Here is a 115,343-nt window from a genome sequence, read left to right as displayed (position 1 = left end):
TGCTTGCTTATCAAGAGGAAAATCATATCGTATTCAAAATTATTGACAATGGTATTGGAATGAAGCGGGAGAGATTATTACAAATTAATGATGAACATAATACACAGCGTGGCTATGGCATTCATAATGTGCATGAACGAATTAAGCTCCACTTCGGACAGCCTTATGGAGTAACTATTTGGAGTCGCTATGGAATTGGGACGGCAGTAAAAATCACGATACCGTTATATCAAGAAAAATGGAAAAGCAGCCCGTAAGCATATATAACCGCTCATGCAAGCAGGTGTGGTTACAAAGCCTACGGGCTTTTTATAATTAGCAGATTAGAATCATGATTTTGTAATTCTTCCATTATTCTTCAACACTTTTTCGACCTTTTGCAAATGAGCCTGCATAAGTTTACTAGCTAGTAGATGATCTTGAGCAATGATTGCATCACTAATAGCCCGATGCTCATTCAGCAGTAATGTATTAGAAGATTTATCCTCGAAAAACCAAAGTTGTCTTGTCTTTCCCATTGTTTCTGTAAGCTTGCTCGTTAGTGAACTCATTAATGTATTGAGCAGTTCGTTGTGTGAAGCAGCAGCAATTGCTAGATGAAAATCAATATCTGCTTGTTCACTCATTTGGGTATCGTCAAGTTCTACGGCCTGTTGCATCAACGATATAATATGTTGTAGTCGAGCTACATCAGCATCATTACGATGCTCCGCTGCTAACGATGCTGAGCCACTTTCAAGCCAAATACGAACTTCTAAAATTTCTTTTATATTTTCAGCTTCCTCGAAAGGATCTCGCGAACTGTTTTGTATTGTAGGAAGCACCTTGCTTACAAATGTGCCGCCACCATGTTTAACATCTATCCATCCCATTGCCTTTAGTGCACTAATCGCTTCTCGTATCGTCGAGCGACCTACTCCGAAGGAGGTGCTTAAGTCTACAACAGACGGTAATTTGTGACCGGGTTGCAAACTGCCATCCTCTATCTGTGAAAGGATGACACGTTGAACAATTTCATGTCCTTTTTCTGTTTCTACCTTTATCGGTTGCATAACTTTCCTCCAAAAAAATATTGTATTGACTATACTGTACAACGTAATTAAGCTATAATCAACACAAAGTCATCAGATGACCTGTCTACTTTTTGATTGGGGGGATTATTCAATGTTGAATGAAGCTATATCCAAGCAATTACGAGAAATTGTCGGAGAAAAGTATTTTAGAACGGATCAAGAGGCGTTGGTTGCTCATTCCTATGATGGAACGCCAATGCTACAAGCGTTACCTGATGGAGTGATCTATCCAGAAACGACAGAGCATGTATGTGAAATTATGAAAATTGCAAGCGCTTCTCTTATACCTATTATTACGAGAGGTTCAGGATCTAATCTTTGCGGTGGCACTACTCCTCTGCAGGGAGGAATCGTTATGGTTATGCATCGTATGAACAAAATCCTTGAAGTGGATATGGAAAACCTAACAGCTACCGTTCAGCCAGGTGCCATTACCGGAAAGTTTATTGCCCATGTAGAAGGGTTGGGGCTCTTCTATCCACCAGACCCTAGCAGTATGAAAATTTCAACAATCGGCGGTAATATTGCCGAGTGCTCTGGTGGATTGCGAGGACTAAAATATGGTACGACGAAGGATTATGTACTAGGTTTAACGGCTGTACTACCTAATGGCTCGGTTATTCATACAGGTGGGAAATTGACAAAAGATGTTGCCGGTTATGATCTGACGAAGTTACTTGTTGGCTCCGAAGGTACATTAGCTGTTATTACTGAGGCTATTCTAAAGCTCATTCCTCAGCCCAAAACAAAAAAAACGATGATTGCCATGTATAAAGATATTTATGGTGCCGCTCGCACCGTTTCTAGCATTATTAAGGGACAAATTATTCCAGCAACACTAGAAATATTGGATAATACGACGATTCGTGTCGTAGATGATTTCGCTAAAATCGGATTGCCTCTAGATATGGCAGCGATACTAATTATTGAACAAGACGGCGAGCCAGAAATGGTTGAGCGTGATATTGATAAAATCTTTACTATATGCAAAGAAGAGCAGGCAGATCGTATTGAAATTGCTGCTACTCGCGAGGAAGCTGAGAAGCTACTAACTGCAAGGCGCAGCGCATTTACAGCACTTGCCCGCTTGCGTCCGACAACTATACTAGAGGATGCTACTGTACCGCGGTCCAAAATTGCCGACATGATCCTTCGCACAAATGCTATTGCACAAAAACATAATGTGAATATTGCGACGTTTGGACATGCGGGGGATGGGAATCTGCATCCTACTGCAACGACAGATGCTAGAGATCATGAAGAAGTGCATCGTGTTGAAGAAGCATTTGCTGAAATCTTTGAAGCTGCGATTGAATTAGGTGGAACTATTACAGGTGAACATGGTGTCGGTGTTGTAAAGGCGCCTTATTTGGAGTGGAAAGTTGGATCTGCAGCGGTCGAAGTGATGAAAGGAATTAAAGTGGCATTCGATCCGCTAGGTATATTGAATCCTGGTAAAGTTTTTGCAAAGGAAACAAAGAAGAGAGTGGTGATACAACATGGTTAGTACACTAGGTAAACCTAATATCGAGCATACAAACCCACTAGCACGCACACTGTTAGAAAAACTTGATTATGATCAGCTTACCAATTGTATGCGCTGTGGATTCTGCTTACCAGCTTGTCCGACGTTCAAGGAAACAGGTATGGAGCCAGCGTCACCACGTGGGAGAATTGCACTGATGAAGGCAGCAGTTGATGGACTGATGGTACCGGATCAGCAGTTTCAGGATCAGATGAACTTATGCTTAGGCTGCCGAGCATGTGAACCGGCATGTCCTGCTGATGTTAAGTACGGTCAATTAATTGAGCAAACGAAGGAAGCGATAGAAGAGCATGCAAAACATTCATTGCCTGTGAAAGTTATGCGTAAAACCTTGTTCAAAGCGTTATTCCCGAAACGAGGAGCAATGAAACTGCTAGGTGGCTCCCTTGCATTCTATCAAAAGTCTGGGCTGCAAAAGGTTGCTCAAACAACTGGGATGATGAACCTATTTCCAGATCATCTAGCAGAGATGGAAGGGGTTTTACCACCAGCTAGCGCAAAAGGCGTAGTTGAACGGCTAGGTGTATTTTACCCTGCCAAAGGTGAAGCAATCGCTAAGGTTGCAATGTTCCGCGGCTGTATTATGGATGTAATGTTTGCTGATACGAATGTAAACACAGTAGAGCTGTTATCTGCTGCTGGCTTTGATGTACACATTCCACAGAGTCAAGTATGCTGTGGTGCACTTCATGCGCATAGTGGTGAAATGAATGATGCTAGAGAACTGGCTGCAGTTAATATTGACACGTTTAAATCGCTTAATGTCGATTATATTGTATCCAATGCAGGTGGATGCGGCGCAATACTAGTTGAATATGATCATCTAATGAAGGATGATAAGAAGTATAGCGAGGATGCCGCATGGTTTGCTTCTCGTGTTATTGATGTAAGCACATTGGTCGTTGAAAAGGGACGCATCCCTAAATTCGATCAGAAGATAGCAAGTAGTGATCAACAGAAGGTGAAAGTGACCTATCAGGATTCATGTCATTTGCGTAATGTAATGAAGGGGGCTAGTGCTCCTCGTAAGCTGATGAAGGGGATAGCGAATGCTGAATTTATAGAAATGGTTGAATCAGATAGTTGTTGTGGCTCTGCAGGAGTTTATAATGTTGTACAGCCTGAAATGGCAGGAACTATTTTGGAACATAAAATGGAGTATGCTAACCAAACGGCAGCCAGCTATATGTTAACGAGTAATCCTGGCTGTTTGTTACAGATGAAGCTTGGTATTGAAAAACACAAGCCAGAGCAACCGATGACCGCGATGCATATTGTTGACTTTTTACATGAACGAATGATATTCTCGGAATAGTAAAGAAATTACAAATTATGTTATATGTTTTTTTAGTTGAAATAGGCAATAGATTTTGATTATGATATGACTATAAATGAAAGTTCAAAAAGCAGGATTTCGTAAGGCTTCATATTCGATGTCGAGTAACCTACGTTAGACAACCATCGTTATCAAATTCTGCTTTTTGAACTACCTTTTGAGGTCAATAAAAACTAGAGTAGGTAGATTATGAGTCTAAATGACAATATACTAATTAAAATTCGTGAGATGAGAGATAGTCTTACGCCTGTAGAAAGAATGGTTGGAGACTATATTTTGGAGAATACAGAGGATATTCCTCACCTCTCGATTAAGGAGCTAGCTCAAGGTAGTAAAACAAGCGATGCATCTGTCCTCAGATTTTGTAAAACAATGGGATATAGTGGATATCGTAATTTTATTGTGAGCATATCGGCATCTTTAGGCTCTCGTGATGAGGATCCAAAAGCTCAATATACAGATATTCAGCCGGGTGATGATCTATCGACAATTATTTCAAACATCTCTTTGAATAATTGCAAGTCTATTGAAGATACCCTTAGTGTTATTGACCGCAAAGAAATTGCACGAGCTGTAGACTTATTATGTCATAGTAAGCGGATCGTATTTTTTGGCGCTGGTGCCTCAGGATTAATTTGCATGGATGGAGAACAGAAATTTACGCGTATTAATAAAATGTGCCATGCCTATACAGATAGTCACAGCCAGCTTACTGCAGCAACGCTACTTGAGAAGGATGATGTAGCTATTTTCATCTCCAATTCAGGTGCAACGATTGAAATTATTGATGCACTAGAGATTGCTCTTAAAAACAAAGCAAAGTGTATTGCTATTACTAAATATAATAAAAGTGTACTCGCTGAACGAGCAGATATTGTACTAAGTATTTCTACGCCTGAAATTACGATACGAAGTGGAGCTATGGGCTCACGTATTGCAATGCTTACAATTATTGATATATTGTTTGCTGGAGTTGCTAGTGCAGAATACGAGCATGTTAAAAAGTATCTAACGAAAACACATAATATATTAACGAATAAACTTAGATATTAAAAGAATACTTTAGGTGTGATGAAAAGAGGATACCCCAAGCGTAGTTTTTTACTAACTTTGGGGGGATCCTCTTTTTTGCAGTCATTTTAGTATTGTGGAATTAATTGGATAGCAATCGTGATCATCTTATTGGTACAGTTATATATAGATTGTGATGTTAGGTTATCTCTAATTTGAAAACGTTTAACTTGACAGCGATTATGTAAAAGTTTATAGAAAAGTAAATTGAAAAAGTAGAAGTAATGCATAAAAAAAAGTGAGGGAAATGTTGGGTATTCAAATGCTTTTTTCCAATAAAGTGAGCCAATTGATAGATTACTGACAAAGATATCGTCATTTAAAGAGAATATATATATGCACAAAAATAATAATTATGCAGGTTTAACAGAAGCAAATTACTGAGTATTTGCAACAGTGAAAACGGTTTTTTAAATAATTTAGAAAACCTATTGTAAGCGCTTCACAAATTATGTATAATAACTTTTGAAAGGATTGAAATAAAACATCAGAATATTAATGCAACATGAAATTTTATTTCAAAAACTATTGACGAGATAAAAATGATGTATTACTATGTGTTTATAAGGTATGTGAATAAAACTAACATCCCTCGTAATTAATATGTCACATTTAACTAGCATGAGGAGGATGACTATGAATGACTACCTTGCGGGATTGACAACAGAAGCGGTTAATCCAGAAACATTCATAATTGATGAGTGTACAACGGAGCAAATGGTACAGCTAATGAATCAACAAGATGCTCTGGTGCCCGCAGCTGTAGCCAAAGAAATTCCGTACATTGCAAAGGCGGTAGATATTCTACATCATAGATTATCTAATGATGGCAGAATGTTTTACATAGGAGCAGGCACTTCGGGGAGATTAGGTGTTCTAGATGCCTCCGAATGTCCTCCGACCTTTGGTACTGACCCAATCTTGGTTCAAGGGTATATCGCAGGCGGTGATATTGCTCTGCGAAAAGCAGTTGAAGGGTGCGAAGACGATGCTGAAGAGGGTATTGCTTTAATCGAAAGTATTGGGATAACGGAAAAGGATGCAGTAATCGGCATCTCGGCGAGTGGCAGTGCGAACTTTGTAATTGCCGCGTTGACGAGGGCGAAGGAACTTGGGGCAGCAACGATCGGAGTTTGTAACAATAAGGATTCCAAGTTTGAACCGATTGTCGATGTTTGCATCTCGCCCGTTGTTGGAGCGGAAGTAATTAGTGGCTCAACTCGATTGAAAGCTGGTACCGCTCAGAAGCTAGTCCTTAATATGCTAACCACATGTACGATGGTCAAATTAGGAAAAACTTATAATAACCTAATGGTTGACCTGAAGGCTAGCAACATTAAGCTTGTAGATCGCTCTGTTCGTATCATTATGAGTGCAACTGATGTAGATTCATCAACCGCCACAGAAGCACTTGAAAAGGCATCTATGAATTGTAAGTTAGCAATAATGATGATTAAGACGGGGTTAGATGCATTTGAAGCAGAAAAAGCGCTCAATGAAAATGAAGGACGCTTGAAGCAAGCAATTACATCATTAGCGTAGTGTAAGTGAAGTGAGTAGTAAGGCTGTATTGATGCAATTCAAAATTGAGGAGGCTACTATCTATGAAAAAGAGATCGCGTGTTTTAACTCTATTTTTGGCAGTAACAATGCTTGTATCATTATTGGCAGCTTGTAGCGGCAACGGGAACAATGGAAACAATGCTCCTGCTACAAATTCGGGTAACACAACTAGTCCTACTTCTGAAGCAGCACCAGCTAAGGATACGATTACTGCGTTATTACCACCAGCATCAGCTAACTATCAAGCACGCTTTGCTGACATGGAAAAAGAATTCAATGCATTATATCCACATCTTACATTAAAAATCGAACCAGCAAGCTGGGAAGATATGACGCAAAAATTAGACACTCAAGTTAATGCCGGTTCTCCACCAGATATTGCTTGGGTTGGTTCAACTGCTACATCTAAATATGCTGCTCTTGGTATGTTGTTAGATATTAACAACGTTTTAACTGATGAGATGAAAGCAGATTATGATGAAGTGCCTATGAAATACTTCCAATTAGGTGATGCACAGTACGGTTTGCCTGCTTACATGGCTGTTCACTCTATTGGTGGTAACAAGCAGTTCCTAGAGGAAGCAAATATTGATTGGAAAGCTGTTCAACAAAATGGCTGGACATATGATGAATTCCGCGAAGCTATTAAAGCTGGAGTAGTGAAAGATGCTAAAGGTGAAACTTCTCGTTACGGTTTCGTGTTTGCAACAGCTGGAGTAACTTCTAAAGACTATTTGAGCATTATGGCTAAATCTGCAGGTATTCCTGAATATTTTGATGAAAATCTTAAGTTCTCTTACACAAGTAAAAACTTCCTGGGTCTTCTAGAATCACTTCGTTTATTGATTGATGATGGTTCTATGCCAAAAGAGCTAAGCTCTATTGATGCCGGTAAACGTTGGAATATGTTCTTAACAGGTCAAACGATGATTACTGGTAAAGGCCTAGCAAGTTTTGAAAACTCTGCACGCTTAAATAATGAAAAGATTAAAGCGAATGATGGTTCTGCAGTAGCGGAATCTATCGAGGCAGAATACGTTCCACTTCCAGTACCAACATTTAATGGTGCTAGCTACATTCCTACTACTGTTGTTGATGGTTACATCGCATTACGTGGTAAAAAAGAACCGACTGAAGAGCACATTAAAAATATCGCTTTAGCTATGTACTACTTATCTTCTGGTTCGGTAGCTGCAAACTATAGCAATGAATTGTTCTTGTCTCCAATTACTGAATCAGCAAGAAATTCTAAAGTTCTAGAAGAATATCCTCGTAGCGAAGAAAACATTAAAGCAGATGAAATTATGATGTCTAAAGCAGTCGCTGCTCGTACAGATATTCCTACTGATCTTGCTGCAGAAGCTATCAAAATCGAAACTGAGGTTATCGTTCCGAAGTTACAAGCGTTACTAGCAAACGAGATTACACCACAAGAAATGTATGATGCAGTTAAATTAGCTGCAATCAAATCCTTCGGTGAAGATGGCGTTGTTGTAGACTAATTTTTAATAATAAGAGCTGTACGTCAAAGTACGTACAGCTCTCATTATAGATATGAAGAAGTATGATTGTTCTAAGAAGAGAGGTGCGTCCTAATGAGTCAAACATTAACTAGAAAAAAGAAATTAAAAGTCGAAAGTGATTCAGGATGGGGATATGCATTTATCGCAGTAGCACTTATTGCATTTGCTTTGTTTACTGCATATCCAGTCATCAACGCTTTCATCATTAGCTTACAAGATTACAGACCATTAGGGTCCACCTATGTGGGTTTAGAAAATTTCAAAGAGTCATTCTCTGATGGTCTTTTTTGGAAGGCTCTCAAAAATACAGGGGTTTATACGTTATTAACTGTTCCATTTAATATCTTTTTGTCATTCTTAGTCGCAATTTTAATTCTGCCATTTAAGAAAAGAATACAGACTGTGTTTAAAGCGATTTATTATTTACCGGCAGTAGCATCTGGTGTAGCACTAGCAGTAGTATGGCTTTGGATTTTTGATCCTTTGAAATCGGGTATTGCCAATCAAATTGTTATGTTTTTTGGTTTTGAGAATCAAAATTGGCTTGGTTCCAGTGCAACAGCAATGTTTTCACTTGTCTTAATGTCGTGGTTATCTAGTCACGGTACAGCAATTATTATTTATCTGGCTGCACTACTTGGTATTGACAACAGCTATTATGAAGCAGCTGAAATTGACGGTGCATCTTTCTTGCAAAAACTATGGTTTATCGTCATTCCTTTCCTTAAGCCAACAACGCTTTTCTTACTCGTTACTGGTATGATTGGGTCTTTCCAAGTATTCCAAAACGCTTATCTAATGACAGGCGGTGGACCAGATCATGCAACGACAATGGTAGGATTGTTGATTTTTAACAATGCGTTCACATATTTTGAATTTGGTGAGGCAGCAGCACAATCTTTAATACTTGCAGTGATTATTGCAATAGTTTCATTCATTCAATTTAAGTTCTTAGGCAAAGACATCGAATACTAGGAAAAGGGGCGAAATAGATGGCTTTATTCAATAACAACTTTAGAAGTGGATGGGCGTTGTTTTATCGTAATGCTCTTATTATTACGTTCCTAGGCCTGTTTGCACTAGCAACCATTTTCCCTATTTATTTTATGATTATCTCGTCCTTCGGCGATCCAGTAGAAGCTGGAGCAATGAGTTACTCAATTTTCCCGAGTAAAATATCGTTTGAATCGTATAAATTCTTCTTTAATTTCAATGCGAATTCATACAATTGGTTATTAAACTCATTAATTGTAGCAGCTTGTATAACGATATCAAACGTTTTATTTGCTACATTGGCTGGTTATGCATTTGCGAAAATGAACTTTAAAGGTAAAAACGTACTGTTTGCAATTTTGCTAGGATCTATGATGATTCCTGGACAAGTAACACAAGTACCACTTTATATTTTGATCGTTAATATTTTTGAATTACAAAATACGTATGAAGCATTAATTATGCCAAGTATCGTAACGGTGTACAATATTTTCTTAGTTAAGCAGTTTATGTCGTCTATTCCTAAGGAAGTTATAGAGGCTGCTAAAATTGAAGGATGTTCTCAACCGAAAATTTTCTATCACATCATTCTTCCACTATCTAAAACAGTTATGGCTGTTTTAGCAATTCTTACATTTATGGCAGCTTGGAATGACTTCTTCTGGCCATTCCTCGTAACGAATACAATGGATATGCAGACGATTCAAGTCGGTTTGAAAAACTTCCGATTTGCTAACACAACATACTTTGCACCAATGATGGCGGGTGCAACAATTTCAGCAGTTCCAATGTTTATTCTGTTCTTCAGCCTACAAAAATACTTCCTTGAAGGGGTAACAGTTGGAGCGGTGAAAGGTTAATGGATAATATAACAAAAGTAGAGGCGAAATACGTAGTTGGCTTGATGTCTGGTACATCGGTAGATGGTATTGATGCAGCGGTAATCGAAATCTCTCCAGTTCTTGAGGGAGAGCGAGCGATAGCAGTTCGCTTATTAGCTTTTGAAAATACATCGTTTCCTGAAACAGCTAGAAATGAAATCTTCGAATTGTTTAATCCAGCGAATGCTACGATTGATCGTGTTGGTGCGATGAATATGTGGCTAGGTGAATTATATGCTGAGGCCGCATTATCTGTTATCGAGAAAAGTGGGCTTCAGCCATCGCAAATTACTGCTATAGGCTCGCACGGTCAAACGATCTATCATGCCCCAGAGGCTAATTGGGTGAATGGCTACAATTTGCACTGCACTGTGCAAATTGGTGAGGGTGCGGTAATTGCAAATCGTACATCAATCGCTACCGTATCTGATTTTCGTGTTGCAGATATGGCAATGGGCGGACAAGGAGCACCATTAGTTCCTTTTACAGAGTATTTATTGTATACGAATGAAAAGCAAACACAGCTTTTGCAAAATATTGGTGGTATCGGAAATATAACAGTTCTTCCAGCAAATGCTCTACCGAGTGATGTGTTTGCCTTTGATACAGGTCCAGGCAATATGATTATTGATGGGCTTGTATCAGAGTTATTCCCACCAATGACGATGGATGTAGGTGGTGAGCTTGCCGCTCAAGGGACTATTATTGATGAGTTACTAAGTTGGCTTAAGCAGGATGAATACTATACAATGGCACTACCAAAATCAACAGGTAGGGAACGTTTCGGTAAGCAATACGTGTCACAAATTATAGCAATGATGAACGAGAAATGCTGGAGTGCGGTCGATGTCATTGCCACGGTCACTTACTTAACTGCATGGAGTATCTCTGATAGCTATGAGCGATATATTGCACCTAAGCATCGTGCTGGGCAACTGCTTATTGGCGGTGGCGGTAGTTATAATGGAACGTTACTACGTAATTTGGAGCAATTGTTTGCGCAGCATGACGTACAAGTATTGACGCAAGAAGATATTGGCGGAAACAGCGATGCTAAGGAAGCGATTGCCTTTGCGTTACTTGCTTACTTCACGATGGAAGGGTTAGCGAATAATATTCCACAAGTAACAGGAGCATCAGAGCCTGTTGTAATGGGGAAAATTTCTTTGCCATATTCCGGGCAATCCATGGGAGGCTAGCGACGTGCGAATAAGACCTTTTATTGAAGAAGATAGCTCTGCGGTAGTAGAGCTTTGGAATACAGAAGCAACGAAATATGACTATCAGCCATTCACAGAACTTTCGTTTCGTGAAGCTTTCATTGAGCATCGCTACTACGATGCTGACTGTATGTGGGTAGGTTGTATCGGAGATGACATTGTTAGCTTTGCAGCTGGTTGTAGTGGTGATGATCTGCCGCTTGGTCATATTGCAGGGTATATAACAACTGTTATTATTGCTAATAAGGTCGCTGAAGCGAAGCATTCTGATGCTTTACTGGAATGTTTAGAAGAAAGATTTATTGCGCTTGGGAAGAAGCAAAGCGAGGTATTATTTTTCAACCCTGTAAAGCTCAAATGGAATATTCCTAGCAACCCAAATCACGAGCATAATAATGCACCAGGTATAAGCAAAGATCAACCGCTATATGGAGCGCTACTCACACGAGGGTATCTTGATCGAGCAACGCAATGTGGGATGTATTTACCACTTAGTGACTTCACTATTCCCGAGAATATTATTGAAAAAGAAAAAAATATAATGGGATTAGAATATCAGATAACGATATTTAATCCCTCTGTTCATACTGGCTTACAATCATTATTAAGTGTGCTGCAAAACACTCAATGGGAAAAAGACGTTACATATTATATGAAGCGGAATGTCCCGATCGTAGTAGCTGTTCAAGGAACAGCATGTGTTGGATTTGCAGGTCCAATTATCCGTCAAGATAATGGTCGAGCATTTTTTAGTGGCATTGGCGTTCATCCAGAACATGAGGGATATGGTCTAGGTAGCGTGCTGTTTTTCCGTATGGTTGATGCTTTTAAGAGGGCAAACTGTGACTATATTACATTGTTTACTGGGAGAGAAAATCCAGCCATACGAATTTATCAAAAAGCGGGATTTACTGTGGAAAAGGAATTTTCTATACTGCGAAAGGAGCTTGAGCATGAGTGAGAAACTAACGATTCTAGCAATTGGGGCACATGTAGGTGATGTTGAGCTTGCCTCAGGCGGAGTGCTTGCCAGTCATAGCTTAAAAGGAGATCATATCGTAACGCTAGCTTTAACTGCAGGAGAACGAGGTGTTCCAGCAGGGCAGGATATGAAGGAGTATCGCGGTCAAAAGGTTAAGGAAGCAGAGCAATTTGCAACAATGCTTGGCGGAGAAGCAGTAGTCTTTGATTATTGCGATGGAGAGCTTCCTGATACCCAGCAAATTCGTATGGAGGTTTGTGATGTTATTCGTCGCGTGAAACCGGACATTATTATTACGCATTGGAAAAATAGTATGCACAAGGATCATGCGCTAACACATCATATCGTCAACGATGCTCGATTTTTCGCAAGCCTGCCAACTTTTGAGAGAGAGTATGCTGCACATTTTGCTGCAAGATTGTATTACTCAGAAAACTGGGAGGATGCTGTAGAGTACGTTCCTTACGTCTATGTAGATTTTGATCAAGCGGCATATAATCTATGGATTGATGCGCTCAGCAAACACTGGTTCGTAACGAACAGCAAATCGTTTAAGTATATGGATTACTATAAAGCTTTGGCAGTTGTGCGTGGCTGTGAAGCGAGAAAAACATATGCTGAAGCATTTATGGTAGCTCCAGAAACGATGAAAGTTAGACAGACTAGTCTTTGGTAGTTTCTCGCACAATTATGTAAATTAGAGGGAGTGTTTCTTGTAGTCATATAAGAGATATTCCCTCATTCTATACCCTTTCTTCATGTTCATGGGAGTAGACGTTAACTCTGGGCGTGAATATTCGTTCTCATAGTACTTTTCATCTGCAGTGATGATTATCGAGAAGCTATGAAAAGTTAAGATGATGCTTCCGTCGTACTTTTCATAACGAGGAGCTTATTTGGAAGTAGATGAAGAGTTGTAGGAGGTAGTAAATTATGGTGTTAAATGGAATAGATTCTATTTTGAACTATCGTCACTTGTTTGAAGGTAAGCGCGTAGGATTAATTACTGCACCAACAGGTCTTACAAGAGACTTCCGATCGACGATTACTATTTTGCATGAAAACTTTCATCTAACCGCAATGTTTTCTCCAGAGCATGGAGTACGAGGAGATCTTGATGCAGGTGCTTTAGTAGATACGTATATTGATCCCTTTACTAGTGTTCCTGTTTATAGCTTATATCGTAAAGATTCCAAGCGCTTAAGGGCTGAAATGCTAGAGGAAGTAGACATTGTTGTCTATGATATTCAGGATGTTGGTGTACGCTATTATACGTTCATTTATACGATGCTGTACGCTCTAGAGGATTGTGCTAAGGCAAATGTACCATTTGTAGTACTCGATCGCGTTAATCCGCTGAACGGCACGACGGTTGAGGGGAATATTTTGAAGCCTGTATTTAAATCGTTCGTCGGCAATTATGAGCTAGCTGCCAGGTATGGTTTGACGGCAGGAGAAGTAGCGACAATGGCTAATGATCAGATGAATTGGAGTGCTTCGTTGCATATTATTCGTCTAGAGGGTTGGGAGCGCAGGATGTCTTTCCCGCAAACGGGTTTGACATGGGTTCATCCTTCCTTAGGTATGCCTCGCTACGAAACCGCACTATTATATGTAGGAACATGTTTGTTTGAAGGTACCAATTGCTCGGAAGGGCGCGGCACGACATTCCCTTTTGAAATGATCGGTGCTCCTTTTATTCAAGCTCAGCAATTAGCAGATGAGTTGAATGCAAAAAGTCTCGCAGGGGTTCGGTTCCGCCCCGTACATTTTAAGCCAAGTGCATCTAAACATTCAGGCGAACTATGCGGCGGTGTGCAAATATATATTACAGACATAGGCGCAATTAAGCCGCTTGATGTTGGCGTTACGATGATGTTTACAATTAGAGACTTATACGAACAATTTTCATTTTTACCACCTGTAAAAGAAGGATCTCGTCCATTTATTGATTTACTAGGTGGAGATAACATATATCGCACAGAGCATGTCCAAGCAAAAGAGCTACTTGAACGATTTGCAGCAGAAAGCAACCAGTTCGCGCAAATGAAACAGCAATACCATTTATACAAATAGAGGATGGAGTGAGAACTGATGAAAACAATCGAGCAGATGACATTACGTGAAAAGATCGGACAAATGATTGTTACGGGCTTTCCATCGATAGAGATGTCACAAGAGATGCAGGAAGTAATTGAACACTATAAAGTCGGGAATGTCATTCTATTCTCACATAATATTGAAAATAAATTTCAGCTAGGTGAGCTTACAGCGCAATTACAACAATCATTTACGAAACATACTGGTGTTCCTGGCTTTATTACCATTGATCAAGAGGGCGGCAGAGTCACACGGATGCCGAAAGATGCGACCAATGTAGCTGGGGCGATGGCGATTGCCTCATCTGGGAGAACAGAAAATGCTTATGCTGCAGGTCGTATAACAGCTCGAGAGCTTAAAGCGCTTGGAATCAACTTTAACCTTGCGCCTGTCATGGATATTAATAATAATCCACTCAATCCTGTCATTAATGTTAGGTCCTACGGTGATTCTGTAGAAACCGTACGGGAATATGGAATTGCGATGATGAAAGGCTTAATCGACGGTGGAGTGATGTCATCATTGAAGCATTTTCCAGGACATGGCGATACGAATGTAGATTCCCATATTGGGCTACCTACAATTGATAAATCGCTTGAAGAGTTAGAACAGTTAGAGCTAATTCCATTTGTGTCAGCTATTGAGCAAGGGGCTCATGCTATTATGAGTTCTCATATTTTGTTCCCGCAAATTGAAAAGTCTGGTTTGCCTGCTACGATGTCATATGCGATTATTACAGAGATATTAAAAGAAAAACTTGGGTTTAAAGGGTTAGTAGTATCGGATTGCTTAGAGATGGATGCCATTAAGCGCTACTATGGTACGGCACAAGGAGCATTAGGAGCGATTAAAGCAGGCATTGATCTAATTTTCATTAGTCATTCAGTTGAACTAGTGGAAGAAGCTGTTCATCTCATTGAAGAAGCTGTAGTAGCTGGTGATCTAAAAGAAGCAGTTATTGATGCAGCAGTAAACAAGATATTAGCTTATAAATCTCAATATTGCTCGATTGAAGCACCGAATTATAATATTGTAGGCTGTGATGTACACCGTCGTGCCAATGAACTGATGCGTACGGAAACGATATGTGTTGTTAAAGGTGAAATCGAGCAGGTACATGCTAGAGATGAGCAACTATTGTTTGTAGGTTCTTATTCTTATCGCAGTGATATGGCATCAAGTAGTGTCAATAAAGATGCTAACTTCGCTCAATATTTTGGCGAGCATTTTGAAGCTGCATATGAAATAATTGATATTGATCCTAATGAAGTGCAAATCGAAGCAGTCATGAGTAAGATTCAACACTATAAACATGTTGTTATCGGACTATTTAACGGTCGAGAAAATAAAGGACAGCTGGAGCTTGTAAAGCGAATTATTGCTTCAGGATGTAACTTAACCGCAATTACTTTAGGTAGACCTTATGATTTGTCATTGATTGAGGGTCAATTTACTGGAATTGCAGCATTCGAATATTCTGCTAATACTTTCCATTCGCTTATCCCATTATTGAATGGTGAGCAACAGTCCACTGCACAAATAACGATTCAACTGTAGAGCAACAAGATAACAAGGAGAAATGGAACTATGACATATATAGTTGGGATTGATGGTGGTGGAACGAAAACAGCGGTTACGATCGCACATGATGCTGGAGAAATTGCATTATCATTTACCGTTGGACCGATAAATATAAACGGTGGTGATCGAGACCATATTACGGCATCATTTGTAGAAATGTTTGAGCAAATGATAAATTTCTGTGGCTCGCTTGAAAATATTGCACATATTTGTATTGGAGCTGCTGGTATTAGTAACCCACTTGTGAAAAGCTTCCTTGAGCAAAATGTTCGCGATAATGGGTTTTCGGGACAGTTAACGATAACAGGTGATCAAGAAACCGCATTGTATGGTGCACAAAATGCAATGCAGGGGATTATTCTTATTGCAGGTACAGGTTCTATTTGTTTTGGAGTTAACGAGCAAGGAGAGCAGCATCGGACAGGCGGCTTTGGCTATCTCATTGATGATGAAGGCAGCGGTTATAGCATTGGTCGCGATCTACTGTCTACATTAGTGCAGGCTGAGGATGGACGAATATCGGGAACAATCATTCCATCGTTAGTATATGAGCAACTTGGGCTACGTACGGTACAAGAAATTGTTGGCTTTGTTTATGATAAGCAAACGACGAAAAAGGAAATTGCAAATCTAGCACCGCTCTTGACGCTCGCATGTGAACAGGGGGATCAACATGCCCTTGCCCTGGCAGATCGATGTGCCGATTCTTTATTTGAGCTGATCATCCCAGTTATAACTCAATTAGCATTATCTGATACGCCGATTGCGATCGCAGGTAGTGTACTGCACAAATCTTCCTTTGTACGCGAAGCATTACGGAGAAAACTTGTTGAAAGATATCCGTCTGCAAATTTAATATTGCCTATCAAGGATGCTGCATACGGTGCGGTACTGATGGCAATGGCCAAATCGACAAACAAGTAAATTAAATAATTCATTGTCAGATCGCTTTCACTAGCTTATTACTCTAGTAAGTGGATAACATAAAAAGTCAAATTCAAGTGCCAACTTAGGCACTGAATTTGACTTTTTATTATGAGAGCTTAATGATTAGAAGCGATCAGAGAAGTAGAAAGTCGCATTCTGCTTAGGGAATAATGCTTGTAAAATACGAGACTCAGCTCCGTTGGTAGCTTCATCATATCCCCAAATAATATACTTAATTAATTGGAGCTCATCAACGACAAGTGGTATATACGTAGTGTTCGGAACATTTTCTTGAGAAATCGTAAGCTGATGCAGCTTATAATCTAGGTATATATGCTCGTCTCCACTATATAGGTCTAGATGGAGCTCTTGCGCAGCAGTATGCTCATTGCGCTGAAGTCTAGCTTCTAATTCCGGCTGTAGCTTGCTGAAGGTAGAAGTGAAATTGATTTTTTTCCACATTGCTATATCGATCATTTGCTCCGTTGCACCTTGCTCCTTGAAGTAAGCGGTAATGCGGTGATCTTCCGCAAGCATAGAGAAAATTTGCTTTGCATGAGGACGTCGCTGGCATAATGCAAGGAATAAATCTACAGCATTATCCTCGGATTCCTTAAGATAAGCAAATTCATGAATAAAGATACTGTCTTTATCGCTCTTTTCTATAATTCCGTAGGCAACAATACGATTTTCTTTACGGACAAGTAAGCAATCATTATTTTTCCACAAAGGCCATTTTATTAGGTCCTGCCAATATGATTCATCTCGGATGACGGTATAAGTGCGCTCATTATTAAACTGCTCATAGATGGCACGTAAATCATCTAAGTAAGCAGGGTCAAATGGAATAATATCTAAACTAGCATTGCTAGGTACTGTAGTTGGACGTGAGATAGAATACGCTTTTTCAGGGATTACCTTCCAACCAACTTTTTCGTAGAAAGGATGAATAATAGCAAGTAGTAAACTAAGATCATAATCTTCGTTTTTCATCCAATCTGTTTGAGCATTAAGTATTTGATGGGCTAGCCCCATACCGCGAAAGTTTGGATTTGTTCCAACACTACCCATTGCACCAATTTTCAGGCTGGACTTGCCGACGCGAATATGAAGTGGGAAAACTTGTACACTAGAGGCAATTGTGTCATCGACTGTCGCAAACCACGTTGTCTTAGCATCGTATGACGAATCAAAATCCATTCTTTCTTGAAAAAAAGCACGACCTACCGAAAAAACATCACCTAGTATATCGTAAATACGTTCAAGTTGCTCTCTTGTAGGGCTTTGAGAAACGATTATTTCTTGTTTGAATGTCGTCATCTGTCATTTCCTCTCATAATAAATGTCGGTAAGCTCGCTAAAATATGCGATCTTAAGAGTAATTATAATATAATGCAGGCAATATTGTAACAATACTCTTAAAATTTTTACCATAATTATTATATGAATTTTGAAAATTATTTTCTTAATATACAACGTAACTTAATTGTTGAATTCTTTTGGTTTATATCACTTTATATTGTGTAAAATAAAACTATATCAACTAAAGGAGCGAACAATATGCAATCGATCGCAGGAAAAGTGGCGTTAATTACAGGAGCAGGACGTGGCATTGGACGTGCAACGGCAATAGCTTTTGCGCAAGAAGGTGTTCACGTCGGTCTTGTTGGACGTACCCTTGCAAATCTACAACAAGTAGCAGAGGAACTTAAGCAATACGATGTGAAAGTAGCAATAGCTGCGGCAAATGTAGCTGATTTGGACTCAATTACGACAGCGGTTCAGTCCATTAGAGGTGAGCTTGGTGCTATCGATATTTTAGTAAACAATGCAGGTATTTCAAAATTCGGCGGATTCATGGATTTAACACCAGAAGAATGGACAAATATTATCGACGTGAATGTAAAAGGCGTCTACTACACAACACGTGCAGTGTTGCCTGAGATGATGGAGCGTAACACAGGCGATATTATTAATATTTCATCAACAGCTGGTCAAAGAGGAGCACCAATTACTAGTGCTTATACTGCTTCGAAAGCAGCAGTAATCGGACTAAGTGAGTCACTAATGCTTGAAGTTCGTAAGAAAAATATTCGTGTTACAACATTAACCCCAAGTACAGTTGCAACGGATATGGCTGTTGAACTGAACTTAACAGACGGTAATCCAGAAAAAGTAATGCAAGCAGAAGATTTGGCAGACTTAATGGTTGCTCAGCTTAAACTTCATCCACGTGTTCTATTGAAGCATGCTGGCCTTTGGTCGACAAATCCTTAAAGATATGTTTTAGGTAACATAGTTTTCTAATCGGATTTTTAAAAATAGGCTTCCCGTGAGTTCATTAAACTTTTGGGAAGCCTATTTTTGATATGCAGATTGATTACGATGACGGTTAATGGGTGATATGTTGCTTCTGGAATTGTGTAGGTGTAACTCCTGTCCATTTCTTAAACGTATGACTGAAATGTCGTTCATCTTGATAGCCTACCATCCTAGCTACGGCGAAAACTTTCAATTGATTATGCAGAAGTTGCTTTGACTTTTCAATACGAAATTGATGAAGATAATCTAGAAAGTTAGTTCCTAGTTCTTGCTTGAACAATGTACTTAAGTACGTATTGGATACGAATACTTCTTTAGCCACTTGATCTAAAGATAGATTACCTTGATATCGCTCATGAATGAGATCAATGGCTGACTGGACGGTTCGATGCAGCACTTGACGTTCGGATAGAGCTTCAATTAACTGTTGAATCATTTTCTTCAGTAGTACACTGAGCTCGTCTAACGTCTCCGCATAAGGTAGATGTTCGACCCAATTAATGATCTGGTTTTTCCACTCGAAGGAACATGTCGCTTGCTTGGACATAAGCTTTTGCAACTCTAACATAAAGCTACTAATTTTAAGTTGAACTTCATTGCGATCATGATTGGATATGACTCTAAGCTTATCTAGCCATTGCTCGGTAAGATCAAGTGTAGTGGCATACTGTCCATTGCCAATTGTAGCTAGCAGCTCATCTTCGAGCATATTAATTTCAGCATTAACTAAGATAGAATCTTGCTCATTCATTACCGTGTTAGACACTTTGTTATAAATGAAAATAGATCCAACGCCATTGAAGAAGCGTGATTCTAACATTTTCATCGCTTGCTGAAAGGAAATATGAATGTTATCGATATGTTCGACCTCATCGCCGACTCCGATGCTAATCGATAATTGAAGATATTGTTGGATATTTTCTTGAAGCTTACGTAGTTGCTCGATCAATATGTCATTATTCATTGCGGGATGAAGATTGGCGCACCAGACCATATGACCCTTATAAGCAAAATACTCCAACTTTCCTAGATACAGTTCCTCTAATGTTTCGGCTAGTATATTCATAATTGCATATTGAAGTGTATCTTTGTCCTGCGCTGAATACTTAGCATCCATTAACTGATGATCCATTTGAATTGTACCTACGTGGAGATGAGTAGGTTGAAGTTTTATTTCGAGCTCTTTCACTGTAAGTATTCTATTTTCATAGCCAACTTGCCTTTGATCAATCCATTGCGTTAACTTTTGCTGCTTAGCTAATGTACGGTTTTTTGACCAAGTTAGCTGAAGTTGTTGCAAGGTCTGATCCTGTGATTGTTGTTCTTCCCATTGCAGCTTGGCAGCAAGTACAGCACTTAACAGTTCTTCAGGTCGACATGGCTTAAGTACATAATCAACTACTCCGAGTAATATTCCTTTTCTAGCATAGTTAAAATCGTTGTAGCCAGAAAGTATGACTGGTATAAAATTGTAGCCCTTGGAGCGTGCTTGTTCGATTAACTCTAATCCATCGAGTTGTGGCATACGAATATCGGTTAATAATAGATCTGGCTGATGAAGCGGGAAAAGTTCAAGAGCTTCAAGTCCGTTAGCTGCAGAAGCACAAATATCAATACGATGCGCTTGCCAATCAATCATTTGGAGTATACCTTCACGGATAATTTCTTCGTCTTCAACAATCATAAGTTTAACCATATTGTATTCCTCCTTCACTGATCGGAAAAGTCATGGATACAAGCGTACCTTTACCCTCCGTACTAGTAATATGAAATAAGATATCTGAACCATAAATAATAATTAATCGTTCTTTCACATTGGTTAAAGCAAAGTAGGCAGAAGACTGCTGATCACGATGTAGATTAGAGTGCTGACGAAGTGCTTGATTAATCTGGTGCAGTCTTTCTTGTTGAATGCCAACGCCATTGTCCATTACTTCAATACTCAGTTGTTGAGCGCTATATTGTATCGTAACTTGTATGAATCCATGCTCATGAAGTGGTTCTATACCATGAATAACAGCATTTTCTATCAATGGTTGAAGCAATAACTTCGGTACATGTAAGGCAAGTGCTTCATCAGGTACATGAATTTCGAAATGAAGACGGTCTTTGAATCGTTGCTTCTGTAAGTATAAATAGCTGCGAATAAGCTCAAGTTCCTCTTCAAGTGTAATAAAATCTCGCCCTTCACTGAGACTAAGCCGGAATAGATTAGAGAGCGAATAGACAAGCTCGGAGATATCTTTCTGTCCTCGTTGTTGAGCTGTCCAGCATATCATATCTAGTGTATTGTATAGAAAATGAGGATGAATTTGAGCTTGCAACGTTTTCAGTTCAGCATTTCGTTGTTTTAATTGCATGGCGTATACTTCATCAATCAAATCTTTAATACGAATAACCATGTTATTGTAACCTTCACCTAAGCGTCCTATCTCATCTTGTCCTGAGAAATCGACGCGCTGACTAAAGTCTCCATTCTGTAGTCTCCGCATCGAGCGGAGTAACTTCTTAAGTGGGTTAGTTATGAGTGAGGAAGCGATCCAAGTAATAATCAAACTAACAACAAAACAGGCAACCATTATTAAAATAGTAATGGTTTGAATCTGTTTTAACTCAGTTAAGAGTTGCTGCTTCTCTTGCACAACGAGTACATGCCAACCGGTTAAGTTAGAGGAGCTATGACTAACAATCCACTGCTTGTTATCAATATGAGTAAGTTTTTCATTGTGTAATAAGGCTTCATATCCATCAATGAAAGGTAGTTCAGTAGCATTTTTATGTTGCCACTCTTGGTTGGATGCACTTAATATTAATCCGTTCTGATCAATGACATAGATTTGATTGTCTTTTCCGACCGTTTTCATATATTGCTCTCTTAGCTTTGATTCATTAAAGCCGAGTAGAACAATACCTTTGGGATCCAATGTACTACTATCTTTAACGACTTTGGATAATACAATTTTGGTCTGACGATCTCCATCAAATACGGTTTCGTGTGCGCGCATAAGTGCCCATACAGGTTTGCCATCCGCTTTAAGCGTTTGTTGATAAAGGCTAGAGCTAGCAAATCGTTCAAAAGGGATAGCGCTTGCAATTCCAGCATGGTTGATAGCAAATGGCTGCTGATGGTTATTAGGATCTAACGTATACAGAATGACAGATTGCATAGAATGGCGAGTAACCATCAAGGTAGATAGCGAAGAGAAGAGATCCTTTCTAACAACAGGGTCATTCTCAGTTGCTAGCAATTGCTGCGTATGCATGGAAAGAAATAAGTAATTAGAAAAGTCTATCGCGTCCTGGGCAATATAATCAAATTGATCTAAACTTGTTTTGGCAAGATTATATTGTGCTTGACCTACATTGTTTAGTACAAGCTTTGATGCAATGTAATAGGAGAATCCGCCAGTAATAGCAATCGTGACAAGGAAAAAAGGGGCAATCCATAGGAACAGTTTCCAGCGCATTGGATAGGGACGGTTGATCTTGATTTTGGATTGTGACATAGCTAGAATACACCCCTTGTTATTGTGACTATATAGATTAGATGTTTGTTAGTTAAGTATAGCAAATTTCCATTAATTGAAAACCATACTAGGCAGTGAACCTGAAAAATCATAGTAGTCATCTAAAATTTCATACATGTTTTTCGCAGCAATTTCACTTTAACATTAATGACAGACACGAAGGAAATATACTTAAAATAATATTTCATGAAAGGTTGGGGGAAGAATGAGAAACAAAAGAATGAATTGGGCGATGTTACTGCTAGTATGTACGATGTTATTTTTAGCTGCATGTAGTAATAACGGAGGAAATAGTACGAATAACGGAGATAAGAACGCTACTCCTACTCCTACACCTGCGGAAGGCACAACAAAGGATCCAGAACCAGAACAGATTACGCTTAAGTTCTTTACGGCACTTGCAGATCGTGCGAATGGTCTAGGTAAAGTTGAGCAGGATATTATTGATCAGTATATGGTAGATTTTCCAAACGTGAAAATTGAAGTAGAAGCATTACAAGATGAACCATATAAGGCAAAAGTAAAAGTATATTCATCTACGAACGATCTACCTGACATTATGCAAGTATGGGGACAACCGTCATTTATTCAACCATTACTTGATAACAACTTACTTGTAAGCTTAGATGAGGCAGACTTTAAAGATTTAGATTTTGTAGAGGGTTCTTTTGACGGTTTCGCTAAAGACGGCAAAATCTATGGCGTACCTCGTGGAGCAGACTATCTAGTTCTTTATTATAACAAGAAGATGTTTGCTGATAATGGCCTGACTGCACCAACTACAATTGAAGAGTTAAATAATGTTATTGCTACTTTCCGTGGTAAAAATGTTAATCCAATTGCGATTAATGGTATGGATGGTTGGACGTTACCAATCTGGTTTGACTATGTTCTTCAACGTCAAACAGGAACATTTGACACAATGGATATGGCTCTTCGTGGTGAAAAGGCATTTACGGATGAAGAGTTTGTTAAAGGCGCACAAGCAATGCAACAATTTGCACAAGCAAAAGGTTTTGCAGATGGCTTCTTAACAGCTGATTATGGTGCTGCTCGTAACCTATTTGGTCAAGAACAATCAGCTATGTATCTAATGGGTAACTGGGAAGCAAGTTTAGCTACAGATGAGAATTTCTCTGAAGACTTCCGTAACAATGTAGCTGCTGTTCCTTATCCAGCAAGTGATGTAGCTCCATCTTCTAATTTAGCTTCATGGTATGGCGGTGGATACTCTATTGCTGAAAATTCTAAACATAAAGAAGAAGCAGCGAAATTCCTTAACTATATGTTCCAACCTGATCGTTGGGCGAAAATGATATGGGAAGCGGATGCAGGAACACCTGCTCAAAAGTTTGAACAATTCCTAACTGGCAATGAAACAGCACTACAAAAAGAACTAGTGAACATTTTCAATACTGCAACTTCTAGCAGTGGTACTCCAATTCATGACTCTGCTACTGATGAGTTTAAGCAGACGGTTATGGACGCGCATCAAAGCTTATTAGTAGGTAAAATGACACCAGAACAATTTGCACAAACGCTTGAGGATGCTGCAAGTAAAACAAGATAATGTAGTAGAAATAGAGAAATGTGAAATAGAAGCAGTGAGAGCTTAGCTCTCCTGCTTCTCTTCAAATCAGGGAGACTGGAGGAGAGAAGTATGCATCAAGTATTGAGCAATAAAAGAACGATATTTCTATTGGTAGTACCTGGATTTTTATTTTTCCTATTTATGGTTTGTATACCTATAGCAATGAGTGTCTATTACGGTATGACTGATTGGCGGGGGATTGGCGCCTATCAAATGGTTGGTTTTGATAACTTTATCAATATATTAACACACGATAAAGTATTCTGGAGATCTCTTTGGAATGCCGTACTATTAGTTATAGCAACAGTCGCTTTGCAACATCCTATCGCTATTTTATTTGCGATTCTGCTAACACATATGGGGAAGTGGGAAAAACTTTTCAGAGTACTTTTCTTTATCCCAGCAGTTATCTCGATTGTTGTAACATCGAAGTTATGGAGTGCAATTTATCATCCTAATTTTGGACTATTGAATAAAGTACTTGAATCTATTGGACTTGCATCTTGGAAGCAAGAATGGTTAGGTAATCCCGATATTGCAATCTGGTCATTGATTATAACGATCATGTGGCAAGGTTTTGGTTATGCGCTGTTACTTTATTATGCAGGATTACAAGGTATTCCTGAAGATTTATATGAGGCGGCTAAGCTAGATGGAGCCAACCACGTTCAACTTTATATGAAAATAATCATTCCATTACTTGCTCCGATGATGAGAGTTGCCATTATCCTTGCTGTAATTACTTGTTTGAAGCAGATGGAAACCGTCTTCTTAATGACCAATGGTGGTCCAGGTGAAAGTACACAGTTTCTAGGTAATTACGTGTATAAAGCAGCATTTTCTTCCTCATTGTACGGATATGGTAATGCAATTTCAGTTCTCTTTGTTATCTTCTGCTTAATATTGACGGTAATAATGAATAAGTTTCTCAAAAAAGATGTGGGCGAATTTTAAGGGGGGAATTTAGATGGAAACAACAATGCAACGAGGGAGTAAGATCATATTATTTGTTGTCATGTCAGCAATTGCGTTAATACAGATTTTCCCTTTAATTTGGCTTATAAACTTCTCATTTTTGAAAAGTGGAGACTTCTTTGGATCATCTTTTCTGAAGTGGCCAGAAGCCTTTCAGTGGAAAAACTATGCTGATGCATTTCAATATGGACGAGTACCGACGTATTTCATGAATAGTATGTTTGTTACGTTAACGACCGTTATTATTTCAGCAGTTTTAGCTTTAATGATGAGTTATGCATTTACTAGAATGAACTGGAAGTTAAAAGTACCTACAATGAATTTCATTATGTTAGGTATGATCATTCCCATTCATGCGACGCTACTTCCGAACTTCATCATGTTCAATAAATTAAATATGCTTGATCACTTATTTACATTAATTATTCCGTACATTGCGTTCTCAATTCCAATCAGTATGTTTATTATGTCAGGCTTTCTAGAAACGATCCCTAGAGTTATCGAGGAATCAGCGGTTATTGATGGTGCTGGAGTATTTACTATTTTATTCCGTATCATTTTACCAATGACTAAGCCTGCAATAGCTACTGTCTGCGTATTGAACTTCATAACATGGTGGAATGAATTTATAATGGCCAATACTTTTCTTGTATCCGAGGAGTTAAAGACGTTACCGTTCTCAATTATGAAGTTTACTGGCCAATATTCCTCCAACTATGGTGCACAATTCGCAGTTATGACTTGTATCGCAATTCCATCTATTCTATTCTATCTATTGTTCACAGAGCAATTAACGAAGGGTATAACAGCTGGAGCAGTGAAAGGCTAGTTTCCTAACAGAAATTATCCGTATAGTAGAGTGAGTTTCATATGAGTAATGTATTCCCGAAAAAGTAGTAGGCTACATGCCGGCATTATATGTAAAGAGACATGTTAGAGGAAACTCTAACATGTCTCTTTTTTTTCATGATATAAGTTATGCATGAAACACGAAAAAAATTTTCAGTTATTACGAAAACTATTTTCTAGTAAGTGGATTTTTAAAATTAGGTAGAAACGTACGGTGTCATGAAGGGAAATAGTGAAAGTTTAATTTTCCTTATAAAATAAGGCGGTTACAATAATATTATATGAGAACATTATGTTTTTACTTATTGTAAACTGTTCGAATCATCTTGAAAATATTTCTCTTACTTGGTATATTAGTTATGAAAATAATTTTCGTTAGTGAAGGAGCGTGAAACCATTGTTGGTATCCATAGAGCATCATAACCAATATGTAATCGGCATTGATATTGGTGGAACTAAGATTCTTACAGCTCTTGTAGATAAATCAGGAAGCATAATACATCAGGTCGAGTTTCCTACGCTGCCTGAGAATGGCTCAGATGATGTTATTCGGAGAATTCATGAGGCGGTTCAAGTGTTAATTGATCGTATTCCAGAGTTAGGACGATTAATTGGTATTGGTGTAATATCAGCAGGGGTTATCGATTCGGAAAAAATGAGTATTGTTTATTCAGCTAATCTAGGGTGGAAAGATGTTGAGATTGGAGCCATCCTTGAAAAAAGTTTTCAAGTACCAGTTATGTTAGGCAATGACGCTAATCTAGCTGCGTTAGCCGAATATGTCTGGGGTACGCGCAAAGAAATTAAAGATTTAATATATATTACGATCAGTACAGGTATAGGTGCAGGTATTGTTAGTGGTGGACAATTAGTGAAAGGCGTATCAGACAGTGCAGGAGAATTTGGACATATATCGGTTGATTCGATGGGTCCAAAATGTCGCTGTGGAAACTACGGATGTCTTGAAAACTATTGTTCCGGAACGGCAATTGCGAATATTGCAAATACAAAGTTAGCGTTAAGATCAAGCGGAGCATGGACAAGCAAAGATGTTTTTGATGCTGCGAGAGATGGAAACAATGATGCTATTGAAATTATTAGAATAGCAGGTTTTCACTTAGGAAATGCCATAATAACACTTGTTCATCTATTTAATCCAGCTCAAATTATTATGGGTGGAGGCGTTATGAGTGGCGAAAGTATGCTACTTCAAGAAGCGGAGAAAATCATTGAAGAACGCTGCTTGCCAGATATGCGAAAGCAATTAGTCATTAGACGTACACAGCTAGGCAAAGAGATAGGTGTACTTGGGGCAGCAGGATTGTTCTTTATGAATGATACGAATAGTTAAATAAGGAGGCGTTATTTTGAGCTTAATGCAAGCATTAAGGGAAAGTGGAGACCACTTATCCCCGCAAGAAAAAAATCTAGTTAATTTTTTTCTTGCGCAGCCAAGAGAGGCCGTTCAAATGTCTATTACGGAACTAGCCAAGCTATCAGGAAGTAGTACGTCAACGATTTCAAGATTTTGTAGATTGTTTCACGCTGAAAACTTTACAGAATTTAAAGTTAAGCTGGCGATGGAACTTTCTGAGGAGCCGACAACAAGTACGTATCAAGATATTGTTGCAGGACAGTCTTTAGATCATATCGTTAATGCCATTACAGCCAATCATATTCGCTCGGTTTCAGATACTGCGAAGCTGCTTGATTATAGTAAGCTTCGTGAAGCGATCGATGTATTACATCAAGCGAAACGGATCGATATTTATGGTGTTGCTACCTCCGGTGTCGTTGCTGAAGATTTTTATCAGAAGCTCATTCGTATCGGTAAAGCTGCAGCAGTTTTTGCAGATCCACATATGCAGCAAACATCAGCAGCATCACTTGGCGAAGGAGATGTAGCGATCGGATTCTCTTACTCGGGTGAAACGCCTGAAACGATTGAAGCGCTTATTAGTGCTTCTGAGCAAGGCGCAACGACAATTTCGGTAACGAAATATGGTGCGAATACACTCTCTAATATTGCTGAGATTAGTCTGTTCATCTCATCTTCCGAAGCGGGAATGCGCCGGGGTGATATGGCTTCTCGTATGGCGCAACTTCATCTAGTCGACATTCTATTTGTTGGTCTAGTAAGTGAGTACTTTGATATATATGTACCTCGATTAGAACGTTCTTATCAGAATGTGAAACGATTTATTGATAAAAAGGGAGGATATTAATAATGAATATCTTAACATTTGATACGGAAGAACAGCTGAATGAAGCTGGTGCTGGTGTCCTATCAGGAATGGTACAGATGAATCCATCAGCAATACTTGGATTAGCAACTGGAGGTACTCCTATTGGTATATATGAACAATTGGTGCAAACGTATAAGCGAGGACTAGTGAGTTTTAATAAAGTAACTACGTTTAATCTTGATGAATATGTAGGTATTACTCCTGAACATCATCAAAGTTATAGTTATTATATGAGACAGCACTTATTCAATCAAGTAGATATTAATATTGAGCAAGCCTATGTACCTTGTGGTACCGCTACTGATCTTGAAGAAGAATGTGTTCGTTATGACCGTTTGATCGAGAATACAGGACAAATAGATATTCAATTGCTTGGGCTTGGGCACAATGGGCATATTGGTTTCAATGAGCCTTCTCATGCATTGCTTAGTGGGACACATATTGTTGAACTTGCTGAAGCGACGAAAACGGCTAATGCTCGTTATTTCTCTGCTGAGGAAGAAGTGCCGCAAAAGGCTATTACTATGGGTGTAGGTATGATTCTGAAAGCTAAAAATATACTACTTGTTGTTAAGGGTGAGGACAAAGCGGAAATTGTGAAACGTGCGCTTACTGGCCCAATTAGTACGAATTGCCCTGCATCCTTACTTCAGACGCATCCGCATCTTACAGTACTTTTAGATCGCGCTGCTGGGAGTCTACTATAATGGATAATTCAAAACAGTTGCTCATAACCAACGCAAATATTGTTTTGCCTGATCGTTTAATAGAAGATGGTTGGATATATAGTAGTAATGGTCAAGTTACCGCCTATGGTGCTTCCGATGAATCTTATGAACAATTTGAAGAAGACGCGCAAAAGATTGATGGAAGCGGTGGTTATGTATTACCCGGATTTATCGATATTCACGTACATGGTGGCGCCAATCATGATTTCATGATTGCCAAAGCGGAAGAGCTCGATACGATTACTCGTTTTCATATGGAAAATGGAACTACGACGATGTTAGCAACTACAGTTACTGCATCACGTGAAGAGTTAACGGAAGTGATTGACACCGTTGCTCAGTATGAACGTAAGCCAATGCCATATGCTCAGCTTATTGGTGTTCATCTGGAAGGTCCGTATGTCAATCCGAAGTGGAAAGGTGCGCAAAATGAAAATTTCATGGTAGCACCGCAGTTAGAATGGCTTAATGAGTGGGTTCAGAAATATCCAGGCGTAGTAAAAATGCAAACGTTAGCTCCTGAGCTAGAGGGTGCTGCGCAATATATTCGTGCATTGCAAGATCACGGTATTGTTGCAGCTTGTGGCCATACAGATGCACTATTTGAAGAAATAATGCAAGCAGTTGAGCATGGCTTAACGCATGCGGTCCATACGTTCAATGCTATGCGAGCACTTCATCATAGAGAGCCAGGCACAGTGGGTGCTGTAATGCTCAATGATAACATCACAGCTGAAGTAATTGCTGACGGTCATCATGTTCATCCAGCAGCAATAAAGCTTCTACTGCAAGCTAAAGGTGCAGATCTAGTTGTACTCGTTACCGATGCTATGTCAGCAGCGGGCATGCCTGATGGTGAATATGTACTTGGTGTGTTACCTGTCATCGTTGAAGGTGGAACTGCTCGCTTGAAGGAAGGCGGTAGCTTGGCAGGAAGCACACTTACGATGATTAAAGGCTTCCAATATCTCATTCAAGAGGCTGGTGTATCGATCGTCGAGGCAAGTCGTATCGCAAGTCTTAACCCCGCTCGTGTTATTGGAATATCGAAGCAATACGGTAGCCTTGAAGTAGGAAAACGTGCCGATCTTCTTCTATTAGATAAAGAACTGTCAATTACTTCTGTCTTTATTGCGGGAGAGCAAACGCTATAGCTTATCAGTGGTAGTTCAAAAAGTGGACTTTGATAACGATGAGTATGCTAACGCAGCTTATTCGACGTCGAATATGAAGCGAACTTGGGAAGTGCGGTACGCATGTACCAATAACGTACATTTACGTTTCCTCTTTCCGCAAGTAGCGCTCCATCTTCTTGGTTCTGAAAGCCCTCTTTTTGAACCTCTATTGGAAGAAGTAGTTCAAAAAGTGGACTTTAATAACGATGAATATGCTAACGCAGCATATTCGACGTGGAATATGAAGAACTTCAACTTGAACTATAAGTGAATTATTGTAATATATTAATAAGGAAAACCAATCTTGTTGTTGTGCATAAGCTCACTTCCAGAAGATAAGGTTTTCCTTTTTTTATTAACTCTACTGCAAGCGCTTAATCTAATATTTGGAGGAATGTAGATGAAGAAGCTAAATATCGGTCTTATTGGTGCAGGATCTATTTCCACGATTCATTTGGATGCTTATCGTAACAACGAGTATGCAACTATTTATGCTATTTGTGATTTGAATGAAGAGCGAGCTCGTAGTCGTGCAGCAGAGTATGGAGCCGTGAAAGTGTATACCGATTATAATGATTTGCTTTCTGATCCAGAGATCGATGCAGTAGATATTTGCACATGGAATAATTATCACGCGGCAATTAGTGTCGCTGCACTAAAGGCAGGTAAGCATGTCCACGTTGAGAAGCCGCTATGTAAAACAGTAGAGGAAGCATTAGCCATTGAAGAAGCCGTTCATGTGACAGGAAAGGTATTGCAGGTTGGTTTCGTACGCAGACATAACCGCAATGTAACCTTCCTTAAGCAAATGATTGATGCTGGAGAGTTAGGCCAAATATACTATGCGAAGGCTTCAATTTTACGTAGACTTGGTAATCCAGGTGGCTGGTTTTCAGATAAGGAGCGCTCAGGCGGAGGACCGCTAATTGATCTAGGTGTGCATGTGATAGATCTATGTTGGTACTTGATGGGTAAACCTAAGCCTGTAAGCGTAAGTGGAAATACATATCGTAAGCTTGGCAATCGATCTAATGTGCAGCAACTTTCCTTCTATAAAGCCCAAGACTATAATGCAGAGCATAACGATGTTGAGGATATGGCGAATGCGCTTATTCGTTTTGAGAATGGAGCATCACTCTATGTTGATGTAAGCTTTACGCTACATGCGAAGCAGGATCGTTCGAGTGTTGCCGTGTATGGAGACAAAGGCGGGGCTGAGGTTGAGCCCGAGCTTGCCATTGTAACAGAAAAAAACAATGTAATATTCAATATAGAGCCGCAGGTAGATCATCGTGGTTTCGATGTAGAGGACTCTTTCCAGAGGGAAATTGATCAGTTTATACTATGCTGTAATAATGAAGCGTGCACGATTAGTCCGGTTGAGGATGGTGTAGCGCTCATGAAAATGTTATGTGGCATCTATGAATCTGCTGCTACGGGCGTAGAGGTGAAACTATGAAATTAGGGATTAGCTCATACAGTTTGTATCAAGCGTTTACTGCTGGTGAGATGACCGTACCAGATATGATAGATTTTGCAGCTAGTATTGGTGCGGAGCATATCGAAATTGTTCCGCTCGGCTTTAATCTATCACAAGATAAACAGCTTCTAGCTGATATTAAGAGCAGAGCGCAACAATGTAGAGTTGAGCTTTCTAATTATGCGATCGGCGCTAATTTTGCTGATCTAGATCAGCAAGCATTAGAACATGAAATAGAGCGAGTGAAAAAAGAGGTAGATATTGCTGCTGAGTTAGGTATTAAACGTATGAGGCATGATGTAGCTAGTTCAGCTGACCGATCGATTTCTAATTTCTTGAAGCAACTCCCGCAGTTAACCTATGCCTGTCAACAAATTGCGGATTACGCCCAAAGCTACGGCATTACAACGAGTGTTGAAAACCACGGTTACTTCGTGCAGCACAGTGATCGAGTGCAGAGTCTTGTTGAGCAAGTTAATCGTGAAAACTTCCGAACTACACTTGATATTGGAAACTTTTTATGTGTGGATGAAGCCGTTCATAGTGGAGTAAGCAATAATCTATCATTTGCTTCCATTGTTCATTTTAAAGATTTTTATTATCGTCAAGCGAGTTATTTGGGCGGCGAGGGCTGGTTTCAAACTTCTCACGGTAATTGGCTAAGAGGAGCAATTGTTGGACATGGCGACATTGATATCGTAAATGTAATCTCTTATATGAAACGTGCTGGATACGATGGGCATGTTACGATTGAATTTGAAGGAATGGAACCATGTAAACAAGGCACAAAGCTAGGTTTCGACTACGTACGTAAGTTATGGCATAGTTTGTAATCGAACTAAAGTAAGATGAAAGGTGGCGTAATCAATGCAAATTCCGAAACTAATGAACAAGATTGGTGTAATTGTAGATAGCTACAATGTTGGGGTAAAGGAAGGACTGCTAAAGGCAAAGCAGGCTGGTGCAGATGGCGTTCAAATATATGCTGTAAAGGGTGAGTTTGCTCCCGAACAATTGACGGTGAATAATCGTAAACAATGGAAATCATATATTCAGTCGCTAGAATTGGACATATCTGCATTAGTCGGTGACTTAGGTGGTCATGGATTTAAGGATGTTGCGGAAAATGGTTGGAAAATAGAAAAATCTAAGCGGATAATGGAACTTGCGCTTGAGTTAGGTACGAACATCGTCACCACTCATATTGGTATCGTTCCTTCAAATGAAAATGATAAAGGTTATGAAGCGATGCACAAAGCATGTGAAGAACTTAGTCTTTTTGCAGAGAGTATGAATGCACATTTTGCAATTGAGACAGGTCCAGAAACAGCAGCTCATCTAAGAAGCTTTCTAGATAGCTTAGGAACAAAGGGAGTAGCTGTTAACTTTGATCCAGCTAATATGGTGATGGTAACCGGTGATGATCCTGTTCAAGGCGTCTATACATTGAAGGACTATATTGTCCATACTCATGCTAAAGATGGAATAAAGCTAGCACATATTGATCCGCGTGATGTATATGGCGATATAGATTATGCAGCTGGACTTGATCATGAGAAGATGGCTGAGCTAGTTGAAAAGGGGCCAGCTTTCCGTGAGGTGCCGCTAGGCGAAGGTGGAGTTGATTGGCCAGCGTACTTAACTGCATTACATGAAATCGGTTATGCGGGATATTTAACGATCGAGCGTGAAGTGGGCATTCAGCCTGAGGTAGATATTCAGCTAGCAGTTAATTTTTTGAAAAGGTTAAAGGGATAGTGTAGTAGGAGCTGACCTCTTTTTTTACAGGTAACCTAGAAAACATATTCGAGCTATTAAACTCAATAAAAGAGACTTTCCATTAGTTCCTTGAACTGTTGGGAAGTCTCTTATTTTGTCTATATTAAAACCTTGAGCTAATTATGAAACAGTTGCCTATATTCCTGTGCTATAGTAGGAATCGGGATATTCTATTAAAGTTTTGTAAAATCGAAGAATATTACCCCTTAAAAAATGGAAATGTGGTTCTTATGCATTATATTTAGGCTTGTTATAATCAACTTGTAAGCGTGAACAAGAAAGACTAACAAATAATTGGGAGGTCAAGAAATGAAGAAAATGTTAATGACTGTAATTATGTTTGTCCTTGTATCAACGACTGTACTAGCTGGGTGTGGTAACAACGGAGGTAATAACAAACCGGCTGGAACGAACAATGCCAATGAAGCAACTCCGACTCCAACTCCTACTGCTGAAGCAGTGAAAGCAAAGCCGTTTACAGTATCCCTTCGTCACATTCAAATCGGGGAAGCTCAAAAGTTCCGTAAAGCAATTTTGGATGATGTTGTAGCAAAGACAGAAGCAGAAGTAGAAGGTTTAACTTTTGAATTAGATGCCGTTGAAGATAGTGTAAACCGTTTCACAAAATTACCTGCTGAGATGGCTGCTGGTAACCCGCCAAAAATCTTTGACTTATTCGGTGGTGCAGGTGATGCATTGAAATATGGTGCTGCTGGTCGTTTGCTTGACTTGGCACCGATTATTACAGAACTAGGTTTAGATGGAAGTTTCTTGAATCTAGATCAATTTACACAAGATGGTAAAGTGTACGGTTTACCTATCGGTGGTAACACAGAAGGTTTCTACTACAATGAAGAGTTATTCGCAACACTTGGAATTGCTCAGCCAACTACGTTTGAAGAGCTAGAAAAAGCTGCTCAAACATTAAAAGATAACGGTTACACACCTTTCGCAATGGGATCTAAAGGTGCTTGGGTACCGGCGATGCTTATTAATACTTTAATTGGTCGTTATGCTGGTCCTGAAGCTATTTCTGGATTCCCTGCAGGTACTGCTAAATTCAACTCTCCTGAAGTTGTTGCAGCATACACGAAATACGCAGAGTGGGTAGATAAAGGATACTTCACAAAAGGTGAACTAGGCTTTGAATATGCTGACATGCTTAACGAGTTTGTAACTGGAAAAGCTGGAATGATGTTTGATGGTAGCTGGAGATCTTCTGTATTCAGCGATGAAGCGCAAGCCGGAGCTCTTACAAACAAATTTGGATTCTTCTCAATGCCTGCAGTACCTGGTGGCGTTGGCGATCAAACATTCGTTAACGGTAACTACAGTAATGGTTATGGTTTCTCAGCTGACTTAACTGAGCAAGAGCTAGTTGCTGTTAAAGCGTTCATTAAAAACTTGTATAGTGAAGAAATGCAACTTAGAGGTTTACTAGAAGATGGATTACTTCCTTCTATTAAATTATCTGCTGATGCTACTAGTAAAGTTGAAGATAAAATCGTGAAACAAGTAATCAATATTATGGGTGCATCAGGCGGAGCGTTCTCTCACTTCGATTCAACTGTTCCATCTGCAGTATACAAAGAATCAGAAGATCTACTTCTTAAATTGATTGCAGGTAAAGAAACTCCTCAATCTGTAGGTGACAAGATTCAAGCTGTTCAAGACGCACAATAATTAAAGAGGTAACTCAAATTATCCGCTTGTGATCACGATGTCTAGCGTTGAAGCATATTCGACTGCGAAGATAAAACGAACTTGGAAAGTACGGTTCGCGTGTACCAATAACGTACACTTGCGCTTCCGCCTTTCTCAAGTAGCGTTCCATCTACTTGATGCTGACAAACGAACAATTTGACCTTTATTACAAATAATTAAAAGGGGAGTGCCGCCAGTTGAATAGGCAGCACTCCCCGTATACTTTAACGAGAAGAGAGGTTAGCTACATGAAGCATCCGTTACGTAATCCTTTCGTTTATCTAGTCATGATTATACCTACGCTAATATTATATAGCTTGTTCTTTATATATCCGATGTTATCGTCTTCATATTATGCTTTCACAGATTGGAACGGACTAGATAATTATGCATTTATCGGATTTGATAACTTTATAAAAGTATTTTCAGATTCAGATTTTATTGCTGCTATTAAAAATAATATGTACTTCATCCTCTTCTCAGTGGGTATCCAAGTACCATTAATTATATTCTTTGCTTTATTAATCGCAAACGTGAAAAGATTCCAACGTTTGTATAAGACTACCGTATTTATTCCTTCCATTCTATCTACTTCAGTTATAGGTATTTTGTGGGGATTTGTTCTTCATCCTAATATTGGTCCAGTAAACAAGTTTTTAGAATTATTTGGGGTTGAGTCTATTTTTTGGTTAGCAGATGAGAAATGGGCTTTACCTGCTATTCTAGTCGTTAACGCATGGCAATGGGTAGGGTTTTATATCGTCTTAGTATTAGCTGCAATTTTGGCTCTGCCGAAAGAAATGAATGAAGCAGCGCAAATTGATGGAGCAACTGGGTTCCAACGTGCTTGGTATTTAACGGTACCATTGATTAAACCTATTATTTCCGTAGTTGTTATGCTATCAATTGCTGGAGCAATGCGTGTCGTAGATATCGTTCTAGTTATGACTAATGGCGGACCTGTAGGATCGACTGAAGTAATGGCATCCTATTTGGTTAATGAAGCAATGGGTGTAAATCCTAGTTATGGTCTGGGAACAGCCATTTCACTTATTATTTTTGCCTTTGCCCTTGTATTAACAGCGATATACCAACTAACATTTGGAAAAACAAAGGAGTGAGAATAAAACAATGAAAACACTTAAAAAAGCTTCACCTCATGTTCTTCTTCTAATCTATGTTGCTGTTATTTTATTTCCGTTTGTCTTTGTTGTATTCTCTTCCTTGAAACAAAGTAATCTAGAAATTGCTAATAATCCGTTTGGATTTCCAACTTCGCTTTATTTTCAAAATTATGTAGATGCTTGGGTAAAAGCGAAAATTAATGTATATTTCTTTAATAGTGCATATTTAGCAACGACTTCTGCTTTGGCTGGTGTATTGCTTTCAGCAGCTACAGCCTATGCATTAGTAAGAATGAGATATTTGAAAGTTAGCAAAATAATATATCAATTTGTATTGATAGGAATGTTAATACCTGGTAACGTTCTATTTATAGCTCAATATCTTTTAGTAATGAAGATGGGTATTTTGAATACACATTGGGCATTGTTCTTACCTTATACAGCTGGAGCATTGCCAGTAAGTGTTTTGTTAATTGCAGCATTTATGAGATCGATACCGAATGAGCTTGAAGAAGCTGCAGTTGTAGATGGCTTAGGTTCGTTTAAGTTATTTTATAAAATAATATTACCGCTTACATTACCTGCATTAGTTACTGTATTTATTGTGAATTTCCTTGGTTCATGGAATGAGTATTTATTGGCAAACTTCTTTATTAGTAAGGATGCACTAAAAACATTGCCAACAGGTATGGTTGGATTCCGTGATTCATTCCAAACGAATTATGCATTAATTTGTACAGGAATTGTATTCAGTGTAACACCTGTTCTAATTCTCTATGCTTTCTTGCAAGAGAAAATTATTGAAGGTGTTTCTGCAGGTGCTGTGAAGGGGTAATGAGGGGATTGTGAATCTGCATGTCGCTTCAACGGAAATTGATTACAGCTTTTGTATGTTTGATTATCGTACCTTTACTTGTCCTTGGCACTATTGCATATCAAATTATCTCTAATATGACGGAGAGTCGTTATTCTGATCAGACAGAGTTGACGCTTCGTGCCCTACTTCGTAATGTGGAGCAGGTATTCAATGAGATGAATAAGGTTACCGATAGCACAATTGCTAGTGATGCAATTCAAGAAGCGTTGCTGAATTTGCAAAATTCAGAAATCGATGAAATTAATTATTTGGAGTTAAATGAAATACAACGTAATTTTCGGGAGTTGCTCGTCAACCATCCTTCGGTTCGATATGCTTTTATGTACACGCTGCAACAAGAGAATGTGCATAAATTATTTTCAAAAGACAGCTTTGCCCCACTTCCTTTCGAAACGTTTAAGGAGCTGGAAATCTATCAAAAGGTTATTGCAAGAGATGGACTTCCAGTATGGATTGGTCCATATGAGCATGTGGAGCTCACAGGTAATGAACAAGTTTTCACGCTTGCGCGTGTCGTTAAAGATATCGACACATTAGCCAATAAAGGAATATTACTTGTTCAGATTCATAATTCTGATTTGGAATCTATATTTCGGTATTTTCGCTACAAAGAGGAATATACCAACTATATGATTGTTAATGATGCCGGGCTTATTCTTTACGATAGTAATGGAGAATTGGAACGACAATCGCTAGATGAATTAATGCCTGCCCAGGACTGGGGTGCAGAGTATGATAGTGGACGTGTTTCTTTTCGTGGTATGGATTCCGTAGTATCAGCTATTCATTTTGGAAGCTCTGAGAATTGGCGACTCGTCGCAGTTACACCTTGGAATGTTATTGGGGGCGAATTTACATGGATAGGGCTAATTATTGCTGCATCCATCGGTGTATGTATGATATTCGCTTGTCTTTTCATTCTAATCTTTATTCAAAGAATTTCGAAAGCTATTGTTGAAACTGCGCATGTGATGCGAGAAGTTGAACGTGGTAATTTGCATGCACGTGTTGTCGTTCGAGGCAATGATGAAATTGGATTGTTGACGCGAGGATTTAATCGATTACTTTATCGAATGGATGAGTTAATTGAAGAGGTTAAAGAGCAGCATGAACGTAAACGAGCAGCCGAAATGGCAGTACTGCAGGCGCAAATTAAGCCACATTTCCTATTTAATACGCTTGAATCAATCAATATATTAGCGATTCAAAATCAAGGTAAAAAAGTAAGTCAAATGGTTTCTAAGCTTGGAAACATTTTGCGAATTAGTATTCAACAGCAGGAAGAGATTACGATTGAACAAGAACTTGCACATGTGCGTAGTTATTTAGATATTCAAAGTTATCGATTTGAAGATTTGTTTGAATATGAAATTATTGTCGATGAAAGATTACTTAACCTTATGACGTTAAAGTTATCCCTGCAGCCATTAGTTGAGAATAGCATTCAACATGGCTTCGAAGGCATTGAATATTTAGGAACAATACGAATAGAGATCACAGATAGTGAAGACAATCTTTATTTTAGAATTCGAGACAATGGACATGGAATTCCTGCCGAACAATTGAGTAAAATCCATTATATGTCTAATGATGTGAATGCCTTTGTAAACACACCACAGTTAGGTGAGCGTAGAGGCATAGGGGTTAGTAATGTAGCAGATCGTATTCGTATGCGATTCGGTGAGCCATATGGTCTGATGATTTGTAGTGCACCAGGTCATGGTACGATTATTCAAATGACAATTCCAAAATGAAAGGATGGGGGGAGTTATGAGATTAAGAGCCCTGTTAGTTGATGATGAGATCAATATTTTACGCAATTTACAGATGATTTTACCTTGGGAAGAGTACAATGTCGAAATTGTTGGATTTGCGAAAAATGGCGTGCAAGCTTTAGAGATGGTTCATGAGTATAACCCCCATCTCATCTTTTGTGATATACGTATGCCTATTATGGATGGTATTGAGTTTTTACAAAACCTTCGTACATTTGATGATGAGACAGAAGTTATTATGTTAACGGGATATCAAGAGTTTGAGTATGCTCGTTCTGTTCTTCGATACGGCGTCATTGACTACATTCTAAAACCGATTGATTATGATGCCTTGCAAGAGTTATTTGTGAAGGTCATAACGAAAATTCGCCTATCGGTATTACAAAATCAACAACATAATATGGAGCAGGATAGAGTTAAAGATATCGCATATGAAAAAGTGTTATTGGATTTAATAAATGGTTTCTATGATGCATCGCATCTGCAAGAGTGGAGCAATAGGTTTCGACTTGAAGAGCAACAATTTGTCTTAATGGTACTCGAATGCAAACAACATAGTACGAATTTTACTCATATTGATGATTTATGCGAACAAATCTCTATTCATATGAAAGTGACATATAATTACGATGTTATTTGTTATATGTTTCAAGTTGATGTAGGATTTTGGGGGCTTATTCTCGTGGGTGAATTGGAAGGACTAGAGGAGCATCAGACGACGGAGTTAATGAAGTTCTGTTACGAGAAACTAGTTATGTTTGGCGAGAACAATGATGTCATCGGAACATTTGAAACTGTAATAGCGGCTAAGCAAATTCATCAGACTTGGCAAATGATCAGCAAAGAAATATCGTTTGCTAATCAGCCGTGCATTATGGTGCGAGAAGCAAAGCCAATGTTAAGTGGGAATGTTCAAGCTGTATGGAAACCTACAGAAAAATTAGTTTCCGCGATTAAACATTGGGAGCGGGATTTAGCCAACCAATGTTTAGAAGAGTTGATCAGACAACTTAAACTATTATCAGAAGAATCACTTCAGCAAGTTGAGAAGTTAGCGAATTCTATCACAGTTTATATTATTAAGGAATTACGTCGTTACGATGCGATAAGTTTGCAATATGAGAAAGAAATTTGGAGTCAGTTGAAAGAAACTCGAAAAGTGAAAGAGTTAATTGGACTGATCAATAAGATGGTGGATGAAGCTTTCGGGCAACATCAATATAAGCGTCCACAAGTGTCTATACATGTAGCAGCAGAATATATCGAATCTCATCTTTCATCAGACTTAGCTGCAGAAGAAGTAGCGAATCATTTGAGTATTAGTCTCAGTTACTTTAGCACGTTATTCAAGCAATTTTATGGCGTTACTTTTATTGAATATGTGACAAATGCACGGATTGATCGAGCTAAGTCAATGTTAACGATGACGAAGAAAAGTATCGCAGATATCGCAAAGACCGTTGGTTATAATGAGCGCAGATACTTTAATAAAGTATTTCAAAAACGAGTAGGTATATTACCTTCTGAATATCGTGAGCAAAAAACAATCTGAAATGGGGCTAGGTTGTATGATAGCAGATATTTCTAAATTAACGGTGAAGCAAAAAATTGGTCAAATTATGATGTTCGGCTTTGATGGGCATACAATACCTGCACATATGGAAATGTTATTTCGTGATTATCATCTTGGAGGTATTATTTATTTCCGTCGTAATGTAGGAAAAAGTGAGCAAATTAAACAATTGTGTAATTCACTTCAGCAACTATCAGCTCAGAATAACAATATTCCACTATCTATTGCGATTGATCAAGAAGGTGGAATGGTTGCACGTATCGATCAAGATGTTACAGTGATGCCTGGTCAGATGACTCTTGGTGCGACAGGAAATGCACAGTATGCTTATGAAGCAGGTCGCATTTCAGGAATGGAATTGGCACAAATGGGGATTACTGTTAATTTTGCGCCGGTGCTTGATGTGAATAACAACGCGCAAAATCCGGTAATTGGTATTCGCTCTTTCGGCGAAAAAGCAGAATTAGTCGCTCAATTAGGTAAGTCAATGATTAATGGTTATCAGGAGATCGGTATATCCGCATGTGCAAAGCATTTCCCAGGTCATGGGGATACAACGGCTGACTCACATTATGAATTACCATCTGTAGCACATAACTTAGAACGTATACATGCTATTGAGCTAGTCCCGTTCAAGGCGGCAATTGAAGCAGAAGTCGATATGATAATGACTGCTCATGTACAGTTTCCAGCGATTGAGCCAGATGGTAAGCCAGCTACGTTATCTTATCGAGTATTAACTGAATTATTACGTGAAGAGCTTGGTTTTGGCGGCTTAATTGTTACTGATTGCCTTGAAATGAATGCAATATCGCAAGGAATAGGCGTAGGTAAAGGTGCTGTTGAATCGTTCAAAGCAGGAGCGGATCTAATTCTAGTAAGTCATCTGCTTGAGCGTCAACTTGCTGCGTTTGAAGCGATTGAGGCAGCCATTGAGTCAGGTGAGATCAGTGAAGAAAGATTGGATGAATCGGTTCAACGAATACTGAAGGTGAAAGCTGCACAACAACAAAGAATGCAAGAAGCGCAAAATCAATGGCTTGGTATTAGTGATCCAAGCTCGCAAATCATTTGTGATGAAATGATGTTGAATGCAGCGACTTTAGTACAAGATCAACATAACCATATCCCATTAGCTCTAGAACAACCTACGTTAGTAATCTGGCCGGAGGTAAGAGAATCTACTCAAGTAGATGAAGTTATTGAGCAGGAGATGACGTTAGGTACACAGTTACAACAACAAGGCATTATTGTGGATGAAGTTGTTATTGGAAATCTACCTTCTGATGAAGAGATCGACAATATTATAGCTAAGTTATCCTCACAACCTATTCAGCAAGTCGTTATGGGAATGTACAATGCGACATTTTCTGAAGGGCAACAGACATTAATTGAACAACTCAAAAAGCTAGAGCTAGAGCATCTGATCTTTATTTCACTGCGTAATCCATATGATATTGAATTACTGTCTAGCGAGGATACTTATATATGTGCCTATGAAAATCGTCCTGCTATGATTAGAGCACTTAGTCTAGTATTGGTTGGGAAAGAGTCTTTCAAAGGTCAACTACCTGTACGATTGGACTTTGATAACGAAGTGACACAGAAAGCCTAATCCGCTTTCTAATATGAAGTAACTTTTGGAAGAATACTTTTTTACAGCTTACACTTAAAGTTCATTCTATAAAACCACTGTGTATCAGTTGGGGATGTTTAATACATCTCAAAATGATCAGAGTGGTTTTTCTAATGTAGAAAATTATGATCTTATCATGTTATTATTAAGAAAAATGCTCTTGCTAAAGGAGTGCGTAACATATGATAGGACATAATGCATATGTAATCGGAGTAGATATTGGTAGAACTACGACTCTTGTAGCACTAGTTAATGGAAATGGGGAAATATTAAATCAAATGGAGTTCCCTACGTTGCCTGAGAAGGGTTGGGAGGATACAATCTCAAGAATTATGCAAGCGATTACATCCTTAGAAGAGTGTATTCCTGAACATGGTATATGGAGTGGTATTGGTATTGCATCTGCTGGGGTTATTAATTGTGAACGTAAAAATATTGTCTATGCCTCTAATCTAGGGTGGCATAATGCAGAAGTAGGATCTGTTCTTATGGAAAGATTTAATGTACCTGTTAGATTAGGTAATGATGCTAATCTGGCTGCAGTAGCAGAATATGTCTGGGGTACGAAGAAAGACGTGCAGGATCTTATTTATATTACGGTTAGCACAGGTATTGGAGCTGGTATAATAAATGGTGGTCAGCTTGTACAGGGCAAGTCTAATAGTGCGGGAGAATTTGGACATATTACGATGGATGTAATGGGTCAACAGTGTAAATGTGGAAACTATGGCTGTCTTGAAAATTACTGTTCAGGAACAGCTATCGCTTATATTGCGGACAGAAGATTAGGGAAACTTAAAGGACAATCATGGACTACTAAAGATGTATTCGAGGCAGCCCAAAATGGAAATGGAATTGCTCTTGATATCGTAAAAGTAGCAGGTATATATCTCGGGAATTCGATAGTGTCATTAATCCACCTATTTAATCCTACTAAAGTAATATTAGGTGGTGGGATCATAAACAACGATAATATGCTCTTCCAGGAAGCTAATAAGACGATTAATAATCGATGCTTACCGACGATGCGCAATCAAGTTACGATACAGAAAACAATGTTCGGCAAAGAGATAGGCGTACTCGGCGCGACAGGAATTTTCTTTATGGATGAAGTGAGTTCATAATTGATCAGAATATTTTTATCAGTAACCTTGAATACGATGATAAGTACGTAAAACAGAGCTAATTGTAAAAGTAGTTTTCTACTACTTTTACAATTAGCTCTGTTTCTTGTTTACACATTGGTAGAATTCTTGGATGGTGATGGGGAAGGTAATAAGCTACTACAACCGATAATAAAAGTAAGTTCCACTTTTAACATAAAGAGGTATTTTTTTATTATGCCTATTTACAAATGTGAAATACTAGTGTACTATTTAACTCATACAGTGGTACACGAAAGGTGGTATATTGTGAGTCAGACTCCAAACAACAAAGACAATATTATATTATCGTTAGAACAATTGACCAAGAAGATTGGTCAGCAGACACTGGTCGATCAGTTGAGTTTTCAAGTTCGTAAAGGTGAAATCGTAGGATTACTTGGACCGAATGGTGCTGGTAAAACGACGACGATTCGAATGATCGTTGGATTGATCAAAATGACTAGTGGAGATGTATTCATTCAAGGGAAAAGTATTCGCAGTCAATTTACAGAAGCGATTAGACATGTAGGAGCTATCGTTGAAAACCCAGAGTTCTATTCGTTTATGACTGGACTAGATAACTTGAAGCAATACCAAAGAATGTCTGAAGGTGTTACCGAAGAAAGAATGCAGCAGGTTGTTAAGTTAGTTGGTCTTACCGATGCGATGAACAAAAAAGTAAAAGCATATTCTCTAGGGATGCGTCAACGTCTAGGTATTGCTCAAGCGTTATTGCATAATCCAAGTATCCTTATTCTAGATGAACCAACGAATGGCCTTGATCCAGCAGGTATTCGTGAAATGCGTGATTATTTGAAGAAGATTGCCAAAGTCGAAGGCATCGCAATACTCGTATCAAGCCATCTGTTATCTGAGATGGAGCTTATGTGTAGTCGTGTCGTAGTTATTCAACAAGGGAAATATGTAACTGAGCAATTACTAACGGATAGTACAAATAAGATTGCTAGTAATGATGGAGTTAAGCTTATGTTTATTGTTGATAATGCAGAATTAGCTGCTTCAACCCTTCATAGCTTACCATTGGTTAACATATTAACTGTTAATGTGGAAGCACAACATGTAATTTTACAAACGAAGAATGAGGATGTCCCAAGTATCGTAAGTGCACTTAGTGGGCAGGGCGTTGGGATATATCGGATTATTGAAGAAAAACAAACACTTGAAGATGAATTCTTGAAATGGACAGGAGGCGGCCAAATTGTCTAATTTCATGAAATTGGTACAAAATGAATCGCAGAAGCTCTATAAGAAAAAAAGCTTTTTCATCGCTTATGCTATTATGGCAATTATGGCAATCGCGGCAGCGATCATCATTAATCAGACGGTATTGCGAGAAAATATCGGTGCAATTGATTTTGTGAATCTTATATTAGGTCTAGATGGATTTGGATCAATTTTTGTATTGATTGCGATTATTTTTACGGCGAGTATTGTAACGATTGAGCATCAACTTGGTACGATTAAGTTTCTATTAATACGTGCACATTCTCGTTCCACTATTCTCGCTTCAAAATATGTAACATTAATTTTATATATTACTGTGTTACTAGCGTTCACTACAGTAATCGCATTGATTATGGGAATGTTGTTGCTTGATACTTCGAATCTTTCTATGACAGAAGTTATTCAAAATCTCGGGAGTACATTATTATACACAATTGTATATGCAACGATAATGTTTATGTTTGGGGTTTTAACAAGATCAATGGGGGCTACGATCGGTATTGGTCTAGTACTCAACTTCGTAGAAGGTATTCTAGTTATGTTGTTATCGCGATATGAATGGGCAAAGTATACGTTATTTCTAAATACAAATTTATCAGCTTATAAGAATGGTGGAGCACCTATGGAAGGCATGACATTAGCGTTTTCAAGTATGATGATTGCTTTGTATATGGCACTGTTTCTAGCTATTTCATTCACTGTATTCAACAAACGTGATATCTAATCAAGGATGATTATCCATTAGCAGAGAAGGGAGTGCAACGTATATGGCAATTGAGTTTGATAATAATCTACCCATCTACATGCAAATCATGAATTATATTAAGAAGCAAATTATTACTGGTCAATTGAAACCAGGAGATAAAATACTGTCTGTTCGTGAATTGGCTACAGAGTTGCAAATTAACCCGAATACGATCCAACGAACATTTCAGGAACTTGAACGAGAGCTGATTGTTGAGACTAGACGTGGATTAGGAAGATATGTAACAAGTGAGGAGACGAAGATTATGGAGATCAAAAAAGATATGGCAAGAGATCTTTTAGATCATTTCATTCAAGGAATGCAAGAGCTGGGTTTTGATAAGGTAGATATTGTTAAGATTGTAACCCATGCAGTGGATGAATCCAAAGAAGAATAGGAGTGAGGAACTAATGAAACCTTTATTAGAGTTTCGTGATGTCGTGAAGAAATATGGAGCAAAGTCTGCAGTAGATCATGTTTCTTTTCAAATACAACCAGGGAAAATTATTGGACTTCTAGGTAGTAATGGTAGTGGAAAAAGCACGATGATGAAGATTGCTGCAGGTATTACACATCCTAATTCAGGTCAAGTCCTCATTGATGGTATAGATGTTGGTATTAAGACGAAGGTCATCACTTCTTTTATGCCTGACAGTTCCCTAACGGAGGATTGGATGAAGGTAAAAGATGCGATTGCTTTCTACCAAGATAACTATGCTGATTTTGATCCTTCCAAAGCGAAAGACATGTTAGATTTTATGAAATTGAATAACCAAGATAGAGTGAACACGTTGTCCAAAGGGATGAAAGAACGTTTGCAGTTGACATTAACTTTATCTCGAAATGCAAAATTGTATATGCTGGATGAACCAATTGGCGGAGTTGATCCCGTTGCAAGAGGTAAAATCTTAGACGCGATTGTAGAATATTATAGTGAAGAGAGCAGTATAATTATTTCTACACACTTACTCCAAGATATTGAACGGATATTTGATGAAGTGATTCTTGTGAAAAACGGTAAGCTACTATTACAAGATGACGTTGAGAATATCCGCATCAATCAGAAGAGAAGTATTGATGAACTGTTCAAGGAGGTGTACGCAGAATGTTAAAACTGTTTAAGTATAATTGGCTGCGGAACAGTACCATCTTCTATGCAACAATCACCGTACTTCTTCTTTTTCAAGCAGCATTAATTATTGCCGAAGTCGGATGGGAAGCATATGACGGATTAATATTGGGATTAAGTATTTTCGGGTTTGCTATTGGAGCATTAATTCTATTTACTCAAATTTGTAGTACTTTCAATAACAATTTGAAATCCTATAATCGAAAACTATTGCCTATCGCACCAATTAAAGAAATAGGAGCATTATTATTATTACAGATCATCTATGTTGTGATCATGACAGTTTTCATCATTTTAGTGAATTTAATTCTACTACCGAAGATTTCATTTATCGATATGGAGCTTATTCATACTTTCTTTGACAAAACTTCTCTTGTCATTTTAACTTTTGTCACGGGAATGTGGTTTGCAGTAAGTATGCTAATATTTATTATGCTCGCTATTGCTATTGCAGCATGCTTTAAGACGAAAAATCGTGTCTGGATTGGAATAACGGCAGCTATAATTATAACAAGTATAACCTTTTATATTTCAGAATTAATCTTTGGTGAAAGTGGTAGTGTAAATATAAGCGTCACTACTGCAGAAGAAGGATTAAGTTTACTAACACCTGGAAAAAATCTAATGGGGTTATCTGGAGAAATAGCATATGATGTTATAACGATTTTGCTAGCGTTATTTGCAATGACCTATCTAATGAAGAAGAAAATAGAATTGTAAATTTAAATCCCCTCATTCAAAAGTATCTTTTTGAATGAGGGGATTTTTGTGTATTAAAATTGTGATCATTGAGAAGGGCCTCATTTCAATTCTTCCGGAAACTGCAACTCTGTTTCTGCACTGTTCAATAATTCGGAAACGGTCACTAGCTCGAATCCACGTTCGACTAATGCAGGCAATATTATTTTAAGTGCATTAACCGTTTGCTTCGTTCCAGGATTGAAATCATGCATTAAGACAATATCGCCATTTCTAGCATTAGTAAGTACTTTATTTATGATTTTTTGTGTTCCTGGATGTCTCCAATCATTAGTATCTTGATGCCAAGACCATAGAATAGTTTTATATCCAAGTTGCTTTATTAATTGCACGCTTTCTTCGGTATATACGCCACCAGGAGGACGGAATAGTGTAGGATACTGTCCGGTAATATTCATAATTTCATTTCCTGTTTGTTCGATTTCTTCTTGTATAGCATCTAAGCTAACTTGTCGATTCAAGTGGAGATGTTTGTATGTATGATTACCGATTTCATGCCCTTCATTGTATTCGCGACGTAGTAGTTCAGGGTTATTTCTTACTTTGTTACCAACGACAAAAAAAGTAGCTTTTGCCCCGTATTGTTCTAATAGATCCAATATCTCTGTGGTCGAGTTCTGATCAGGCCCATCATCAAAAGTAAGGGCAATTTTCTTCTGATCTGTTTTGACTTCCCAAATAATATATCCTGTTTTTTCATAGTAAGCGCGATCTTTACGATCGATATTTTCAAAAGCAGTTAACACATTTAAACATAGAAAAGCTAGTAGCAATAAAAACCACTTTTTCATGATGTACCACCTTTCATTGTCAGTAGCATTTGCAAAAAACGTTCGTATTATGTAGCGAGAGTACAATAAAAGGGTTAATTATTGGCAAAGTGATACATCATGCGTTTTCTGTACATAAATAATTAGGCCTCCAGTATTTGCGTGAGCAAACCGTGGAGGCTCTAATATATGTTTATAATAGTTCAATTGTTCTAATAGTTGTAAAGCAAATAGAGCATCTAAGGTTAGCTAATGCTAATCTTAGATGCTCTAATTAATCATTCCAATAAAAGTTCCTTAATGTAGATCTACTATTGAATCACTTCAGTTGTATCGGTAGTTTCAGTAGTCTCACTCGTTGTTGTATCAGTTGTATCAGTTGTATTAGTAGTATCAGTAGAAACTTGACTATTTGTCAATGATGGCAACGGCAAGAACAGAAGATTAAGCGGCATATTACTGCCTGGTGACACTAAGAACATCAAAGTTACAGACTCTTGTGTCTTGCCAGTGCGGTGTAAGAAACCAGCTTCTGTCGGACCTTGAATAATACTATTGCTTAGAAGTTCTACTACTTTATCATTAACGATAAAGGATCCGCCATAATGACCACCACGAGGGTTCAATACAATTGCAGTATTTGGAGCAACTTCAAGCTGTAGTTTGTATAATACTCCGCCATTACCCCAGTTAGTTACTGCTTCACCTGTAATAGCATCAATTCCTTGTAGTAACTGATCATAAGCTTTGTCACCTTTGTCACCTAAAATCAGTTTGTCAGCGCCATTTGCTCCTAGCACTTTATCTGCAGTAATCATGCGATTACCATGGGCAAATGTACCGCGAACATGCTTCGTATCATGTGCACTTTGTTGTAATGTAGGAAGCGCAGCGATTGGATCAGCATCTTTTTCAGTAACAACTAAGTTGAATTTCAATGGCAGATTTTCAGGTACTGTATACTCTGCGAAAATAGTTCTTGTTTGATTCAATTTCATTGCGCTAGATCCATCATCGAACAGATCGTACGATTGTCCTGGTAGAAGCGCTATTTGCTCTGCAGGTTTATTATCTAATAATTGCTGTAGATAGCGTTTAACTGCAGTTTTACCGCTTGTCGTTACATAGGTTGCAGGACCAGCTGCAGCGTAATTATTGATATCGATATAAGCAGTTTCGGAATTTTCATTCGTTACGATAAGATGTAATTCAAGTTCTTGTTGAACACCATTTTGCTTGTGCACATTAAATCTTACTTTTCCACTAAGTGTATCTGTGTAATCGATAGCTGGACCCAAAAGTAGCTCAGGGCTATTCGTACGCGTAATTGTAATATCTTCTGGTGCTATCGTATAAGGAATCGTAGGGATTTTTAAAGCAAGACTAGACTCGATAGGGAACTTATTACCGATACTTGTGAAATTTAGATAAAATTGCTCTTTTGTATACAACACTTCATCTAGTACAGTAATATCTTTGCTAGTCGTAGAAGTAAGACCTCCCCCGTCTAGAACAGTTAACGTAACTGTATATTTACCTGGCGTAAAGAAGGCAGGCTCGTTGCCAGTCCAAGTATTACGAGTAATTCCTGTATCGTCTGTACTTTTATTTGTATACACGACAGGTTCGCCTAACTTATAAGTATCTTTATCCGTTGTGAAAGCTGCGATAGGAGCTTCATTAGCTTTTGACACATTGATTGTTACAGTATATGGAGCACTCCAAACACCGCGTTCATCTTTAACTTTATGAGTAATGTTATATTGCCCAGCTGCATTGTAAATCGTTTGTTTACCGATCCATTCCTCGGCAACTATAGCAAAACCTAATTGACTAGAAGAACGATCAGTTGTTGTAATCGTCGTTTGACCAGCGACAATATTTTTTTCATTTACTACAAAAGTAGCTAATGGTGCTGAACTCCAGTCAAGTGTTACTTGTTTTCCTTTTACTGATATTTTACTACCAGTCATATCAGCCCAAGTGCGAATCGGTACCATTAAGTTACCGCTCTTTGTGTATGTAGCTCCTGTTGCTTTAATATTTTTACCGTTAAAATTAACAATAGAAGAATCCTGTTTGAATGAAATCTTGTTGTTTTTTAGTGAAGCAACAGAAGATTTTGTTGTTGAATCATAACTTACGCTGAAACCATATAACTTTGCAATTGTTTTGAACTGAATATAAGATACACCTTTAACAACAGATATAGGCACGTCAGTCGTGGTCTTCGTACCATTAAAGGTAATTACTTTGCTATCCATCGTAAATACAATTTTGTCTTTTCCAGTTACTGCAAAATTACTATTAGCATTAACTACCTGTGGATTTAACCAACTTGTAGCCCCTGTTAACATTAGTGATATGATGCCGAGTAGTGCTAATCGTGTTGTCATAGCTTTGAGGAATTTTCTCATATAGTTTCTCCTTTGTGTTGGGCTAGCAGAATATATCTTTCTACCAAATTTTTCATCCATAAAGTATAACGCCATTAACAAACAAATAGTTGCGGTTTAAAACGTAAATTTTAGTAGTAAAGTATATTTTTCGTTAAACATCGATTAACATTGTCAAAGTAGTCATATATTGAACGTTAATAATGCCTTATAACATAAATAGAAAATATTATTGTTGGTTTTTCCGAAAATACCAATACAGATGATCTTTTAGTCAAATAGAGTGTGGAGGGCTTCATTTATACTTGTAAAACAATTAGAGCCTCGAAGATTAGCTAATGCTAACCATCAAGGCTCTATATTATTAATTTATTAGAAATTAGTAGATTAACTGTTTGTTAATGATGGTATAGGCAGGAATAGAAAATTAAGTGGCATAGTACTACTTGGTGGCACCAAGAACTTCAAAGTAACTGTTTCTTGTTTATTATCAGTACGGTGCAGGATAATTGATTCATTAGGACCTTGTAGTAAACTATATTGTGATTGTTCGATTATTTTATCATTAACGATAAAGGAGCCTCCATATTTGCCCCCACGAGGATTGACGATAATCGCAGTGTTAGGTGCAACTTCAAGCTGTAGTTTGTAATATACACCATCATTATCCCAGTTAGTAACTGCCTTACCTGTGACAGCATCAATTCCTTGTAGCAACCGATCATAAACTTTGTCGCCTAAAATTAGTTTGTCAGCACCTTTTGATCCAAGGACTTTATCTGTAGTAATGACACTGTTACCATTTTCAAAAGTACCACGAACCTGTTTCGTATCACTTGCAGTTTGTTGTAATGTAGTGAGTGCTGCGATTTCATCTGTATTTTCTTCAGTCACTATTAATGTGAACTTCAATGGAAGATTTTCAGGTACGGTATACTCAGCAAAGACAGTCATCGTTTGGTTCTTTTTCATAGCGCTTGATCCGTCTCTCTTTAATAGATCATAAGATTGTCCAGGTAGAAGTACTATTTGCTTCGCTGGCTGATTATCTAATAATTGTGCAAGATAACGCTTTTCAGCAGTTTTTACACTTGTTGTTTCATATGATGAAGGACCAGCTGCAGAAAAATAATCTTCGTCGATATAAGCAGTTTCGGTATTTTCATTTGTTACTATGAGATGTAACTCAAGATCTTGTTGTGCACCATTTTGCTTGTGGATATTAAATCTTACTCTTCCACTAAGTGTATCTGTATAGTCAATTGCTGGACCCATAACAAGCGCTGGACTATTCGTACGTACAAGCGTAACATCTTCTGGAGTTATCGTATAAGGGGCTGCAGCGATGCGCAAAGCAAGACCCGAATCTATAGGGTATTTGTTTCCGATCTCCGTGAAATTCAGATAGAATTGATCTTTTGTATACAATACTTCATCTAGTACAGTAATTTCTTTACTAGTCGTGGAAGTAAGACCTTCTTCATCTACGATGGTTAATGTAACTAGATGTTTACCTGAGGTAAAGAAAGCTGGCTCGTTGCCGGTCCAATTATTAGTTTTAATAGCCGTATCATCTTTACTTTTATTCGTGTATATGACAGGCTCACCTAATTTATAAGTATTTTTATCTGTTACGAATGCTGCAATAGGAGCTTCATTAGGTTTAACTACGTATATTTGCACTGTATACGGAACGCTCCAAACACCGCGCTCATCTTTCACTTTACGAGTAATGGTGTGAAATCCTAGCTCATTATAAATCGTTTGTTTGCCAATCCATTCTTCAGCGATAATATCAAAACCATATAGGCTTGATGATTGATCATTAATTGTGACTTTCGTCTGACCAGCGACGATTTTTTGTTCATTAACACTGAAGTAAGCTAGTGGAGCTGTATCCCACGTAAGTGTTATTATTTTTCCGTTCACTGATATATTACTACGTGTCATCTCGGCCCAAGTTTTAATAGGCACCATTAAGTTACCGTCTTTTGTATAGGGAGCACCAGCTACATAATATATGCGATCATTTAATGTAGACTCACTGGATCCTTGCTTGAATGTAATCTTGTTATTTTTATTAGTAGCAACTGAAGATTTCGTTATTGAATCATAACTTACTTTGAAACCAGATAACTTGGCAATTGTTTTGAATTGGACATAAGATACACCTTTAGCAACAGTAATAGGTACTTCAGTCTTAGTCTTCACCTCATTAAAGGTAATTTCATTACTACCCATTGTAAATACAATCTTGTTTTTTCCTGTTATTACATTATTACTTTCAGCAAAAGCTACTTGAGGATTCAACCAGCTTGATGAGCCAGTTAACATTAATAATATGATGCCGACTAATACTAACCGTATTGTGCTAGCTTTGCGGGATGTTCTCATCTTTTCACTCCTATTTTTAGAATAGTGAACTGAATAAATTTACCATTTTTTCATCTTTACAGTATAACGGCGTAAGGTGATCAATAGTTGCGGTGAAATGATGACAATATGAAATAAATACTAATATTGGTTGAATTATAAGTGGCTTAGAACGAAAAACCTATTAGGTACAATAATGATTACTTTCTATGGAATGGATTGCAGCCCAATTAATAATGCTCTATACTTTGTTATTAACAATGTTTGAGAAAAGAGGTTCTAGATGATTAGACGATTTTTCAGTTACTATAAGCCTTATACCCGTCTATTTCTAATCGATTTTGGATGTGCAGTTATAGCCGGTTTACTAGAGCTAGCTTTTCCGCTAGCGATTAATGAATTTATTGATACGTTATTGCCCAATGAAGAATGGGATCTTATTGTATGGGCATCTGTCGCATTATTAGTACTTTATGTACTCAACACATTTTTGCTCTACATCGTAAATTATTGGGGACATAAACTTGGTATTAGTATTGAAACAGATATGAGAAGGAAATTATTTGCTCATATTCAGAAATTATCGTTCCGCTTTTTCGATAATACAAAGACAGGTCATCTTATTGGAAGGTTGACCAATGATATGAACATGATTGGTGAAGTTGCCCATCATGGACCTGAAGATTTATTTATTGCTGTGATGACGTTACTTGGTGCATTCTTTCTTATGTTCTTTATTAATTGGAAATTAGCAGTGCTTACCTTTATCATTGTGCCATTTATTATTGTTGTCGTAATTTATTTCAATAAAAAAATGACCAAAGCTATTCAACAGCTCTATAGTGATATTGGTGACTTTAATGCTCGAATTGAAGAAAATGTAGGTGGTATTAGAGTAGTAAAAGCTTTTTCAAATGAGAAGTTTGAAGAAGAACAATTTGAAGTTAACAATAATCGCTTTCGATTGACGAAATTATCGTCGTACAAGCTTATTGCGAAAAGTAATTCTATTAGCTATATGATGATGAGATTAGTTACTTTATTCGTAATGATATTTGGAACTTGGTTTGTTATAAGAGGAGAAATGACTAACGGTGATTTTGTTGGATTTATTTTATTAACAAATGTGTTTTTTAAACCTATTGAAAAAATTAATGCCATTATCGAGAGTTATCCTCAAGGTATAGCCGGATTCAAACGGTATATTGAACTACTTGATATGAATCCCGATGTAGCAGATGCACCTGATGCGATTACACTCTACAAGATGAATGATAAGATTGAATTCGTAGATGTTACATTTGGTTATGATGAAAAGCAACCGATACTTAATCATATTGATTTGACGATTGCTAAAGGGGAGACGATTGCTTTTGTTGGACCCTCAGGTGCAGGGAAGACGACAATTTGTAGTTTGCTTCCGAGATTCTATGATGTAGATCAGGGTTCAATATGTATCGATGGGATAGACATTCGTCAATTTACACAAGATTCTTTGCGTAAACAAATCGGAATTGTGCAGCAAGACGTATTTTTATTTTCGGGTACTATCCGTGAAAATATTAAGTACGGTCAATTAGACGCTGATGATGAGGCTGTATGGGTAGCGGCGCGACGAGCTAAGTTGGAACTATTGATCGAAGGTCAAGAGGATGGGTTAGATACTATTATTGGTGAACGCGGAGTGAAGCTTTCAGGTGGTCAGAAGCAGCGGTTAGCCATCGCGCGCATGTTCCTCAAAAATCCGCCAATATTAATATTAGATGAAGCTACCTCAGCATTAGATACGGAAACGGAATTAGCAATCCAAGAGTCATTGGCGGAGTTGTCTAAAGGTAGAACGACGCTTATTATTGCACATAGATTAGCGACAATTAAAGATGCAGACCGCATTGTTGTTGTGACAGAAGAAGGAATTACAGAACAGGGTAGTCATGAGGCACTTCTTGCTCAAGACGGTGTATATCGTCGCTTACATCTCGCACAATTTGGTGGATAATATCATTCGGATAGATTAAAAGGCTGTTATCTAGTAGTTATTCGCTACTAGGTAACAGCCTCTTTTGTATGCTCAAATGAATAGTACAAGATTAGATTGTATCAATTGTTACTTACATTATAAACGGAAACTTATTGTCTCTTAATAAGTTTCAACAAATCTTCGCCGCTAATTTTAGATAAACCAGCGTTAACTCGATGGTATACCGCTGTATCTGATTGCTTAGTACCTGTAGATTGATTGATACCTTTTTTAATATTGAACGTGTGATCAATGCCAAGTTCTTTGGTTATCTTAAGTAATTTGTCGTCGTAGCGTCCGTAAGGGAACGCGACAATATTAGGTTGTTCACCTAATTCTTTAACGAGTAGCTCATTCGCATAGGATAGATCACTTTTAATACGACCGATATATTGTTCTTCCGTCTCATTTTCTTTCAAACTAACTAACGCTGCGTGATCATTCTCGCCTGGATCGAGATAGATATGATGATTATATGTATGACTATAGAAGCTTTGACCATATTGTTTCATTTCACGCATTTGATCCCAAGTTAGATGAGGAAGTGTCTTATCATTAGGTTCATTCGTATGTTTAACGATAATAAAGTTTGTAGCAGGCAGATTGTACTTTTTCAGAATAGGATAAGCGATACTATAATAATCCTCGTAGCCATCATCAAAAGTGATGAGTACTGACTTTTTCTCTAGTTCAAGATTACCTTCCATGTAATCAACATACTGATCCATTGAAATGACATCATAATCGGAAGCGGCTAACGCTGCCATCTGTTCTTCAAATACTTCAGCATTAATAATTTTCGGGTCATTACTATAACCGAAATCATGATACATTAAGACGACGACACCTTCATCATGCCCCTGGAAATACTTATATGCTGAAGCTGCTGAAATGCCTACGAAAAAAAACAATATGATGATAATAAATCTGTACTTTCGCAATGGTCTTCCTCCATTAATATGATGGTTTGTAAATAATTAAATTATCAAATAAAAAACAGTTAACATATAAGACGATCAAAACTATAAAAAAGTTACATAGCTATTGTACTACAGCTAGATTGTGAATCAATATGTAAATAAGGAAAATTATGCACAAAGTTCATTATAATAAAGAATATCGATAGTAAAAATGATTCAATGAAATATCGACAGCGAAAAGGCAATTGAAATATATACATTTCAATTGCCTTTTTATATTGCTCATATATGTTATCTTCGATGTAGAGTATGCTATTGCGCACGATATAAAATCTTATACTCTGCCTCTGGTAACCATTGTTGATTCATAAAATCACGGCCGCGTATTAACACATGGTCTGAATAAACTTCAATATAATAGCCGTGACTTCCATTTTTCGGTTCATCTTCATCTGTCCATAAATAAGCGACGGAAGCAGCATTTAACATCGCAGGCTTATGATCGTAATACGTATAAGGTGCTCCAAGCTCCCAATGAGTATGACCCGTAAATAGAATGATTTGTGGATATTTCTCAATTATAGCTTTAAGCTCGTCATCTTCCGTAACACCATACCAGTCTTGATGCGTAAGTGAACCTGCAACGGTATTTTGCAGCGGTTGATGGAGAAATAGAAAAATAGGTTTCGACTCTGATGCATTTTGTTGCAGTCTTTCATCTAACCAAGCTAATTGCGCGACCGAAAGTGTACAGAATTTTGCAAGACCTGCTTCTGTACCTAGAAAGATAAAGTGATGATCTTCTATCCAATGATCATGATAGAGCGTTGAATTTCCTGTTTCGTTCATAAATCGATTAATTCGTTCATTCCAATTACCAAGTCCAACATCGTGGTTTCCTGACGCAATATAAAGCGGTGGCAGCTGTTCTTGATGCTCTGCCAACAGATTTTGAAACTGTTCATATTCTGCTGGAAAGCCATGATCAGTCAAATCTCCGACATGCATAATTCCTTTACTTTCGGGATCTATAAGGGCGATATCTCTTAATGCTCTTTCAAAGTGAATATTATATTCATGAGTAGGATCATTAGTAATATGCGTATCTGTAATGACTTGAAAGGTGAAAAGTGGTTTTTCTAGTCGAATTGTCATCGTTCTACTCCTTTATTATTAACTATTGATGTCCAGGGGTGCTAATGTTCAGTCCGACAACTCCAACGATAATGACGCCAATCCATATAATGGTTGATAGATTCAATTGATCTTTGAACACGGAGTAACCGACAAATGTAATAAGTATAATACCTATGCCAGACCATATCGCATAAGCAGTACTGACGTTCATATATTCTAAAGCAAAGTTAAGGCATGTAAAGCTAATACCATAAAAGAGAAACATAAGAATAGAAGGGATAATATTGTCGAAACTATTGGAAAACTTCATAGAAATGGTACCAGAAACCTCTAATAGAATAGCAAAACCTAACCATAACCAACCCATACTGTACGTACCTTTCATATCTAACGTGGTGAAATTGAAATCGATTGATAGCTATAAATAATGAAGTTTGCTTCACTATAATTTGTTAATGGCAATGTTTCGTCTGTGACGATTGCAATAGCAGCTTGAACACCTGCTGATTGAGCCATTAACATGTCGCCATTGGTATCTCCTATCATCACAACTTCTGAGGGATGTAGCTGTAATTGCTCACAAGCAAGATGAATCATATCAGGAAAAGGCTTTCCTTGAGTTACGCAATCGTGTCCGATAATAGCTTGAAAATGAATATCCAAGTCAAGCCATTGTAGATGCTTCTTAGCAGCGTATTGTTCGTCAGCTGTTACAACTGCTAACTTCAATTTTTGTTCAATACATTGCTGCAAAAATTGAAGAAGATTTGGCATAGCTTTCACGCGTTGTTCTTGCTCTAATTGCTCATTTGCAGCTTGTTGACTTTGATTAGCTAGAACAAGCGCCTGTGCCCAAGTGAGTCCATGTAGATATCCTTGCATTGCAACAATCGTTAATAGATCGGAAACACTCCCTACCGATAGTGGTCCTTGCCGGTCATAATCTATTATTCCTTGCTCCGTGTTATATACAACACCCATCGTGACATAGAACTCTTCACCTAGAGGAGATAATCCTTGTTCTTGTAAACCTTGGGAGAATCGGTCGAGTATTAGCTCGACCCAATGCCCCCAAGTGTGTAGAAAATCTACTAATGTACCATCTTTATCAAAGAGGATGCCTTTAATAGGAAGTGCTGTACCGTTTATATTCAACACTGTCATAGTAATCCACCTACCTTATTACTTTCCGTTAACTTTATCTAATTCTCGTTGTGCGGTTTCTTTAGCTTCTTTCAGTACAGTGGCAGCAGGTTCATTTGAAATTTGTAATTTATCAGCTGCAATTGTAAGTGCATCTGAAATTTTACCACCTGTTGGATCAAGGAATGGTGCAGAAGCATGTGCTGCTTGTTGCAAAGGCACAGTACTTTGTGGATTAACTTCTGCAAATGCTTTGAATTCATCGGTTTCTACTGCAGATTCTCTTACCGCGATGTAGCCTGTGTTCATAGACCAGAAAGCTGTATTCTCAGCACTCATGAAATATGTGAACCATTTGTATGCGGCTTCTTGTTGCTCCTTGCTAGCACTAGCAGGAATACCGGCTAATATTGCTTCAGCGACAGGAGAACCTAAGCCAATGCCATCCCAACCGGGTTGTTCCATAGCAGCAAGTTGCGTGAAGTCTAGATCACCTTGGTCACCACTTGAACCGATATAGCCAGCAGCTTTATTTTGCATAACATCATCAATCGTTTTGTACCAGTATTCCCATCCTTGACCACCAGAGTGGATACGCATAATGCCATCTTCATGAATCCATTTGCGGAACATCTCCCAAGTACTTATCCATTCTTCAGAATCAATCATTACAGTTTGTCCGTCTTCACTTAGAACTGTCCCGCCTTTACTGAACACAGCATCCATCATATTTTCTTTACCCCACATTGGCTCCCATCCGTAGAACGCTGTTGTATTGCCATCTTTCTTGGTCATAAGAGATGCTGCTTCACCAAGTGCTTCCCAAGTTGTTAATGTTGCAGCATCAATGTTATGCTCGGCGAGTGCATCTATGCGATAATACATAACTTGAGTCGTTCCATACATCGGAAGGAAATATTGCTTGCCGTCGACTTTGCCTTGCTCAAGGAAAGTTGCAATGACATCATCTTGATTGAAATTAGAATCAGCTGCTATGAATTCATCTAATGATGCGAAGTATCCTTTGCGCGCCCAATCAACATTGGAAGTTAGTACTGCAGCTGGAACATTATTTGTTGCTATAGCAGCTTGCAGCTTTTGAGCTGTCTCCGAATAGTCTGCTTGCACAACAGGCTTAACGATAACTTCATCTTGTGACGCATTGAATTTCGTAATAAGAGCTTGCATATTCTCGCCTAATTTACCGCCAAGTCCATACCAAAATTCAATTTCCACTGGCTTAGCGGTAGTTGAGTTTGTGACAGGAGCTGTAGCGCTGTTATTGTTAGCATTAGCAGAATTCCCATTCGGTGAATTGGCTTGCGAACCGCAAGCTGTTAATACACAAAATGTAAGTAATAGTAGACTAGTTAATGCTTTTTTTAATTTGAACATGATTTTTCCTCCAATATAATGTGATGTGTATGAGTTAACCTTTTGTTGCTCCTGCTGATAAATTAACACTATGAATAATTGTTTTCTGCGTGAAGATGAATAGAACTAATAGCGGTGCAATTGTCATTGCGCTGGCTGCCATTATAAGTGGCCACTTTAGTCCATAAGCACCTCCTTCCACAAAGAAACTCCGCAGACCAGCTGATACTAATTGCAGGCTAGGGTCATTCGTAATCAACATGGGCCAAAAATAATTGTTATATTGCTCTATGAAAGTAATGAGTGCAAGCACAGCAAAGGAAGATCGCGTAATCGGAACAATAATCGTCCATAGAATACGCAGATGAGAAGCGCCATCCACTTGCCCTGCTTCAACTAGCTCATGAGAGACTTGAAGGAAAGCTTGACGAATTAGAAAGATTGAAAAGACACTAACACAGTTGGAGAAGATAAGACCTGCATAACTATTAAGTAAGCCGAGCTCGTTTAAGATAAGGTAGCTAGGAAGGTAAGTTGCTGTTGCAGGGATCATATATCCGATTAATATTGCAGTGGTGAAACCTGCCTGTAGACGAAATTTCATATGTGTTAAAGCGTAAGCCATCATTCCTGAATTGAGCATTTGCAGTAGTACGATAATCGTAGCGACAAATATACTATTGAAAATATATTGTGTGAAGGGTGCAGCCGCCCAAGCATCAGTGAAGTTATGCCAAAGTGGATCACTTGGCCACAGCGAGGGAGGGAAACTCCAAATCTCATCATTGGTTTTGAGCGCACTACTAACCATCCAAAAAAAGGGGAAAGCCATACCTATAGATAAGAGAGTTAATAGCACTTGACGTAATGTCATTGTTAGCGTTTGTTGTGAAATCATCAATACTCTCCTTTTGCTTTAGTTATAGTGGACCATTTTGCGAGATACGAAGAATGATGCTCCGGATAGAACGATACAACCGAAGATAAGTGTGATTGCTACCGTTGATGCTTCGCCTATTTGATACGAAGTAAATGCAGATTGATAATAAAGATAGAGTAATGTTCTTGTTGAACCAGCAGGGCCACCTTGTGTTAATACATTAATCTGATCGTAGGCCTGCAAAGCTTGAATAAGTTGTACAATAATAAGGAAGAACGTCGTCGGTGAAATAAGTGGTAACGTAACATGTTTGAATTTACGCCAATAATTAGCGCCATCTAGATCAGCAGCTTCTAGCAAATCGGGTGGTACATTGCGAATGGCAACCATATAGAAGATCATGCTCCAACCGGCTGACTTCCAGATTGTCACAATCAATACAGCAACGAGTGCCCAGTGTGGATCTTGTAACCATAGAATAGGGTCTTTACCGAACCAATTTAGCATCAAATTAGCTAATCCAATCTCTGGTTCATAGATCCAAGACCAGACAATAGAAATGGCAACAGTAGGAGTAACCCATGGCGAGAACATTAATGTTTGAAAGATTGCGGTACCTTTCATCTTCTGCTGAAAAAGTAGTGCAAGGGCAAGTCCAATGACTACGATAGGAAGTACACTTCCAAGACAGAATAGAATCGTAACTCGCAATGCTTGATAAAATTGTGGATTGGTAAATAAATTCCGGTAATTATCTAACCCAACAAAAGTTTTGACTGGATTCATAAAGTCCCATTCTACAAAACTTAAGTAAATAATGTAGCCAAGTGGTATGAACCAAAATAGTAGTAAAGGAATTACTGCAGGTAAAGTGAATAACAGTGCTTTTGTATCATTAATAAGAGAGTTTTTTGTCATATATCCTCCTAATTAAATATTCAATTATTATTGAATATTTGTTATAATCAACTTATTAATAAGCCCATAACTCTTCTGTACAAAAATAATTGTACGATAAAAATTCATGGCAAAGGTTATCTAGTTGTAAATTGTACGTGGATGTTTTGTAAATTTAGTAGGACTATGGAGTGATAACATGCGGAAGGCAACACTGGATAAATTAACGAAGCAACATTCGAAGCGGGAACAATTACGAGCAAATGTGATTGATGCTATTGCTCAGACGATGGACTTATATGGTGTTAATTACACGTTTGGTCAATTATATGGTGTTATGTTTTTTGAAGACAGACCTATGACACTTGAGGAAATGCAAGATAATATGGGGATGAGTAAGAGTAATATGAGTTATGCCATTCGTTCATTGCTAGAGTCACAAATGGTTACAAAGCTGAAGGAAAAAGAGGAAAGAAAGGATTTGTATGTTGCTGAGACAGATTTCTTTCATGTTTTTCAAACGTTCTTTGCTGATAAATTACAACGAGAAATTGATGTTATGAAAGAAGCGATTGAACCAGTTATTCCTTCTTTTACAGAAATCATTGTGGATCTTAATACAACGGAAGAAGAGAGGAGTCTTACTTTAGATGATTTACATAAGATGAAACAAACTATTCATTATTACGATTGGTTGCAGCAATTTGTCGATAAATTACGTGATGGAGAGTTTTTTCCAGAGGGTCAAGGAATTGAACGTAAAGGTGATGAAATGCCTCATATAGAATAATTCAGTGCCTATTCAATTGATTGCTTTATATACACAAATAGCCCGTAACCGATGAATCGGTTACGGGCTATTTGCACATAAACAATAACGAGTGATCTACTTACTGATGACTCCACAAGCAATACGTGCTCCAGAATTACCAGCTGGATCGGTAACATAGTCATCTGGATCAGCATGTATGATAAGTGAAGTGCCTTTCTTTTTAAGTAGAGAGTTAGCCTCACCTTTTTTTAATGTAACTACACTAGTAACGAGTTCTACATCGACTGTACCATCGCTAGATACTTCGATATTTGGCAAATCACCATTATGAAATCCTTTTTCATTGTTGAATCCATGTTGATGATTAATTGGGTTGAAGTGTCCTCCTGCAGTTTTGAAGTCAGGTGGATCACATAATCCATTTTCATGAATATGAATACCGTGAACTCCAGGAGTCAAATGTGCAGCTTGGACATGAATTCTCACATTTTCATCATCTTGAACGAGGCTTGCTGTCCCGATGTTTTTTCCTTCCGTATTAATAATAGATACGGTAATTACTTTATCTTTCGCACTGACATCAGCGGCATTAATATTCAGACTCATCATAAGTAAAGAGAGTCCAATTAAAATCTTTTTCATAGTAACCTCCATTATATAGCAAATCTTAAGTTGCTAACATATGTTGCCCAATATTATAACTAATATTCGTAGTGTGTTTAGAATGAGGAATAGGAAAGAGAATCGTGGGATATTATTACAATCTTAGAGTTGTCAATTAACACATGTGAGGTAATTTTACTTTGTAAGCGTTATAACGAACGTTTTTCTTGAAATCTGCTGGAACATTCGGAGTTTAATAGGGATAAAGTAAGATTAGTTGACATACTTTGGTTAAAAGTAGTAAAATCTAGGTGAGTAAATAAATAATCTGAATATTGTGTTAAGTTAAATAACATTGAACTTACATTGAGGAATCGTTCAGGTTGGAAACTTCAGGAGGTGGTCGATATGCCTATGGCCAAGAAACAAGATCAGTTTTCTTATGATGCAAAATCTTTTTACGATGAAATGTTCGAAAGTAATGGGAAGGTAAGATCACATTACAAATCTATTTTCGAGCAATTTTCGAGCATGAGCTTAACCAATCAAGCTGCTAGACAGCAAGCGCTGCAACAAAGAATGATTGAGGAAGGCATTACTTTTACACTGTATCAAACTGATCAGAAAGAACCTCTTGAACGAACGATTCCATTCGATTATATTCCCAGAGTTATTGCTAAAGCAGAGTGGGATGTTGTTGATCGAGGTTTACGGCAAAGGGTGCAGGCATTAAATGCATTCATTCACGATATATATCACGATATGAACATTATTAAAGATGGTATTATCCCACGTCGATTGATTGTATCGAATACGTATTATCGTCCTGAGATGGTTGGGATTGATGTCCCTGGCGGAGTATATATTACTTCATCAGGTATTGATCTCATCCGTGATGAAAAAGGAGAGTATTTTGTACTTGAGGATAATTTGCGCTCACCATCAGGTTTCTCTTACTTGTTTAAAGGTAGAGCGTTAATGAGAGAACTATTCCATGACCTGTACTTGAAAAATTCTGTGGTCGATATTGAGCGGAGCTTAAATGCATTTCTTAGTTCACTTCGTAGTATCTCACCTAATGGTAAGAAGGATCCTGTTATTGCGTTGTTAAGCCCAGGAGCATTCAATTCAGCATACTTTGAACATACATTTCTAGCGCAACAGATGGGTATTCATCTGGTTGAAGGTCGCGATTTAGTTTACAAAGATCATAAGATCTATATTCGAAATCTAGATGGGTTGAAGCAAGTAGATGTTATCTATAGACGTATCGATGATGATTTTCTTGACCCGCTTGCATTCAATGCTGATTCAGTTCTTGGCGTACCGGGTTTGATGAATGCATATCGCGCAGGAAATGTCGCTATAGCTAATGCACCAGGCACAGGAGTAGCAGATGATAAGGCAATTTATGCTTATGTACCTGATATGATTCGTTATTATCTACACGAGGAACCAATTATTCGTAATGTACCAACTTATATATTAAGTCGCAAAGAAGAGCGTGAGTACGTGTTAGATCATTTGAAAGAGCTTGTTGTGAAAGAAACTTCGCTCTCTGGTGGTTATGGCATGTTGATCGGTCCTGCTGCTAGTCAGTCAGAGATTGATTATTTTGCGAAAGCAATTAAAGAAAATCCAGATCGATACGTTGCACAAACGACGATGAATCTTTCTCGTTCGCCAATTATGAAAGATGGCATCATGACCCCTAGGCATATTGATTTGCGAGGGTTTGTATTGAAAGGAACGGAGTCACATGTTATTCCTGGTGGACTAACGAGAGTAGCTCTAGTAGAAGGCTCGTTGGTCGTTAACTCTTCGCAAGGTGGGGGAGTGAAGGATACATGGGTACTCAGCAAGTGAGTTTACGATGTAACTTTTCATTGCTGAGAAGTACACGCAAGTAGTTATGAAAAGTTAGCTGATGCTTACGATGTAACTTTTCATTGCTGAGAAGTACACACAAGTAGTTATGAAAAGTTTTGGGAGGGTTCATTATGCTTAATCGGACGGCAGAATCTTTGTTTTGGATTGGGAGATATATGGAGCGGGTAGAAAATCATGCGAGGCTGATAGATGTTTACTACCATCTGCAACAAGATGAATTTAATAAGGCCATTAACCACTCCAATGATAATGACAAATGGATGCGTATTGTTGATGCATTAGGAAGCCGCATAATGTATGAACAAAGTTATAAAGAGTACAATGAGCAACTTGTACTTTTTTATGCAACATTGGATCGCGACAATACAAATTCATTAGTTTCATGCGTTAGTCATGCACGCAATAATTTGCGGACATTACGTGAGCAAGCTCCGACAGAGATGTGGGATGTAATGAATAGTTTCTATCTGTGGCTACGTGAGCAGAAAACTGATGGTTTGTTACTAGAGTCCCCTCACCAATTTCTTGGGCAAATCAAAAATTGGACCAATATGTTCGCGGGCTGTATTCACTCTGTAATGTCGAGACAGAATGAATGGTACTTTATTGAGTGTGGACGCTATTTGGAACGATCAGAAAATACACTTCGTATTCTTTGCACAGTTGAAGGATATGCATGTAAAGCAAACTCACTTCATACAGACAGTTATTCTTATTTGCAGGCTGTTCTGAAATCCGTTAGTGGGTATCAGACGTATAGACGTCAATATGCAGATCGGATTACTGTACCCGAAATATTCGAATTCGTCATTATGAACCCGACTTTCCCACGCTCTATACACTACGCCTTTCATCAACTAGTTTTGAATATTCGTTCGCTGGAGCTATACGATAAGCCGTTAAAAGTAGCGCATGAACGAATCGTTAGAAAGTTAAGTAAGATGATAGCAGAACTTGATTGTCTAGAAGTTAATGAAATATACAATGATGATGAAGATAAGTTAACAGCACAATTATTGCAATCCTGTCAGTGGATTGGCGATGAATTTGCTCAAACCTTTTTTCTTATTGGGGAGGTTAGTGCATGAAGCTACGAATCAGTCATATAACGACCTATCAATACGCTCAGCCAGTTACGGACAGTGTCAATGAGATTAGACTTACTCCGGTAACGAATGAACGACAATCATGCTACAACCATACGATTTCCGTGGAGCCTAATGCGCCATTATTTGCATATGAGGATAGCTTCGGCAATCGTGTGCATGCTTTTTCGGTTAATCAGGCGCATTCACATCTTACTATTCGTACTTCTATGACAGTAGTAACGACTGAGGCTTTTCAACCAGAAGGCAAACGTAAAATGCAAAACTTAAAACCAACGGAAGCTTGGGATCAATTGCAATCTGATGCGATTATTGATCGCTTTATTGAATTTCTTCTACCGACGGCCTATACGGAGGCTACGCAAGAAATTATTCAATTTATGAATGAAGTTCCGAGCATAGGAATTGTTAATGACAATGCAGAGGAGATAGTGCCTATCTATTCTGTTTATGATTGGCTCAAATCGTTAAGTAATCATATTCATATGAACTTTGCATATGATCCTGAGGCGACAACCGTCAGCACGAAAGCATATGAATTGATAGAGAAACAGCGTGGTGTTTGTCAAGATTTTGCTCATCTTATGATTGCGATATGCCGAGCGAAGGGAATTCCTGCACGCTATGTTAGTGGATATCATTTTGTTGGTGATCTACAGGGAGGTACGGCTGATTTTGAGCAAGCTTCTCATGCGTGGGTGGAAGCCTATATACCTGAACTAGGATGGTACTCTTTCGACCCAACGAATAAAACAGCGTTTGATGATCGTTATGTAAAGCTTGGACACGGTCGTGACTATATAGATATTGTACCTGTAAAAGGGATATATCGAGGAACTAGCGAGCAGAAATTAGTAGTGACTGTAGATGTTCAAAAGTTTCAAACAAAATAAAAGCTCGGTAATCGTAAAGTAGCATGATCACTGCACAAGTTAGTGATCATGCTACTTTTTTATTGTAAAATCGTATTAATTTAAAAGATAGAAAATAATATTATATGTATATTTCTGGCAAATTGTAAACGCTATCGAATTTTAGTATGATAGGAGCAATGAATAAGAGAAAGAAGAGACAACTATCCTAAAAAATAGAGTTATTTCACACAGTACATCAAAAGAATGGAAGAGATTGCACCAGATCATATTCAGTCCAAAGTGCTTAGATGAGCGGTGGAGTATCTCTATATACCTATCGTAAAGTTTTTCAAGAGCTTGCGTTGAATATTATCTTTGATGCTGTATGTGTGGTTATATATGATCGTAGCATAGTGTCTAATGCCTCGTAAAAGAATCAAAGAGGTAAGAATATTATTTGTAAATGAAGCGGTTAAGCTTGCCAAGCGAGAGTTTTTCATAAGGTATGAGTTATGTATTCCGAGGTTAATCGCTTTTACGATAATCGCGAGTCATCGCTATGGAAATGGGACGGTGCATGTACTAGTATGCTTACTAAAAATCGGAGAAAGTAGTTTAGTAATTATGATTAGAATATATAGCAATTAGGCACGTACACTAGTAATAACGAGTTAATATCGATATTTACTACTTCCGATACAACTTTTCATATACGAGAAGTTACATTGTGAAGTATATGAGAAGATTAAGGAGGGATATTGGTTATGAAACAAATATTAGATGATGATGCAACGGAATTAGCTGAAAAAATCAGAAATCGACAATATAGTTCACTAGAAGTTACAAACACGTATATCGAACATTTGGAGCGAGCGAATAGTAGTGTGAATTGTATTTCCGTTGACCGCTATGATATTGCTAGACAAGAAGCGATAGATGCAGATATAAAATTGCAAAATAATGAGCCAGTAGGTAGAATGCACGGTGTGCCAATTAGTATTAAAGATTGTTTCCATGTTGCCGGAATGGCAACAACAGGTGGATTAATACATCGTAAAGACAATATTGAACCTGAAGATGCTGAGGCAGTTGCTTTATTGAAACAGGAAGGTGCAATTATTATTGGTAAGACGAATACGCCGACACTTTGTTTCTGTCAAGAAACGGATAATAAACTGTATGGTCGTACGAACAATCCTTGGGATCTTTCGCGTTCGGTTGGTGGCTCAAGTGGTGGGGAAGGTGCGTTAATTGCCCTTGGCGGAGCAGCTGTAGGATTAGGAGCAGATATTGGCGGTTCTATTCGGTTTCCAAGTCATAACAATGGAATTGTCGGTTTCAAATCGGGTAATAAGCAGGTTAGTGCAATTGGTAATTTCCCTCATGTTACGATACCAGAACAAGATCGTATGTTAGGAATAGGCGCGATGAGCAAATCAGTACGCGATGCCAGGTTAATGAATGAAATTTTGACCGGGAGTAAGCGTAAATTCGTCGATCTAAATGCGTATGAAATTATAATGCCACATAAACAAGAAGGCATCCCACTTCATGAAACGACGAATGGTCTTATGGAGCAATTACGTGCCAAACTCATAGCTGATTATAAATTAAGTGATGAATTACCACCTTATTTCGAACAAGGTGCACTCATCTGGCAAGAGTTAATGAGCATTGATGGAGCGAAACATATCGAGAAAATATTGACCGATGACGGATCAAAGAAAAATCCGACATGGGAGTTTGTGAAAGAGAAAGTAACGAAGAAATCAGATTTCCATCATAATCTTTCATGGGCGCTAATTGGCGCACGAATGTTCCAACCTTCGGAAGCTCGATTAGCGGAGATTCGCAACCTTCTTGCTGTAGGAGATCAGCAGATTAGTCAGTATTTCAGCAACAAAATTCTTATTATTCCGGTTTATCATGAAGCAGCCCAAAAGCATGGTAAGTTATATGGCGAGATATTCTCGATTCGCAAAACCTACAAGCAATATATGCCATACATCGCCTATGCTAACGTATGGGGACTTCCATCTCTTACTTTGCCAATAGGAACAGATGAAGCGGGTATGCCCATTGGCGTTCAGATTATTTGCAATGTAGGAAATGAGGATGCAATCTTCCAACTAGGAGAATGGTTAGAGGAAGAAATGTATCGCTATAAGCGTTGTACGACTTACGACGCCTAGTAGAAAGTTATAATAGTGATTATCTATAGTTGATATTAACAATAGACTAGTATTTATTCGTTTGTTATGCTTTACCATCATGTGGTGAAGCGTAAATCAAAACGATAGCACTAGTCTTTTTTTTGTGAAAAGGCTGACTATGTCACCTAATCATATACTTCATTTTAATAGCTACCTATTCATTTGACGCAAAATCATCATGGCAAAATAAATAGGTAGCTTGACGTAATACCCTATGGGGTATAACATAGTGATTACAAAACGATACTTGTATTACACAAACTTATAAAGGAGGCAACATGATTGAAGTATGATGAAAAAGTAACAAATCGATTGAAACGTCTTGAGGGACAAATTCGCGGAATTATTCGCATGATGGATGAAGGGCAAGATTGCCGAGATGTCATTACGCAATTGTCTGCGGTTCGATCAGGGATAGATCGCTCGATGGGCGTCATTGTAAGTGATAATTTATTGGAATGTGTTAAGCAAGCCGAGGGTGATACTGATAAAATGAATGTTGTCATTCAAGAAGCGGTAAATCTTATCGTAAAAAGCCGATAATCCAATTGGCTTTTTATTTTAATAATTTTAATACCCCATAGGGTATTTCGGAGGTTAATATGTCAACGAAGAAAACAACTATAGTACTTTTTAGTGGTGATTATGATAAAGCAATGGCTGCTTATATTATAGCCAATGGTGCTGCAGCCTATGATCATGAGGTAACGATTTTCCATACTTTTTGGGGAATCAATGCACTTCGTAAACAAGATGGTTTGCAAGTGGAAAAAGGAATTCTAGAGAAAATGTTTGGTTGGATGATGCCACGAGGAGCTGAAAAGCTTGGCCTATCCAAAATGCAAATGGCAGGGTTTGGTCCACAAATGATTAAGCATGTTATGAAGAAGCATAATGCATTGACGCTTACACAATTAATCGAATTGGCACAGGAGCAAGATATTAAGCTCGTCTCATGTACAATGACAATGGATTTACTTGGTTTGAAGCCAGAAGAATTGTTAGATGATGTGCAATATGCAGGTGTTGCTGCGTATCTGGGGGATGCGGAGCAAGGAAACGTGAATCTCTTCATCTAAGAGGAAGTTCAAAACGTCCACTCGTAATCACGATGACAATGCTAACGTAGCTTAGTCGACGGCGAATATGCCCCCCATCGAAAGCCTGCGTGTGCTCACGTACACAAAACGTACGCTGTGCTACTCGTTTCCGCTGGAGTGCATCTTCTTGGTGCTGACGAGCGAACATTTTGAACCTTCATTGTAAGTGAGGAAGTTCAAAACGTCCACTCGTGATCACGATGACAATGCTAACGTAGCTTAGTCGACGGCGAATATGCCCCCCATCGAAAGCCTGCGTGTGCTCACGTACACAAAAACTAATGAATCGAAGCGCGGAATGTACGTAGTTGGTACATGAGCACTGGAGTAAGCGATGAATGATAAATACGAAGTCGAGTAAACTGTGAAGCAAGACACCGTACTGACTAGTGAAAAGGGGAAAACATAATGGGCTATATAATTGCTATCATTGTTATCGTACTTTGGTGGTTGATCAATCGCAAGGCAACTGCAGGAATTAAGCAAATATCAGCAGCTACACTAACAGAAATATTAGCTAGCGATGAGCATGTATTTATAGATGTTCGAACTCCAGCTGAATATAATTCCAATCATATTAAGCAGTTCCGCAATATTCCACTGGGGTCAGATATGACAATGCTACCAAAGGATAAGGATATCGTTGTCATATGTCAAAGTGGAATGAGAAGTATGCAAGCATGTAAGCGGCTGAAGAAGTTAGGTTATACGTCAATTACTAATGTCAAAGGCGGTATGACCGCATATAAGATACGTTAATAGGAGGAGTAACAATGAAAGAAATAACAACATTTACATTGCAAAAAATGATTGAGGACAGTGAAAGCTTGAACGTCATTGATGTACGCAACATTGACGAAATTGCAACAGGTTATATTGCAGAAAGCATTCATATTCCACTGCCATTAGTAGAATTCAAATTGCCTGACATAGAAAAATCGAAGAAGTATTATGTTATTTGTCGCTCAGGTGGTCGGAGTGCAATAGCCGTGCAATTTCTTGAAGATCGTGGATATAACGTGACGAATGTGCAGGGTGGAATGGATGCGTGGACTGGTCCGATGCAGTATTCATAATATTGATCGTGAAAAGGAGTAGTGGGCGATGATTCAAGTAGATGTAATGATTGATGCAAAAGGATTAGCTTGTCCGATGCCAATCGTTAAGACAAGGAAAGTAATGAAAGAACTTAAAGAAGGACAAGTACTACACGTTCAAGCAACCGATCGTGGTTCTATGGCAGATATTGAGGCATGGGCGGAGTCTGTCGGACATCAATATATCGGCACTCAAGAGATAGATCAAGTGCTACATCACTATATACGAAAATCTGATGGCGACCATATCGAAGAAAAGCAACACGAGCATATCGTTGCCAATGAAGAACTGTTGGAGAACATGAGCCAGGGTGGAATACTGCTTGATGTGCGAGAACAAGCGGAGTATATGTTTGGTCATATTACTGGTGCCATTCATATTCCACTAGGTGAGTTAGAAGAAAGGCATCACGAGCTATCGAAAGACGAAAACATTTATGTCATATGCAGAACGGGAAAACGTAGTGACTTTGCTGCACGAAAACTCGTTAAACTTGGTTATTTGCAAGTATACAATGTGTTACCTGGGATACAGCAATGGACAGGAGAATTAAGTAGAGAAGTGTAATTTTTTTGAATAAATTAATACCTACGGGGGTAATTATAGTGGTGAATAAATGGACAGCAGCAGATATAGCGAAGAAAGTACTAGCACGTGAGCCCTTATTTATTATAGATGTGAGAAATAAAGATGCATACGCTGACTGGAAGATTGAAGGTCATCAGTTTCAACATTTGAATGTGCCATATTTTGAGTTATTAGACGGAGTAGACGAAATACTTCCCGAGCTACCAACTGATATTCCATTGTTAGTAGTATGTGCGAAAGAAGGTTCTTCCGTAATGATCGCTGAGATGCTGGATGAAGCTGGTGTAGAAGCAGCATATCTTGAAGGTGGAATGAAATCATGGAGTAGTCATATCGAGCCACTGCAAGTTGGTGAGCTTTCTAATGGTGGTGCGATCTATCAGTTTATACGACTTGGTAAAGGATGTCTCTCTTATATGATCATATCCGATGGAGCGGCGGCTGTCATCGACGCAGTACGATTTACCGATGTATTCGAGCAATTTGCATCATCGCAAGGAGCTACAATTACTCATGTGTTAGATACTCATCTTCACGCAGATCACATCTCAGGTGGACGAGCATTAGCAGAGAAAAGTGGTTCACAATATTACTTGCCTCCACTTGATGCGTCAGAAGTGAATTTTGCATATAAACCGTTAATTGATGGTATGCAGCTACAACTTGGATCAACAGCAATGAAGATTCAAGCGCATTATTCACCAGGTCATACGATTGGCTCCACATCATTTACTGTCGATGATCGTTACTTGCTTTCAGGAGATATTTTATTTGTAGACTCGATAGGTCGACCCGATCTAGCTGGTGAAGCTGAAGACTGGGCAGGAGACTTGCGCAATACACTTTATGATATATATCGTCAGTGGTCTGAACCATTAATTGTGTTACCGGCGCATTATATGGGTATTGAAGAGATGAATGACAATGGAACTGTAGCCAAGTCACTAGAAATGTTAATGAGTGACAACCATGGCTTGAATATAGAGAATGAAGAAGAATTCCGTTCGCTCGTTACGAAAGATTTACCGTCACAGCCTAACAGCTACATTCAAATTCGTGAAGTTAATATGGGTAAAAGATGTTGTAGTCATGAAGAAGAAACAGAGATGGAGATTGGACCAAATCGCTGTGCAGTTCGCTAAATAACAGAGATTGATTGTATAAGTATGGAAAATAAAAGCGTGGATTAAATCGAAAAACTTAAAGTGAATTAAAGAAAATCAAAATATGAAGGAATAAGGGAGACGGGAATTATGAATATTAAGAAAACATTAGATGCTAGAGCGTTAGCTTGTCCGATGCCAGTTGTGCGTGCGCGTAAAGAAATGAAAACAATCGAAACAGGTGAGGTGCTTGAAATTCAAGTAACAGATAGAGGTGCGTTGCTTGATATTCCAGCTTGGGCACAATCTACTGGACATAACATTGTAAATCAGCATGAAAAAGATGGTGTCATAAATTTCTATATTGAAAAGGGATAAAGACTTGTAGAGTCGATTTCCGACATAGAAAGTAGGAGACACCATGGACATTACTAGCATTATTACACTATTTCTAATCGGGTTTATCGGATCATTTATATCTGGAATGCTTGGTGTTGGTGGAGCAATTATTAAGTATCCGATGTTATTATATATTCCTCCAATGATGGGGATGGTCACATTTACTGCGCATGAAGTGTCAGGTATTAGCGCGATCGAAGTACTATTTGCTTCGTTTGCGGGAGTATGGGCTTACCGCAAAAGTGGCTATTTGAATAAAAAACTTATTAGAAGTATGGGAATAACCATTTTAACAGGTAGCCTATTTGGTAGTTATGTATCGGGAGGATTATCTGAAAGTAATGTGAATATCGTCTACGGTATTTTAGCAATCATTGCAGCCATTATGATGTTTATGCCGAAGAAAGAAGTCGAATTGCAAGTTGGACAACCATTATCGTTCAATGCTCCACTTGCAGCGATACTTGCACTAGCAGTCGGTATTGCTTCGGGTATTATTGGGGCTGCAGGTGGATTTCTATTAATTCCAATCATGCTCGTTATACTTAAAATACCGACTAGAATTACAATTGCGACTTCACTTGCTATCACATTTATTTCATCAATTGGAGGTACGATTGGAAAGATTGCGACCAATCAAGTACTGTATGGACCTGCGGTCGTTATGATTATCGCTAGTGTTATGGCTGCACCACTTGGAGCGAACATCGGCGAGAAAATGAATGTTAAAATACTACAACTGATATTGTCTATTCTTATTCTAGCTACAGCTATTAAAATATGGTTTGATATTTTATAGCAGTTGCAGGGAACGCGCCGAAAGAAAGAGAAAAGTCCTTTTCATTGTGGAGATATGCAGAGAAAGTATCGCACGTGATGAGAAGCTAAGGGGCTAGGAGCTTAGATTTATGAATCAAACGCTATAGGTCAAGTTATCGAAAAAATAAGTTGACAAAAATTAGGTTATAAAATAAACTAAACTCATCGAATTAATCGGAATTAATAATTTGTTAAATAATCATTCTCATTTATAGCCGACTAGTTAGCTAGAGGCTCTCCAACCTATTATGTCGGAGAGCCTCTTTGTCGTCTCTAGAGGTGAGAATGTAAACCGATTATCCGGTATATAGATTGCAAAATAACATTTGAAGAGGGTGATACCGTTGAGCAAAATACAATTTGAAAATGTATCGAAAACTTTTCAAGTGCGAGAAATCGAGAATGGCAAACAGCAAGTAAAAGAATTTATTGCAGTAAGTGATCTATCTATTTCCGTACAAGAAGGTGAGTTTGTTACTATCGTCGGCCCTAGTGGATCTGGAAAAACTACATTTCTAGATTTGCTAGCAGGCTTATCTCAACCTACTTCAGGCAAAATATATTTAGATGGCAAAGAAATAAAAGGCCCAGGACTTGACCGAGGAATCGTATTTCAGCAATATGCACTTTTCCCATGGAAAACGGCTAGAGGCAACGTAGCATTTGGACTTGAAGCGAAAGGTGTAGATAAGAAAGAACGCGATGAGAAAGTAAGTTACTACCTCGCACTTGTAGGTTTAAAAGGATTTGAAGATCGCTATCCACATGAATTATCTGGTGGTATGAAACAACGAGTTGCTATCGCTAGAAGCTTGGCATATGATCCGGAAGTACTATTGATGGATGAACCATTTGCTGCATTAGATGCTCAGACCCGAGAAACGCTTCAAGCAGAGTTACTTCGTATTTGGGAACAGACGAAGAAAACGATTATATTCATTACACATGGAATTGATGAAGCTGTCTACTTAGGGCAGCGAGTTGCTGTGCTTTCCTCGAGACCGGGAACGATTAAATATATTGTAGATATCCCACTTCATAATCGGCTTCAAACGATAGATATTCATTCCCATCCAGAATTCGTGAAAGCTCGCCATAAAGTATGGAATCTACTGCACGAGAACGTATATTATGGTGCATCGATATAAAGAGATAAAGGAGGAATTGGAGTGGAGCGTTCATCGCAGATTGTGACTAGTAACAATTTAAAATTGCCAGCAAATCGTATTTCATTCAAATGGATACATGCAAGTTTTAAGAAAAGTATCGTTATTATAGTTCTTATTGCTTTATGGGAATGTGCTCCTCGACTTGGGTTAGTAGACGCAGTCTTTTTTCCGCCTTTTCATGAAGTGGCGAATGCGCTATATCATCTCATAGCATCAGGAGAATTATGGAATCATTTTTCAGCAAGTATAGGAAGATCTCTATTAGGTTTTGGTCTAGCCATTCTAATTGCTATACCGTTAGGGTTATTAATCGGATGGTACCCACTCGTTAGTGATCTGTTGAATCCAATATTAGAAATCTTTCGAAATACAGCAACTTTAGCTCTCCTGCCGGTATTTATTTTGTTACTTGGCATTGGTGAAGTATCAAAAGTAGCCATCGTATTATTTGCTTGTACATTTCCGATTCTAGTGAATACGATTAACGGGGTAAAAACAGTTGATCCATTATTAATCAAATCAGGTAGAACACTTGGATTGAATCAGTTTAACATTTTCCGTAGAGTTATATTGCCTGCTTCAATTCCGACTATTTTTACCGGAATACGTCTATCTGGCTCAGCCTCGATTCTCGTACTTATTGCGGCTGAGATGGTTGGTGCGAAAGAAGGACTTGGTTTCTTTATTAATTCGGCACAGATGAATTTTCAAATTCCACAAATGTATGCTGGCATTATAACAATCTCGATTTTAGGACTTATCATTAATTACGGTTTGGTATCGATTGAGAAGAGGTTTTCGTCTTGGAAAAGTAATGTTAATGGATAGTGTACAACACAATAAATATAAGCTGACTAGTTAACTAGAAGCTTCTAATTGGATATCAATTAGAAGCTTTTTTTGTTAGACGGAGGATTAGCGACATGGAGGAGTAGAGATGAAAGTACGAAAGAGAATAATATACGCCCTATTGTTAGTAATAACAGTAGTGATTCTTTTATCCGCTTGCGGAAAGCAAGCACAAGGAAGCGAGACATTACAACGTGATGACGATGGTAAGGCAATATTAAGATATCAAGGGAGTACAGGTGGAGTTACTCTGCCAGAACTAGCAACCTATCTCGGATATTTCAACAATATTTCTTTGCAATGGGTTGGTAATGTTAATGGGGGGCCGCAAGATATTCAAGCTGCGGCTACGAATCAGACGGATTTTGGTAGTGCATTTAACGGGGCCATTGTGAAGTTACGCGGAAGTGGAGCCAAGATAACTTCCGTTATTGGGAGCTATGGAACGAATGAAAAAGAGCATTTGGGCATTTATGTGCTTGAAGATTCAGCCATTGATGGGGTTGAACAACTAGTAGGAAAGTCGATTGCTGTAAATACACTAGGGGCACATGCTGAATTCGCGATCAAAGATATTCTTCGCTCAGCAGGTTTAACGGATGCACAGGTTAAGGAGGTAACGCTCATTGTTATTCCACCTATTAATATGGAGCAGTCGTTAAGACAGAAGCAGGTCGATGCCATAATGACTAGTGGGATGATTCGAGAATTAATGATAGCCAATGGTGGAGTTAAGAAAATAGCGAGTGATTATGAGCAGTATGGTACATTCACTGCTGGTAGCTATGTATTTCGAGATTCCTTTATTGATCAATATCCTGATGTGGTCCGCGACTTTACACAAGGAGTTGCAAGAGCTATTGATTGGCTCAAAGTTACACCCAAAGAAGAAGTTATTGCTACGTACACGACGATTATTAATGATAGACAACGTGAAGAGAATACAAACGCGGTGCAATATTTTATATCTACTAGTATAGATAGTGATCATGGGCTGCTAACTGAAGAAGATTTCGCTCGGTGGTTAACATGGCTCATAGAGAATGGTGATTTGAAGGAAGGTTCTATTAAGCCAAGCGATGTATATACGAATGAGTTCAATGAGTTTGCTGCTCCTTAACCATAATGGGAACAAGGACAAATTCTAGATAGACCATAAACGGATAGAAAGTGGGAGATTGTAATGACAAAGCAAATCAAGCAAATGAAATTAGGAGCATTTTTCATGATACCGGGACATCATGTTGCTTCATGGCGTCATAAGGAAGCAAATACAGATGGAATTTTCAATTTTGATTTTCTCAAGGAATTAGCATTAACGGCAGAACGAGGTAAGTTTGATGCGCTATTTGTTGCTGATGGATACAGTTATGAACATAATGGAAAGGACTCGCAACGAGTAGGCATTAGCTTTGAGCCATTTACACTGTTGTCTGCAGTTTCTGCGGTAACCTCGAAAATTGGTCTTATCGGGACAGTATCTACGACGTACAATGAACCTTTTAATGTAGCACGCAAATTTGGCTCGCTTGATCTATTAAGCAAAGGTCGTGCTGGCTGGAATGTAGTAACCTCTGGTAGGGATAGTGAGGCACAGAACTTCAATCTCGATCAGCATTTGTTACATCATAACCGCTATGAACGTGCCGAAGAATTTGTTGATGTTGTAACAAAGCTTTGGGATAGTTGGGAAGATGATGCGATTGTTGCAAACAAACAATTAGGAATATATGCTGAAGGCAATAAAATTCATCCGATAAACCATGAAGGTCAATGGTTTAAAGTTAAGGGGCCGCTTAATATACCGCGTTCGCCACAAGGGCAACCTGTAGTTGTGCAAGCAGGATCATCGGATGATGGCAAAGAACTAGCTGCAAGAACTGCAGAAGTCATATTTACTGCATGGCAAACACTTGAGGAAGCACAGGCTTTCTATAAAGATGTGAAGGGCAGATTGAGCAAATACGGACGCCAAGAAGATGAATTGAAAATTATGCCGGGAGTATTTCCAATTATCGGAGATACAGAAGAAGAAGCATTGCAGAGGAAACAATATTTCGATAGTTTAATTCCTGAAGAACTAGGTATTCAATATATTTCAAGTTTTTTGAGTATTGATCTTTCGGGGCTTTCGATCGATGACCCAATTCCTCAATTGCCAGAGGTAGATTCTATCAATGGTGGAAAAAGTCGTTTCCAGTTGCTAAAGGATCTAATCACACGCGAAAATCTAACGATTCGACAGCTCTATACGCGTATCGCGGGAGCGAGAGGGCATCGTGAAATTGTTGGTACGCCAGAGCAAATTGCTGATCAGTTAGAGTTGTGGATTCAGAATCGTGCTGCGGACGGATTCAATATTATGCCACCATATTTGCCAGGCGGATTAGACGAATTCGTAGACAAAGTAATTCCCATCCTTCAACAGCGAGGTTTATTCCGCTATGAATATGAAGGAGATACGTTAAGAGAACATCTTGGTCTTGAAAAACCAATAAATCAATATAAAAATACGTTGGCGACCACAACTATTTAGTATAGAATAACGTTTATATAAATAGAGATTTGGATGGATTGGTTATATAGAAGGAAAACAACCAAGTACAAGAGATGAATTTTAGTCTCTTTTACTTGGTTGTTTTTATTTTTCATAGCATTATTGAAGGAAAAAGTCGGTACTACCTTAAGTAATTTAACTGGTTTTCTATCATTACAATGTAATTATTTGAACTTCCTTTGTTTGAATATACTTATAAATTGCATGGAGTACATTAAAATTAAATACAGCTTGTTCATTTGTGACAGCTAATTGGTTTTCCCCTGCTACTTGCTCTATAAAATAGATAATTGGTTTATCCATCATACCTAGCTCTTCATTAGTTATATTGCGAGTTTCGTATTTAGTTTCCCCATTTTCATCATAAAAACGAGTGAGATTACCTTCACCACTAAATAATGGCCAGTCCCAAATCACTGCCCCATGACTACCTTCAATTTGTGTAGTACTGCTTTCCTCTCCATGGCAACAAGCAGCACGCTCATATTGAACAACAACTCGGTTACTATCAACTAATGTAAATACTAAAGTCGCCCCCACATGTTGTTCTACTTCAGCATTTTCTTCTGTATCTAATTCATGATCAGTTGAAGGTGTTGTCATCCATGCATGTAATACTTCTACTTTTATCGGATTGAGAATCTCAATTAAACTTGTCATATCATATGGCCCCCAATCCATTAGAGTTCCGCCCCCACTAATTGTTGGATTAAGGAACCACTTACTTTGAGGTTGATATTCAATACCTGATCTTGCTCTTTTTCTACGTTGAATCCATTTGACTTGATACAACTCACCAATCTCACCATTATCTAATATCTGCTTTACTTCTTTTGTAATTCTCATCCCAACGAATCTAGAACTACAACAACTAATCGATTTTCCTGTCTTTTTAACTGTTTGTAAAATCATTGCGGATTCATGATCATTCATGGCTAGTGGCTTCTCACAAAGTACATGACGACCTGATTCTAATGCCATACATGTAATGTTTGCATGGGTGAATGGGGGAGTAGCCACGATAACGATATCATCTACCAATGCATCTTCTTCCAAGAGTGATAAAATATTATCTATAGGAACTACCCACTTGTATTTGTTAATAAATGAATCCATAGCTTGTTTATTTACATCGGTGATCTTTACAATGGGCCTCTCTTTTTGTTCATAATAACGCTCGATTGCTTCAACATGAAAACTAGCTATAGCCCCAGCTCCAACAATATAGATACGTTTTGTCATTTTATAATCTCCTTCTACATTCGAAAATTAGTCCTACATACCAATATATTTGAATTTTTCAACTAAAAAACCAATAAAATGTGGAATATTTGACTCATCTACATTAATGTCTTCAAGTAATTAATTGAACGTTGATAATTTTCTATCATACTTCGATTAACTTTAACATCTGATCTATGCCAAAGTTCCAATGATAACCATCCACTATAAGAGCAAGCTTTTAGTTCATTCACAATCTCAGACATCGAAATATCCCCTTCTAACAAATCTTCTGTTGGAATACTTCCAAATTGATTACGTAAATGCACTCCATAAATTCTTTTAGGATATTTTTTTATCCAATCTAATGGATTACAATCTGATGAAAGTGCCCATCCTGTATCTACACATAGTCCCACTTGGGCACTAGAATATTCTGTTACCGCCTTCAAATCACCAATTGAATGTTCGTATGATGCTGCATGATTATGCATGGCTGTACGAATTCCATATGGTTGGACCAATTCAGAAATTAATGTTAAATGTTCACCTTGTCGTTTAAAGTCATCATCTGTTTTATAAGGCTCTTGAATACGATAATCTGTATCTGCATTAACTAATAAATCGGTACCTTTTAATTCAGATAATGTTTCCGCAACAGGTAGAATTAAATCTTTCAATTTCTCTGTTAAGCCTCTCTCATGTAGTTGTAAACCAATATAACTAGCTGAAACAACTAAATCCGCAGCTAATACTTGCTTTGATAAATTTTGTAGTTGATTACTGTCTAGCTCAATTCCCGTTAAACCTGATTTTCGGCATTCTTCCATACAAACATCGAAATTCCATTCTCTTCCATCTCGTCTAAATCGCTCTGACCAAACCCACAAATTAGATGAAAATCCTTTGTATATCATGTCTACCCCTCCGATTTATCATTTTTTTGGTGCTAACACGTTCAATTTAACAAACACTGTGAAGAAATTCTCGCCATTATACGTAAAAATCTAGTCATATTTTCCACGAATGATATAATTATTGATAACACATTATCAAATCTAATAAATTGAGGGATACAGATGTATTTTGACGATATTAGAATAAGTAAATCTTTAATGTTTCAGGAAGGGTATTTTCTTTTTGAGGATCATGATACGCATATCCATGATATTTTAGAAGTGGGACTCATCATAGAAGACGGAGTAGCTTATCAATTCGGGGAAAAATTAATTACTGGAAATAAAGGGGACGTTTTCGTTTGTAGACCGTTCGAGCCTCACTGGGGTGTATCTGTTGTAGGCAAGAAGTTACCACATAAGATGCTCTTATTTATGCCTACATTAGCAAATTTGATCCCTGAAGGGTTCAAATTATTAGTTCCTTTTTATACGGAGTGGCTCAAATCACCATTGATTCCTGCGGAATCTTCTCAAGCTCAAATTATAGTAGAAAACTTCGATCGAGCGTTTAGCACGATCGAAGGAAATACAGATATACATCAATCCATACAATTTGTATGTCTTTTGGAAATCTTAATTCAAATCTATGATTACGCTAAGTTACATAACAATAAAAATACAATATCTAAAGATATGAATGATATTGTTTATTCGGTTCAGTACTTACTTCAAAACTTTAAAGAAGATGTAGATATAGAATCCGTTATTAATTTCACTGATTATAAAAAGAGTAAATTTTTTGAAAAATTCCAATCGTTTACTGGTACAACACCACATCATTTTTTGTTACGCATTCGTATACAATACGCCATGGATTGTTTGACTAGATTTTCTGAAATGAGTATCTTAAATATCTCTGAAGAATGTGGATTTCAATCACTTCGAACGTTTAATAACCAATTTAAGAAGTATACAGGTGTTACGCCCAGCCAGTACCGCACAGAACATTCTACCAATAATTTAGTTAATAAATATTTATGAATCTGTTTAGTATCGAATGAAGGGGATATAAACTAAGTTTTGGACAAATGAGCTAAATAGTGCTGAGGCTACCAAGTAAAAGAGATGATTTCTTGTCTTTTTCTGCTTGGTTTCTTTTATTTTATATAGCATTTTTGTGAAAAAAATAAATAAATAATAGGCAATGAAGTGATTGACAATATATTACTATTCCAATATCATATGTTATGAAAACGATTGCATAAAATTTATTAACAACATGTATTACTTCCGAAAATGAGGCTAAAAAGCACGGTATGTTGAATGATTTGTGCAAATTATGCCACATTTTTGTGCAAGCGTTTGCACAAAAGACTGAAAATTAGAAATTGGAGGGCATGAGATGTTAAAAAGACAGAAGAGATGGATCTCTATTTTTACAATCGTGGCGTTATTAATTACGCTATGGCCAATGACATTGCCGATAACTGTTTCCGCTGATGCAAGTTGTGGAATTGTAGCCGTTGATGGTGTCAAAGATTCTTACTGGAATTCATTTACAACACTAGGTACTTCTGAAACAAAAGGGCATAATGATTTCCAAATTAATAATTTGAAAATAACGAATGATAGCACTTATTTATATTATTGGATTGATGGAACGAAATTAGCGAATTGGGGGACAGAGAAAGGTGGACTTTTCTTAGATCTTGCACTTGCTGTTAATGATGGCAATGTTGGTGACAGTAAAGCAGCACCTTGGGGAGGCCAATATAATTTTGAAGGAACAACGATTGCCCCAACCTTCCATGTTCTTCATAGAATTATAGGGGAAGACCAAATTGATGGTGCAGCAATATATGCAGGAGCGGATTTCAATACTCCACTAGCAGCTTCATGGGATGATCTTAAAGGTAGTTCTTTTGCTGCGAAGGTCAGCACTGGATTCGAAGGTAAAATTCCATTAGCTCTACTTGGTCTATCGGAATATGATAGCGTTTCCGCAATTGCAGTACTTAGTGGTAATACTGCTACAGAGCATGGTGCATTTGATGTAATTCCAGAAGATCCGGCAAATCACATTGCTGCTTCATGGAACGAATCAGCTACTCCAAATGTCCAATCTACTTACTCTAATGAACATACAATTGCTTTTGGACAGACGCCAATCGCAATCTGTTCTTCTACGCCTAGTAACAATGCAATAGATGTATCTATTGATCTTGAGGAAGTATCGATCAAGTTCAATCAAGATATTACAATATTAGATGATTCACTACCTAGTATTGCAGGCATTAAAACAAATGTTACTGCTTCTACTCCTACGGATACAATCACGTTTGAACTAGTAGATAGCTTAGCGTACAACACTTCTTATACTGCGACAATTCCTGTTGGTACGATTGAAGGTGTAACGACCGCACAAAACGTTACATTCCGAACTGAGCAAGATCCAACGACATTGAATACTTACAATATTCACTATTTCAGATATGATGGCAAACAACTCGATTGGGATATGTGGTTATGGGGTGACGGATATCCACCTACTGCTGTACCTTTTACAGGGGTAGATGCTAACGGTTTTGCAACAGCAACAGTTTCCGCATACGATAATCAATTGAAAGTGATCACAAGACCTGGTAATTGGGACAGTCAAGAAGTTGAGAGATTACTAAAAATGACAACTGGTCAGCGTTCGGTTGATCTCTGGATGATCCAAGGCGATCCAACGGTTTACACGCGCTCAGAAGATGCGGATGTATCTGCTAGAGTTAAAGTGGCATTTGCAGATTCGTTGACGAAAATAAATGTAACGACAACACACGAAGTAGCTGCTAATCAAGTTGCTAACTTCAGCCTCTATAATGTGACGGATGATGTTGTAGTTCCAACAACTGCAACGAAGCTAAGTGCAACGTCTTATCAATTAACTACTGCAGCGAATAGCGTTGATGTAAAGGATGAGTATGAGGTTCATCATACTGCACTAAGTAGCTCCAAAGTAACGATGAGAAAAATATTGGATGATAATAAATTTTTCTACAACGGTACTGATCTTGGGTTAACTTACGGAACGACTGACCTTACATTCAAAGTATGGGCACCGACTGCTACAAAAGTGTCTTTAGCTCTATATAATAATGAAGGAGATTACAATGCCGAAGGTGATGTAATCGATCAAACAAATAGTAACCAACAATTATTAATGACGGAAGGTAGCAATGGTCTATGGTCTATCAACCAACCGAACACTATTGCTGCAAAATACTATATGTATAAAGTAGAATTTGCAGATGGTACGGTCAATTACGCCGTTGATCCTTATGCCAAAGCAGTTTCTGCTAATGGTGGAAGAACAGCGATTCTTAATTTAGATTCGACGAACCCTAGTAACTGGAATAACGATACTAAGCCACCAATGATTAATCCGACAGATGCTATTCTGTATGAACTACATGTACGTGACTTCTCCATTGCTGACGATTCAGGTGTTAGTGATGAGAATAAAGGGAAATATGCAGCATTTACTGAGGATGGTCTAGTTGATCAAGCTGGTAATAAGCTTGGTGTGGATCATTTAGCTGAACTAGGTATTACTCATCTTCATTTAATGCCTGCTTATGATTTCAAAACGGTGAATGAGTTAACAGTAGATGACCCTGACTCTACAGATTCGAAATTCAACTGGGGCTATGATCCACAAAACTATAATGTACCGGAAGGCTCATATGCAACTGATGTAACTGATCCTTCTATAAGAATTACAGAATTCAAACAAATGGTTCAAGCGCTTCATGATAAAGGAATTAGAGTTGTAATGGATGTTGTATACAATCATACGTATGACATTGACAATGGACCATTCGATAACGTCGTTCCAGGCTATTACTATCGTACAAATATTGATGGTACGTTCTCCAATGGTTCTGGTGTAGGCAATGAGATTGCTACAGAACGACCAATGGTTCGTAAATTTATTAAAGATTCTGTTCGTTATTGGGCAGAAGAGTATAATGTGGACGGTTTCCGCTTTGATCTAATGGGTATTATCGATACTACTACAATGGCTGAAATTACTGAGGAGCTTCATAACGAGGTTGATCCTACACTTCTTGTATATGGCGAGCCTTGGATGGGTGGCAGCACTCCACTTGCAGGTAGCGATCAGACATTGAAGGGATCTCAGAAAGATCTTAACTTTGCAGTATTTAATGATAATTTCCGTTCAGCCATTAAAGGAGATAGCGATGGAGACAGTAAAGGTTTTGCAACAGGTGAATTATCATCTATCACTGGCATTATGAATGGGATCAATGGTGCTATCAACGATTTTACTAATAGCCCTTCAGAAACAATTAACTATGTAACCGCACATGATAATTTGAATCTATGGGATAAGGTAGCCCGTACTCAAGGTTTATTCAGTGAGATGAACATGATTAATATTGTGAATGGTGTGCTAGCCGGTGGCGGTAATATCGATGACGCCGTTGCAGCAGCGAAACCTTATATTAAAGTGAATGAAGCTGATGTATTAAGTGATGAGACAGTGAAACGCTCTTTACTTGCGAATGGTATCGTATTAACGTCGCAAGGCATACCATTCATTCATGCAGGAGATGAACTTCTTCGTTCTAAATACGGAGATCATAACAGCTATCGCAGCCCAGATTCTGTGAATCAAATTAACTGGAGTAATAAAGACAGATTTACTGAGGTTAATGATTATTATAGCGGTCTTATTGCATTACGTAAGGCACATCCTGCTTTCCGGATGACAACAAAAGCCGATATTAATAACAATCTTAAAGTTCTTCAAAGTAAAGATGGCGTAGTTGCCTATCAATTGAAAAACAATGCAAATTATGATGAATGGAAAAATATTATCGTTATTTACAACGGAAATAAAACTGACGCAGCAGTGAACTTACCTGTAGCTGTTAATGGTTGGAATGTCGTTGTCGATAATAAGCAGGCTGGAACAACTGTTATTGATACGGTGACGACAAGTCAAGTGGTAGTTGCTGGTTTATCGATGATGGTACTTTATGATGAAGCGTCTTCTTATACATCAGTAGCCACAAGCATTAATGTAACATTGCCGAAGGTAGCTATCGAAGTAGGTAAGCAAATTATTGCTACAGCACAAGTGAAGGATCAGAATGGTCGCACGATGTCAGGTCAGACTGTAGACTGGTTGTCTTCCAATGCAGCAGTAGCAACAATTGATGCTACTGGCAAGATTATTGCAAATGCTAATGGTGTAACAACGATTACAGCGAAATTAAGCACCGTAGAAAAAGCAGTTACGCTTAATGTAGCTACATTAGTTCCAACGTCAATTAAGCTTAGTGGTGGTACATTTGTATACACGGATTACTCAACGAAGTTATCTGCAGTTGTGAAAGATCAATTCAATCAAGTAATGACGAATCAACCCATCCAATGGACAACAAGTAATGATCTAATTGCGATTGTTGATGGAACGGGTATCGTTAATGGTATTGCACCAGGTAACGTGACGATTACAGCGACAATTGGAAGTGTTTCTACTACGCATTCACTAGAGGTGAAAGCTTACGAACGTCGCTATATCCAATTTGAATATACTCGCCCTGATAAGGATTATACAGATTGGAGTTTATGGTTGTGGAACACGGGAGTTGTTAACGACCAAATCGAATTTACAGTTGTTAATGATGTAGCAATTGCTAAGGTGGAAATTGCACCAAACGTAACACAAGTTGGTTTTATCGTGAAAAAAGGTGCATGGGTAGAGAAAGATCCGGATATGGATCGCTTTGTAAATGTTCAATTAGATGAGACCTTTGTTAAAGTTCAGTTAACGAGCGGGCAAGCAGCAATTACACAAACGGCTAAAGTAAGTGGACCTGTAATCAATGGTGATGACGTAACATTCTATTATCGCAATGATGAGTTATATCGTCAAAATACACATCATACGATTCAAGGTGTGAAATTAAACTTTGCTGGTCAAGTTTATACAATGCAGTATGATGCTGCTGGAGAGTTCTATTATTACACGGTTGAAGATATTACTGAAGGCGAGTATGTGTATACGTTTGATGTAATGATTAATAACGTTACGACAACGATATCTGATCCTAAAAATACGGTAGATGGTATATCCAAAATCAAATATGAGGTAGTTCATGTTTCGGCTCAAGCGTCAGTATCACCAGCTTCTTTCAATTACGCTCAGCACGCGATATTGAAAGTTGAAACGGCAACTTCAATTGAACAAATTAATGGAATTTATGCGGATTTAACAGCATTAGGTGGAACTAGTCGAGTACCTGTAGATAAGATATTGAAAGAATTATCGCTTTCAGTTGTCGATAGTATCCAAGCAGGAACAAAAAATATTCCAATCACGATTTTAGATATTAATAATGTAGAACACAAATTTACTACAACTGTAAAAGTGGTTGCTCGTACTAATGTAGGAAGTAAAGATTTTGATTGGGATGAAGCCCGCATTTACTTTATGTTGACAGATCGTTTCAACGATGGGGATAGTAGCAATAATGATCCTAATGGGGAAAACTATGATACATCGCATCTTGAAACGTATCATGGTGGTGACTTCCAAGGTGTCATTGATAAGTTAGATTATCTTGAAGATTTAGGTATTAATACAATTTGGGTAACACCAATCGTTGATAATATCGACTGGAATTTAGGTTTTGGTCAGCCATGGTTACAACAATATGGTTATCACGGTTATTGGGCGAAAGACTTTACTGCGATCGACGAACATTTAGGTGATTTGGATACATTTAAAGAGCTTATTGAGAAAGCACATGATCGTGGCATGAAGATTATGGTTGACGTCGTGCTGAATCATACGGGCTATGGTATGGACTCGACAAAAGAGCCGATAGCAACAAGTAACTATCCAACTGCTAATGAGCAAGCCGTGTTCGATGGGTTAATAAGAACTTCTCCAATCGAAGGTGATGAAATACTCGGTGAACTTGCGTTCCTACCTGATCTAAGAACTGAAGATGAAGCAGTACGTAATCAAATCATTCAGTGGCAAGTAGATTGGCTTGATAAAGCACGCACAGACCGTGGAGATTCCATCGATTTCTATCGTGTAGACACGGTTAAGCATGTGGATTCAACGACAGTGAGCCAGTTCAAAAATGAGCTGACTAAGGTAGATAATGAATTTAAGTTAATTGGTGAAGTTTTTGGTGCATCTGTTGACGATCAACGAGGATATTTGGGTTCTGGTCAAATGGATTCCTTGTTAGACTTTGGATTCAACGATATAGCGGACAGATTTATTGATGGACAAATCGATGCAGTCGAAACTGCATTACAAGCTCGTAATGCAAAGCTCAGCAATACGGCTACACTTGGTCAATTCCTAAGTAGTCATGATGAGGATGGCTTCTTAATTGCTCATGCAGATAATGACGAAGGTAAGATGAAAGTCGCTGCGGCTTTGCAAATTACCTCAAAGGGTCAGCCTGTTATTTACTATGGTGAAGAGCTAGGTATGTCAGGGCTTAACGCTGATTTTGATGCTAATCGCTTTGGTGAAAATCGATATGATATGCCTTGGGATGAGCTTGAAGAAAGATCAGATATGCTAACACATTATCAGAAACTACTTAATGCTCGCGAACAGTATTCCAAAGTATTCTCTAAAGGTGATCGTACAAAAGTAGCGGGTGGGGACTCGGATCAATACGTAGTATTCAAGCGTAGCTATAAAGGCAATGCAGTGTATGTAGGTTTGAATACGACAAATGTTGAGAAAGAGCTCAGCTTTACAGTGACTGCAGCTGTTGGCACGAAGCTAACTGAGTTGTACAGCGGCGTGAAGTATACGGTAAGTAAAGATCACAAAGTAACGTTACCTTTACCAGCACGTTCAGCTGGAGGTACTATTTTATTAGCTGAAAATGCTCCAACTAACAGTACGGGTAACAATAATAATAATGGCGTTGAATCAACGAAAGTAATTGTCAATAGTGATCATGTTGTCAATGGGCAATATGTTGTTAGCTTGCCAGCTGATGCTACAGAAGTGGAATTTGATCTGGCACTTGCCAATCTACCACTAGTTATCACATCAGGTGATGCTACTATATTATTGTCAGCAGAGCAATTACAAGAGCTACAAAAGCAAGGTCTAACATCAATTACGATTACAGTAAAAAAAGTTGATAATGCACAGGATACTACAATTAATAACTATGGTGAGCAACATCACGTGAACCTGGAACGTCAGAGTGCTACGATTAGCTTCTCGGTAAAAGGTAAAAATACTCAAGGGAATGCAGTTCCTGTTGATCACTTTGTGCAAGGGGTGAATCTATCCTTCAAAGCACCTAAGCAGAGTGCAGAGCAATGGCTAGGTATCTATCGTATTAATGAAGATGGATCTTTAAGTTATGTGCCAACGTCTTTAGTTAATGGTCAGTATGTAGCAACCGTTCATACGAGTGGTGATTATGTGTTGTTGAACTACAATAAACAGTTTAATGATGTACCGACATCATTCTGGGCATATGATCTCATTAAACGTGCAGCGGCAATGCAAATCATATTAGGCACAACAGAGGATACATTCTCACCTAAAGGTAATATTACAAGAGCAGAATTTACTACAATATTAACTAGAGTATTAAATCTTGAAGATGGTTCTGCATCACCATTTAGTGATGTCGGTTCCGATCGGTGGTACAGTAAATCGATTAATGCTGCTTATGCGGCAGGTCTAGTAAATGGTCGATCAGATACACAATTTGTCCCGAATGGAACGATCACTAGAGAAGAAATGGCAACATTAATCGTTCGAGCATTTGAATTTAAGCTAGGGCACGAATTAGAAGATGGAACGGCTACAACGTTTGCTGATGAAGCAAGTATCGCTCAATGGGCGATCGAAGCGATTGAGAAAGCGACTGCAGCTGGGATAATAGAAGGCAAAGGTCACAATAATTTTGATCCGAAGGGCTTACTTACACGTGCTGAAGCAGTTAAGGTGTTACTACTTCTGGATGAGCAACAGTAATTAAATAGTTCATCTAATTAGTTGAAGGGTTCGCAGTTACATGCAAATGTAGCTACGAACCCTTTGTTTTGTAATCCACATCACAGAATATGAAAAAACTGATTAAAATCTATACAAAATAGCTTTAACAATATATCTTAAAAATTGTCATGATGATACTATTAATGGAAAGAAGCTATTTAAATAGTAACTAGTAGTGGAAGGAAGTGTACAGTGAAAAATAGAGTTGCTTGGATTGTTATTTTATTGCTTGTTATAGTTAGTATTGGATTGTTAGGGAACTTATATATTGAGGATGCTTATGCCGCAAATGGTGATCCACAGACAATTTATGCAGTAGAAGACACCACAATTATTTATGAGGGTACTGGTGGATCGAAGATTATGTATGAGGATGGAAACCTCGGATATCTTGATGTTGGTTATCAAGGAACATTTGGCGTGCCTTTGGAGGTTCAAGTGTTGCTGAAGTATAACTTACCTGATATTCCAGAAGGGTACGAGGTAGAGTCTGCCAATCTTTATTTCCCCATGATTGGTGGTAATATTCAAGGAGCAGCCAGCTTTTCATTGAAGGCTTCATCTAGCTTGAATCACGATTGGATTCAAGATACTATAGCTAGTGAAACTTTACCAGCTCCTATTGCGGGATCTACAATAGCTAGATCTGTAGCTACAAATGCCCCAATTGCTAAGCCTGTTATTGGTCCCTTTGATTTTACAAGTTACGTCTCCAATGAAATTTACAAGACTAATCCTCGAGCAACATTTATATTATCAGCATTTACTGCTGAGCAAGCAGCAGCTGCGAATATAACATTTCTTGATCATTATATCCAATCAACTGAAACGCATATGGGGGGTACTGCGCGCCCTTATTTAATGATTACCTATACTGAGATGGTCAATATTGAGATAACAGGTGTAACGGATGGCAGTTTTTATAGAAATAATGTAACGCCTCATTTTAATGTTGGAACAGCGACTTTGAATGGAGCTCCTTTCACGCTTGGTACGACTATTACAAACGAAGGTACATATACGTTAACGGTTACACAAGGCAATCAAACACAAACGATTCAATTTACAATAGACAAAACACGACCTACTGCAACCGTTGTAATAAATAATGGAAGCTTGTTTACCAATAATGAATATGTCAATGTAATTATTACACCAGATTCAGGCGTGAACGATATTGTTAATATGCGCTATTCGGTTAATGATTCTCCTATATCAACTACTCAATCATACTATTCACCATTTTCAATTGGGGTTGGATCTGAAAATGGTGAAAAAACAGTTAGTGTTGAATTAATAGATGCAGCGGGCAATAAATCTCCGCTTTATTCTTGGGATTTTGCATTGAATACCACAATACCTACAGGAAATTTAACCATTAATAGTGGTGCTGCCTATACAACAAAGCGAGAGGTAGATCTACTCATTGCACCCGATACAGGTGCTAATGAAATTGTTAGTATGAGATTTTCGACAGATAATATTTATTGGTCTACTATAGAAAGCTATAACCCGAGTAAAACATATACATTGCCGTCAGGGGATGGAAACAAAACAGTTTATGTGCAGCTTCTTGATCGTTTTGGCAACCTTGGCGTTTTGCAAAGCAGCATTTTGTTGGATATGACCCCTCCTACAGCTTCGGTTCTCATTAATAATGGAGACGAGTATGCCAATAATATTAATGTAGCCATTGAAATAACTCCGGATACAGGCGTGAACGATATCGCAGCTATTAGATATACACTTAATGGTTTGCCACCAACGACGATTGCATATACAAACAGTTTTGCGATTAATGTAGGAAGCACAAATGGAGAGAAAGAGATTACCATTACGCTAATTGATGCTGCAGGACACACTTCTACAGTATATAGGGAAACCGTAACGTTAGATACGTTACATCCAACAGGAGCTGTTGCGATCAATGGAGGAGCTGCCTACGCAACGGATGCTGAAGTATCGCTTGGTTTCTCACTGGGAGTAAACGTGGATGATGTCGTAGGGGTGCAGTTCTCGAATGACGACCAGTCATGGTCAGTACAGCAGAGCTACAGTGCAAGCACGAGCTACACGCTGCCGACAGGTGATGGCAATAAAACGGTTTATGTTCGCTTCATTGACCGAGCAGGTAACATTGGCACGGCTCAAGCTAGCATCGTACTGGACACAACAGCACCGACAGGCACATTAACGCTGTTAACACCAAGCATTACGAATTCAACCGAAGTATCTTTGACGGTTACAGGAAGTGACGCTGCCTACATGGAGCTAGGTGAGACAGGTCAGGCTTACGGTGCACGAGTGACTTATAGTGCAACTCCACAAGCTTACACCTTGCAGGATACAGCGGAGGATGGCGTGAAAACGATACAGGTTCGCTTGACTGACTTGGCAGGAAATACAACAGTACTGACACAAACGGTTACGCTGGATCGAATTGATCCAACAGGGACAGTTGTTGTGAACGATGGAGAAGCGTATACGAAAGATTCAGACGTAGTTGTTAGTGTGACTCCAGCAGCAGGTGTAACGGATATCGCGAGTATTCGCTATAGCGTCAACGGAGGATCACCAACGACGATTGCGTATACGAGTAGCTTCCAGATCGATGTAGGCAGCACCAATGAAGCGAAGGCAATTACCGTTCGTCTCATTGACGGTGCTGGAAATGAATCACCTGTATATAGTTCTAGTGTGACGTTAGACACCAAATCGCCAACAGGAATGGTTACCATTAATGAAGGAGCTGCCTATACAACAGATGTTGACGTAGCGCTTGATTTTACATTAGGAGCAGGTGTAACGGATGTCGTGTACGTGCAGTTCTCCAATGACAATCTCACGTGGTCGTCTGAACTGGAATATAGTGCAATCATGAGCTATACACTGCCAACAGGTGACGGAAGCAAGACGGTTTATGTTCGCTTCATTGACCGAGCAGGTAATACAGGCACGGCTGAAGTAAGTATTATACTGGACACTACTCTGCCAATAGGAACGATGGTTATTAACAATAATGATCAATTTTCAAATTCACTTGAGCTAGAAATAACGTTAACTACACCAGATCCAAGTGATATAGCGGGAATTCAATTCTCTTCTGATGGAACAACATGGTCAGCACTAGAAGCATACAAGAATTCCAATCAATTGATAGTAGTAGGAAATGGTGAAAAGACTGTTCACGTTAAATTTATTGATAAGGCTGGTAATGAATTTACGACATCAAGCTCTATCTATGTCGATACAGTCAAACCAGTTGTATCCATTTCTATTCAAGATGGTGCAGTAATTACATTAGATGAAGATGTATCACTAACGATTAACGCTTCAGACCCAGGTCGTGAGCTAGAAACTGTTAATCTTGTAATGGAGTTATCTCATGATGGAATTAGCTGGTTACCCGTGGAAAACTACATTCATAGCAAAGCATGGACAGTAAGTAGTGGCTTTGGTACTAAGCAAGTTTATGTTCGAATTACTGATGAAGCTCAAAATGTATCGAATATGGTAAGTGCGTCTATTGTATATCGCTCTATTCCTCAACTAGAAAATAGTACAGTAACTGCGAAAGAGGATACACAATATTCCTTTGGTTTAACAGATTTCCAGTATACGAATGAAGATGCTATTGTAGTAGATTCATATACGATAGTTTCATTACCCCAGCATGGTCTATTAACACTGGAAGGTAAAGAAGTTGTAGCGGGTACAGTTGTTACAGCAGCCGAACTTGCTAAGCTTATCTATGTACCAGAGTTGAATTGGTTCGGCTCTGATCAGCTTATATGGCATGCGAGTGCAGATAATGTTATGGCAGATGTCAATGCTACCCTTATTATTTCGGTTGCATCGGTTAACGATATACCTTCAGTAGAAAAATTCGATGTGACAAAAACTGACTTTAGCAAGGTACAGGGCACACTTGTTGCCCAGGATGTAGAAGGTGACTCGTTAACTTACTATATTGTTGATGCTCCTCTTGAAGGTAAAGTTACATTGAATGAACTTACAGGGGAGTTCGAATTTGTACTTGATCGAAATGTAAACGGCACTTATACATTTACTTATCGTGTATTTGACGGTATCGATTATTCTAATACTGCTATAGTAACGATTAAGTACGCAGTGAGCTCACCGACTACAACACCTACACCGTCGCCTACATCAAATGTTAATCTTAAGTTTGGAGAAAATGGGCTGGAAGTTGATATTACAGGTCAAGTCAATATTCAAGGAAACTCTATTTCGATTCATTTAACAGAAAATCAGCTTACTCAGTTAAGTGCAGAGCAACAAAATCAGCCGGTAGTATTGAGTGTATCTGCGACATATCCTAATGCTCAGCTTGTGCTAGAGAAAAAAGCGTTAGAGAAGCTTGTGGAAAATGGCAATAGCATTGTATTTTCGACGACAGGGGTACAATATATACTTAGTAATCAAGAATTGAAACAGATGTTAACGAATAATCACAGTAGTTTTATCATTAACATTCAGCAAGCATCAGCGGATTTAATTGCCAAAGCACAGAATCAAGCATTGAAAGGTGCATATCAATTAATAGGAACACCGGTTACGATTGAATTGTTAGCGCAGAATGATGAGGACAGTCCTCTTAATTTACCAGGATTAGGTCAACTAGTATTGAGCTCAACGAATATAGGAAATAACATTTCCTTAACAATGTTGTTGAACGCTTCGAATGTAGGGGATAAGATCTCGCCAACAGCCTTGTTAAAGTTTCTACCTAATGGCGAGCTAACACCGATATTAGCAGCCATTTCTATCAATGGTCAAAGTTATCAAGTTGATGTAACGAACTATGGAGCAGGTACTTATACTCTTATTAGCAAGCAACCACAATTTACCGATGTATCTGGCTGGTCTAAGGATGCAATTGAGTTATTGGCTTCCAAACTTATTCTAAACGGTGTAGATACGACGAATTTTGAACCAGATCGTGCCATAACAAGAGCTGAATTTGCTAGTATTATTAGTAAGGCACTTGGGTTAGTGAATACGTCCAGTTCATCGGATTTTACTGATATTACTGCTGATGCTTGGTATGCAGATGCAATAGCAACAGTCGCAGAACTTGGTTTTATGAATGGCTATACTGACGGTACTTATCGACCATCTCAGCAACTTACGAGAGAAGAAGCTATGGTTATTGTTGCTAGAGTATTAAGCTACCTAGAAACAAATCTTGTATTATCTTCTGATGAGATTGATAACATTCTTACTCAGTATGGTGATCAAGATCAACTGGGCAATTGGTCAAGATTAGATATTGCTTTAACCGTGCGTGAAGGAATTATTAACGGTAACAACGGGCAGTTGAACGCAAAAGATAATATCACGAGAGAGCAGATTGCTGCTATTATCGTTCGTTTACTAGAGCGAACGGAACTATTATAGTATGATCAATACAATTGAATTAATTGAACTTATAGACGAAAGTCAAATACAACACGAATTTCTTTTCTCATTGTTTGTTTCAACCCTTGCAGTCGAAATGGCTGCATGGGGCTGGAGCAACCCTCAAGCCTTACTATTTCTTTCCTCACAATATGACATACAACAAAGATCATACAAACAGCAGTTCCGTAATTTGAAGACCTATATGATGTTTCAAGCTGAGCAAACTGGTAGCATTAGAATTGTAAATCTTATTATTACGTCAAATATGCAGGGTTTAGGTATTGGAACCTCAGTATTACGATTTCTGCAGAGGAATGCTGGGCAACAGCATAAATCTATCGATCTTTCTGTTGAGAATACGAATCATGCGAAGCAATGGTATATACATTTAGGGTTTGCCGAGGTCTCCGTTCAAGACTGGAATAGCAGTATGAGCTGGTACCCTGAACAATTAGCAACCAACTGCTTTATTGAGGAAAGGTTTGAGGTGCGCTGGAATATTAATTAGGACGAAGTGCCCGATTTATTAGGTAGAGGGATTTTAGCAATGGTGTAGGTCAGCCATACAACACAACAGTTAATATAAATAAGGTGGATATTCAGGAGCTTAACTGCTCTCGAGTATCCACCTTATTTTAATGTTCATAGAATTGCAGACTAAACTTTAAGGGGCTCATGACTAAAGGATGGCGTTTCAATTTGTATTGTTGAGTGCTCAATGGCGAATTTATTAGCAATAAGAGCTAATGCTTGTTGTAGTACAGCTTGTTGATCAGCATGTTCTTCAATTACGAGATGACAGCTTAATGCTTCGAGATTAGAAGTTATAGTCCATATATGCAAATCATGTACTTCTAACACATGAGGGATTTGACCTAATGATTCGAGCACTTTGGCTTGATCAATATGATAGGGTGTACCTTCCATTAAGATATGCACAGATTGCTTAAGTACTCCCCAAGCGCCACGAAGAATAAGTAATGCAACGATGACGCTAATAATCGGATCAGCATAGTACCATTTGAATGCTAACATTATTAATCCTGCGACAATGGCACCTACTGAACCGAGTGCATCTCCAATGACATGTAGATACGCACTACGCATATTGATGTTATTTTTCACATCGCCTTTTCTCATTAGAAAATATGCGGATAGTAAGTTAGCTAATAACCCAATACAAGCGATAAGAATCATGGAACCACTAGCAACGGTTGGTGGCTCAACAAACCTTTTGAATGCTTCCACGATGATAATGCCAGCAACAAAGAATAGTGTCGCACCGTTCAATAGTGCTGCTAATATTTCAATACGATGAAATCCATACGTGCGTTTGGGAGACGATGCTTTAGCTGCAAACCAAAATGCGATTAAGCTGAACAATAGGGAGCTAGCGTCACTAAGCATATGTCCACTATCTGATAATAAGGCGAGGCTATTCGTTATTAATCCTCCGAAAAATTCAAGTACCATAATAGTTGCAGTAATAATAAGTGCAATAATAAGTCCTTTGCGATTTCCTTCGATATCACCATGATGATGATGTAACCCATGGCTATGATCATGATCATGGTCGTGTGTATGCGTATTTGTGTGATCATGATCGCAACTACTATGTGAATCCGATTTTTTTGTACTCATTAATATCCCTCCCAAAACTTTTCATTAACTTCTCGAGTTTCTACTTCGTAGATGAAAAGTAGCATCGGAAGCATAGACTTAACTTTTCATTAACTTCTCGAGTTTCTACTTCGTAGATGAAAAGTAGCATCGAAAGCATGGACCTAACTTTTCATTAACTTCTCGAGTTTCTACTTCGTAGATGAAAAGTAGCATCGGAAGCATGGACCTAACTTTTCACTAGTATTTATTAGTGATGTTCTGCATGCTCGATGGCTTGCTTCAACAATGAGATAACATGTTCATCATCACAAGAATAGATGATGGATGTGCCTTCTCGCCGAGTTTTCACAAGTCTTAAAGTTTTTAATAAGCTAAGTTGGTGAGATACAGCCGACTGTGAAATTGATAGTATTTCTGTGATGTGATTAACAGAACATTCTTCTTGAGATAACATATATAATATTTTAATACGAGTTGGATCGGAAATGGCTTTGAATATTTGGGCTACTTTGTCGATCGTATCCACATGTAAGTATTTATGATGTTGACTATCCATAGGGCACCTCTCTTATGTGTTTTACTATATATGAGCATATGCTCATATATAGTAAAACACAGTTAGCTCTACTAGTCAAACATTATTTGATCTAACAATTCAGCCATAGTGTTAACGAGTGAATGTGATATTATTCCAATCATTCAAAATATATAAAAGTAATAATAAAGCTACAAAAACGAATTGACATATTTACGTTCAAGTATTAATATAAGTAATCATAGTAACTAACTCGGGATTATAAAATTTAGACTCTACTGGACAGCCAGAGATGCCTAATGGGCATTATCTCGTTGTCTTTATTTTTAGTTGAGAAACTCATCAGAAAGCAAATGAAAAGTTTTAGTTAATGCTTTCGAAGTAACTTTTCATTACTGAGAAGCTATCGAGAAAGCAACTGAAAAGTTTTAGGAGGAGATTATTAATGAGTAAAATTGTTATTATTTCAGGTAGTCCAACGAGTAATTCAAGATTATTTGCATTAACGGATCATGTTACGAATCAGCTTGAAGTTGAGGGACATGAAGTAGAGCACATTAATGTTGCTGAATTACCTGCTGATGCTTTGGTTCGAGCTAACTTTGGAAATAGTGAGATTATCGCTGCCAATGAGTTAGTTGCACAAGCTGATGCTGTCATTATCGCAAGTCCAGTCTATAAAGCAGCATATTCTGGAATTTTGAAAGCTTATCTTGATTTATTACCGCAAAAAGGATTAGAAAACAAGATCACGCTACCATTATTTATTGGAGGCACGCTTGCCCATCTATTAGCGATTGATTATTCGTTGAAACCACTTGTGCATGTTCTTGGAGGATATACGATTCTACCTGGTGTGTTTGCAATAGATGAATGGGTAGACCGTTTAGAGCAAGGTGGTTACCACATTAAAGAGTCCTTGGTGGACCGATTAACAGTCGCTACTAATCAGTTGCATGAACAATTATCAAAACATCAACAGCATGTAACTGTCTAATAATTAGAACAGTTCATAGCTTATTCCTTAAAAGCATTACATTTATGTAAACTCATAAATGTAATGCTTTTTTAATATGAACCATTAGTAAACGAAAGGTATCATAGTTAAATAGATCAAAATATGTTAAATTATAGAATAGCGTGTGTCATCCTGACATATTCATTAATAAGATAATAATAAAATTTATGAAAGGAGGTAGCTGTATGAAGAAAATAGAAGTGACAAATGTAACGCCACTGTCTGCCTTTAAGGTAACGATTTATTATTCTATTATCCCATTAGCATGTATGATGGTAATAGGTATTTTATTTACGATTATTGCAGCTGTAATTGGTCAAGGTGAATTGCTTGCAATAGGGATCCCATACATTATTCTACCTATTATTCTTATTTGGGTGTATGGTCTGTTTTCAATGTTGATAGCGTTAGTATATAACGGACTAGCAAAGAAGTTCGGTGGATTAGTTGTTACTGTAAAAGATGTAGAGGATGTTCAGCCGCAAATATACTACAATAATAATCCTCATCAGTAATACTATTTTTATAATACATAATTATAGAGAAGAGCCTAACTAAAGCAACTTTTAGTTAGGCTCTTCTCTATGTTTGTGGGTGGTTAATATAACTCCAGCCCCTATTATGTCATGTTATCTTACATAATAGGGGCTGGAGTTAACGTTTTTATTGTGAATTCAGAATATATTTCTTGATTTCTTTGGATGATACACTAAAAAACATTTAATATGTTAGTTTATATAACAATAATGGTGAATGTGCATTGTGGTTACCCATACATAATTATTACAATGATATTAATTCAAACAGGCTATAAATGAATTGATATTGATGATAGGTAGATTTGGAATAGGGTAGCTACAATTGCTAGTGAGTTACAAGCTGCTCATTTTATTGATTAGATAAATATATTAGGAGGAAACTAAGATGACAGGACAATTTTACAGATATCAAGGAAAGGCTTGGGATACACATTTTTTACCACGCCTATCAAAACTACAAGTGAGTCAGTTGCCAAACAAAGAAGAAGCTTTAGTTATATTACCAATTGGTGCAACAGAGCAGCATGGTCCGCATCTTCCTACCTTTACAGACACATTAATTAATGAAGGCATGCTAACTGCAGCATTTGATCAATTACCAGACGATTGTAATATTTGGACACTAGCAGCTATCCCATATGGAAAAAGTAATGAACACTATGGTCAGCCAGGAACAATTACTTTATCCGCACAGACATTAATGAGTATCGTACTTGATATCGCGGATAGCTTAACTCAATCAGGATTCAAAAAATTACTTTTATTCAACACACATGGTGGAAACAGTGCGTTGCTTAATATGATGGGTCGAGAAATTCGTATCGCTACAGGAATGAATGTGTTCCGAATGGATGGTGGCGGACTTGGAATAGGGGCGGGTATTATTGACGAACGCGAACAGAAATTCGGCTTACATGGCGGTGATTTAGAAACGTCAATCGTTCTAGCTATAAAAGAAAATTGGGTAGATATGAACGTTGCTCCTAATGAAATTCCTAACTTCCCAGCAGGATATACTGAAAAAGGTTCTACCAACTTTGCATGGATAATGAATGATATCTCAGAATCTGGTGTAGCGGGAAATGCAACGCTAGCTACAATGGAAAAGGGTAAAGAGCTTATTGCTCTAAGTGGTGAGAAGATTGCTATACATCTTCTTGAGATGAAAAAGTTTAATCTCAACTCTGTTAAATCAGGTAATAAAGCAAAATAGTTGAATGATAACAATAAATAGAGAAACATTAGGAGGAGAAATTTTATGAAGAACAGTCGTACGGTAATATTAGCAATGATTTTAGTCCTTACATTAGTTTTATCGGCTTGTGGTAATAACACATCTACTAACAGCAACAGTCCGAATAACGGTACTAATTCTTCTGCTAATACTGGAGAAACTGCAAAACCATATGAAGGTCAAACATTAGTTGTTGGTGTATGGGGTGGTCCTCATGAGAAAGTAATAGATAAATATATTCGTGGTCCGTTAGAAGCTTTAGGTGCCGAAGTTGAGTTAGTACTAGGAGGTACTGGTGATCGTACAGCTCTACTTTATGCAGAAAAGAGCAACCCATCCATGGATATCGCATTCCTTAATATTTATGAATCTAAGCAAGCTATTGAAGATGGAGTAGCTCAAGATGTCGATCCGTCCGTACCGAATCTAGCAAATTCATATGAGATCGCCCAATCATGGGGCTATGGATCAAGTATTATGGCTCTAGGTATTGCCTATAACCCGGAATCAGTAACTGAACCGATAGATAGCTGGGATGATCTATGGAGAGATGAATTGAAAGGGGAAATATCTGTATCTACCTTCCCAGGTTTTGAAGCAGAATCATTCCTTGCTATTGCTGGTCTAGCCTTTGGTAAAACAGAAGCTGATCTTGAAGATAATATCGCAAAAGTTGAAGAGCTAGGCGGTCTTGCAATGACTCACTACAATCTCGATGAGCTAGCACTTGAAATTAATGCAGGAACAGTATCTGCTGCGCCAGTATTTAACTATCAAGCTAATCTTTTGAAAGAAGCAGGAGCAAGTATAGAGTTCGTCTATCCTAGTAATCCTGGTCCAATTCTCGCAAAGAACACTATGGTTATCTCTAAAAATTCTAAAAATACAGAACTTGCTAAAGAGTTTATTAACTTGATGTTATCACCTGAAGCACAAGCGGAATTAGCGGCACTAGGATTTTATGGTCCAGTTAATACAACTGCTGTATTAGATGAAGAGCTAGCTTCTAAAGTGCTTTACGGTCAAGAAGCAGTAGATTCCATGATTACGCTAGATTGGTCAACAATTATCGATCAACGTTCTGCTGCAACTAATCTATGGAATCAAAAAATTCTTAATAATTAATTGATGCTATAACAAGAAGCTTCAATAATAGATATGCTCTTCATGAGAGTAGCGCTAGTATTGAAGCTTTCTTAATATCAGGAAGGACATGAAAAGTTTTAACTTATGTTTTCGAGGTAACTTTTCATGTACTTAGGAGTTTATCAGGAAGGACATGAAAAGTTTTAGGAGGGAGAAAGATGGATACTTCGGCTATTCCAGAGAAATTAATTCGTTCAAGAGCGCAAACAGGTTTTCGATCCAATCTACTATTACTTTCTCCTACGTTTATTCTATTTTTCATCGTATTTATGATACCAATTATCATTTTGCTTATTAGTAGTTTTCACGTGAATGATATGAGTAAAACATTGTGGGAGAAGAGTTACACTTTTGATAACTATGTACGATTCTTTCAAGAACCATATTTCATCCAATCTATTTTGAAAACGGTATGGTACGCCGTTATCATTATTCCAATATCAATTGTTGTAGGTTATATCGTTGCTTACTTTATATTCATCTCCAAAGGATTTTTGAAAATAACATTAATAACGCTTGTGTTGACTCCATCATTCAGTGGTGTGTTGCTACAATCATTAGGGCTATATATTATTTTTTCAAGATTTGGTCCGGTCAACGCATTGCTTTTGAAGCTAGGCATATTAGACGTACCGCATAATTTCCTCGGCACTGGTTTTGCAGTTGTATTGGCACTTGTACATGGCTTTTTACCATTTATGGTACTTACTATTCTAAATTCTTTGCGCACGATTCCAACGAATATAATTGAGGCGTCAAAAAGTTTAGGGGCTAACAGTATTATTACATTTTTGAAAGTGACATTACCTTTAACTAAAGGCGGCATATTAGCTGGATCTGTACTTGTTTTCGGTGGTGTAATCGGATCATTCTCAACATTAGTCGTAATAGGACAATCTAAAGTTCAACTGGTTGGATTAGTTATTTATCAACAAGCGATGAAAATTCTTGATTGGCCATTCGCATCAGTAATATCGGTATTTTTAGTTATTGTACTTATTCTAGGTGTTATGGCACTCACGATGATTGCAAAAATGTTTAGGGGGGGTCAGCATGCATAATACAGCATCAGAGAAGAGTTTGAAATTATTCGGCTATAGCATCGGTTATATCGCAGTATTTCTATGTTTCTTATTCATTATTGCTCCCTCTATTCTACTAGTTATGGCTGCATTCAATGAGGCTGAATATTTTTCATTCCCACCCAAATCATTTAGTACAAAATGGTTTGTCAAGATGCTTGAAACAGTAGGCTATCAGAAATCAATTGTACAAAGTATAAAGCTAGCCTCGATTTCAACGATTGGAGCATTATGCTTCGCTATCCCAGCGGCACTTGCTGTTAAGAAAAAAGCGAATGCATCAATAGAATCTTTCGTTCTATCTCCATTATTTTTCCCTTCTATTATATGGGCTTTAGGATTAATTCAATTCTATAGTGTCATTGGTATTTCTCGTACATTACTTTCTATCGTACTTGCTCATATGGTTATGATTATGCCGTTCATTTTCCGTATTGTATTGCAAAGTATGAGGGAGCTGAATCCAACGTTAGAAGAAGCTTCTTACAGTTTAGGTGCAAGTAAATGGAATGCATTCATTACAGTAACACTTCCATTAATAATTCCAGGCGTTATTGTAGGTTCTGTATTTGGGTTTTTAGTATCCTTTACTGATGTTACATTAACGATGTTTATCTCTAGTGCAGGGGTTGCGACATTCCCAGTACGCGTCTATTCGGAGCAGATTGAAGGTCTTAATCCAGTCATTATTGCGTGGTCTGTTGTGTTCACAGTTATTATCTTCATTATGTCATTCGTCGGTGAGAAAGTAGCGAGATGGTCTAGATTCTTCTAATAATAAACAATGGATAAGGGGTGGAGAAAATGAGTGAATTAGTTCTAACATCAATTACAAAACAATTTAAGGGTGTAGAAGTATTAAGTGAAATTAATATGCACATCAAAAACGGAGAGTTCATTTGCTTACTTGGCCCTAGTGGATCGGGAAAAAGTACTATCCTCAGAATTATTGGTGGTTTTGAACATGCTAATGCAGGCTCTTTAGTGCTAAATGGGGAAGAAATTCAACATCTTCCCCCGAATAAGCGGAATTTCGGCTTCGTGTTTCAAGACTATGCACTATTTCCGCATATGTCTGCAGAGAAAAATGTTGCTTATGGATTGAAGATGAGAAAAGTAGCTCCTCTAGTGTTGAAAGAAAGAGTTGTAAGTGCAATGAAGCAAGTAGGTTTAACTGGATTCGAGAAACGACTACCACAACAACTGTCAGGTGGTCAAAGACAACGTGTTGCGATTGCTCGTGTTATCGCTTTGCAACCTTCATTGTTATTATACGATGAGCCACTTTCTAATTTAGATGCGAAGCTCCGTCGTCAAATTCGGATCGAGATGAAAGCACTGCAACGTGAACTAGGAATTACGACGATTATGGTTACACATGACCAAGAAGAAGCTATTACGCTTGGTGATCGTATTGCTGTATTGCAAAACGGTGTCATCCAACAATTTGCTGCTCCGATGGAATTGTATAAGTCTCCTGCCAATCTATTTGTAGCAGGATTTATAGGTGACCCACCGATTAACTTCATGCAAGTTACAAGTACAGCAACAAAATCATCAACGATCGCTATTGGTAATTATCAATATGATGTGAAGAAGGCAGGGAATCGCGTGGATCTCCCAACTGAGATGGTACTCGGTGTTCGTCCAGAAGATGTTGTACTATCTAAGAAGGAAGGCATTAAAGGTAAAGTGAAAACGGTAGAGCAGTTAGGCGCACACTCACTTGCTTATGTAGATATAGACCATTCAATCTCCGGAAATTCTATTTGTTGTGTCATTGGAAATGAGGTTGAACCTCAGATTGGTGAGCAAGTATTTATTACGTTCAATTATAATAATTGCTTATTATTTGACCGTCAAACAACGATGCTTTTGAATGACGTTAAGATTGAGGAGGGGATTAGTTTCTCGCAACAACTTCCCTTAAAAGAGGTGACAGCATGAAGTTTGCTCAGGTGAATTTAGATCGAAATGTACCGTGCGTCATGCGTGATGGAGTCATTCTAAATAGCGATATTTACTACCCAGAAGGGGAAGAACAATTACCAATATTGTTGATGCGACAACCATATGGCAAACAACTTGCATCTACTGTTGTATGTGCCCATCCGACTTGGTTTGCTAATCAAGGTTACATCGTTATTATTCAAGATGTACGCGGTAGAGGAGAGTCAGAAGGTGAGTTTTATCCTTTTCGTTCAGAAGCAGAAGATGGTTATGATACGGTAGAATGGGCGGCTGCATTACCTCGTTCTAACGGTAAAGTAGGAATGTATGGATTTTCTTATCAAGGGATTACTCAGTGGGCAGCAGCAAGTTTGAATCCTCCTCATCTGCAGGCGATAGCTCCAACAATGGCTCCCGTTGATTGTTATGATGGAATGATGTATCCATATGGGAGCTTTGCTCTTGCAGAACTTCGTACTTGGGCTTATCAACTGGCTAGAGATGGAGCGCTTCGCGTCGGTGATGAAACTTCCGCCGCGTACTGCACACATAAGATGAGTACAGCAGAGCAGTGGTTAGCTGACTTGCCTATTCGGGATCATGATGAAGTATTGGAACGCTACTTCCCTACTTATTACGATTGGGTCATCCATTCTGAATACGATGAATATTGGGAACAGTTTAATTGGTTCTCATCGATGAATCAAGTGCCAGCACTGCATATTGGAGGTTGGTACGATTATATATTGAATGGAACAATTGAAGGGTATGAACAATATTCGAAGCAACGTAGTGAAGGTAAGCAAGAACGAATAGATTATATGATTATCGGCCCGTGGACACATATTCCTTGGGGAAGATATACAGGTGATATCGATCATGGTGTAGAGGCATACGGAGATATACATCGTGCTCAATTGCAGTGGTTTAATTATTGGTTGAAGAATGATAACTTAGCATCTTTGCCAATTGCACCAATACAATACTATGAAGTTAACAGTAAACAATGGCTAACGACTGATTGTATAAGTAGTATGTTAATAGAAGAGCAAGACAGTTATCGGCTATATGTTAACAACAGTGGTACTCCTGCAAATGGTTTGCTTGGCGGAGGTACTTTGACTACAGCTTTATCAGATCAACCAACTATCCCTGATGTTTTTGTTTATGATGCAAGATTACCGATGACTTGCTCAAACTTTATGCCGGTTGATCGTAGCAGGATTCAACAACGGAATGAGGTTCTTGTCTATTCAAGTCAACCTTTTAAGGAACTAATAAAACTACTTGGCGCCCCTAAGTTACAACTGAAATATGAGACGTTATATGGTCCGACCGATATTGTAGCTATTCTATCCGTTGTACATTCGGATGGTCGAGCGACGATGTTATCTATTGGCAGAGCAGAAGTGAATTCCAATGCTAATGATCAACAGGGTGGAATTACAGAAGTGAGCATTAAGTTGCGATATATCGGAGTTGAATTGCATACGGGTATGAGTTTACGTCTTGAGCTGACTGGTAGTGCTTTTCCGTTACTTATTCGTCATATGAACGGGGTTAGATTAAGTGAGCAGTTATCATTAGGATATCAGCAACTCAATATGGCGACAACAGCCATCTATAGTAACGATCACCAATGCTATCTCTTCATCCCATTAGCGAAATAATCTCATATCATTACAACAAATAGCGCTTCATGATCAACATGAGGCGCTATTTGTTGAATGAATTAGACTTTAATGTCTAAACTTTTCCCTAAATTAGGATCAAGGCTACCTTCAAGAACTTTGGTGAAAAGCTGAGAAGTAAGATCTTTACTAAGGTTCAAAGATTTTTTTAACAAACCAACTTGCATTTCAGCTTGCACTTGAGCAAGGCTATTAGCGGTTGATGCAGCTGCAATATCCAATAATGTCGCCTCCTAAAACTTTTCATAACTTCTTGGTGTTTCTTCTCGTGAATGAAAAGTAACATCAAAAGCATTGCTTATCCTAATTATCGGATAATGAATGCTATTAAATTAGGGGAGTGTTGAATTAACCTTTTACAGCACCTGCTACTACACCTTTAACAATATATTTTTGTAAGAACATAAATACGATGATTGAAGGTAATACTGCCATAACCATCGCTGTCATTGCATATTGCCAGTCTGATGTGTACTGACCAACAAAGGTATATGCAGCGAGTGTTAATGTTTTAGTATCAGGTGAACCATTTACAAGAAGTAAAGGAAGTAAGAAGTCATTCCATATCCACATCACATCGATGATCACGATGGTTGTTGTGACTGATTTCAGTAAAGGAAAGATCACTGAGAAAAATAATCGGAAGCCAGAAGCTCCATCGATCGTTGCACTTTCATCAATTTCTTTCGGTATACCTTTTACAAAACCATGGTAGATGAATACTGCTAGAGGAGCGCCGAAGCCCCAATATAGAAATCCAAGTCCGACTGTACTATCCGACAAATTTAATTGTTTGGCAAGTTGAACGACAGTTAACATGATCGATTGAAATGGGATTAGCATAGGCATAATACAAAGCATGTAAATTACAATGCTCATCCGAGATTTGGTACGAGCTAATTTATAAGATGCAATAGCTGACACCAGAATAATTCCTGCTAAACCAATGATTGTAATAACCATATTATTCATAAATAGTTTCGGATAATTGATGTATTCCCATACGTAAGAATAATTGGAAAATGTAATCTTTTCAGGTAATGCAATAACATCTCTCATTACTTCTCCAAATGATTTGAAGGAGTTAATAATGGCTAGAAATAGAGGATATAGAAATACGATCGAGATGAGAACCATAACAATTTCCAATATAATGCGTCCTACTTTAATTTGAGATTTCATTATGCCTCAACCTCCCTGCGTTTGAACAATGTAAGTTGAATTATTGTAATAATGAGTACGGCAACAAATAGAATGATTGCTTTGGCGGTACCATAACCATACATATTATCTTGGAAAGTGGTACGGTAAATATCATAAGCGACACTATACGTTGTACCACCAGGGCCGCCAGCTGTTAGTGATAGTATGACATCGAACACTTTGATTGAGTTGGTTAATGCCATAAATACTGAAATAGTAATTGATGGTGCAAGTAATGGTAACGTGATATTGAAAAAGCGACGAATTGGCCCTGCTCCATCAACTACAGCTGCTTCTTTCAAATCATCAGGTATAGATTGTAAACCTGCAATGTAGATTACAAGATAGAAACCAACCGATTGCCAGATCGATACAAGTAATATAGAGATAAAGGCAAGTTTTGGATCACCTAACCAACTAAGATCAAATATTGCCCAGCCCGTACTTTTACCTAGTGACTCAAATCCTTGCATAAAGATAAACTTCCAGATAAAACCGACAATGACTAAGCTCAAAATGTAAGGGATGAAGAATGCTGCTCTTAACCAAGTTGTAGATTTTAATTTCATATTAAGTAATAATGCCAGTAATATCGCTATTACATTGACAAGTACGATGTACAAAACCGCGTATTTAACTGTGAACCATGAAGCACTTGCAAAGTTAGCATCACCAGAAAAGATTTGAATGAAATTATCAAAACCTACAAATTTTGCATTACTAGATATTCCATTCCACTCCATTAAGGAGTATCTTATAGTCATGACGAATGGGATATAGAAAGCGATCGCCACACAAATGAGAACTGGAATTGTAAATAAACTAAATTCTATTTTTTCATTTGATCTTCGACCTAGAAACTTGAACATAAGGCACCTCTTTTCTTGTATTACACCGCTTAGTGAAGTTATATTTCATATTATAGGGAAGATGAAGTTGCTTCAAAATGGACTTTCATTATCAGTTAAGGGTAAAAAAGTGAACGGTGTTGTTGAAACAAGAAAGGGAGGATATTTGAAGTGAAATGGTTAAAACGCATGCAGGATAGAATTTCAAGTAGACTAGTTAATAAACTCATTATCTTATTCTCAGCAATTATCATATTAGTTGTGAGTGCGCTTACAGTAATTTCTTACCAAATGCTTCATAAAGAATCAATTAATAATAGTATTTCAAGTACGACGAATAACTTAAAATTAGTTAATCAAAATCTTGAGGATTATGTTAAAGAAATGGAACAACTGTCGTTACCTCAAGTTAACTACGACGAATTAACCTATGCGATATTGCATGAATCAGAGGACTACGCTTCTAAAATGTATATTGAAGATTACTTGCGAAGTATCTTCGTTAATCAAGATGATCTTATGGTTGTATATATGTATATTGTACAAGCTAATAAATACTATGAAATTTCACGAAAACAAAATGATATTTCAATTAGAGCGGTATCTGATGACACTATCGTTGATCAAATATGGTACGAGGAAGCTCTGAAAAGTCCGCATAATAGGGCGTATCAGTCATTGGATTTCAATAAATATTCTGATAATTATCGGATTGAAAATAATGATGATTTCTTCGCTTATCATAGGGTGTTACGTTCAATTGTCAGTAGAGAGCCTCAAGCGGTTTTAACTTTTTATTATAATAGTTCGGTGAAAGATATGATCATTGCTGATGTACCTATTGAAGCGGGTGAGCAATTATTTTGGTTAAATGAAAGTAATGAAGTTTTTGTTGCTACCGACGCTGTTTCCTACCATCAGTTAATTAATGAAAATGTAATTGCTGAACTCACAAGTGATAAGAATGGTCAATTTAGTTGGTCAGATAGAGAACAGAAATATCTTGTAGTCTATGATATTGGTAAAGTAGAAGGTTGGAAACTTATAAAGCAAATTCCTTACAATCAGATTAATAATATTGCGAACAAGACTCGTAATTTCAGTCTTATGGTCGGGATCGCGTTTCTTATTCTAGCGATGTTGTTAGTTATTATTTTATCTAACCAAATTACGAAGCCGCTGAAAAAATTATCTTTGCAAATGAAAAGATTCAGTTCAGGTGATTTTGAGGCGATTACTGATGTAGTTGGCAATGATGAATTAGCTTATATTTCACATCGATTCAATCAAATGGTTAGTCGTACGAATGAACTAATCAATGAACGTTACAAATTGAAACTTGCTGAAAAAAATGCGATTCTCAAGGCGTTAGAAGCAGAGATTAATCCACACTTCTTATATAATGCACTGCAAGCAATTTCAACTAAAGCATTAAAACATGGTCAATTAGAAATTGTAGATATGGTCGATTCATTAGCACTATCGTTACGTTATTGTATTAGTGGCAAAGATATCGTTAGTGCGGAGGAAGAACTGAAACATATCGGTCATTACCTTAACATACAAAAAGCTCGATTTGGAGAACGACTTCAAGTTACACGCGATTGGGATGACCAACTTTTAAATATTCAAGTACCGAAGTTATCGATTCAAACATTAGTTGAAAACGCTGTGAAGCATGGCTTAGAAAAAATATCTACACCGGTAACGATTTTTATTTCAGCGGAGCAAACAGAAACTGAGTTTGTTATAACTGTTACCAATAATGGACCAACTGTTGAACCTAGTAAGCTAAAACAAATTAAGCAATGGCTTGCTCAAGATTGGGAAGAGGCGCTCTCTAAGCAAGATAATATTGGGCTAATTAACTTAAATGCACGATTGAAGCTACTGTATGGTAATGATGCTCAGCTTGTGATGTTAAGTGACGAATTGCAAACGAGTATGTTAATAATACTACCTAGAGGGGGACAACAACGTCATGTATAACGTTATAATTATTGATGACGAAGAACCATTACGTGAGGCAATCAAAATATTAGGGGCATGGGAAGAGCTTGGTGTGTTGCAATTGTATGAGGCTTCAAATGGACATCAAGCTCTTGATGTTCTTAACAATCATACCGTTCATATTGCTTTAGTTGATATGAAAATGCCCGAACTCAATGGAAGCCAGTTGTTACAATTGATTGAGCAACAGTATCCTAATTTATTGTCCATCGTTATTAGTGGATACAACGATTTTGAATATACAAGACAAGCGATACGATCAAGAGTAGTTGATTATATATTAAAACCTGTGAATAGATATGATTTAAATACTGCTCTACGTAATGCAGTAGGTATTATAGAAGCGAAACAGCGTAAAGCAGAGGAAACAATTCATCAAAATATTACACTTAATATGAGTTTACCCAAATTGAAGGAAAAGTTATATTTATCTCTTATTGATAGGAATTTCAAAACTTACTACAATGAAGATTTGATGCGATTAGTTGGTCTAGGACGGAATAATCATTTGTTTGCAATTACGACCATTCGCTTTCTTAATATGGATGCACTTATAAAAAGAAGATTCAAAAATGATATTGATCTATTACAGTTTGCCACTTCTAATGTGATCCATGATGTGCTGTCTACGTATGTTCAAACATTCAGTTTTGCTAATCCTAAGCAAGAACGTGAAATAATAACTGTTGTTTCACTTGAAGGTAATTATCGTGAAGATATGAATTATAAGTTATATCATGGAATGAATAGTCTTCTAACAACATTACAAAATTTATTCGAGTTAGATGTCATTATTGGAGTAGGCTTGCCTGTTCATGAAATAACAGAACTAGCAACTAGTTTTGAACAATCTAAGTTAGCTCTCATGAGTTATGAACTAAGTAAACGTTCTGCACAAGTTGTGAAATATGATGAAGGGATACATCAAAACTTACAAAAAGATCATAAATCTATTTTTACGCGCATGGCACAACTTCGGCAAGTTCTCGATACAGGGAATAGTCAGCTGTTGCAGTCGATGTTGCACGATATGATGAATCAATGGAATAGTACAGAACAATTTACAATTGGTGAATCGGACAAGCTTACAGATGAGTTAATTATGGTTTTGAATGATATTGCGATAGAATATGGTGTTCCAGCTTCTGAGTTACCTAATAGTGATATGAATGCGATTCGAGTACTTGGTATTTTTGGCGATTACAACAGTTATGAGCAATATAAAGAAGTACTTCAACAAATAATTACAAAGTATAAGCAGTGTATCGACGCCGTTAAACAACAAGATACCATTTTCAAAATCAGTGATATTAAAAAATATATTGATCAATACTATTATGAAGATATTAAAGTAACGATGTTTGCAGAGAAATATTATCTTAGTCGAGAGTATTTGATGAAGCTGTTCAAGCAACAATACGGCTGTGGTATTCATGAGTATGTGCAAAGCGTTAGAATGGAAAAGGCAAAAGTATTGCTAGAAGATGCTAATTTGAAAATTCAAGATATATCAGAAATGCTCGGCTATAAAGACAAAAATTACTTTAGTAAAGCATTCAGAAACTATTTTGAGATGACACCTTCGGAATATCGTGCGTGTGCAGAAAAATAGTGAAAATGTGAAGTGAATTGAATATCAGACACTTTTTTACCCTTTTTTATTCACATATGTACATTTTTCAGAACTGTTATTTTGATTAGAATGATGGTGAGGTAACAAACAACATTTGTGGATGGGGGCATTTATATGTTAAAACGATTAACCTCTCTTGCAGTTAGCCTAGTACTTATAATGGGTGTGCTTGCTGCTTGTGGAAGTGACAACAAGAACAATGGGAACTCCGCAACAAACGGTACAGATACTGGCGAAAAGCAAGTCACGATCAATATGTTTACCGCATCACCAGAATATACAGAGGCATTTAATGCATATATCAAAGAATACGCAAAGGTTAAACCTAATGTGAAAATTAACCTTGAAATTATGCAAGCGGATTATAATACAGTATTAAAATCAAAAATATCTTCAGGTAATGTTCCAGATGTATTCCAAACAACTGCTGGTGGCGATATTGATACATTTGCTGAATATAGTGCTGATCTAACGGAAGAGCCACTTGCGGCAGCGATGACGGAAAGCATTCGTACAAGTATGACTTCTACAGATGGACGGGTACTAGGTCTTCCTGTCAAGGGCAATCTAATGAATATGATCGTCAATATGGATCTACTTGAAGAAGCTGGAATCACAGCTATTCCAACGACAACAGCTGAACTTGATGATGCTATCACGAAGCTTGAAGCAAAAGGTATTACCCCGTTTGCTAATGCTTACAAAGAGTGGTGGGTATGGAAACATGAATTCCAACACTTTGTTAACGCAGCTGCTGAAGATGCGAACATAACATCACAAGAACTAGTAAATCAATTTATTGCTGGTACAACAACATTCCAAGATCACCCAGTGCTTTATACTAACTTCTTCAACTTTGTTGATACAACGGTAGAGCATGGAACATCTAAGCCACTTGAACGTGATTCAAACGCTCAAGTTAGTGACTTTGCAACTGGTCAAGGCGCATTTATGACTGGTAAGGGTGCATGGGACGAAGAAGCAATTAAGAAAATCACTCCAGATATCAACCTACAAATTGCTGGTTATCCAGTAAGTGATAAGTCTGAACAAGCAACGATTGCAACTGGAGCTGATCAAGCGCTTCGTATTTCTAAAGATTCACCAGTACTAGAAGAGACAATTGAATTCTTTAACTGGTTATATACATCTGACTACGGTAAAAACTGGTTCTCAGCTGTAGCCAAAGTAATTCCTCCTATTCAAGATGCTCCACTTCCTGATCTTGATATGCCGAAACAAATGGAAGAAATCTTGAAAACAGCTAAATCTGGTGAACTATCTGTTAACTATTCACTTGATACATTCCATCAAAAATTCGGTGAAATTATGCAAGCTTATATTGGTGGCAGCAAAACAAAAGACAAAGCTGTAGAAGAGATTCAACAAGCATGGATTCAATTTGGTTCTTCTAAGTAGCAGGTTAACAAACATAGTAACATTGTAGGTACGCGTGTATCAAATACGTATACTTGCGTTTCCTCTTTCTACAAGTAGCGCTCCATCTTCTTGATTCTAAAAATAAGCTTTTTGAACTTGCATATATAGCAATGACTCAACGCTCATGTGTTGAGTCATTGTTATATAGATAGACGTCATAGCTAAGTGTAATAGAATAGATGAATGATATGAACAATTAGGAGGTACACACTATGAATCAGCTTTCACAACGCATTTCTATTGAAGAGAATGGACTATATTTGGAATTTGATATCGCAGTAGATGGTGATGTAACGTTAATACATTTTGGAACAAGACCACTTCAAGAGCATATCATTCGAGCACAAACTATTTCGGGATATAGAATGTTAGAGTTCCAATTATCTGGGGAAGATCGAGCGGAATATCATGGACGTTCTCATCGGGCTTCTTATCCAGGTTTGCGACTGAAATACCAATCACATCTAGACAAACGGAATGATGAAGGACGCTTGCTAATCATTAAATTGTTAGATCATCAAACAAATGTAATTGTGGAGCAACATTATCAGATGTACGAAGGTTTACAAACAGTTCGTTGTTGGAATGTTGTTCGTAATGAAGGTTCGCTTCCTATTGACATTGAATATATATCTTCTTTTGTATTAACAGGTTTTGGTAAGGAAGGCCAACGTGATCGTAATGATAAGTTGGAACTATTTATTGCACATAGTGGATGGCAAAGCGAGATTCAATGGCGGCAATATAGTTTACCGGAGCTCGGTTTAGTACACCTAGCAGATCGTGGGTCTAAGCGCCTTGCATTTAGCAATACGGGATCTTGGTCAAGCGCCGAAGTGATTCCAATGGCTGTACTAGAAGATCATGAGAATGAGTGTAGTTTATATTGGCAAATCGAGCACAATGGATCATGGCATTGGGAAATGACCGATCAAGTAGATCAATTATCACTATTAATAAGCGGTCCAACGGAACATGATAATCACTGGTGGGAACAATTAGATCCAGGTGAAAGCTTTACTTCTGTTCCCGTTGCAGTTGGTGTTGTAGATGGTGGATTTGAGCAAAGTGTTGCAGAGCTCACACAATATCGTCGTCGTATTCGCCGCGTTAATGATGATAATGAATTGCTTCGAATTATATTCAATGATTATATGAACTGTTTGTGGGGTTCTCCAACAACAGAGAAACTATTACCACTTATTGATGCAGCTGCTGAAGTAGGTTGTGAATATTTCTGTATCGACGCTGGGTGGTATGCTCCAGGCGAATGGTGGGATGGTGTTGGGCAGTGGTTACCTTCTGAGGAACGTTTCCCTGAAGGTATCAAATATGTGCTAGATTATATTCGTAGCAAGGGATTAATTCCAGGTCTGTGGCTAGAGCTAGAAGTAATGGGGATTAATAGTCCCAAATTAGTAGACACGAATGATGATTGGTTCTTTATGCGTCACGGAAAACGTGTAAAAGATCGTAGTCGCTATCAATTAGATTTCCGTCACTCAGAAGTAATTGCTCATGCCAACGAGGTTATTACAAGATTAGTTGAAGAGTATGGTGTAGGCTATATCAAAATGGATTACAATATTAATGCTGGTATTGGTACGGAGACGAGAACAGATAGTGTTGGAGCAGGCTTGTTAGAGCATAATCGTGCTTATTTGCAATGGTTAGATGATACTTTCGCGAAATACCCTGAATTAGTCATTGAGAATTGTTCATCTGGCGGCATGCGAATGGATTACTCGATGCTAAGTCGCTACAGTATTCAATCAACGAGTGATCAAGAGGATTATGTGAATTATGCAACAATTGCAGCAGGTGCCCCAGCAGTATTGACACCAGAGCAAGCAGCGGTATGGTCATATCCGCTTCGTGAAGGTGATGATGAGGAAGTAATATTCAACATGATCAATGCGTTATTGCTACGTGTTCATCAAAGTGGTCATCTTGCGGAATTAAGTAAGCCTCGTCTAGCGCTAGTGAAAGAAGCTTTGGATTACTATAAAGGAATTCGTTCTAAGATTAAGCAAGCGACACCATTCTGGCCTCTAGGACTTCCTAATCAACATTCTGAGTGGATAAGTCTAGGATTAAAGGCTGATGATCGCCGATATATTGCCATTTGGCGAGTAGCGGGAGAAGGGGATAGTATAACGATTCCTTTAGCAGGGAGAGTCAATGACTCAGAACCTAAGGTGCGTATTGCTTATCCTCAGCAACATCAGAGCGATCTAAGTTGGGACGAGCAGTCTCAACTATTAACAGTTACTTTGCCACAAGGGAAAGTAGCACGCTTACTTGAAATTTCTTGTTAATAATATCGTTGTAAATTAACTATAAAAACCAAATGATTTGACCCTTTCTAGTAAAACGAAAATGTAATACTTGTCTAAAGCAAGGTATCGTAATTACTCTAAATGTAGACTGATCTGAATAATTCTATCTAATAGTTTAATAGGAAAGCATTGTAATATAAAAACTACAGTGCATTCCTATTTTTTTGTTATGAATAAAAGAAAATTATCTCTGTACGTTATCTGAAGTAAATCAAGTTAACG

General features: G+C 38.0%; 94 protein-coding genes (1 of these 94 cut by a window edge). 71 read left to right on the top strand and 23 right to left on the bottom strand.

Features of this window, described 5'->3' with window-relative positions; translation table 11 throughout:
• Window positions 1–257, top strand: the 3' end of a protein-coding gene (locus NV377_RS07780) for a cache domain-containing sensor histidine kinase (RefSeq protein ID WP_258200633.1). Its footprint begins 1,501 nt before the window's first position; the window shows 257 of its 1,758 coding nt (coding positions 1,502–1,758); the start codon falls outside the window, past its left edge; it ends in the stop codon at window positions 255–257.
• 72 nt (window positions 258–329) lie between these two features.
• Here NV377_RS07780 and NV377_RS07775 read toward each other — a convergent pair whose 3' ends face one another.
• Window positions 330–1,052 (bottom strand): FadR/GntR family transcriptional regulator, encoded by a 723-nt coding sequence (locus NV377_RS07775; RefSeq protein ID WP_258200632.1) that lies wholly within the window; start codon window positions 1,050–1,052, stop codon window positions 330–332.
• A gap of 112 nt (window positions 1,053–1,164) precedes the next feature.
• Here NV377_RS07775 and NV377_RS07770 point away from each other — a divergent pair, with 112 nt between their 5' ends.
• The 13 genes from NV377_RS07770 to NV377_RS07710 all read left to right on the top strand — a co-directional run bounded on the left by NV377_RS07770 (window position 1,165) and on the right by NV377_RS07710 (window position 16,793).
• Window positions 1,165–2,580 carry an FAD-binding oxidoreductase gene (locus NV377_RS07770; protein WP_258200631.1) on the top strand — a complete coding sequence of 472 codons (1,416 nt, stop codon included), beginning with the start codon at window positions 1,165–1,167 and terminating at the stop codon, window positions 2,578–2,580.
• Entirely contained in the window at window positions 2,573–3,934 is a 1,362-nt protein-coding gene (locus NV377_RS07765; RefSeq protein ID WP_258200630.1) for a (Fe-S)-binding protein, read from the top strand. The genes NV377_RS07770 and NV377_RS07765 overlap by 8 nt, the downstream gene beginning before the upstream one ends.
• Window positions 3,935–4,144: 210 nt before the next feature.
• Window positions 4,145–5,008, top strand: a complete 864-nt coding sequence (locus NV377_RS07760; RefSeq protein WP_258200629.1) for a MurR/RpiR family transcriptional regulator — start codon at window positions 4,145–4,147, stop codon at window positions 5,006–5,008.
• Between the two features lie 654 nt (window positions 5,009–5,662).
• Complete coding sequence (gene murQ, locus NV377_RS07755) at window positions 5,663–6,568, top strand: N-acetylmuramic acid 6-phosphate etherase (RefSeq protein ID WP_258200628.1); 906 nt, start codon at window positions 5,663–5,665, stop codon at window positions 6,566–6,568.
• A 62-nt stretch (window positions 6,569–6,630) separates the two neighbouring features.
• Window positions 6,631–8,091 carry an ABC transporter substrate-binding protein gene (locus NV377_RS07750; RefSeq protein WP_258200627.1) on the top strand — a complete coding sequence of 487 codons (1,461 nt, stop codon included), beginning with the start codon at window positions 6,631–6,633 and terminating at the stop codon, window positions 8,089–8,091.
• A 93-nt stretch (window positions 8,092–8,184) separates the two neighbouring features.
• Window positions 8,185–9,087 (top strand): carbohydrate ABC transporter permease, encoded by a 903-nt coding sequence (locus tag NV377_RS07745; protein WP_258200626.1) that lies wholly within the window; start codon window positions 8,185–8,187, stop codon window positions 9,085–9,087.
• Between the two features lie 17 nt (window positions 9,088–9,104).
• Window positions 9,105–9,965: a carbohydrate ABC transporter permease gene (locus tag NV377_RS07740; protein WP_258200625.1), complete on the top strand. Its 861-nt coding sequence runs from the start codon at window positions 9,105–9,107 to the stop codon at window positions 9,963–9,965.
• The gene (locus NV377_RS07735; protein ID WP_258200624.1) at window positions 9,965–11,185 is read left to right on the top strand and encodes an anhydro-N-acetylmuramic acid kinase; all 1,221 of its coding nucleotides are present in this window, start codon (window positions 9,965–9,967) and stop codon (window positions 11,183–11,185) included. Before NV377_RS07740 ends, NV377_RS07735 begins: the two co-directional genes overlap by 1 nt.
• 4 nt (window positions 11,186–11,189) lie before the next feature.
• Complete coding sequence (locus tag NV377_RS07730) at window positions 11,190–12,167, top strand: GNAT family N-acetyltransferase (protein WP_258200623.1); 978 nt, start codon at window positions 11,190–11,192, stop codon at window positions 12,165–12,167.
• Window positions 12,160–12,864: a PIG-L deacetylase family protein gene (locus NV377_RS07725; RefSeq protein ID WP_258200622.1), complete on the top strand. Its 705-nt coding sequence runs from the start codon at window positions 12,160–12,162 to the stop codon at window positions 12,862–12,864. The genes NV377_RS07730 and NV377_RS07725 overlap by 8 nt, the downstream gene beginning before the upstream one ends.
• A gap of 257 nt (window positions 12,865–13,121) precedes the next feature.
• Entirely contained in the window at window positions 13,122–14,264 is a 1,143-nt protein-coding gene (locus NV377_RS07720; protein WP_258200621.1) for an exo-beta-N-acetylmuramidase NamZ family protein, read from the top strand.
• Window positions 14,265–14,282: 18 nt separating this feature from the next.
• Window positions 14,283–15,845, top strand: a complete 1,563-nt coding sequence (gene nagZ / locus NV377_RS07715; protein WP_258200620.1) for a beta-N-acetylhexosaminidase — start codon at window positions 14,283–14,285, stop codon at window positions 15,843–15,845.
• 30 nt (window positions 15,846–15,875) lie between these two features.
• Window positions 15,876–16,793, top strand: coding sequence for an N-acetylglucosamine kinase (locus tag NV377_RS07710; RefSeq protein ID WP_258200619.1), 918 nt, complete (start codon window positions 15,876–15,878; stop codon window positions 16,791–16,793).
• A 126-nt stretch (window positions 16,794–16,919) separates the two neighbouring features.
• Here the strand turns inward: NV377_RS07710 and NV377_RS07705 are convergent, their stop codons facing one another.
• A complete protein-coding gene (locus NV377_RS07705; protein WP_258200618.1) occupies window positions 16,920–18,116 on the bottom strand; it encodes a GNAT family N-acetyltransferase in 1,197 nt (398 codons plus the stop codon).
• A 240-nt stretch (window positions 18,117–18,356) separates the two neighbouring features.
• Here NV377_RS07705 and NV377_RS07700 point away from each other — a divergent pair, with 240 nt between their 5' ends.
• Window positions 18,357–19,073, top strand: a complete 717-nt coding sequence (locus NV377_RS07700; RefSeq protein WP_258200617.1) for a 3-ketoacyl-ACP reductase — start codon at window positions 18,357–18,359, stop codon at window positions 19,071–19,073.
• Between the two features lie 115 nt (window positions 19,074–19,188).
• Here NV377_RS07700 and NV377_RS07695 read toward each other — a convergent pair whose 3' ends face one another.
• Together NV377_RS07695 and NV377_RS07690 are read right to left on the bottom strand one after the other, a co-directional pair.
• A complete protein-coding gene (locus NV377_RS07695) occupies window positions 19,189–20,814 on the bottom strand; it encodes a response regulator (RefSeq protein WP_258200616.1) in 1,626 nt (541 codons plus the stop codon).
• Complete coding sequence (locus NV377_RS07690) at window positions 20,807–22,624, bottom strand: cache domain-containing sensor histidine kinase (protein ID WP_258200615.1); 1,818 nt, start codon at window positions 22,622–22,624, stop codon at window positions 20,807–20,809. The genes NV377_RS07695 and NV377_RS07690 overlap by 8 nt, the downstream gene beginning before the upstream one ends.
• A gap of 226 nt (window positions 22,625–22,850) precedes the next feature.
• On the opposite strand from NV377_RS07690, the gene NV377_RS07685 reads away from it, so the two are divergent.
• From NV377_RS07685 to NV377_RS07580, 22 genes are all read left to right on the top strand, one after another.
• Window positions 22,851–24,215, top strand: coding sequence for an extracellular solute-binding protein (locus NV377_RS07685; RefSeq protein WP_258200614.1), 1,365 nt, complete (start codon window positions 22,851–22,853; stop codon window positions 24,213–24,215).
• Between the two features lie 90 nt (window positions 24,216–24,305).
• Window positions 24,306–25,190 carry a carbohydrate ABC transporter permease gene (locus tag NV377_RS07680; protein ID WP_258200613.1) on the top strand — a complete coding sequence of 295 codons (885 nt, stop codon included), beginning with the start codon at window positions 24,306–24,308 and terminating at the stop codon, window positions 25,188–25,190.
• 13 nt (window positions 25,191–25,203) lie between these two features.
• Entirely contained in the window at window positions 25,204–26,040 is an 837-nt protein-coding gene (locus tag NV377_RS07675) for a carbohydrate ABC transporter permease (protein ID WP_258200612.1), read from the top strand.
• Window positions 26,041–26,457: 417 nt separating this feature from the next.
• The gene (locus NV377_RS07670; RefSeq protein ID WP_258200611.1) at window positions 26,458–27,411 is read left to right on the top strand and encodes an ROK family protein; all 954 of its coding nucleotides are present in this window, start codon (window positions 26,458–26,460) and stop codon (window positions 27,409–27,411) included.
• Window positions 27,412–27,424: 13 nt separating this feature from the next.
• Entirely contained in the window at window positions 27,425–28,285 is an 861-nt protein-coding gene (locus tag NV377_RS07665) for a MurR/RpiR family transcriptional regulator (RefSeq protein WP_258201149.1), read from the top strand.
• A 2-nt stretch (window positions 28,286–28,287) separates the two neighbouring features.
• Window positions 28,288–29,013 (top strand): glucosamine-6-phosphate deaminase, encoded by a 726-nt coding sequence (gene nagB, locus NV377_RS07660; RefSeq protein WP_258200610.1) that lies wholly within the window; start codon window positions 28,288–28,290, stop codon window positions 29,011–29,013.
• A complete protein-coding gene (gene nagA, locus NV377_RS07655) occupies window positions 29,013–30,188 on the top strand; it encodes an N-acetylglucosamine-6-phosphate deacetylase (protein WP_258200609.1) in 1,176 nt (391 codons plus the stop codon). The genes nagB and nagA overlap by 1 nt, the downstream gene beginning before the upstream one ends.
• A gap of 421 nt (window positions 30,189–30,609) precedes the next feature.
• Window positions 30,610–31,668 (top strand): Gfo/Idh/MocA family protein, encoded by a 1,059-nt coding sequence (locus NV377_RS07650; protein ID WP_258200608.1) that lies wholly within the window; start codon window positions 30,610–30,612, stop codon window positions 31,666–31,668.
• A complete protein-coding gene (locus NV377_RS07645) occupies window positions 31,665–32,522 on the top strand; it encodes a sugar phosphate isomerase/epimerase family protein (RefSeq protein ID WP_258200607.1) in 858 nt (285 codons plus the stop codon). Before NV377_RS07650 ends, NV377_RS07645 begins: the two co-directional genes overlap by 4 nt.
• A gap of 34 nt (window positions 32,523–32,556) precedes the next feature.
• Window positions 32,557–33,447, top strand: a complete 891-nt coding sequence (locus NV377_RS07640) for a sugar phosphate isomerase/epimerase family protein (RefSeq protein ID WP_258200606.1) — start codon at window positions 32,557–32,559, stop codon at window positions 33,445–33,447.
• Between the two features lie 330 nt (window positions 33,448–33,777).
• Complete coding sequence (locus NV377_RS07635; RefSeq protein WP_258200605.1) at window positions 33,778–35,151, top strand: ABC transporter substrate-binding protein; 1,374 nt, start codon at window positions 33,778–33,780, stop codon at window positions 35,149–35,151.
• A 269-nt stretch (window positions 35,152–35,420) separates the two neighbouring features.
• On the top strand, window positions 35,421–36,293 hold the full coding sequence (locus tag NV377_RS07630; protein WP_258200604.1) for a carbohydrate ABC transporter permease: 873 nt from the start codon (window positions 35,421–35,423) through the stop codon (window positions 36,291–36,293).
• Between the two features lie 10 nt (window positions 36,294–36,303).
• Window positions 36,304–37,131 carry a carbohydrate ABC transporter permease gene (locus NV377_RS07625; protein ID WP_258200603.1) on the top strand — a complete coding sequence of 276 codons (828 nt, stop codon included), beginning with the start codon at window positions 36,304–36,306 and terminating at the stop codon, window positions 37,129–37,131.
• A gap of 20 nt (window positions 37,132–37,151) precedes the next feature.
• Window positions 37,152–38,927, top strand: a complete 1,776-nt coding sequence (locus NV377_RS07620; protein WP_258200602.1) for a cache domain-containing sensor histidine kinase — start codon at window positions 37,152–37,154, stop codon at window positions 38,925–38,927.
• A 16-nt stretch (window positions 38,928–38,943) separates the two neighbouring features.
• Window positions 38,944–40,500, top strand: a complete 1,557-nt coding sequence (locus tag NV377_RS07615; protein WP_258200601.1) for a response regulator transcription factor — start codon at window positions 38,944–38,946, stop codon at window positions 40,498–40,500.
• 16 nt (window positions 40,501–40,516) lie between these two features.
• Complete coding sequence (gene nagZ, locus NV377_RS07610) at window positions 40,517–42,136, top strand: beta-N-acetylhexosaminidase (protein WP_258200600.1); 1,620 nt, start codon at window positions 40,517–40,519, stop codon at window positions 42,134–42,136.
• A 203-nt stretch (window positions 42,137–42,339) separates the two neighbouring features.
• Window positions 42,340–43,281: an ROK family protein gene (locus NV377_RS07605; RefSeq protein WP_258200599.1), complete on the top strand. Its 942-nt coding sequence runs from the start codon at window positions 42,340–42,342 to the stop codon at window positions 43,279–43,281.
• Window positions 43,282–43,569: 288 nt separating this feature from the next.
• On the top strand, window positions 43,570–44,529 hold the full coding sequence (locus NV377_RS07600; RefSeq protein WP_258200598.1) for an ABC transporter ATP-binding protein: 960 nt from the start codon (window positions 43,570–43,572) through the stop codon (window positions 44,527–44,529).
• Window positions 44,522–45,271 (top strand): ABC transporter permease, encoded by a 750-nt coding sequence (locus tag NV377_RS07595; RefSeq protein WP_258200597.1) that lies wholly within the window; start codon window positions 44,522–44,524, stop codon window positions 45,269–45,271. The genes NV377_RS07600 and NV377_RS07595 overlap by 8 nt, the downstream gene beginning before the upstream one ends.
• A 43-nt stretch (window positions 45,272–45,314) precedes the next feature.
• The gene (locus tag NV377_RS07590; RefSeq protein ID WP_258200596.1) at window positions 45,315–45,689 is read left to right on the top strand and encodes a GntR family transcriptional regulator; all 375 of its coding nucleotides are present in this window, start codon (window positions 45,315–45,317) and stop codon (window positions 45,687–45,689) included.
• Between the two features lie 13 nt (window positions 45,690–45,702).
• Window positions 45,703–46,404, top strand: a complete 702-nt coding sequence (locus NV377_RS07585; protein ID WP_258200595.1) for an ABC transporter ATP-binding protein — start codon at window positions 45,703–45,705, stop codon at window positions 46,402–46,404.
• Window positions 46,398–47,141: a hypothetical protein gene (locus NV377_RS07580; protein ID WP_258200594.1), complete on the top strand. Its 744-nt coding sequence runs from the start codon at window positions 46,398–46,400 to the stop codon at window positions 47,139–47,141. Before NV377_RS07585 ends, NV377_RS07580 begins: the two co-directional genes overlap by 7 nt.
• An 80-nt stretch (window positions 47,142–47,221) precedes the next feature.
• Here NV377_RS07580 and NV377_RS07575 read toward each other — a convergent pair whose 3' ends face one another.
• From NV377_RS07575 to NV377_RS07565, 3 genes are all read right to left on the bottom strand, one after another.
• Window positions 47,222–47,971 (bottom strand): polysaccharide deacetylase family protein, encoded by a 750-nt coding sequence (locus NV377_RS07575; RefSeq protein ID WP_258200593.1) that lies wholly within the window; start codon window positions 47,969–47,971, stop codon window positions 47,222–47,224.
• Window positions 47,972–48,261: 290 nt separating this feature from the next.
• Window positions 48,262–50,367, bottom strand: coding sequence for a stalk domain-containing protein (locus NV377_RS07570; RefSeq protein ID WP_258200592.1), 2,106 nt, complete (start codon window positions 50,365–50,367; stop codon window positions 48,262–48,264).
• A gap of 366 nt (window positions 50,368–50,733) precedes the next feature.
• Entirely contained in the window at window positions 50,734–52,740 is a 2,007-nt protein-coding gene (locus NV377_RS07565) for a stalk domain-containing protein (protein WP_258200591.1), read from the bottom strand.
• A 262-nt stretch (window positions 52,741–53,002) separates the two neighbouring features.
• On the opposite strand from NV377_RS07565, the gene NV377_RS07560 reads away from it, so the two are divergent.
• Window positions 53,003–54,718 carry an ABC transporter ATP-binding protein gene (locus NV377_RS07560; RefSeq protein WP_258200590.1) on the top strand — a complete coding sequence of 572 codons (1,716 nt, stop codon included), beginning with the start codon at window positions 53,003–53,005 and terminating at the stop codon, window positions 54,716–54,718.
• A 131-nt stretch (window positions 54,719–54,849) separates the two neighbouring features.
• Here the strand turns inward: NV377_RS07560 and NV377_RS07555 are convergent, their stop codons facing one another.
• From NV377_RS07555 to NV377_RS07525, 7 genes are all read right to left on the bottom strand, one after another.
• The gene (locus NV377_RS07555) at window positions 54,850–55,680 is read right to left on the bottom strand and encodes a polysaccharide deacetylase family protein (RefSeq protein WP_258200589.1); all 831 of its coding nucleotides are present in this window, start codon (window positions 55,678–55,680) and stop codon (window positions 54,850–54,852) included.
• 291 nt (window positions 55,681–55,971) lie between these two features.
• Window positions 55,972–56,814, bottom strand: a complete 843-nt coding sequence (locus NV377_RS07550; protein ID WP_258200588.1) for a metallophosphoesterase family protein — start codon at window positions 56,812–56,814, stop codon at window positions 55,972–55,974.
• 22 nt (window positions 56,815–56,836) lie between these two features.
• On the bottom strand, window positions 56,837–57,163 hold the full coding sequence (locus tag NV377_RS07545; protein WP_258200587.1) for a DMT family transporter: 327 nt from the start codon (window positions 57,161–57,163) through the stop codon (window positions 56,837–56,839).
• A 20-nt stretch (window positions 57,164–57,183) separates the two neighbouring features.
• A complete protein-coding gene (locus NV377_RS07540; protein ID WP_258200586.1) occupies window positions 57,184–57,960 on the bottom strand; it encodes an HAD family hydrolase in 777 nt (258 codons plus the stop codon).
• Window positions 57,961–57,978: 18 nt separating this feature from the next.
• The gene (locus tag NV377_RS07535; RefSeq protein WP_258200585.1) at window positions 57,979–59,334 is read right to left on the bottom strand and encodes an extracellular solute-binding protein; all 1,356 of its coding nucleotides are present in this window, start codon (window positions 59,332–59,334) and stop codon (window positions 57,979–57,981) included.
• Between the two features lie 34 nt (window positions 59,335–59,368).
• A complete protein-coding gene (locus tag NV377_RS07530; protein ID WP_258200584.1) occupies window positions 59,369–60,211 on the bottom strand; it encodes a carbohydrate ABC transporter permease in 843 nt (280 codons plus the stop codon).
• A gap of 18 nt (window positions 60,212–60,229) precedes the next feature.
• Complete coding sequence (locus tag NV377_RS07525; RefSeq protein WP_258200583.1) at window positions 60,230–61,111, bottom strand: carbohydrate ABC transporter permease; 882 nt, start codon at window positions 61,109–61,111, stop codon at window positions 60,230–60,232.
• A 178-nt stretch (window positions 61,112–61,289) separates the two neighbouring features.
• On the opposite strand from NV377_RS07525, the gene NV377_RS07520 reads away from it, so the two are divergent.
• The gene (locus tag NV377_RS07520) at window positions 61,290–61,880 is read left to right on the top strand and encodes a GbsR/MarR family transcriptional regulator (RefSeq protein WP_258200582.1); all 591 of its coding nucleotides are present in this window, start codon (window positions 61,290–61,292) and stop codon (window positions 61,878–61,880) included.
• Between the two features lie 96 nt (window positions 61,881–61,976).
• Here NV377_RS07520 and NV377_RS07515 read toward each other — a convergent pair whose 3' ends face one another.
• A complete protein-coding gene (locus NV377_RS07515; RefSeq protein ID WP_258200581.1) occupies window positions 61,977–62,504 on the bottom strand; it encodes a superoxide dismutase family protein in 528 nt (175 codons plus the stop codon).
• A 369-nt stretch (window positions 62,505–62,873) separates the two neighbouring features.
• Between NV377_RS07515 and NV377_RS07510 the strand changes: the two genes are divergently transcribed.
• The 6 genes from NV377_RS07510 (at window position 62,874) to NV377_RS07485 (ending at window position 69,607) form a co-directional block, all read left to right on the top strand.
• Window positions 62,874–64,331 carry a circularly permuted type 2 ATP-grasp protein gene (locus NV377_RS07510; protein WP_373425810.1) on the top strand — a complete coding sequence of 486 codons (1,458 nt, stop codon included), beginning with the start codon at window positions 62,874–62,876 and terminating at the stop codon, window positions 64,329–64,331.
• 134 nt (window positions 64,332–64,465) lie between these two features.
• Window positions 64,466–65,443, top strand: coding sequence for an alpha-E domain-containing protein (locus NV377_RS07505; protein WP_258200580.1), 978 nt, complete (start codon window positions 64,466–64,468; stop codon window positions 65,441–65,443).
• The gene (locus NV377_RS07500) at window positions 65,440–66,354 is read left to right on the top strand and encodes a transglutaminase family protein (RefSeq protein ID WP_258200579.1); all 915 of its coding nucleotides are present in this window, start codon (window positions 65,440–65,442) and stop codon (window positions 66,352–66,354) included. The genes NV377_RS07505 and NV377_RS07500 overlap by 4 nt, the downstream gene beginning before the upstream one ends.
• Before the next feature lie 725 nt (window positions 66,355–67,079).
• Window positions 67,080–68,507: an amidase gene (locus NV377_RS07495; RefSeq protein ID WP_258200578.1), complete on the top strand. Its 1,428-nt coding sequence runs from the start codon at window positions 67,080–67,082 to the stop codon at window positions 68,505–68,507.
• Window positions 68,508–68,810: 303 nt separating this feature from the next.
• A complete protein-coding gene (locus tag NV377_RS07490) occupies window positions 68,811–69,071 on the top strand; it encodes a metal-sensitive transcriptional regulator (protein ID WP_258200577.1) in 261 nt (86 codons plus the stop codon).
• Window positions 69,072–69,130: 59 nt separating this feature from the next.
• Window positions 69,131–69,607, top strand: a complete 477-nt coding sequence (locus NV377_RS07485; RefSeq protein WP_258200576.1) for a DsrE/DsrF/DrsH-like family protein — start codon at window positions 69,131–69,133, stop codon at window positions 69,605–69,607.
• Here NV377_RS07485 and NV377_RS07480 read toward each other — a convergent pair.
• A complete protein-coding gene (locus NV377_RS07480; protein WP_258200575.1) occupies window positions 69,600–69,776 on the bottom strand; it encodes a hypothetical protein in 177 nt (58 codons plus the stop codon). The two genes, NV377_RS07485 and NV377_RS07480, sit on opposite strands and share 8 nt — an antisense overlap.
• A 260-nt stretch (window positions 69,777–70,036) precedes the next feature.
• On the opposite strand from NV377_RS07480, the gene NV377_RS07475 reads away from it, so the two are divergent.
• The 10 genes from NV377_RS07475 to NV377_RS07430 all read left to right on the top strand — a co-directional run bounded on the left by NV377_RS07475 (window position 70,037) and on the right by NV377_RS07430 (window position 78,189).
• Window positions 70,037–70,387 carry a rhodanese-like domain-containing protein gene (locus NV377_RS07475; protein ID WP_258200574.1) on the top strand — a complete coding sequence of 117 codons (351 nt, stop codon included), beginning with the start codon at window positions 70,037–70,039 and terminating at the stop codon, window positions 70,385–70,387.
• A 14-nt stretch (window positions 70,388–70,401) separates the two neighbouring features.
• The gene (locus tag NV377_RS07470) at window positions 70,402–70,704 is read left to right on the top strand and encodes a rhodanese-like domain-containing protein (RefSeq protein ID WP_258200573.1); all 303 of its coding nucleotides are present in this window, start codon (window positions 70,402–70,404) and stop codon (window positions 70,702–70,704) included.
• A gap of 28 nt (window positions 70,705–70,732) precedes the next feature.
• Window positions 70,733–71,293 carry a sulfurtransferase TusA family protein gene (locus tag NV377_RS07465; protein ID WP_258200572.1) on the top strand — a complete coding sequence of 187 codons (561 nt, stop codon included), beginning with the start codon at window positions 70,733–70,735 and terminating at the stop codon, window positions 71,291–71,293.
• 35 nt (window positions 71,294–71,328) lie between these two features.
• Window positions 71,329–72,456, top strand: a complete 1,128-nt coding sequence (locus NV377_RS07460; protein WP_258201147.1) for an MBL fold metallo-hydrolase — start codon at window positions 71,329–71,331, stop codon at window positions 72,454–72,456.
• 111 nt (window positions 72,457–72,567) lie between these two features.
• Complete coding sequence (locus NV377_RS07455; protein ID WP_258200571.1) at window positions 72,568–72,795, top strand: sulfurtransferase TusA family protein; 228 nt, start codon at window positions 72,568–72,570, stop codon at window positions 72,793–72,795.
• A gap of 43 nt (window positions 72,796–72,838) precedes the next feature.
• A complete protein-coding gene (locus tag NV377_RS07450; protein ID WP_258200570.1) occupies window positions 72,839–73,615 on the top strand; it encodes a sulfite exporter TauE/SafE family protein in 777 nt (258 codons plus the stop codon).
• 364 nt (window positions 73,616–73,979) lie between these two features.
• The gene (locus tag NV377_RS07445) at window positions 73,980–74,783 is read left to right on the top strand and encodes an ABC transporter ATP-binding protein (RefSeq protein WP_258200569.1); all 804 of its coding nucleotides are present in this window, start codon (window positions 73,980–73,982) and stop codon (window positions 74,781–74,783) included.
• Between the two features lie 21 nt (window positions 74,784–74,804).
• Window positions 74,805–75,632, top strand: a complete 828-nt coding sequence (locus NV377_RS07440; RefSeq protein ID WP_373425809.1) for an ABC transporter permease — start codon at window positions 74,805–74,807, stop codon at window positions 75,630–75,632.
• Window positions 75,633–75,741: 109 nt separating this feature from the next.
• Entirely contained in the window at window positions 75,742–76,773 is a 1,032-nt protein-coding gene (locus NV377_RS07435; RefSeq protein ID WP_258200568.1) for an ABC transporter substrate-binding protein, read from the top strand.
• A gap of 63 nt (window positions 76,774–76,836) precedes the next feature.
• A complete protein-coding gene (locus tag NV377_RS07430) occupies window positions 76,837–78,189 on the top strand; it encodes an LLM class flavin-dependent oxidoreductase (RefSeq protein WP_258200567.1) in 1,353 nt (450 codons plus the stop codon).
• A 174-nt stretch (window positions 78,190–78,363) separates the two neighbouring features.
• Here NV377_RS07430 and NV377_RS07425 read toward each other — a convergent pair whose 3' ends face one another.
• Both NV377_RS07425 and NV377_RS07420 read right to left on the bottom strand, forming a co-directional pair.
• Entirely contained in the window at window positions 78,364–79,452 is a 1,089-nt protein-coding gene (locus NV377_RS07425; RefSeq protein ID WP_258200566.1) for a Gfo/Idh/MocA family protein, read from the bottom strand.
• A gap of 98 nt (window positions 79,453–79,550) precedes the next feature.
• Window positions 79,551–80,348, bottom strand: a complete 798-nt coding sequence (locus tag NV377_RS07420; RefSeq protein ID WP_258200565.1) for a sugar phosphate isomerase/epimerase family protein — start codon at window positions 80,346–80,348, stop codon at window positions 79,551–79,553.
• 162 nt (window positions 80,349–80,510) lie between these two features.
• Here NV377_RS07420 and NV377_RS07415 point away from each other — a divergent pair, with 162 nt between their 5' ends.
• The 4 genes from NV377_RS07415 to NV377_RS07400 all read left to right on the top strand — a co-directional run bounded on the left by NV377_RS07415 (window position 80,511) and on the right by NV377_RS07400 (window position 95,338).
• Window positions 80,511–81,371, top strand: coding sequence for a helix-turn-helix domain-containing protein (locus NV377_RS07415; protein WP_258200564.1), 861 nt, complete (start codon window positions 80,511–80,513; stop codon window positions 81,369–81,371).
• Between the two features lie 361 nt (window positions 81,372–81,732).
• Window positions 81,733–89,385 (top strand): type I pullulanase, encoded by a 7,653-nt coding sequence (gene pulA / locus NV377_RS07410; protein WP_258200563.1) that lies wholly within the window; start codon window positions 81,733–81,735, stop codon window positions 89,383–89,385.
• A gap of 213 nt (window positions 89,386–89,598) precedes the next feature.
• On the top strand, window positions 89,599–94,827 hold the full coding sequence (locus NV377_RS07405) for an S-layer homology domain-containing protein (RefSeq protein WP_258200562.1): 5,229 nt from the start codon (window positions 89,599–89,601) through the stop codon (window positions 94,825–94,827).
• Window position 94,828: 1 nt separating this feature from the next.
• The gene (locus NV377_RS07400) at window positions 94,829–95,338 is read left to right on the top strand and encodes a GNAT family N-acetyltransferase (RefSeq protein ID WP_258200561.1); all 510 of its coding nucleotides are present in this window, start codon (window positions 94,829–94,831) and stop codon (window positions 95,336–95,338) included.
• Window positions 95,339–95,487: 149 nt separating this feature from the next.
• Here the strand turns inward: NV377_RS07400 and NV377_RS07395 are convergent, their stop codons facing one another.
• Window positions 95,488–96,471, bottom strand: coding sequence for a cation diffusion facilitator family transporter (locus NV377_RS07395; RefSeq protein WP_258200560.1), 984 nt, complete (start codon window positions 96,469–96,471; stop codon window positions 95,488–95,490).
• Between the two features lie 229 nt (window positions 96,472–96,700).
• Window positions 96,701–97,009: an ArsR/SmtB family transcription factor gene (locus tag NV377_RS07390; RefSeq protein ID WP_258200559.1), complete on the bottom strand. Its 309-nt coding sequence runs from the start codon at window positions 97,007–97,009 to the stop codon at window positions 96,701–96,703.
• A 424-nt stretch (window positions 97,010–97,433) separates the two neighbouring features.
• Between NV377_RS07390 and ssuE the strand changes: the two genes are divergently transcribed.
• The 8 genes from ssuE to NV377_RS07350 all read left to right on the top strand — a co-directional run bounded on the left by ssuE (window position 97,434) and on the right by NV377_RS07350 (window position 105,627).
• Window positions 97,434–97,985 (top strand): NADPH-dependent FMN reductase, encoded by a 552-nt coding sequence (gene ssuE / locus NV377_RS07385; protein ID WP_258200558.1) that lies wholly within the window; start codon window positions 97,434–97,436, stop codon window positions 97,983–97,985.
• A 206-nt stretch (window positions 97,986–98,191) separates the two neighbouring features.
• Complete coding sequence (locus tag NV377_RS07380) at window positions 98,192–98,521, top strand: hypothetical protein (protein ID WP_258200557.1); 330 nt, start codon at window positions 98,192–98,194, stop codon at window positions 98,519–98,521.
• A 409-nt stretch (window positions 98,522–98,930) separates the two neighbouring features.
• On the top strand, window positions 98,931–99,758 hold the full coding sequence (locus NV377_RS07375; RefSeq protein WP_258200556.1) for a creatininase family protein: 828 nt from the start codon (window positions 98,931–98,933) through the stop codon (window positions 99,756–99,758).
• Between the two features lie 45 nt (window positions 99,759–99,803).
• Window positions 99,804–100,904: an extracellular solute-binding protein gene (locus tag NV377_RS07370; protein ID WP_258200555.1), complete on the top strand. Its 1,101-nt coding sequence runs from the start codon at window positions 99,804–99,806 to the stop codon at window positions 100,902–100,904.
• Between the two features lie 179 nt (window positions 100,905–101,083).
• Window positions 101,084–101,986 carry an ABC transporter permease gene (locus NV377_RS07365; protein WP_258200554.1) on the top strand — a complete coding sequence of 301 codons (903 nt, stop codon included), beginning with the start codon at window positions 101,084–101,086 and terminating at the stop codon, window positions 101,984–101,986.
• Complete coding sequence (locus tag NV377_RS07360; RefSeq protein ID WP_258200553.1) at window positions 101,979–102,782, top strand: ABC transporter permease; 804 nt, start codon at window positions 101,979–101,981, stop codon at window positions 102,780–102,782. The genes NV377_RS07365 and NV377_RS07360 overlap by 8 nt, the downstream gene beginning before the upstream one ends.
• Before the next feature lie 29 nt (window positions 102,783–102,811).
• Window positions 102,812–103,954, top strand: coding sequence for an ABC transporter ATP-binding protein (locus NV377_RS07355; RefSeq protein ID WP_258200552.1), 1,143 nt, complete (start codon window positions 102,812–102,814; stop codon window positions 103,952–103,954).
• Complete coding sequence (locus NV377_RS07350) at window positions 103,951–105,627, top strand: CocE/NonD family hydrolase (protein WP_258200551.1); 1,677 nt, start codon at window positions 103,951–103,953, stop codon at window positions 105,625–105,627. The genes NV377_RS07355 and NV377_RS07350 overlap by 4 nt, the downstream gene beginning before the upstream one ends.
• Before the next feature lie 62 nt (window positions 105,628–105,689).
• On the opposite strand, the gene NV377_RS07345 is transcribed toward NV377_RS07350, so the two are convergent.
• The 3 genes from NV377_RS07345 to NV377_RS07335 all read right to left on the bottom strand — a co-directional run bounded on the left by NV377_RS07345 (window position 105,690) and on the right by NV377_RS07335 (window position 107,720).
• Complete coding sequence (locus NV377_RS07345) at window positions 105,690–105,869, bottom strand: YjfB family protein (RefSeq protein ID WP_258200550.1); 180 nt, start codon at window positions 105,867–105,869, stop codon at window positions 105,690–105,692.
• 127 nt (window positions 105,870–105,996) lie between these two features.
• Complete coding sequence (locus tag NV377_RS07340; protein ID WP_258200549.1) at window positions 105,997–106,830, bottom strand: carbohydrate ABC transporter permease; 834 nt, start codon at window positions 106,828–106,830, stop codon at window positions 105,997–105,999.
• On the bottom strand, window positions 106,830–107,720 hold the full coding sequence (locus tag NV377_RS07335; protein ID WP_258200548.1) for a carbohydrate ABC transporter permease: 891 nt from the start codon (window positions 107,718–107,720) through the stop codon (window positions 106,830–106,832). Before NV377_RS07335 ends, NV377_RS07340 begins: the two co-directional genes overlap by 1 nt.
• Before the next feature lie 150 nt (window positions 107,721–107,870).
• On the opposite strand from NV377_RS07335, the gene NV377_RS07330 reads away from it, so the two are divergent.
• The 4 genes from NV377_RS07330 to NV377_RS07315 all read left to right on the top strand — a co-directional run bounded on the left by NV377_RS07330 (window position 107,871) and on the right by NV377_RS07315 (window position 115,100).
• Window positions 107,871–109,688, top strand: a complete 1,818-nt coding sequence (locus tag NV377_RS07330) for a sensor histidine kinase (protein ID WP_308860097.1) — start codon at window positions 107,871–107,873, stop codon at window positions 109,686–109,688.
• A complete protein-coding gene (locus tag NV377_RS07325) occupies window positions 109,681–111,321 on the top strand; it encodes a response regulator transcription factor (protein WP_258200547.1) in 1,641 nt (546 codons plus the stop codon). The genes NV377_RS07330 and NV377_RS07325 overlap by 8 nt, the downstream gene beginning before the upstream one ends.
• 135 nt (window positions 111,322–111,456) lie before the next feature.
• Window positions 111,457–112,761, top strand: a complete 1,305-nt coding sequence (locus NV377_RS07320; protein ID WP_258200546.1) for an ABC transporter substrate-binding protein — start codon at window positions 111,457–111,459, stop codon at window positions 112,759–112,761.
• Between the two features lie 233 nt (window positions 112,762–112,994).
• Window positions 112,995–115,100 (top strand): glycoside hydrolase family 36 protein, encoded by a 2,106-nt coding sequence (locus NV377_RS07315; protein WP_258200545.1) that lies wholly within the window; start codon window positions 112,995–112,997, stop codon window positions 115,098–115,100.
• Window positions 115,101–115,343: the final 243 nt, after the last annotated feature.

Source organism: Paenibacillus endoradicis (assembly GCF_024721975.1).
Note: the sequence above shows the minus strand (reverse complement) of the source record. Positions and strands in the feature narration are given on the sequence as shown.

Bases quoted from the DNA above. Each gene is read 5' to 3' on its own strand.
- NV377_RS07775 (WP_258200632.1), bottom strand. From the start codon at position 1,052: ATGCAACCGATAAAGGTAGAAACAGAAAAAGGACATGAAATTGTTCAA.
- NV377_RS07770 (WP_258200631.1), top strand. From the start codon at position 1,165: ATGTTGAATGAAGCTATATCCAAGCAATTACGAGAAATTGTCGGAGAA.
- NV377_RS07765 (WP_258200630.1), top strand. From the start codon at position 2,573: ATGGTTAGTACACTAGGTAAACCTAATATCGAGCATACAAACCCACTA.
- NV377_RS07760 (WP_258200629.1), top strand. From the start codon at position 4,145: ATGAGTCTAAATGACAATATACTAATTAAAATTCGTGAGATGAGAGAT.
- murQ (WP_258200628.1), top strand. From the start codon at position 5,663: ATGAATGACTACCTTGCGGGATTGACAACAGAAGCGGTTAATCCAGAA.
- NV377_RS07750 (WP_258200627.1), top strand. From the start codon at position 6,631: ATGAAAAAGAGATCGCGTGTTTTAACTCTATTTTTGGCAGTAACAATG.
- NV377_RS07745 (WP_258200626.1), top strand. From the start codon at position 8,185: ATGAGTCAAACATTAACTAGAAAAAAGAAATTAAAAGTCGAAAGTGAT.
- NV377_RS07740 (WP_258200625.1), top strand. From the start codon at position 9,105: ATGGCTTTATTCAATAACAACTTTAGAAGTGGATGGGCGTTGTTTTAT.
- NV377_RS07735 (WP_258200624.1), top strand. From the start codon at position 9,965: ATGGATAATATAACAAAAGTAGAGGCGAAATACGTAGTTGGCTTGATG.
- NV377_RS07725 (WP_258200622.1), top strand. From the start codon at position 12,160: ATGAGTGAGAAACTAACGATTCTAGCAATTGGGGCACATGTAGGTGAT.
- NV377_RS07720 (WP_258200621.1), top strand. From the start codon at position 13,122: ATGGTGTTAAATGGAATAGATTCTATTTTGAACTATCGTCACTTGTTT.
- nagZ (WP_258200620.1), top strand. From the start codon at position 14,283: ATGAAAACAATCGAGCAGATGACATTACGTGAAAAGATCGGACAAATG.
- NV377_RS07710 (WP_258200619.1), top strand. From the start codon at position 15,876: ATGACATATATAGTTGGGATTGATGGTGGTGGAACGAAAACAGCGGTT.
- NV377_RS07705 (WP_258200618.1), bottom strand. From the start codon at position 18,116: ATGACGACATTCAAACAAGAAATAATCGTTTCTCAAAGCCCTACAAGA.
- NV377_RS07700 (WP_258200617.1), top strand. From the start codon at position 18,357: ATGCAATCGATCGCAGGAAAAGTGGCGTTAATTACAGGAGCAGGACGT.
- NV377_RS07695 (WP_258200616.1), bottom strand. From the start codon at position 20,814: ATGGTTAAACTTATGATTGTTGAAGACGAAGAAATTATCCGTGAAGGT.
- NV377_RS07690 (WP_258200615.1), bottom strand. From the start codon at position 22,624: ATGTCACAATCCAAAATCAAGATCAACCGTCCCTATCCAATGCGCTGG.
- NV377_RS07685 (WP_258200614.1), top strand. From the start codon at position 22,851: ATGAGAAACAAAAGAATGAATTGGGCGATGTTACTGCTAGTATGTACG.
- NV377_RS07680 (WP_258200613.1), top strand. From the start codon at position 24,306: ATGCATCAAGTATTGAGCAATAAAAGAACGATATTTCTATTGGTAGTA.
- NV377_RS07675 (WP_258200612.1), top strand. From the start codon at position 25,204: ATGGAAACAACAATGCAACGAGGGAGTAAGATCATATTATTTGTTGTC.
- nagB (WP_258200610.1), top strand. From the start codon at position 28,288: ATGAATATCTTAACATTTGATACGGAAGAACAGCTGAATGAAGCTGGT.
- nagA (WP_258200609.1), top strand. From the start codon at position 29,013: ATGGATAATTCAAAACAGTTGCTCATAACCAACGCAAATATTGTTTTG.
- NV377_RS07650 (WP_258200608.1), top strand. From the start codon at position 30,610: ATGAAGAAGCTAAATATCGGTCTTATTGGTGCAGGATCTATTTCCACG.
- NV377_RS07645 (WP_258200607.1), top strand. From the start codon at position 31,665: ATGAAATTAGGGATTAGCTCATACAGTTTGTATCAAGCGTTTACTGCT.
- NV377_RS07640 (WP_258200606.1), top strand. From the start codon at position 32,557: ATGCAAATTCCGAAACTAATGAACAAGATTGGTGTAATTGTAGATAGC.
- NV377_RS07635 (WP_258200605.1), top strand. From the start codon at position 33,778: ATGAAGAAAATGTTAATGACTGTAATTATGTTTGTCCTTGTATCAACG.
- NV377_RS07630 (WP_258200604.1), top strand. From the start codon at position 35,421: ATGAAGCATCCGTTACGTAATCCTTTCGTTTATCTAGTCATGATTATA.
- NV377_RS07625 (WP_258200603.1), top strand. From the start codon at position 36,304: ATGAAAACACTTAAAAAAGCTTCACCTCATGTTCTTCTTCTAATCTAT.
- NV377_RS07620 (WP_258200602.1), top strand. From the start codon at position 37,152: ATGTCGCTTCAACGGAAATTGATTACAGCTTTTGTATGTTTGATTATC.
- NV377_RS07615 (WP_258200601.1), top strand. From the start codon at position 38,944: ATGAGATTAAGAGCCCTGTTAGTTGATGATGAGATCAATATTTTACGC.
- nagZ (WP_258200600.1), top strand. From the start codon at position 40,517: ATGATAGCAGATATTTCTAAATTAACGGTGAAGCAAAAAATTGGTCAA.
- NV377_RS07605 (WP_258200599.1), top strand. From the start codon at position 42,340: ATGATAGGACATAATGCATATGTAATCGGAGTAGATATTGGTAGAACT.
- NV377_RS07590 (WP_258200596.1), top strand. From the start codon at position 45,315: ATGGCAATTGAGTTTGATAATAATCTACCCATCTACATGCAAATCATG.
- NV377_RS07585 (WP_258200595.1), top strand. From the start codon at position 45,703: ATGAAACCTTTATTAGAGTTTCGTGATGTCGTGAAGAAATATGGAGCA.
- NV377_RS07580 (WP_258200594.1), top strand. From the start codon at position 46,398: ATGTTAAAACTGTTTAAGTATAATTGGCTGCGGAACAGTACCATCTTC.
- NV377_RS07575 (WP_258200593.1), bottom strand. From the start codon at position 47,971: ATGAAAAAGTGGTTTTTATTGCTACTAGCTTTTCTATGTTTAAATGTG.
- NV377_RS07570 (WP_258200592.1), bottom strand. From the start codon at position 50,367: ATGAGAAAATTCCTCAAAGCTATGACAACACGATTAGCACTACTCGGC.
- NV377_RS07565 (WP_258200591.1), bottom strand. From the start codon at position 52,740: ATGAGAACATCCCGCAAAGCTAGCACAATACGGTTAGTATTAGTCGGC.
- NV377_RS07560 (WP_258200590.1), top strand. From the start codon at position 53,003: ATGATTAGACGATTTTTCAGTTACTATAAGCCTTATACCCGTCTATTT.
- NV377_RS07550 (WP_258200588.1), bottom strand. From the start codon at position 56,814: ATGACAATTCGACTAGAAAAACCACTTTTCACCTTTCAAGTCATTACA.
- NV377_RS07545 (WP_258200587.1), bottom strand. From the start codon at position 57,163: ATGGGTTGGTTATGGTTAGGTTTTGCTATTCTATTAGAGGTTTCTGGT.
- NV377_RS07540 (WP_258200586.1), bottom strand. From the start codon at position 57,960: ATGACAGTGTTGAATATAAACGGTACAGCACTTCCTATTAAAGGCATC.
- NV377_RS07535 (WP_258200585.1), bottom strand. From the start codon at position 59,334: ATGTTCAAATTAAAAAAAGCATTAACTAGTCTACTATTACTTACATTT.
- NV377_RS07530 (WP_258200584.1), bottom strand. From the start codon at position 60,211: ATGATTTCACAACAAACGCTAACAATGACATTACGTCAAGTGCTATTA.
- NV377_RS07525 (WP_258200583.1), bottom strand. From the start codon at position 61,111: ATGACAAAAAACTCTCTTATTAATGATACAAAAGCACTGTTATTCACT.
- NV377_RS07520 (WP_258200582.1), top strand. From the start codon at position 61,290: ATGCGGAAGGCAACACTGGATAAATTAACGAAGCAACATTCGAAGCGG.
- NV377_RS07515 (WP_258200581.1), bottom strand. From the start codon at position 62,504: ATGAAAAAGATTTTAATTGGACTCTCTTTACTTATGATGAGTCTGAAT.
- NV377_RS07510 (WP_373425810.1), top strand. From the start codon at position 62,874: ATGCCTATGGCCAAGAAACAAGATCAGTTTTCTTATGATGCAAAATCT.
- NV377_RS07505 (WP_258200580.1), top strand. From the start codon at position 64,466: ATGCTTAATCGGACGGCAGAATCTTTGTTTTGGATTGGGAGATATATG.
- NV377_RS07500 (WP_258200579.1), top strand. From the start codon at position 65,440: ATGAAGCTACGAATCAGTCATATAACGACCTATCAATACGCTCAGCCA.
- NV377_RS07495 (WP_258200578.1), top strand. From the start codon at position 67,080: ATGAAACAAATATTAGATGATGATGCAACGGAATTAGCTGAAAAAATC.
- NV377_RS07485 (WP_258200576.1), top strand. From the start codon at position 69,131: ATGTCAACGAAGAAAACAACTATAGTACTTTTTAGTGGTGATTATGAT.
- NV377_RS07480 (WP_258200575.1), bottom strand. From the start codon at position 69,776: ATGTTCGCTCGTCAGCACCAAGAAGATGCACTCCAGCGGAAACGAGTA.
- NV377_RS07475 (WP_258200574.1), top strand. From the start codon at position 70,037: ATGGGCTATATAATTGCTATCATTGTTATCGTACTTTGGTGGTTGATC.
- NV377_RS07470 (WP_258200573.1), top strand. From the start codon at position 70,402: ATGAAAGAAATAACAACATTTACATTGCAAAAAATGATTGAGGACAGT.
- NV377_RS07465 (WP_258200572.1), top strand. From the start codon at position 70,733: ATGATTCAAGTAGATGTAATGATTGATGCAAAAGGATTAGCTTGTCCG.
- NV377_RS07455 (WP_258200571.1), top strand. From the start codon at position 72,568: ATGAATATTAAGAAAACATTAGATGCTAGAGCGTTAGCTTGTCCGATG.
- NV377_RS07450 (WP_258200570.1), top strand. From the start codon at position 72,839: ATGGACATTACTAGCATTATTACACTATTTCTAATCGGGTTTATCGGA.
- NV377_RS07435 (WP_258200568.1), top strand. From the start codon at position 75,742: ATGAAAGTACGAAAGAGAATAATATACGCCCTATTGTTAGTAATAACA.
- NV377_RS07430 (WP_258200567.1), top strand. From the start codon at position 76,837: ATGACAAAGCAAATCAAGCAAATGAAATTAGGAGCATTTTTCATGATA.
- NV377_RS07425 (WP_258200566.1), bottom strand. From the start codon at position 79,452: ATGACAAAACGTATCTATATTGTTGGAGCTGGGGCTATAGCTAGTTTT.
- NV377_RS07420 (WP_258200565.1), bottom strand. From the start codon at position 80,348: ATGATATACAAAGGATTTTCATCTAATTTGTGGGTTTGGTCAGAGCGA.
- NV377_RS07415 (WP_258200564.1), top strand. From the start codon at position 80,511: ATGTATTTTGACGATATTAGAATAAGTAAATCTTTAATGTTTCAGGAA.
- pulA (WP_258200563.1), top strand. From the start codon at position 81,733: ATGTTAAAAAGACAGAAGAGATGGATCTCTATTTTTACAATCGTGGCG.
- NV377_RS07400 (WP_258200561.1), top strand. From the start codon at position 94,829: ATGATCAATACAATTGAATTAATTGAACTTATAGACGAAAGTCAAATA.
- NV377_RS07395 (WP_258200560.1), bottom strand. From the start codon at position 96,471: ATGAGTACAAAAAAATCGGATTCACATAGTAGTTGCGATCATGATCAC.
- NV377_RS07390 (WP_258200559.1), bottom strand. From the start codon at position 97,009: ATGGATAGTCAACATCATAAATACTTACATGTGGATACGATCGACAAA.
- ssuE (WP_258200558.1), top strand. From the start codon at position 97,434: ATGAGTAAAATTGTTATTATTTCAGGTAGTCCAACGAGTAATTCAAGA.
- NV377_RS07380 (WP_258200557.1), top strand. From the start codon at position 98,192: ATGAAGAAAATAGAAGTGACAAATGTAACGCCACTGTCTGCCTTTAAG.
- NV377_RS07375 (WP_258200556.1), top strand. From the start codon at position 98,931: ATGACAGGACAATTTTACAGATATCAAGGAAAGGCTTGGGATACACAT.
- NV377_RS07370 (WP_258200555.1), top strand. From the start codon at position 99,804: ATGAAGAACAGTCGTACGGTAATATTAGCAATGATTTTAGTCCTTACA.
- NV377_RS07365 (WP_258200554.1), top strand. From the start codon at position 101,084: ATGGATACTTCGGCTATTCCAGAGAAATTAATTCGTTCAAGAGCGCAA.
- NV377_RS07360 (WP_258200553.1), top strand. From the start codon at position 101,979: ATGCATAATACAGCATCAGAGAAGAGTTTGAAATTATTCGGCTATAGC.
- NV377_RS07355 (WP_258200552.1), top strand. From the start codon at position 102,812: ATGAGTGAATTAGTTCTAACATCAATTACAAAACAATTTAAGGGTGTA.
- NV377_RS07350 (WP_258200551.1), top strand. From the start codon at position 103,951: ATGAAGTTTGCTCAGGTGAATTTAGATCGAAATGTACCGTGCGTCATG.
- NV377_RS07340 (WP_258200549.1), bottom strand. From the start codon at position 106,830: ATGAAATCTCAAATTAAAGTAGGACGCATTATATTGGAAATTGTTATG.
- NV377_RS07335 (WP_258200548.1), bottom strand. From the start codon at position 107,720: ATGTTCAAGTTTCTAGGTCGAAGATCAAATGAAAAAATAGAATTTAGT.
- NV377_RS07325 (WP_258200547.1), top strand. From the start codon at position 109,681: ATGTATAACGTTATAATTATTGATGACGAAGAACCATTACGTGAGGCA.
- NV377_RS07320 (WP_258200546.1), top strand. From the start codon at position 111,457: ATGTTAAAACGATTAACCTCTCTTGCAGTTAGCCTAGTACTTATAATG.
- NV377_RS07315 (WP_258200545.1), top strand. From the start codon at position 112,995: ATGAATCAGCTTTCACAACGCATTTCTATTGAAGAGAATGGACTATAT.